The following is a 115,343-nucleotide window of genomic DNA, read 5'->3' as shown; positions in this document are numbered from 1 at the left end:
GATCAGCAGTTCACCGCCACCATCATGGGGCAGACCCGTCTCTCTACCGTGGAGCAGTTCAACGACATCCTGCTGCGGGTGAATCAGGATGGCTCCAAGGTGCGGCTGAAAGATGTGGCCCGGGTCGAGCTGGCGGGTGAAAGCTATGACGCCGATGCGCTCTACAACGGTCAGTCTACCGCCGCGGTCGCCATCAAGCTGGCGACCGGCGCCAACGCGCTGGATACCGCCGAGAAGGTGCGTGCCAAGCTCAATGAGCTGTCGGATTACTTCCCGGCCAACATGGAGATCGTCTACCCCTACGACACCACGCCGTTTGTGAAGATCTCCATCGAGGAGGTGGTGCAGACCCTGATCGAGGCGATCTTCCTGGTGTTCTGCGTCATGTATCTGTTCCTGCAGAACTTCCGCGCCACCCTGATCCCGACCATTGCGGTGCCTGTGGTGCTGCTCGGTACCTTCGGGGTGATGGCGGCATTCGGCTTCTCCATCAATACCCTCACCATGTTCGGTATGGTGCTGGCCATCGGCCTGCTGGTGGATGACGCCATCGTTGTAGTGGAGAACGTGGAGCGGCTGATGAGCGAGGAGGATCTCTCCCCGCTGGAAGCGACCCGCAAGTCGATGACCCAGATCACCGGCGCGCTGGTGGGGATTGCCCTGGTGCTCTCCGCCGTGTTCGTGCCGATGGCCTTCTTCGGCGGCTCGACCGGCGCCATCTATCGCCAGTTCTCATTGACCATCGTCTCGGCCATGGTGCTGTCGGTGCTGGTGGCGTTGATCCTGACACCGGCGCTCTGTGCCACCCTGCTCAAGCCGATGAAACATGGCGAGTTTGGTGCCAAGCGCGGCTTCTTTGGCTGGTTCAACCGCGCCTTTGATGCGGGTACCAACCGCTATCAGAGCGGTGTGCGCAAGGTGATCAAGCAGGGTGTGCGCTACAGCCTGATCTACTGCGCCATGCTGGCGGTACTGGCAGTGCTCTTTATGCGGATGCCCACCTCCTTCCTGCCGGAAGAGGATCAGGGGGTCATCATGTCCATGGTGCAACTACCGGTGGGGGCGACCAAGCAGCGCACCGAGGTGGTGCTGGCGGACATGCGCGACTACTTCCTGAAAAACGAGAAGGATAACGTTGACTCCGTACTGACCGTATCCGGCTTCAGCTTCGCCGGTAGTGGCCAGAACGCGGGTATGGCCTTTATCAAGCTCAAGGACTGGAGCGAGCGCAAGAGCCCGGATCGCAGCGCCAATGCCATTATCGGTCGTGCCATGGGCTATCTGTTCAGCATCAAGGAGGCGCAAGTGTTCGCCTTTAACCTGCCTCCGATCCCGGAGCTGGGTACGGCGACCGGTTTTGACTTCTTCCTGCAGGATCGCGGCGGTATCGGTCACGACAAGCTGATGGCGGCGCGCAACCAGCTGCTCGGCATGGCGGCGCAGGATCCCACCCTGGTGCGAGTGCGTCCGAACGGGATGGAAGATACGCCGCAGCTCGATATCAAGATCGATTACGAGAAGGCGCTGGCGCAGGGGCTATCCATCGCGGATATCAACAACACCCTGGCCACCGCCTGGGGCTCGTCCTACGTTAATGACTTCGTTGACCGTGGCCGGATCAAGAAAGTCTACATGCAGGCGGATGCCCCCTTCCGGATGAACCCGGAAGATCTGAAACTCTGGTATGTGCGCAACAGTGCTGGTCAGATGGTGCCCTTCTCTGCCTTTGCCAGCACCGAGTGGAGCTTCGGCTCGCCGCGTCTGGAGCGTTACAACGGCGTGCCGGCGATGGAGATCGTCGGTGAGGCGGCGCCCGGCAAGAGTACCGGTGATGCGATGGCGGCGATTGAGCAGATGGTGAAACAGCTGCCGGAAGGGGTGGGCATCGAGTGGACCGGGCTCTCCTTCCAGGAGCGGCAGGCCGGTTCACAGGCTCCTGCGCTCTACGCCATCTCCTTGTTGGTGGTGTTCCTCTGTCTGGCGGCCCTCTACGAGAGCTGGAGCATTCCGTTCTCGGTGATGCTGGTGGTGCCGCTCGGGGTACTGGGGGCCATTGTGGCTGCCACCCTGCGCGGGTTGGAGAACGACGTCTACTTCCAGGTGGGCTTGCTCACCACCATCGGCTTGTCGGCCAAGAACGCGATCCTGATCGTGGAATTTGCCAAAGAGCTCTATGACAAGGGGATGGGCTTGGGTGAAGCGGTGGTGGAGGCGGCACGCCTGCGTCTGCGTCCGATCCTGATGACCTCGCTTGCCTTTATCCTCGGGGTGCTGCCGCTGGTGATCAGCTCCGGCGCGGGCGCCAGCAGCCGTAACGCCATCGGTACCGGCGTGATGGGGGGGATGATTAGCGCCACCGTGCTGGCCATCTTCTTCGTACCGCTCTTCTTTGTGTTGGTGATGCGTTACTTCACCAAACACAGCAGCAAAGAAGAGCGCCTGACCCATACCCATGAGTCAAAACATGACTGATGGCTGGCGGGCGATTGTTCTCTGAACTAGCCTGCAGGCGCTAGAGTTGGTGTCTTTAGAGTCTCATTATGTTAATGGGGCAACCAAAATGGTTGCCCCATTTTTTTTCCAAATTGCTCATGTTTGGCTGATCTTTCACCACTTATGTGGTGGGGTCATACAGCTCTTTTGGTTCTCCATCGACTCTTGATTAAAAACGAGAGAGTAAGACATTTTTTGGTGTGCAGTCTTGTCGTAATCGAGATAGAATCTTCCGCTCTATCGGGCTGGTACGGTGTGTCGTTCTTGCCATGTACAAGCGCTATCTTGCTGAAATATGCGAAGTAGCCGCATGGTAAAGCACCATCAAGACAAAATAATGCTGGAGGACACGATGACCAACAGCAAGCACAATCAGGTTAAAAGCAGCAAACTGGGGGCTGTAACCTAGGGGCGGTAGCCATAGCATTTGTTGTTAACTTGATTGAATATCACTCATCAATACACATTCTGGTGATGTTAAGAGGCCCCATACCCCTATGAGCGGTCTTTTATTTCTGGCTCAGCCCGCAACCGGATCTATATCTACTCCTCGCAAGAGATAACATATCTATGAAAATTCTCGTTACCGGTGGCGCAGGCTTTATCGGCTCTGCCGTGGTGCGCCATATCATCTGTGATACCCAAGATTCTGTTATCAATCTCGATAAACTCACCTATGCCGGCAACCTGGAATCCCTGGCCGATGTATCGACAAGCGAGCGTTATGCGTTTGAGCTGGTGGATATCTGCAATCGCGCCGAGCTGGATCGGGTGTTTATCCAGCACCAACCGGATGCCGTGATGCATCTAGCCGCCGAGAGTCATGTTGATCGCTCCATCACAGGACCGGCTGACTTTATCGAGACCAATATCGTAGGCACCTATATGTTGCTGGAAGCGGCACGTGCCTATTGGAACGGTCTGGACGAGGTACGCAAGGCGGCCTTCCGCTTCCACCATATCTCCACCGATGAGGTGTATGGGGATCTGCCCCATCCGGATGAAGTGGCTGCCGGTGAGCCATTGCCGCTCTTTACCGAAACAACCCCCTATGCCCCCAGCAGCCCCTATTCTGCCTCCAAGGCTTCCAGCGACCATCTGGTGCGCGCCTGGCGCCGTACTTACGGCCTGCCAACCATCGTCACCAACTGCTCCAACAACTACGGCCCTTATCACTTCCCCGAGAAGCTGATCCCGCTGGTCATTCTGAACGCGCTGGATGGCAAGCCGTTACCTGTCTATGGCAAAGGCGACCAGATCCGTGACTGGCTCTATGTAGAAGATCATGCACGCGCGCTCTACAAGGTGGTGACTACTGGCTTGGTCGGGGAGACCTACAACATCGGCGGTCATAACGAGAAGCAGAATCTGGAGGTGGTACACACCATCTGCGATCTGCTGGACGAGATGGTGCCAAAAGCGGGCTCTTATCGTGAGCAAATCACCTATGTGGCGGATCGCCCCGGTCACGATCGCCGTTATGCCATCGATGCGACCAAGATGAGCAGTGAGCTTGCTTGGCAACCGCAAGAGACCTTTGAATCCGGTATTCGCAAAACCGTGCAGTGGTATCTGGATAACCAGCAGTGGGTCAGCAACGTCAAGAGCGGTGCCTACCAGTCTTGGATTGAGCAGAATTACGGGGAGCGTGCCTGATGCATATCCTGCTGTTTGGCAAAAACGGCCAGGTAGGCTGGGAGCTGCAACGCGCACTGGTGCCGCTCGGGCGCATCACTGCCGTTGATTTTGACTCCACTGACTATTGCGGTGATTTCAGCAATCCGGCAGGGGTGGCCGAAACGGTACGTTTGGTCAAGCCGGACGTAATTGTCAACGCCGCAGCCCACACCGCAGTCGACAAGGCCGAAAGCGAGCGGGAGTTTGCCGAGCTGCTCAACGCGACCAGCGTGGCAGCGATAGCCAAAGAAGCGGAAGCATTGGGTGCCTGGCTGGTGCATTACTCCACCGACTATGTGTTCGATGGCAGCGGTGAGCGCCCCTGGGTGGAAACCGATGCAACCGCCCCGCTCAACGTCTATGGCGAAACCAAGCTGGCGGGTGAGCAAGGGGCCGCGCTTTGTTCCCGTCACCTGATCTTCCGCACCAGCTGGGTTTACGCCGCCCGTGGCGCCAACTTTGCCAAGACCATGTTGCGCTTTGGCAAAGAGCGTAGCGAGATGTCAGTGATCAATGACCAGTTCGGCGCTCCGACCGGTGCCGAGTTGCTGGCCGATTGCACTGCCCATGCTCTCCGCGTGGCGCAGCGCAAACCCGAGGTCGCAGGGCTGTACCATCTGATTGCCTCCGGTACCACCACCTGGTTTGACTACGCCCAATTGGTGTTTGCCAAAGCCAGAGAAGCCGGGGTTGAACTGGCTGTCACGCAACTCAATGCAGTGCCGACCAGCGCCTTCCCGACTCCGGCCAAACGCCCCCATAACTCCCGCCTTGATACCGGCAAATTCCAGCGCACCTTCGATCTGGTGCTGCCGGAGTGGACCGTCGGTGTGGAGCGGATGTTGACCGAGATCCTCGGTAAGTAAATTACTGGCCTGGGATGTAGTGACTGCCTCCCTGGCTGGCAGGGATAAAACAGGAAGGTGTGGCCGCAAGCCACCTTTTTCTTTTGCAATTTAAAAATAAGAAACAAGCATCATGACCAAACGTAAAGGCATTATTCTAGCCGGTGGCTCGGGCACCCGTCTCTATCCAGTCACCATGGCGGTGAGCAAGCAGCTGCTGCCCATCTATGACAAGCCGATGATCTACTACCCGCTCAGCACCCTGATGCTGGCGGGGATTCGCGATATTTTGATCATCAGCACGCCGCAAGATACTCCCCGCTTTGAGCAACTACTGGGTGACGGTAGCCAGTGGGGCCTGAATTTGCAGTACAAGGTGCAGCCAAGTCCGGACGGGTTGGCACAAGCCTTTATTCTGGGTGAAGAGTTTATCGGGTCAGACCCCTGTGCGCTGGTGCTGGGGGACAACATCTTCTACGGCCACGACCTGCAGAAGCAGTTGGCGGCGGCAGCGGCCAAAGAGAGTGGCGCTACCGTCTTTGCCTACCATGTGCATGACCCCGAGCGTTATGGGGTGGTGGAATTTGATAAAGAGGGTACCGCTATCTCTCTGGAAGAGAAGCCACTGGAGCCCAAGAGCAACTATGCGGTGACCGGCCTCTATTTCTACGACAACGGCGTGGTGGAGATCGCCAAGAGCCTGAAGCCATCGCCCCGTGGTGAGCTGGAAATAACCGATGTGAACCGTATCTACCTGGAGCAAGGCAATCTGTCGGTGGCCATGATGGGCCGTGGTTATGCCTGGCTGGATACCGGTACCCATGAAAGCCTGATTGAAGCGAGCAACTTTATTCAGACCATCGAGACCCGTCAGGGGTTGAAAGTCGCTTGTCCTGAAGAGATCGCCTATCGCCAGAAGTTTATCAGTGCCGACCAGATACGTGAGCTTGCTGCGCCATTGGCGAAGAATGCCTATGGACAATATTTGTTAAGAATGGTTGCCAAAGCCTGATGTGATATAGGGGGAAGGGAAGATGCTCCCCCCATAAAAATTGAATCAAATGTGGATAGACAGATGAATGTAATCAAGACAGCGATACCTGACGTGCTTATTTTTGAACCAAAAATATTTGGTGATGAGCGTGGTTTTTTCTTTGAGAGTTTCAACCACAAGTTGTTTGAAGAGGCGGTAGGATATCCGGTTAACTTTGTGCAGGATAATCATTCCAAATCCTCGAAAGGTGTGTTGCGTGGTTTGCACTATCAACTGCCTCCCCATGCCCAGGGCAAGCTGGTGCGCTGTGTAGCGGGTGAAGTGTTTGATGTGGCGGTAGATATTCGCAAAAGCTCACCGACCTTCGGCCAGTGGGTTGGCGTTCACTTGTCAGGTGAAAATAAGCGGCAGTTATGGATCCCGGAAGGGTTTGCCCATGGGTTTGTTACGTTAACGGATACAGCTGAATTTCTTTATAAGACCACCGATTATTATGCTCCTTTATTCGAGGCTAGCATTAATTGGAATGACAACGATATCGCAATAGAGTGGCCGTTCTCATATCTCCCATTGCTTTCAAGTAAAGATTCACAGGGTAGTAATTTTAATAATGCAACATGCTTTGAGTAAATGATGGATATTATTGTAAAGGTTCAACCATCCAATATTCAGTTTAATGCAGTTGAGAATGTGACGATTCTTGAGTCTGCTTTAAAGTCCGGTGTTATCCTGGAACACAGTTGCAAGAATGGCTCTTGTGGCTTGTGTTCATCACAACTGATCTCGGGAGAAGTGACTAGTCAAGAAGGTGAGACATTTACTTCTGGCCAAAGCTTTCTTACCTGTCAATGCAAACCCTCTTCAAATGAAATTATTATTGAGGCTGAGTATTATCCTGAGTTAGCCGGAATTGTAAGGAAGGTGACTCCATGTAAGATCTCATCAATAGATAAAAGTGCTCAGTTTGCTATTTTTAAGTTTAGATTGCCTCCCGCTGCAGCATTTAAATATCTGCCCGGCCAGTATATCAACCTCAGCTACCAAGGTGTAACAAGAAGTTACTCGATAGCCAACGCTGATAGTAATGATGGTATTGAATTGCATATTAGACGTGTGCCTGACGGGGTTATGAGTGAGCTATTATTCTCTGATGTTACAGTCAACTCATTGCTGAGAATGGATGGTCCAATTGGAACATTTTTTGTGAGGCCAGATACCAAGCCGATTGTTTTTTTGGCAGGAGGGACAGGCTTTGCACCAGTGAAAGCAATGGTTGAGTCTTTGATCGCCCAAGAAAGCTCCAGAGATATATCGATTTATTGGGGTATGAACTCGAGCAAGGATTTTTATTCTGACTTACCCATTGAATGGGCCTCTAAATTTAAACATGTCAAATATATCCCTGTGGTGTCTGGTGACGATTATGAATGGAATGGAAGAAAAGGTTTGGTACATAAAGCAGTAATTGAAGATATCCAAGATATGTCCAATAGCTGTGTTTATGCCTGTGGCTCACCTCAAATGATTGCTGCAGCAAAACAGGATTTCATTCTTGCAGGGCTTTTAGAAAAACAATTTTTTTCTGACGCATTTACCGCATCAAAATAAGTGGGAGACGAAATGAAGGCAGTAATTCTTGCTGGGGGTTTGGGCACTCGCCTAAGCGAAGAGACGGTTGTAAAACCCAAGCCGATGGTAGAAATCGGCGGAAAACCAATACTTTGGCACATTATGAAGATGTATTCTGCTCATGGTATAAATGATTTCATCATCTGCTGTGGTTACAAGGGTTATGTCATCAAGGAATATTTCGCCAACTATTTTCTTCATATGTCGGATGTGACTTTCCATATGGCAGAAAATCGGATGGAGGTGCATGAAAAACGTGCCGAGCCGTGGAATGTAACTCTTGTGGACACTGGCGATGCATCTATGACCGGTGGCCGCCTCAAGCGTGTTAGTGAATATGTAAAAGATGATGAGGCATTCCTTTTCACTTACGGTGATGGTGTGTCTGATGTTGATATCAAGGCAAGCATCGATTTCCACAAGAGCCACGGAAAGCTAGCAACACTAACTGCTACTTATCCTCCTGGCCGTTTTGGTGCGTTGGATATTCAGAATAATCAAATTCTTTCTTTCAAAGAAAAACCAAGAGGCGATGGTGCTCTGATCAATGGTGGTTTCTTCGTATTAAGTCCCAAGGTCATCGATCTCATCGATAACGATGCAACCACTTGGGAACAAGAACCGCTCATGGCGCTGGCAGAACAGGGTCAATTGATGGCTTATGAGCACGGTGGCTTCTGGCAGCCGATGGATACTTTGCGTGATAAGCACTACCTTGAAGAGCTCTGGCAAAAAGGAAAAGCTCCTTGGAAGGTATGGGAGTGATGACCGTGATAGATCCTGATTTCTGGAAAAACAAGCGGGTCTTTATGACCGGTCATACCGGCTTTAAAGGGGGCTGGTTGGCTCTTTGGCTGGAAGAGATGGGGGCTGAAGTTCGAGGTTATTCTTTGCCTGCACCAACTCAGCCTAATCTGTTTGAAGAGGCAAAAGTTCGTCAAGGCTTGCTCTCGGAAGAAGGCGATATTCGCGATTTTTTCCATCTGCGTGAAGCCATTGCAGATTTTAAGCCGGAAATAGTCTTCCATATGGCTGCCCAGCCGTTGGTGCGGCTCTCCTACGATGAACCCATCGAGACTTACTCAACTAACGTGATGGGCACCGTCTATCTGCTTGAGGCGGTTAAGCAAGTGGGTGGCGTCAAAGCTGTAGTCAATATCACCAGCGATAAATGTTATGACAATCGCGAGTGGGTGTGGGGCTATCGTGAAGATGAGGCGATGGGTGGATATGATCCTTACTCCAACAGTAAGGGATGCGCAGAACTGGTTGCATCGGCGTATCGTAATTCCTTTTTCAATTCTAAGGACTATGCCAAACACGGTGTAGCATTGGCATCGGTGCGAGCTGGTAATGTCATTGGTGGTGGTGACTGGGCTAAGGATCGACTAATTCCTGATATCTTGCGTTCATTTCAGGATGAGCAGCCCGTGGTAATTCGTAATCCTCACTCGATCCGCCCTTGGCAGCATGTGTTAGAACCATTGTCAGGTTACCTGCTGGTTGCTCAGCATCTCTATCTGGATGGTCCCGATTTTGCCGAAGGTTGGAATTTCGGACCTAATGAACAGGATGCCAAACCCGTACAATTCATTGTCGAGAAAATGGTAAAGCTATGGGGCGAACGTGCAAGTTGGCAGCTCGATGGTGCCGAGCACCCTCATGAAGCTCATTACCTCAAGCTCGATTGCTCCAAAGCAAAAATGCGTATGGGATGGCATCCTCGTTGGGATCTGGTCACTACCTTGGAGCGAATCATCAAATGGCATAAAGCGTGGTTGGCTGGTCAGGATATGCGTGAAGTTAGTTTGCGCGAGATCCGTGAATATATGTCAGCTAGTTAATGTAGTTTTTAAAGCATAAAGGCTTCCTGCTTTTCTGCTGTCAAGGTAGTATCCTTGTCCCTTTATTTTCCCCCAAGTCAGCGATTTGGCTGAAAACCTAATAACAGGAACAGATTAATGAGTGCACAAGCTCTGCGTGAACAGATCTCCCAACTGGTGGCCCAGTATGCCGAACAGGCTATGGCGCCAAAGCCGTTTGTGGCCGGTAATAGTGTGGTTCCTCCCTCTGGGAAGGTGATTGGTGCCCGCGAGCTGCAGTTGATGGTAGAGGCTTCTCTTGATGGTTGGCTGACTACCGGACGATTCAATGATGCTTTCGAGAAGGAGTTAGGTGAATACATTGGTGTTCCTCATGTATTGACCACTACTTCGGGCTCTTCTGCCAACTTGCTGGCGTTGACAGCTCTGACTTCTCACAAGTTGGGCGCACGTGCTCTAAAGCCTGGCGATGAGGTGATCACTGTCGCTGCCGGTTTCCCGACCACCGTGAACCCCACTATTCAGAATGGTCTCATCCCGGTATTTGTCGATGTTGATATTCCCACTTACAACATTGATGCTTCTTTAATTGAAGCGGCAGTAACCGAAAAAACCAAAGCCATCATGGTCGCCCATACTCTGGGCAATCCGTTCAATCTGGCGGAAGTGCGCCACATTGCTGACAAATACAATCTGTGGCTTATTGAAGACTGCTGCGATGCCTTGGGCACCAAGTATGATGGCAAGATGGTCGGCACCTTTGGAGATATCGGTACGGTCAGTTTCTATCCGGCGCACCACATCACCATGGGTGAGGGTGGAGCAGTGTTTACCAAATCTGGTGAACTGAAGAAGATCATCGAATCCTTCCGGGACTGGGGGCGAGATTGCTACTGCGCTCCTGGTTGTGACAATACTTGTGGCAAGCGGTTTAGCCAGCAGCTTGGTTCACTGCCTGACGGTTATGACCACAAGTACACATACTCCCATTTGGGTTACAACCTCAAGATTACCGACATGCAGGCGGCCTGTGGTTTGGCACAGTTAGAGCGTGTGAAGGAACTCGTCGAGAAGCGCAAGGCTAACTTTGCTTATTTGAAAGCGGGTCTTGCTAACTGTGCTGAGTTCCTCGAATTGCCTGAAGCAACGCCTAACTCCGAGCCATCATGGTTTGGTTTCCCTATCACACTGAAAGAAACTGCTGGTGTTAGTCGTCTCGAGCTGATCAAATTCCTTGATGAGGCCAAGGTTGGTACTCGCCTGTTGTTTGCCGGTAATCTGACCCGCCAGCCCTATTTTGCGGGCCGTGAATACCGTGTCGTGGGTGAGCTGACCAATACCGACCGTATCATGAACCAGACCTTCTGGATTGGCATCTACCCAGGTTTGACTCACGATCACTTGGATTATGTGATTGCCAAGTTTGAAGAGTTTTTTGGCGTAAGCTTCTAATAGCAATTATTTTAGAGCCAGCATTAGCTGGCTCTTATTAATTTTGAGGTTTTGAATGAAAGCATCAGATGCCGTTGCTCATGTATTGGGTGAAAATAATGTCACTCATGGTTTTGAATTAATAGGTGGCATGATTGCACACTTGGTTGATAGCATTAACTTAGTTGGTAAAACTAGGCTAATCTCTTTGCATCATGAGCAATCGGCGGCTTTTGCTGCGGGTGGTGTTGCGCGAGCAACCAATAATAGCCAAATTGGTTTGGCTTTGGGCACTAGCGGCCCTGGTGCGACGAATTTAATTACTGGTATCGCGGATTGCTGGTTAGATAATTACCCATGTGTTTTTTTAACTGGCCAAGTTAATACCTATGAGCTGAAGAATGACCGCAATATTCGCCAGCAGGGTTTTCAAGAGTTAGATATTGTCAGTATTGTAAAAAGCATTACCAAATTTGCCCATCAAATCAAGTCTGCTGATGAGCTTGTTCCAATGCTGCAACAGGCGATTGATATCGCCAAGAGTGGTCGCCCTGGCCCTGTGTTGTTAGACATACCAATGGATTTACAACGCGCCGAGTTGCCTGATAACGTAATTGACTACTTGTTTAATAGGTTTTCCGAGTCTGCCGCAAAATCAGTTGATTTAACTAATTTTTCTGTCGTGTTGGATGCATTAAATCAAGCGAAAAAGCCACTTTTCTTAATCGGCGGTGGGGCCATAAATTGTGATGGCTTTGTGGATTGGCAAAAGGCTATTTCTCAAGCTGGAGTTCCACATGTCTCAAGTTTAAAAGGTAGTGAAAAATGCCAGGCATTAGCTAATTACTTGGGCATGATTGGCAGTTATGGCACACGTACGGCAAATTATGCCATTCAACACTGCGATCTGTTAGTAGTGTTAGGCAGTCGCTTGGATGTGCGCCAGACTGGCGCGGATATCAAAGATTTTGCGCGTAATGCCAAAATGATTCAAATTGACCTAGATGCAGAACAACTGGCTAACCGAGTGAAGGCAAATGTTGATATTCATGCAGATTGTGACAGTTTCTTTTCTTCATTTATGAATGCCTCTTCATCTGCTCAACAGATGGATAAAACATGGCCAGCATCTTTGCAACAACATTGGCAGCAGAATTATGTCGATGAATATCAAGATTGGAGTGTTAGCCCATTTCTGGTTTGTAAGAGTTTAGAGCGTGCATTTAAAAATAAGCCTATTCATTATGTTGCCGATGTTGGCAACAACCAGATGTGGGCCGCACACTCGATTTTGCTAGGCGAAGGGCAAGCGCTGCATCACTCAGGTGGCTTGGGCTCAATGGGTTTTTCCATCCCAACTGCGATTGGTGTGACCTATGCTAGTGGTTTGCCTGTGGTTGCGTTAACCGGTGATGGTGGCGCTCAGATGAATATTCAAGAGCTGGATATTATTGCACGCGAACAACTGCCGGTGTTAACCATAGTGTTTAATAATGAGTCATTAGGTATGGTGCGTGCATTCCAAGAGATGTATTTTGATGGTAGAAATGAATCAACATATTGGAATGGTTATAGCTCATCATTTTGCAATATTGGGCGCGCGTACAACATCAAGTCGTTTTCTACCTCCTGTATGGATGAGCTAAATACATTGTTAGCTAAGTTTGCCGAGCAATCGGAACCAATGTTAATTGAAATTCTGATGAGCGATGCGAGAGAGTGTCGCCCCCGCCTTGCATTTGGTCAGCCGATTGACAAACAATTTCCACCAAAAGGTTAATGATGAAAATAGCTATAATAGGTGCGACAAGTTTTATTGCCCAAGAATTACTAAGGCAGTGGGTTATTTGTGGGGTAAACCATGAAATCCATCTTTATGCAAGGGATGTAGAAAAGGTTAATAAGTTTATTAATGAGATAAATTATGAAGGAATAGATTTTTTTTCATTAGATTTAAATCTATTTCCTATGGATGGTGATTATGATGCAATTATTAACTTCATTGGTGTGGGAGACCCTGCAAAGGCCAAGAAAATGGGGGGGAGCATACTATCAATAACATCTTTTTATGATGATTTAGTAATTAGCTACTTAAAAGATAGACCAAGCTGTAAATACTTATTCTTAAGTAGTGGGGCCGTTTACGGTCATGATTTTTCTAAACCTGCAACACCAAGTAAAATGGCAACCTTCAATATAAACTCTAGTGTCAGTAGCGAGAAATATAGTCTCGCAAAATTTATTACTGAAGTAAAACACAGAGATTTACAGCATCTTTCAATTGTTGATATCAGAGTTTTCAGCTTTTTCAGCCGAAATCAAGACCTATCAACTAGATTTTTTTTATCTGACTTGGTAAGAGCCATACAAAGCAATAAAAAATGTGAAGTTAGCGCAGAGGTTATGGTCAGAGACTATTTACATCCGGAGGATTTCAGGCAGATAATCGATTGTATATTGTCCTCTCCAAAAGTGAACTTGGCTGTAGACTGTTATTCTGCAGGTGAAATAGATAAATTCCACCTGCTTGCAGAAATGAAAAATAGGTTTGGATTGCAATACTGTATTTTAGACAATCCAGATGTAATTTGTGCCACTGGAAACAAAGTTAACTATTTTAGCAAAAATAATAGATTGGCTGAATTTGGATTCATACCTAAGTATACATCTTTAGAAAATATAGTAATGGAAGTGTCTGCAATACTGGGCACCCAGTGATATCACTTTTTACATTTCTACGCACATATATTATCAAATAGTAAACTTTCTTGTATGGTATCTGTTATGTATTAATTTATCTCTCGGAGTGTAGTAATAATGCAATGATATGAATAAGGTTCTTAAATGTTTATTCTGCTATTGTTGTTTTTTTCTGAGTCACGCCATGTTAATCGACTCTTTTTTTGAAGAGTTTTTGTACTTCCATATTAAATTAAGCTGTTTATATATTACTGTATTTGGCGTAGCCGCAGTCAAAGTGTTATTTCGTTTATTGTCATTCAAGACAGGGAGGATATGTCTTAGGTCATTTTCAGCATTGCCACTATCTGAATAGTATCAACGTGCAATCTGGGTATGTCAGTATTTATCGAGTAAAAAATGTGTTTGTGAATAGAGCTTATCTAGAGTAAGTGTGTTTTCATGAGTTATAGTGTTGTATAGAAAATTGTACAATCAAGTATAACTTAATAGGATGCATTTAAATACAGTTCATCATGATGTGCGTTCATCGCTATTGTTACCAATTCACTACATTATAATACTGGGTTTATGATGAAACTTCTAAATAAAATGGGTGTAGATATAGATATCGGAGTGACATTATTATACCGAGTTTGGACCATTTTAGCTGGCGCAATATTACTGTTCATCATACCAACGTATCTTTCTCCTGATGAACAAGGGTATTATTTTACGATCTCTAGCCTTATTGCGTTACAAGTGTTTTTTGAACTCGGATTTAACTTTGTAATAACGCAGACAATAAGTCATGAAATGGCAGGCCTTAAGGTGTGCAATAATTTAACGCTAGACGGCAACTTTAAATCTTTATATAAAGTCAGTTCATTGATTGAAGCAATTCCCAAATGGTATATAAATATTTCATCCATTTTTTTTATAGTTGTGTTCTCTCTTGGACTAATATTTTTTTGGGATGGTGCACTGGATATATATAAATGGTTGCCTGTATGGGGGCTTGTGACTTTCTTTACTGCTGTGTGTCTTTTTCTTAGCCCATATCTTTCTGTTATGGAAGGATTCGGTTATGTTGCCAGAGTTGCCAAAATACGTTTAATTCAATCTATAGTTGGATATACTTTATTTATATTTGCGTTGTTCTTTAATAGTGGGCTTTATGCTCTGCCCCTCGTCAGTGGGATTGCAGCCTTAATTAGCACCTTTTGGGTAATTAGAACTTTCAGTTCTTTATCATATCCTGAAGCCTTTTATACATATCGATGTGATCACAAATTTATTTCTGATAAAGTATCTTGGTGGCGTGATATTCGGCCTTTGCAATCAAAGTTAGCAATTAGTTGGTTTAGTGGATATCTTATTTTCCAGTTGTTCAACCCATTTTTGTTCAAAAATCAAGGGGCGGATGTCGCGGGGAAAGTCGGCCTTGCATTGACTATTTATTCCACAATGTTGTCAATTTCAATGAGTTGGGTTAATGCAAAAATACCGACAATGAGTCGATTGATCGCCCAAAAGGATTTTCCAACTGTTAATAAGATTTTCCGAGCACTAGTTTTCAGATCTTCTCTAGTAAATTTGATAGTGGTTATGTTGTTTGATTTTTGTGTTATTCTATTAGGGGTGCATGAAATTCCACTAGTACAGCGTTTGCCATCATTAGACATTATTGCTATGTTATCTTTCGTGACTATTATAAACCACTTGATTTTCTGTATGGCACTATACATGCGAGCATTTAAAGAGGAGCCATTAGTTAATTGCTCACTGATTTCTGGTATTATTACATCATCGCTGGTATTTATTGGCAGCCTGCATAGCGATAGTATGACAATATTATATTATTGCATAGTAACAACATTCATATCATTCCCTTGGGTATTGTTTACTTTTATTAGATATCGTCAAGGTGTAGCTTTAAAGTGAAAAAAATATTAATTGCGATACCGAATTTCAATAACGCAGCATTTATCAGAGATGCTATTTTTAGTGCATTGAATCAACAGCTTTCAGTTGGGTTTAATATTGATGTGGTTGTGTTTGATAATGCATCCACCGATGATAGTGTAAATGTGATAAGAACTATTGCAAATGAATATGAATCGGTATCATTAATTTGCAATGATATTAACGTTGGGGCGATTCCTAACCATAATTTATGCATAGAATACGCAATAGAATTCGGTTATGATTTTTTGAAAATATTATCATCTGATGATGTTTTGCTACCTAATATAATAAATCAGCAGGTCGATATTTTATCTAGCGATGATAGTGTCGATATCGTATCCTGTTCCATGATGATCACAAATGAAGATCTTAATAGTGGAGTTCATTATTCGTTTTTGAATGAATCAGGAAAAGAAGTCCTCAGAGTAAACCCTGAGACTATAATGCTTAAATGTATGGAAAAGGCTCAAAATTTGTTGGGTGGGCCAAGCAATTCGATGCTTCGAGTCATTGCTATTAGAGATGTTCGGTTTCTAACTAAATTTAGCTGGCTAAGTGATTTGCAGTTTGCGTTTGATATTTTAAAAAAATCTGCGGGTGATTTTGTGTATATTGAACGGCCTGGTTTTTTATATAGACGACATTCCAATACTGATACAGAGACTATTTCTCGGAAAAAAGGGCTTCAAACATATGAGTGGCTAACATTTATCAATGATAATCGCAGAGAGTACAGGTTTATTTTTAGGCGTTCAATACTTAAAGTAAAGTCATGGCTTCATACGTTAAGGGTATTTTAATATGAAGAGTGTTTCTTTATTGGTATCAAGACTTATATACATTATGGTGCAGATAGCTATACCCATAATTATATATTTTAAAGCGGCAATCTTAAGGGCAAAAATTTTCGAGCTCAAGTGTCATTGTTCATCATCAGCAATCATTCAAGTTGACTCATGGTATAAGTTAACACTTGAACCAAAAGTTTGTATTGGTCATGGTTCTCTTATTATTGTTTCGGATGAAAAGTCAGCGAATGGTATTACTTCGTCACTACGGATTGGTGAAGGGACATCAATCAATGAATACACTAATATTCGTGCTGCGGGAGGGGATATTTATATTGGAAAACATTGCATGATTGCTCAATTTGTCACCATTGTAGCATCAAACCATGTGGTAGATTTAGGGGGGAATATGATAGAGCATGAATGGGATAATGTTAAACGGAATGTCTCAATAGGTGATAATACATGGATTGGTGCTGGCAGTATTATATTGCCTGGGGTGACGATTGGCTCAGGGTGTGTCATTGCTGCGGGTTCAGTTGTAACACATGATGTTCTTGATAATCAGATAGTAGTTGGTGCTCCAGCTAAGCTACTCCGAGTGAGAGTGCTGTCATGAGCAAAAAAATTGCTTTTGTTTTTCCTTCTGTTTACTTTGGTGGCCATGAAATAATGGCTATGGAAATTATAAATAGTTTAAAGACATGCCACTCTGTTTCTGTTTTAGCTTACATCAACAAAGATAATATTTCACTAAAGAATGCTTTGCTTAAAGCAAATATTAATTATGAGGAGTATATTGGATACACCTCAAAAATGAAGCCTGTAACGCATTTTTTACATGTGAAAAATTCAATCACTGTGATTGATGTTCTTCAGCGTGCCGCGATTTATTCAAGTGATAGAACTGTTTACTTGATTCAAGGAAGTATTGAACTAGGGGCGGATTTTATTTTTTGGAGCCGGATGCTAAATATATCGCTTGTGTCATACATGCCCTTTGCTCATTCAGCTATACGATTAAAGTTAAAGTTTTCTTATATTAGAGAAATTATCTCAAAAATTTATTACAAAATGTGCTGTAACTATATAACTATCTCCGAGGTGTTTAAGGAGCAATTGCTTTGTTATAATAAAACTGCTGTTGTAAACATATGTAGGAATTTCATTACGCCAGAGAGGGTTAATGAAATAGAGTGCTCGTCTAAGAGCATAATTAAAAGCAACACTTTTAATATATTTGTGGTTGGCCGAGTAGTTTTTTCACAAAAAGGTCAGGATATTGCGGCTGAGGCATTTGTAAAATTGCTTCAGCATTATAAAAACTGCTTTGGTAAAAAAGTGAACTTTCACTTTGTTGGTGATGGCCCAGATTTAGATTCGCTTAAGAAATCTATCTATGACAAAACAGAAGAGAGTGATGCTTTTATTTTCCATGGTTGGGCTGAAAAATGGTGGATGGTTTCTGTTGAGCCTAACTTGCTGGTTATACCCTCGCATTTTGAAGGTGTGCCATTAGTAATGTTAGAAGCCATAGCTTTAGATATTCCAATAGTCGCTTCTAACGCTGATGGCATGGTTGATTACCTAAATGAGAATGCTCTATTTAAACTTGATGTAGAGGCTATTGTTGAATGTCTATTTAATTGTCTTACAGACCCCCAATATTTAGCAAGATGTAGACAATTTAAACATTCGGAAGATGAGCACAGAGTTGATCTGAGTGCATTTTTAGGGGGGGGGGAGTCGTGATAGAGAACAATAATAATTTAAGTGTTTTATTTGTTATTGTATTCTCAGCATTTTTATGGATGGGCGGGTATTATATTGTATCTCGAGTCGAAAGAAACTCTATCAATTTCATGACTCCAGCACTTTTTACTTTTTTTCCTACGTGTTATTTTTTCGAGTTTATTTATGTTTACCTAACACCTAAAAACCTAAATTTATCTGCTTATGTTTATTTTTTTTCTTTATACTCATTTTCTGTTATTGCACTGGTTTTAGGGTATATATACTCGATTGATAATAAAATAATTATATTCCAACAAAGAATAATGAATCGATATAGTGACAATCGGTTGTCACAGTGTTATATGGTAATGGCGGTATTGTCATCTTTACTCAGTTTTCTATTGTATTTGCCAATTATTATTGAATTTAAAGATTATTTGGCAACTCCCAGGCGAATATATGAACTGACAAGAACTGGCTACGGATTATCATTCTTCACATCTAATTTATTGGCATTGTTGTCATTGCTGTTTTGTCTATATAGCTATAATAGATACAAGCTTTTAATTTTTATTTCATTTTCACTTAGTTTAATTGTAATATACTTACATGGTTCAAAGACGGCAATTCTATCTATTTTTTTAATTTATGTATTGTATAAAAGCTCCATTAGCAACAAAACTTATAATTTAAAGTATGTATTTATATTTGTTTCGTTGATAGCATTATTGATGTCTATGTTTTTTTGGTTGACATTTAACATTGAAATCACGCAAGTGTTTTTGGCAATGGCTGGGTATTCCGATTACACAAGAAATGCTATATTGCTTTATGAGAAAAGCATTGACTTCGAAATGGGGAGGTTATTGATTGAAACAGAGTTTTATTCTCGAGTTCCACGAGCACTTTTTCCTGATAAACCTAATGACTTTGGTTATCTTGAGCTGGCGAAGATCTATTTTCCTGAGGCATTTTATTTGAATCAAGGCGCGCCATCGTTTGGCTTCGGTTCTTACTATGCGGATTTCGGATATTTAACCCATATTATCATATCTATTTTGTTTTTCTTTAAAGGCACCCTCGTTGGAATGTTCCGAAATCAGCTTAGAATAGATGGAGGGGCGTATATCTTTGTTCCATTTATTTTTCTTGCTGGAGTTGAATTACTCACTCTTGGAACTGGATGGCTTTTTATAGAACACGTATTACTAGCTGTTTTTATTTTTATCTGTATGCTTTTTTTTGTGAGACTATCAAATGTTTATAGTAAATCTTTCTAGAATAGGTCGTTCAGGAACAGGTATGTGGAATTACTCTTTGAATTTTATTGAGGGGCTTAAAAAACTAGATTTATTATCTGCAATTATTTGTTCAGAAGGTAATGTCGAGAAGTTATCAAAGTTTGGGGTTGAAATAATACGAGTTCCTGATTTAGTTTCCAATACCTCTAAAATTTCAAAGATAAGACCTTTGCTTTGGTTTGTATACAGTTTCTTTATTTCATTGCGCATTATGTGTAGGGATGGTAGTGAAGTTATAGTTTCAACAACTCATCATTCCTTACCAATTATTAAAAAACAGATTATAACAATACATGATCTACGGCCTTATAAATATCCCGATTCACTACTTCAGAGGTGTTTTTTCCGTGTATTGTTGCCGATTGCTTTGAAGCGTTGCTGTCATGTTATTACCGTTTCGCAGACGGTGAAGCAGAAAATATCACAGTGCTATAAATACCCTATGAATAAGATTTCGGTAATTTTTAATTCAATAAATGCAAAAGAGTTTAAGCCTATGTTAGAGAAGCAGCATTTTCTTCTTGCTGTTGGCTCATCTTGGCATCATAAAAATATTGATTCATTCCTAAAGGTACATTCTCTCTGGATTGATAAGTTTAAGCTGATAATCGTTTGTGGGGAGACGGCTTATGTTTCTGATTTAAAAAAATACGTTATCGAAAACAATCTTTCAGAATGTGTGGAATTTAGACATAATATAGAGTTTACTGATTTGGTAGATTTATATAGTTCCGCTTCGGCATTAATTTATCCCTCCCTGGATGAAGGATTTGGAATTCCACCTGTTGAGGCTATGTCTTCTCTTACTCCTGTAATTGTCTCTGATATTAAAGTATTTCATGAAATTTTAGGTGATGCGGCAATTTATGTTGATCCAAGCTCAAGGGTAAGCTGGACTCTCGCATTAAAAAAATTACCTCTCGATAACACATCTCTTTTTTACGCTCAAGCATGCGCTGAAAAATATAATTCAGATGTTATGCAAGATATGATTAGCTCATGGATTGAGAAAATATAAAAATGAAGTTCACATTGATTGTTTTGACTTATCAAGCAGGTGACATCTGGACTGAATGGCTTGAATCGTTAAAGATGCAGGTAATTAATCCATCTCAGATTATAATGGTGGACTCTAGTTCTACTGATAACACAGTATATTTAGCACGTCAGGTTGGTATTGAACCAATCATTATATCTCCCAAGGATTTCAATCATGGGGGAACACGAAACTTCGCCTTAAAATATGCATTTGATTCAGATGTCATTATTTATTTGACTCAAGATGCCATTTTTAATGATTCAAATGCATTAGCAAAAATCCTTGACTGCTTTTCTAATCCACATGTAGCGGCGGTCTGTGGACGGCAGTTGCCCCACCTTGATGCAAATCCATTAGCTACACATGCTCGACTCTTTAACTATCCCTTGGAAAGTGAAACGAAAAGTACTGATGAGATTAAAAAACTGGGGTTAAAGGTTGCATTTATGTCTAACTCATTTGCAGCCTATCGTCGTGATGTCTTTGAAAAGCTCGGTGGTTTTCCTGAGAATACTATTCTTGCTGAAGATATGTATATGGCGAGCAAGATGATCTTATCTGGCTATAAAGTTGCTTATTGTGCTGAGGCTGTAGTTAGACATTCCCATAATTATACCCCATGGGAAGAGTTTCGGCGTTATTTTGATATCGGTGTTTTTCATGCCTGTGAACCCTGGGTACAGGAAAAGCTCGGTGGGGCATCGGGGGAAGGTTTGCGGTTTGTTAAATCTGAGCTGAGCTATTTATTGCGTAACGCGCCTCTGTGGATCCCTCGCTCCTTGTTGACTTCAGCTTGCAAACTAGTTGGTTATAAATTGGGTAACAACTATAATAGGTTACCCATATCTTGGCGACCAAAACTGAGTATGTATAAGAGCTATTGGCTGCAACAAAGAATAGATAAGGAATAGAAGTTGGTTATTTTACCAGTTATTATGGCCGGCGGATCAGGCAGTCGTTTATGGCCGCTGTCGCGCGAGCTCTATCCCAAGCAGTTTTTGCAACTTGATGGTGAGGTCACCATGTTGCAGGCGACGGTCAACCGTTTAAATAAGCTGGCCTGCGCTCAACCACTGGTTATTTGTAACGAAGATCACCGTTTTCTTGTTGCGGAACAACTTCGGCATTTAAATAAATTGGCCCACAACATCATTCTGGAGCCTGCTGGGCGCAACACTGCGCCCGCTATTGCGCTGGCGGCACTGACGGCGCTGCAAACGGCCGGTAATAGTGAGGACCCTTTGCTGTTGGTGTTAGCAGCCGATCATGTCATTCGTGATGAGGATGGATTTATCGCCTCTGTGCGGCAGGCGATTCCCCATGCTGAGGCTGGCAAGTTGGTGACCTTTGGCATTGTTCCTACTCATCCGGAGACGGGGTATGGCTATATTCGCCGTGGTGCCGAGCAAAACGGAGCCTTTGCGGTTGCGCAGTTTGTTGAAAAGCCTGATGTGGCAACAGCCAACGAATATCTGGCTTGTGGGGAATATTACTGGAACAGTGGTATGTTCCTGTTCCGTGCCAGCCGCTTTCTGGCAGAACTTAAGGCGTTTCGACCTGATATCTATGCAGCTTGTGTTCAAGCTGTGGGAACAATCAATCCGGATCTGGACTTTGTGCGCGTTGATAAGAGTGCTTTCATTGCTTGTCCTAGTGATTCTATTGACTATGCGGTGATGGAAAAGACCACCGATGCTGTTGTAGTGCCGATGGATGCCGGTTGGTCTGATGTTGGTTCTTGGTCCTCTTTGTGGGATATTTCTGATAAAGATGAGGTTGGCAATGTGTTCCGCGGTGATGTGATACAGCATGGCTGCACTAATAATTATGTGTTTGCTGAAAGTGGTCTGGTCAGTCTGGTTGGCGTTGATAATTTGGTGGTGGTTCAAACCAAGGATGCACTGCTGGTCGTCGATAAGCAGAAAGTGCAGGATGTGAAGAAAATAGTTGAATACCTTAAGGCATCAGGACGTACTGAGCATCAGGTTCATCGTGAAGTCTATCGGCCGTGGGGAAAATATGATTCTATCGATAACGGTCAGCGCTATCAGGTTAAACATATTAGTGTCAAGCCAGGGGAAAAACTGTCACTGCAGATGCACCACCACAGAGCCGAGCATTGGATTGTAGTTTCGGGCACTGCGAAAGTGACCAATGGCGAGCGGAATTTTTTGGTTACTGAGAATGAGTCAACTTTTATTCCGGTTGGTTCCGTTCACTCTCTGGAGAATCCGGGTAAGGTAACTCTGGAGGTGATCGAGGTACAGTCAGGCTCCTACCTGGATGAGGAAGACATTGTGCGCTTGGAAGATAGATATGGGCGCATTTAATACAGAACTCTTGGTTGTTGTCACATTCGATTTAGACGTATTAATGGATCACGATTAATGACAATTTATTTAAATAGCTCAACGCTAATCGCTGAAGGTGGTGTGGTATTCGGTACCAGTGGTGCGCGCGGTTTGGTTGTCGATTTTACCCCTGAGCTGTGTGCGGCGTTTACTCATGCCTTTATTGCGGTAATGCGGCGTGAATTTAATGTAACGAAGATGGCGTTAGCCATAGACAACAGACCCAGTAGCCCAGAGATGGCTCAGGCCTGTGCGGCAGCGATGGTCCAGGTTGGTATCGAACCCGTTTATTATGGAGTGATACCGACACCCGCTCTGGCTTATAAGGCAATGCAAGATAAGATGCCGTGCATCATGGTCACTGGTAGCCATATTCCGTTTGATCGAAACGGGCTTAAGTTTTATCGACCTGATGGCGAAATTACCAAAGCAGATGAACAGGCTATTCTGGCTGCGGATACTGATTTTTCTCCCTTGCCAAGCTTACCGAAATTACAAAGTTGCCCTGATGCTGCTCAAGCATATTGTCATCGTTACAGTTCTTTGTTTTCAGCGGATTTGCTAGCTGGTAAGCGTATTGGTATCTATGAGCATTCAAGTGCTGGACGTGATCTCTATGCGCCCTTGTTACGTCAACTCGGTGCCGAGGTGGTATCCTTGGAGCGCAGTGATGAGTTTGTGCCGATCGATACCGAAGCTGTTGGGGAAGCCGACAAGGCCAAGGCTCGTCATTGGTCCGCTGAATATCAGCTTGATGCTATCTTCTCCACTGATGGCGACGGTGATCGACCGCTGGTGGCAGATGAACGCGGCGAGTGGTTGCGCGGTGACATTTTGGGGCTGTTGTGCGCGGATGTGCTACAGATGGAGGCGCTGGCAATCCCGGTCAGTTGCAACACTGCGGTGGCCACGTGCGGTCGTTTTGCCAAGGTTGCTATGACCAAGATTGGTTCACCATATGTGATTGCCGAGTTTGTTGGGCTTGCAAAACACTATCAACGAATAGCTGGCTTCGAGGCTAATGGCGGTTTTTTACTTGGTAGTGATATCGAATTTGATGGCAAGCCACTTGCTGCATTGCCAACTCGCGATGCCGTATTACCATTCTTAATGTTGTTAGCTTTAGCTGGTACCGGCAGTATTTCGTCATTGGTTCAGTCGTTGCCTAAACGATTTACGGCTTCCGATCGTATCAAGAATTTCCCCACAGAGGTCAGCCGGAGTATACTCGCCGCTGCCATATCAGACCCGCAAGGTTTGCTGGTGCGCTTGGGGATTCAAGGTGTCGCTATTGAAGATGTCGATAACACGGATGGGTTGCGGATTACTTTATCGGACGACCGAATTGTTCATCTGCGTCCTTCAGGAAACGCTCCTGAGTTACGTTGTTATGTTGAAGCCGATAGTGTAGTGACTGCCCGTGATATGGTCAGTAGTGTTCTTGCTGTGCTTGAGATGCAAAAATAATAATTTTTTAATTATCGAGATCTATATGGACCACAAAGAGCTCAACTGTTTGCTCAGTTCAGAAAAAGATAAATACTCTCAAACAATTAATCGTTGGTCATTAGTTGGAAGTGATGTTTTTTCAATATTAATAGCCTTTATGACTTCATGGTGGATTGAAAGTCTAAGAACACATGTTGCATTGGTTAATGTTTTCAACTCTGGGTCTGACACGGCGAGAGTATGGAGTTTTTCTTTATATGCTCTAGCCATAATATTTTTCTCTTGGATTTACTCAAGGCATTATACTTATCGTAAGCCATTTTGGAATGAGTTAAAAGAGATCATGCGGATGCTGTTGTTTTTTGCTGTCATAGATCTCGCTGTTATCGCTGTATCGAAATGGGATTTCTCTCGCTATCAGTGGTTTTTTTTCTGGTCTCTACTCTTGCTTATATTGCCAACTTGTCGCTGGTTGATAAAGAGGGAATTAATAAGGCATGGTTGTTGGCAAATGCCAAGCCTTATTATTGGTTGTGAAAATAACGCCAAGGAGGCATTGTTAGCGATTAATAGTGATAAGCTGCTAGGGTTCCATGTGGCGGCATTCGTATCCCCTAGTGATACATGCTCTTCTTCCCCAGTTACCTCTATCCCCCTTATCGTGGAAACGCCAAAGGGAGTGATCGAGAAACTTTCTCATTACAAAGTTTTCATCGCTTTGGAGTATGGACAAAGTGATCTAAGGGATGAATGGCTAAGATATTTATCATCTCATGGGATGAGAAACATATCTGTTATCCCCGCCATGCGTGGTGTACCGCTTTACGGCACAGATGTATCGCATTTTTTTAGTCATGAGCTCATGATGTTACGCGTTAATAACAATTTGGCTAGACTATCTTCGCGTATAATAAAAAGATTATTCGATATTTTGGTGTCATCAATTCTTTTGTGCTTGCTATCACCATTTTTGCTATATATTGGTTGGAAGGTGTCTCGTGATGGTGCATCCCCACTTTATGGGCATGAACGTGTTGGGCAGTATGGTAGAAAGTTTAAATGCCTTAAGTTTCGTTCAATGATTATAAATTCAAAGGAAGTTCTTGAACATCTTTTATCAACAGATGCAAATGCAAAAGCGGAGTGGGATAAAGACTTTAAGTTGAAAAATGATCCACGTATTACCTCCGTGGGGCATTTTTTGAGAAAAACTAGTCTTGATGAGCTCCCCCAACTGTTCAATGTCTTGCGAGGTGAGATGAGTCTTGTTGGACCAAGGCCAGTTGTTGAAGAGGAGCTTGAGCGTTACGGTGATGACAAATCGTATTATTTAATGGCAAAGCCTGGAATGACAGGCCTTTGGCAGGTGAGTGGTCGAAATGATGTTGATTATTCCACGCGTGTCTATTTTGATAGTTGGTATGTTAAAAATTGGGGGTTGTGGAATGATATTGCTATTTTGTTTAAAACCGTCAGTGTAGTGTTTAATCGAGAGGGAGCTTACTGATTTTTATTATTAAAAATAAATGGATTTTATTAAGCGGGTTTATAATATTATGGGACAGTTTTTGATGCGTGGATTAGGTTGTTCTTCATTATTCATGATCATGTCGTCAGTTGCATTCTGTGCTCCACAGATAACACCGGATATGATGGCTAAATTTAAACAGTTGTCTCCTGCCCAGCAGCAGGCATTGGCTGCACAGTATGGTGTCGATACCTCTCAGCTGGGGGGGGCAGGACAAAAAAGTAGCGTTACACCGGTTAATACTGCGCCGGTAGCAGCTCCTCGGGAGGTTGATTATAGCCAAGCTTCCCAGCGGCCTTTGGTTGCAGGTGTTGCGCAAGAGGGAACGTTGCAGCCTTTTGGCTACAATGTTTTTGCCGGTGAACCTCTAACCGATGCTCCCGTGGTCGATATGCCGGTAGCAGATGATTATGTTATGGGGCCTGGTGATGAAATTCGGGTTCAGCTTTATGGCAAGGAAAATGTGACCTATACCCTCGCAATAGGGCGGGAAGGGTTTATCGATTTCCCCTCGCTGGGACCAATAGCAGCTTCCGGGCAATCATTCCAGCAATTGCGTAGTGAGCTTGAGAGCCGAATTAAAGAGCAGAAAATTGGGGTTGAAGCCTTTATCAGCTTCGGTGCTCTGCGTACCATGCAAGTATTTGTCATGGGCGATGCTTATCGCCCCGGGGCTTATAATGTTAATGGTATGGCGACTGTGACTCAGGCTCTGCAGGCTGCAGGTGGTATTGATACCGTTGGCTCATTGCGCAAGATCCAGGTCAAGCGTGCTGGTAATAAAGTCATTGATGTTGATCTTTACAAGATGTTGGTTTGGGGGGACACCAGCCAGGATATTCGGTTGCGCTCTGGCGATACAGTTTTTATCCCTGCCAAAGGCAATGAGGTGAGTATTGATGGTCTTGTCAAACGCCCTGCTATTTACGAACTGAGTGGCCCTGCCGCTCTGAGTAATGTCTTGGGGTTGGCGGGCGGAATGAAAGCCTCGGCACTGAATGAGGTGTCAGTCACTCGCTATGGTGAGAGTGGCATGCGGGTTTTTAACCTGAACTTGTCAAATCAGCATGACCGCCAGTTTGTCGTTCGTGATGGCGACAAAATTAATGTCAAGCCAAGCACCACAGAATACAGTCAGGCTGTTGTAGTGAAAGGTGCAGTAGTTCGTGATGGTGTCTTTAGTTTTGAGCCTGGCATGCGGATTAGTCGTGTGCTGCAAAGCGCTGAACGCGACTTGACTTCGGTGACAGATCTCAACTATGCCTTGGTTGTGCGTGAAATGGATGTTCAGCGAAATATTGAGGTGCTGCAATTTAATTTGGGGCGTGCATTGCAAATGCCTGGTGGAGAGGATGATATCCGCTTACAGCCGCGTGATCAGGTGTTGATTTTTAGTAATGATGCAAGAGATAGATTGAAGCAAGTGGCTAATAGTCACTCATCTTCCGAGGGGCTTAACCAGCAGACTCAGCAACGTATTCAGCTGCAAGCTGACGCCGTGGAAAATAGTACGGGTGCGGTGGTTAAGGCTGTAGAGCTTAACAAGCAAGATAAAATGACTCTCGCCAAGGCATCTGATTCTACAGAGACGGAGGCAATGGTTGGGGCATCTCGTCAAGCCCTGCTCGCGCCGGTTATTGAGCGTTTGAAAGCTCAGGCTGCACAGGGTAAGCCGGTACAGATTGCTGAGGTTCGCGGTGAGGTGAAATATCCAGGTGTGTATCCTCTGACGCCTTATAGTCGCACTCATGATTTGATCTTGGCTGCTGGTGGTTTTAATGAAAAGGCAAACATAATTGAGTTATCCCGTGTAAACGAGCGCGGCAATGATATCTCGATTGAAAATCAGCGGCTTGATTTGGCTACTGCAAATCGGGTGAATGGTTCGCCACTGGTTCAATCCAAAGATAGCTTGAATGTATTACCGCATCCTCAATGGCGTGAGGAAGCAACTGTTCAAGTCTTTGGCGAAGTAAAATTTCCGGGGACTTATACTGTTCGCCGTGGCGAGAGTTTGCGTGATTTGATTCAGCGGGTCGGTGGTATTACGCCCTATGCCAATCCAAATGGGACAGTATTTGCTCGTGAAGCGCTGCGCAAGCAGGAAGCTGAACGTCTTGAGTTGTTGCGCGATGAATTGAAACAAGAAATTGCAACAATGACGTTGCGTCGGCAATCCAGCATTGCAAACTACAATAGCTCTCCTGCTGAGGCTATGACAGTTGTTAATCAGCTGGAAAATACCAAAGCAATTGGTCGTATGACGATTAATATGCCTGCTATTTTAAGTGGTGAAAAGAATGCGGATGTTATGTTACAAGATGGCGACAAGGTGTATGTTCCTGCGTTGCAAAATGTGGTGTCTATTCAAGGTATGGTGCAGTTTCCCTCTTCTCACGTTTATGATGGCGAGTTGAGTGTCAGCGATTATCTGAGCCGTGCCGGTGGCACCAAGAAACAAGCGGATACTGACCGAATTTATGTTATTAAAGCCAACGGCAGTGTCATGTTGCCTGGTGATAGCTGGTTTGGTGGTCGGAAAGGGTTGGAACCTGGCGACACAATCGTGGTTCCGGTGGATACAGATTATCTGGATAACCTGAGTATCATGACCTCTGCAACCCAGATCCTCTATCAACTGGGTGTTGCTTGGAGTGCAGTCAAGTAATATTGACTCCTTTTTGATAGCTACCTGGCCAGGTGACGACCACAATGCTTGGCCTCTTTAACATCCGGTTTTATATGACAAACATAAAAAAACAGCCTTCATTTTCACTGGCTATGCCCCCTGTGGCAGATGATGAGATAGATTTGCGTGAATTGTTCATGGCACTGTGGCGGGGAAAGTTGTGGCTATTTATGACCACTTTGCTCGGCGCTGCAATATCTATTGTTATTGCCATATCACTCCCTAATGTTTATCGAGCAGAAGCATTACTTGCTCCGTCATCAGAACAACAGGGGAACGGGCTTTCTGCAATGGCTGCCCAATTCGGCGGGCTAGCCAATTTGGCTGGTATCAATTTGAAGAGTGATAAGGCTGATAAAACGGCGATTACTGTTGAAATAGGTAAATCACGTCAGTTTTTAAGCCATTTTATCCGGGATCATCAACTGGAAGTGCCATTGATTGCAGCCTCAAGGGCAGACAAAGTAACTGGTGAGCTCATTATTGATGAAGATATTTATGACTTAACTCACAAAAAGTGGGTCCGCGAAGTGCCAAATGGAAAGTCTGTGGAGCCTACGGATTGGGAGCTGGTCGAGGCATTTCGCAAGCTGGCGAGTGTCAGCCAGGATAGCAAGTCCGGGTTGGTGACTGTTGTGGTTGATTTCTACTCCCCACAACTTGCTAAGCAGTGGGTTGACTGGTTGGTTTCAGATCTCAACGCGACCATGAAAACGCGCGATCAAAATGATGCTATCCGTAACATTACTTACCTTAAGTCCCAGCTTGAGAAGACGCCTGTAGCTGATATGCAGAAGGTTTTTTATCAACTGATTGAAGATCAAACCAAAACGCTGATGCTGGCTGAAGTCAACCAGGAGTATGTGTTCAAAACCCTGGACCCTGCGGTTGTAGCTGAAGAGAAATTAAAGCCCAAGCGTGCGCTGATCGTGGTACTTGGTACAGTACTTGGTACTATGTTCGGTATTGCTCTGCTGCTGGTTCGCCACGCTATGCGTCGCAAGGTGGCATAATTGTGGCTTGTGTGGTAGCTATATGAAGCGAGAGTTTGACTCAAACGTATCACGTGATGGCTGGTCAAATTCTCAATTTGGGATTATCCTATATTCTCTTAACTCACTAATGATAAGGAATGTTTGCATGAAAAAGTCTGCTATGACTTTAGCCGCTTTGATGGCTCTGTCAACTAATGCGTTTGCTGCTGAAGAAGTTGCTGCTACTACTGCTACCACTGGTGGTACTGCTGGTGGTGTTGCTGCTACTGGCGCTGCCATTGGCACTACCACTGCCGTTGCCATTGGTGTCGGTGTTGCTGCGTTGACTGCACTGGTTGTTTCTGAAGCTGGTAAAGATAATACCGGTACTGCTACCATCAATACTGCTACCAAGTAATGGTGGCTATTAATTCTTAATATATAGGCTACCTTTGGTAGCCTTATTTTTTAGCATTCTTCTTTTCAAACCGAGCTCTGTTGATATGGTTTTCAATCGTCAATTGATATTTTTAGGATTATTTTTATTAAGTGGATGCTCGACCACTGGGTCAGATACATTTGCAACTCTACGATATGCCGCTTGGGGTAATCCAGATGTTGAGCTGACTGCCGAACAAGTGAACAAGATCCCCTACGCTAGCGCCTATCTGCAAGTAGGTGATAACCCACAAGCATTTGTAGTATTAGCATTTGCTGATCCAGATAACTCACTTACCTGGATTGGAGCAGATAAAAATATTTTTGTGACCAAGTATGGACGTATTATCAAGACGGCTGGTCTGGATAATGACCTCTATAGTATTCGTGAGATTGGGGCCAGTTCTGATCCTTTGCGTCTGATTAAGGTATTTTTAACTAATGAGAAAAGCCAGCAAGTCTACCAGCCTTGGTCGTATCGAGGTGAATGGACTAAAGACTACGTAAGCGGCTATCAGGTACGTGCAAGTGTTAAACATCCTCAAGCTGACACGCTTGTGATCCTCGGGAAATCTTATCAAGCCTTGCTCTTTGAAGAATTGATTGAGATTCCATCACTCAATCAACAGTGGTTAAACAAATTTTGGGTTGATCAACATAATGGCGAAGTGCTAAGAACAGAACAGCAGCTGGGACCTGATATGCCAGTTATCAAAATGACCATTTTGAAACCATATTTATCATGAAATTGAGAACTCTTTTAGCTTTGTTATTGCCTGCTCTCACGGTGTATAGTGCGGAACCTGGTAGTCAAGTAGATGTGGTTTATTCCAATCATTCCGTTGCCACAGTAAAGTTATTATCTGGGGCTAGACTTGCTGATCTTTTACTATCCTCACAATTACCCTCTGAAACATATTGGCGCACTGCGCAGATAAGTCATCCTCAGTCTCATGCTAAAATAATAGCAGATAAAATGAATCTGTTGAGTGACCTGAAGGCGTTGCAAGTACAGTGGATGCGTGATGGTAACATGGGGGCATGGGTACAATCTTCACAGCAACTTATTATTGAGATTGACCGTATTAATGTTACAGGGCGATTACCCATAGCTATCGATCCTGTTATCAATCGTGCTCATGAAGATAAAAATCCGCTGTTATCTGGTGATTACACACTGTTTATATCTCCTCGTAGCCAGTTTATCTATTTTACTGGCCTAATTAATGGAGCCGCTAGACAACTTTTACGCGAAGGTGCTGGTTTGGCAGATTACTGGCAAGCATATTCGTTGTTAGCGGGGGCCGACCTGGCTCAAGCATATTTGATTCAACCAACAGGCGAGGTTTCGCTGGTGCCTGTTGCTGTTTGGAATCAATTGCATCGTGAGCCGATGGCTGGAGCAACATTATTTGTCGGTTTTGATACAGACTTGTTACCTGCCAAGTATAAGAATCTAAATCTGCGTATTGCTAATCTGCTTGCCAACCGGATACCTGAATGATGATGCCAAGAGTAACGTTTATTGCGCTTTTCGTAAGTGGTGTTGTGCATGCAACTAGCCCCGCTAATGACCCGTATGGCCCATCGCAGAGTGATTTTGGTGGTGTGGGACTGATGCAGATGCCGACTGCAAGAATGGCAAAAGAGGGGGAGTTCAGCGCCAACTATTTTGATAACGATCAATATCGTCGTTGGTCTATTTCTGTTCAACCCTTTGATTGGTTTGAAGCTACCCTGCGTTATACTGATGTGAGAACACAACTTTATAGTCAAAACGAAGATTTCAGTGGTGATCAAACATATAAAGATAAAGGGATAGACTTCAAATTCAGGCTGATGCGGGAGTCTCAATGGACCCCTCAAGTTGCTCTTGGTTTCAGAGATTTGATGGGCACCGGGTTGTTTGACAGTGAGTATATTACTGGCAGTAAGCGCTATGGGCCTTTTGATTTTACTCTTGGCATGGGGTGGGGAAATATGGCCGAAGGAGGCAATATCAAAAATCCGTTCTGTGTATATAAAGAGAGTTGGTGCAAAAGAAATGAAGCATTATCATCAGGTAGGACGGGTAAGTTTGAAATAGACAGTCTTTTTCATGGGGATGTGGCATTTTTTGGTGGTGTCGAATATCAGACTTCCTGGAAACCACTCAGACTTAAAATTGAGTATGATAGTAATGATTATAGCCATGAGTTTGCGGGTGATTTTGTGCAAAAAAGTCCGTGGAACTTTGGTGTTGTATATAGAGTTTTAGATAATGTTGATACTCATTTAAATTGGCAGCGAGGAAATACCTTGATGTGGGGGATTACCATGCGAACCAATTTCAATGAACTTAAACCAACATATATTGATGACTCTCGTCAAAAATATCAGGCTGAAAATGTGCCTGATACGGTAGCACATGTAGACTGGAAGCAATTTGCCAGTGACCTGAATAGTAATGCCGGTTGGAAAGATACTGCTATATATCAAGATGATGCTGCGGTAACGATTATTGCCGAGCAGGTTAAATACAGAAATAGAACTGAATCTACACTCCGAACCGGTTTGCTAGCGGCAAATTATTTACCCGAATCAGTACGTAAGGTGCATGTCCTCGATAGCAAGGATGATTTCAAGCTACAAGAAACGACTATCGATCTGCCATCGGTGCGAGCCGCTAATGTGACCCAGACTTTGGGGCAGGAGCATGAAGCACAGTTTTATACTAGCGCTATCAATAAAAACTATGAGAGTAGCAAGAAAGTATTTCAAGAGGAAAAGGATAGAGTATCATACTCAATCGATCCTGACTTGAATCAATCCTTTGGGGGGCCTGAGTCTTTTTATATGTATCAGTTCGGAATAAATGGTAATGCCAGTTGGCACTTGTCTGAACAGGTATCATTGGATAGCACTGTTTTTCTTAATGTTGTTAATAATTACGATAAGTTTAATTACAAAACTCCGCCTGCTGATGGTGAGGCATTACCACGAGTCAGAACATGGATCCGTGAGTATGTAGATTCATCAAATATTTTATTAAACAATTTGCAGTTGACTAATATACAACAGTTATCTACAGACTGGTATGGTCAAGTGTATGGTGGTTATCTTGAGATGATGTATGCAGGTGTGGGAGGAGAAGCATTATATCGTCCTTATGGAAAGTCATGGGCGGTTGGTATTGATACCAACTGGGTAAAACAGAGGAACTGGTATAACACCCTCAAGATGGCAGATTACGATGTGGTTACTGGGCACCTGACTGGTTACTGGCAATTGCCCTATTTTGACAACATCACGGCTAAAATTGCTGTAGGGAGATATTTGGCTGGTGATAAGGGGGCGACGTTTGATTTTTCAAAACGGTTTGACTCAGGGGTTATGCTTGGTGCTTATGCCACACTGACAGACGTATCTTCTGAAGAGTATGGTGAAGGTAGTTTCACCAAAGGCATTTATGTTACAATTCCCTTCGATCTGATGCTGATCCACCCGACAACAACTAAAGGTTCTATTGGTTGGGTCCCGCTCACTCGTGATGGTGGGCAGATGTTGTCACGCAAGACTGCGCTTTATGGTCTGACCTCATTGGACTGAGGTCTTAAATGTTTTCTGGCCGACTTATTGTGGTATATTGTTAGAAATTATATTCACATATGGTGATAAAATGCCATCAAGACATGCCTTACCAACGCCTTTGAATGCAACTAGTGATGAGATAAATCTTCGTGAGCTGATTTCTCTTCTCTGGCATAAGAAGGGAGCTATATTTTCATTATCTTTTTTATTTTTTTGCATTTCTTCTCTCTATGCTTTATCCGCACGCCAAGTGTGGACAAGTCAAGCGTTGATCAGTCTACCATTGGCTCAACAGGTTGAGTCTCTTGAGTTAAGTATTGCAAAGCTCAAAGCTAGTATTCCTTACTCATTGGTTGAACAACTCGACTTTTCGAGCTTAACACGTGCTGAAATATATAAGAGTTACGTGGTTTCATTTAACAGCATGGACAACAAGAAAGCATTCCTTATAAAAGAAGGTTTTTTTGCTGAGGAAGTTAAACGTGCTGGGATTGAGGATAAAAGTAGTGAGCGAGAATTAATGAATGAGCTTGGTAAACAGATCTCAGCAGTGCCATTGGATAAGACTAGCAGCGATATAAATCTTATTTTTTCTGCAGAAAGTGCTGAGCTAGCTAATGCAAGGTTATTAAAATATATTAATTTTATTCAGTCACAGCAGATAGTAGAAAAAAATAATGAGTTAAGAAGTCTTCTTAGGAATGCAATAAATACGCTATCTACTCAATATGATAATAAAAAGTCTGATGCCCTTAAAACGCTTCAGGATGAGATTGTTAAGACTAAATATGCTCTGATGATTAGTGAGGTAGCCGGTGTTGATAGACCCTTGGAACGTGTGAATTCAGGGGCGATTTTTAATATTGACTTAGGTAGCAAAGGGTTGGCAGAAAAGTTGCGTATTCTTGATGGAATAAAAGAGCCTGATGTATTAAACCCTGAGCTTGCTAAATTTCGTCAGCAGCTAAATAGCCTGAAAGCCTTGACGTTGATAGATGCTGATTTCACATCATTTCATATGATTGACTCCCCCGAGGTGCCTTTTACTAGAGATAAGCCTAAGCGACCGTTGATAGTTATATTAGGCACTTTACTCGGAGGTATGCTGGGTGTTGCGATTGTGTTGGTTCGGCATGCTTTTCGTCGACCAGAGCAGGAATAATTTTTGTGGTTGAGTAGAGGGGGCCATTAGCCTCCTCTTTTTATATATTTCTTCAGTGCTCTTTCAATGTGGGGTTATCCTAAGGAGTCTGGATGTGAACTTAACGCGAATCATGATGGCTATTGGCATGCTTTATTGGTTGCTAGGTATGCATTTTTTCATGCACAACCCGGGTGGTGCTGGGCTGTATCTGCCATTTAACGCATGGGGATGGCTGTGTGCCTCATTCGCTATTGGATTGGGATTGTGGCAGGTGACCTTACGCCAGCGTCTGGTCTTTTCTTCATTACAAGCTGGCCTATGGGTAGGTGCTCTTTTGCTGCTGCTCCCGGTGCTCTATCCAGGTTTTGTATTCAAGGATTATGCTATTCCCCGATTGCTGGGACTTTTTGCTGGTCTGCTGTTTTTGTTTGGTCTCTATCAATGGGGCTTTAATCGGCCGAAGCGTGAGCGCTTGCTCTATCTCATCCTGATTGCGATCGCGATGGAGGCAGTGCTCGGTCTGGTTCAGTTCTATCTGTTGACGCCGGGTAACTGGATTGGCTACGACACTAAAATCAATCGTCCATACGGGATCTTTCAACAGCCAAACGTGATGGCGACGTTTATGGCAACTGGCCTTGCCCTTGCTATCTGGCTGGAATTGCGACGAGAGGGTGGTCGATTGCTGATGGCGTTGCGCTATGGTGTCATTCTATCTACAGCACTGTTGCTGGTTGTGTTGCAATCCCGGGTGGGCCAATTAGGCGGCTTGCTAGCGCTGTTGTTATTGATGCCGCAACTCCATCGCCATCGATTGTTATGGCGTGTATTGGCTCTGGTTATTTTTGCGGTAGCCCTTGGCCTTCTATCACAGTACTGGATGGCAGGAGCAAAGCGCGGATTAGAGATCTATCAGTCCGGTGGATATCGCCCTATCTATTGGATCTATTGCGCCAAACTGATTGCCGAAGCTCCCTGGAGTGGGTGGGGATACGGCAGTTTTGAATCTGTTTTTCTCCATCACTACATGGCTGATAAAGCACTGAATCCGTCTATGGTGCAGATTGAGTACAATCTTGACCACCCCCACAACGAGTTTCTCTATTGGGCTGTTGAGGGCGGTATTGCACCCATGGTCGGCATAGTGATCATGGGGGGCGCATTATTATGGCGTCTGGCGAGTGTGCGTTGGGTAAATGCCATGGGGCTGTTTGCCCTGGTTACGCCGATATTGCTTCATACCCAGACGGAATACCCGCTCTACCATGCGATCGTGTTGTGGTGGCTTTTGCTGACGCTGATTTATATCATCGATACCGAAATTGAAGAGACCAACCTGGCGAGTCAGGGGGGCTCATCATGGTGGGATATGGAGTGCCGACCATGGTTGTTACTGCGATTTATGGCGATCGCTATCCCGCTGCTGGTTGTTCCCTTTATGCTCACAGCAATTCACACCGCATGGGTAGTCACAAAGTACGAAAGAGGTGGGTATAAAGAGCCGACTTTGCTACTTGATATCGTCAATCCCATGGCTTGGTTGACCCGAGTGGAATTTGATGTGAACTCAGTTCGTCTGATGGTGGGCTTGCAGACAAATAACAAGACCGAACTGGAAGCTTATCTGGGGTGGGGGCAGGCATTCGTACGCCATACACCGCGTGCCAACATATACGCCAATATGGTGATCGCGCTTAATGCATTGGGTCGTATAGAGGAAGCCAATGCGATGCGGGCAGAAGCACTTAAGCTCTATCCAACCGAGCCCCTTTTAACTGAATCTGCTTCACAGGCAGTGATTAGCGGTGTTGACCAATCAGGCAAGAATATAACCATAAATAAATAGTGCTATTTGGATACATAGAAAGCCAGCCCTTAAAAACGGCTGGCTTTTTTATTTTTTTTTCCTTCTGGGCAACTAGTATCTGAACAGTCTGTTTTCGGACGTATGCGTCTGTCAAACGGGCGACGAAAAGCATATTTGAAATGTCACACTTTGCTTTCAACTAATTGATTAATATGTAATTTTATTGGTGGCGCTGAATGGGTTGATAGTCAATTGGGAGTATCCCCCTCATCATCAGGTGAAGGGACAGGTTCTAGACGTGTTCATTGCTAAACAGATAGGCACAGTCTTGTCACATGATGTTGAACGTATGGTAGAAATGTGCGCTCAGGCTTATAAAGCAGGCTACCGAGTTTGTTTTGTTGGATGCTGAACTGGAAATTAATGAGTCTTGAAATACTGATGTTTCTTGAACACAAGATGGTAATCACCACTCTACCCAGAAGATCTGCATTCCAGCCAGTTTGTTATTGATAGTGGCAAGCATTCGATCTTGATGGTGAAATTTAAGAAAAAAAAGAACGTTAATATAGAAAAACTGTATGTTCTCGAGAATTGTCCATGCTATTCTGAAACGGTATCCCTGTAACCGACTTTTTTGTGAGGAAATAATGAACGAGTTTCTGAAAGTTCTGCTGAACATTCGCAGTTTGCGTGCGGCTATTCGTGAGCTGCCGTTTGAGCAACTGCTGGAAGCTAAAGAGAAGTTTGATCTGGTTTACCAAGAGCGCGCCGATTCTGTTGAACAGGAGCGTGCTGAACAGGAAGAGCGTCAGCGCAAGCTGAATGAATTCACCGAAATGCTGCAGCAGGCTGGTATTGATCCTCGCGAGCTGCTGGCGACTGCCGCTGCTCCAGCTGCTGCGACTGGCGCTGCCAAGAGCAAGCGTGCTCCGCGTCCGGCTAAATACAAGTACGAAGAAGATGGTCAGGAAAAAACCTGGACCGGTCAAGGCCGTATGCCGAAAGCCATTGCTGCTCAAGTAGCACTGGGTAAAGACCTGAACGATTTCCTGATCTAATTCGTCAGGTTCAGAGATTGAATAATGCCGCCCTTGGGTGGCATTATTTTTTGCCTTTTTACTCGTCGTTATCCAATCCGCCTTCTGCCGCTCTGCTATCTACATCCTCGCTTGTATCCTTTTTACCGTCGTTTTACCGCACTGTTACTTTGCTCAATATCCCTCGCTGTTTGCGATTAATTTTGTCGTGCAGGATTAACTGCGTGATATCGCTATTTGTATGCGTCGTGCAGATATGAGCTTCGGATATGTCGCTCATGATTCACGGGGCGCGGCTCGGCAAGAGCCGAGCTCTCTGCTGATGGAATATCCGGTAACCGTTATCTCCGATCAGGGGGCGTGAGGTAGAGAGAGCAGCAAGGTATGGCCGGGATAGTCAGGGTCGCTGATGCATGTAATTGGCTGCGCTGCCATGACTTCCTCTGATAATGGGCAATGAAGTTCGGCTGCAGTGTGGGAGAGGAAATTCTGTATGGTCTATGGCGATGATATTCCCCACTCTGTAGGCAGAGTGGGGAATAGCTAGGTGAAGCGCTATCGGGGCGCCACGCTATCGCTGCCACCCAGGGCACGATAGATTTTGGCAGTGGTGGTGAGCTGCTCTTTTTGCTGGGCCAGCAGGCTCTGCTGGGCATCCCACAGTCGGTTCTGCTCATCGAGCCAAGCCTGTACACCGGTCGCTCCCGCCTGGAAGCGAGCCTTTGCCAGGCGTTCGGCCTCCTGGGCATAACTCAGTTGTTCCTGCAGATAATCGAGTCGCTGCTGGCCATAGTGGCGGACGGCCAGATTGTCTTCCACCTCCACCAGTGCGGTGTAGAGCTGTTTGCGAAACTCGGTTTCAGCAATCTGGTAATCCAGCTCTGAGCTTTCAATGGCGAGCTGGGTGCGGTTGTATTCGAGGAAGGGGAGGGCAAGGCTGGCTCCCAGCGTACCAACCGGATTTTGCAGCACCTGCGCCAATCTATCGGATGCGGTGCTGGCACTGCCGGTCAGGGTCAGGCTGGGGTAGAAGCTGGTGCGGATCTCATCCCCTTTAGCCAGCGTCTTGCGCAGCCGCAATTCGGCCGCTTTGACATCGGGGCGGCCTGCCAGCACATCGGCCGGAATACCCACCGCAAGCTCAGGAATGGTCTGCTTTGCAAGGGAAGCGGGTGCATACTCCAGCGGCCCGCTGCTGCGGCCCAGCAACAGACGCAGGGCATTGCGAGCTTGCTCCTGCTGCGCCTTGAGGGAGGCCAGCTCGGCCTGTTTTCCGGCCAACTGTTGGCGTGCCTGCGCCAGATCGAGTCGGGTGATGGCGCCAGCCTGGTATTTGGTCTGGGTCAGCTGCTCAGTTCGGGACAGGTTGGCCAACTGCTGTTCTCCGAGCGTGATGGCAGAGCCGAGATAGCCGAGCTGCCAATACTGCTCCAGGGTATTGCCGATCAGCAGTAGTCGGGTGCTGGCGAGATCCTGCTCGCTTGCCGCCGCTTCCCAGCTTGCCTGATCTCGCACCGAGGCAAGCTTGCCCCACAAATCCACTTCGTAACTGAGGCTCAGCGAGGGGCCCAGACTGTTGGTGCCTTTGCCGGTTTTCAGATCCTTGTTGCCACTGGCTGCGATAGTGCCATTGACCGAGGGGGTGAGGTTGGTATCGGCCTGCTCGGCGCCCAGTCTGGCGCTTTTGAGCTTGAGGGCCGCCACATGCATGTCCGGGTTGGCGGCCAGTACAGCCTCGACCAATTTGTCGAGCTGGGGATCATGAAATTCCCGCCACCAGAGGCCAGCCTGCATAGCCAGTTGGGCGCCCTCTGCCTGTTGCCATGCAGGGGCGATCGCCAGTTCGGGTCTTTGATAGGTGCTGTGCTGACTGCAGCCGCTGAGGGCCATGCAGAGAGCCAGCCAGGAGAGTTTGTGCATTGTTATTCCCTCGCCAGTGCGACAACAGGGTCGAGCCGCGCCGCATTGCGTGCCGGCAAGTAACCAAACAGGATCCCGATGAGTGACGAGCAGCCAAAGGCCATCAGGATGGAGAAGAGCGAGAACTGCATCTTGATGGAGTCCACCAGCAGTGAAAAGAGCGCGCCAATACCGAGCGAGAGGCCGACGCCGAAGATCCCCCCCAGCAGGCTCACCATCACAGCTTCAATCAGGAATTGCTGCAAAATATCTGACTGGCGGGCGCCCACGGCCATGCGAATGCCGATCTCGCGGGTGCGCTCCACCACCGACACCAGCATGATGTTCATCACGCCCACCCCGCCGACGATCAGCGAGATCACCGCAATGGCCGAGACCATCAGGGTCATGGTGGCGGTGGTTTTCTCCACCGATTTGATGATGCTGTCGCTGCTGAAGGTGAAGAAATCCTTCACCCCGTGGCGCTTGGTGATCAGCTCGATCACCGCCTGCTCGGCAAGTGCCGGTTGTACCCCGTCTTTGACCCGGATGGTGATCTGGCTGAAGTGGTGCTGCGAGATGAGGCGACTCATCACCGCGCTGTAGGGCAGCCAGATATTGACCGACTGGCTGGTGGGGCCGAAGCCGGTCTCCTGCGAAACCACACCGACAATCCGCACCGGCAAGGTGCCGACCAGTACCACCTTGCCGACCGGCTCCTCCTTGCCAAGCAGGCTGGTGATGCTCTTTTTGTCCACCACGGCAACGGCAGCACGCTGTTGGATATCTAGCCACTCCAGTAAGCGACCACTGACCAGCGTCATCCCCTTTACCTTGAAATAGTCGTTACCGACCCCGGTCACGTTGCCGCTGTTGGTCTTGTTGCGATAGCGCAACTGGCCGGAGCTGCCGATCTCGGGGCTGGCGCCCGCAAGATAGGGCTGCCCCAGCAGGGCATCGAGATCCCCCTTGTTGAGGGTCTGGATGCTGGCCATCTTCTCATCGCCCCATCCTTTACCCGGGAAGATTTCGATGGTGTTGGTGCCCATCGCATTGATCTGGTCGATCACCTTGGCGCGCGCCCCCTGGCCAAGAGCGACCACGCTCACCACGGCGGCGATGCCGATGATGATGCCGAGCATGGTGAGGAAGGTGCGCATCCGGTGGGCGAGCATGGCATGTATCGCCATCCGTCCCGCTTCCCGATAACGATCCCAGTCGTGACCCATGGCGCCTTTAGTGGGCGCTATTTTTTGAGGGGCTACAGCGGTGGCTGGAGCCAACACGGTCGTTTGGCAGGGGCCGCTATCTTGTTCAATCCGACCATCCTTGAGAGTGATGATCCGGTCGGCATGGCTGGCCACGTTCATATCGTGGGTGACCAGAATGATGGTATGGCCTTGAGCGTGCAGCTCCTTGAGGATCGCCATCACCTCCTTGCCGCTCTGGCTATCCAGTGCGCCGGTCGGTTCATCGGCGAGGATCACTTCGCCGCCATTGGCCAGCGCCCGGGCGATACTGACCCGCTGCTGCTGACCGCCGGAGAGCTGACCCGGGGTATGGTGGCTGCGATCGGCCAGCCCCAGTCTGTTCAGTAGCTGACGTGCGCGCGCCTGGCGATCCGGGCGGCTGGTGCCGGCATAGACGGCGGGGATCTCCACGTTGGCGGCGGCATCGAGGTGGGGCAGCAGGTGGTAGCGCTGAAAGATAAAGCCGAAGTGGTGGCAGCGTAGTCGGGCCAGCGCCAACGCATCCATTGTCGCGGTGTCCTGACCGCGAAACAGATACTGGCCGCTGCTTGGGCTATCGAGACAACCCAACAGGTTCATCAGGGTCGACTTGCCAGAGCCGGACGCGCCGACAATGGCGATCATCTCTCCTGCCGTGATGGTGAGGTCAAGAGGGTGGAGCACGGTGACTTCGCTGTCGCCGCTCTGGTAGCGTCGCTCGACCCCTTTCAGCTGGATCAACGGCAGCTGGTTCAGGGGCTCACTCATAGCATCACCGCCATCTCATCATTGTCGGCGGGGGCTCCGTGATTGAGCTGCACCTCCTCCTTCTCGCTCAGCCCGCTGATCACCTCAATGCGGATCTCATCCTTCATACCGGTCTTGATATGGCGGGTTTCGGTCGTCTCATCTTCCTTGATCACGGTGACTTCATACTCGTTGTCACCCAACGACTTGCCGAGGGCGGTTTGCGGCACAGTGAGCACCTGCTTGCGCTCGCCGAGCACTATGGTCACCTGGGTGGTCATTGCTACCCGCAGGGTATGAGCGGGATTGGGTACATCGAACAGGGCGTAGTAGTAGACAGCCGCATTGCTGGTGGTGGTACCTGTGGTGGCCTGATCGTTGATGTTGGTGGGCGCTAACTCCACGGCGCGAAGCGTACCCTGATAGCGGGTATCCGGATCGCCGATCAGGGTGAAGTAGACCGGCATGCCGGCTTTGACCTTGGTGACATCAGCTTCGGAGATCTGCGCCTTGACCGTCATGGTCTCGAGGTTGGCCAGCTTGAGCACGGTCGGCACCGTCTGGCTGGCCGCCAGGGTCTGGCCCTGACGGGTCACAATGCTGATGACGGTGCCATCCATCGGCGCCAGGATCTTGGTGTAGCCCAGTTCGGTCTTGGCCCGATCAACCTTGATCAGGGCATTGTCGATATTGGCTTGGCTGTTTTGCAGTTCGGCGCGGGTGACCGCCAGCAGTGCCTCGGCACTCTCCAGATCGGCCCGTGAGCTCGCCTCCTGCTTGAACATCTGTTGCTGGCGCCGCCAGGCGAGCTCGTTCTGTTTGAGTTGTGCTTGCTTGATCTTGAGCTGGGCGCGGTTGCTGGCAAGTTCCGCCTCGGCCGTCTTGAGGTTGTTCTGGGCAATCAGGGGATCGATCTCGGCCAGCAGGTCTCCCTGCTTGACCTGATCACCGGCCTCTACGGCCAGCTTGGTAACCTGACCGGAGACCTGGGCCCCCACATCCACCTGCTCCACGGCCTGCAACACGCCACTGGCCAGCACGGTCTGGGCAATATCCTCGCGGGTCACCTGAGCGGTCAGCATCGCCTTGGGTGGTTGACTGGGCCAGAGCAGCCAGCCGAGGAGCACCACGGCGATCAGCATGGTGATGGCCAGGGTTCTCTGCTTGGGGGTTATGTTCATCGATCACCTGAATGGAAACGGAAAAGGTTGTGCGCGGCGATTATCCTGCAGCAAAGCCCTGATAAATAACAGCCGCAAATATGTAAGCAAAGTTATGACGTTAACTATCAATAAGCAGTGGAAGGCGTACGTGAGAGACCGGAGGGGTGAGCAAGATGATCAGCAAGAGGATGGGGAGTGCGGCTGGCGGTGGCGATGAAAAAGCCCTGCGCAGAGGCAGGGCTTTGGAATAGGTGATGGCGAGGGAGGATCAGGCCTTGGCCAGCAGATCCATTACCCAGGGCAGACCCTGCTTCTTGCGGCTGACAAAGCCCGGGTGGTAGCTGGACTCTGCCGGTACTTTAGCGTGTTCCGTAAAGTAGATACGGCTGGCTGCGGCCGTCAGGTCAGTCACCATCAGCACGAAGAAGTCGAGCCCTTCGCTCGTCACGCGCTGGGCCATCTCCTGCTGCAGGGCTGGCAGGTGCTCGGCCAGCTGCTGTTCGCTGCCCACTTCGATCTGGCTCATGATGAAGTTGCAACCTTCCGCCTGGAATGCCTTCTCATCCTGCTGCAGCAGTTGAGCCGGAGTCAGGCCGCTCAGGTCGGTTTTCGCCATCAGCAACTGTTGGCCGAATTCGGCCAGCGATACTTCTGCCAGCGGTGCCAAACGCTCACAAGCGATCTTGTCCTGCTCGGTGGTGGTCGGCGAGGTGAGACAGAGGGTGTCGCTCATGATGGCGCCCAGCATCAGGCGAGCCTGGCTGCGGGTTACGGTGCCTTGCTGGCTCAGCAGATCGAAGGCGATGGTGCAGGTGCAGCCGACGGCCCGGATCCAGGCATCCAGCGGAGACTGGGTGACCAGGGTACCGAGACGGTGGTGATCCACCAGGCCCAGTACATTGGCTTGTGCCAGTGTGGCAGGGCCCTGTTCCAGATCACTGAAATCCACCAGCCAGACATCTTCACCGGTCAGATCTTTGGTCAGCAACTCGGGTTCGCTGACGCCAGCCTGCTCCAGAATAAAACGGGTTTCGGTGCGCAGGTCACCCAGACGCCATGGGGTGGCCTGACGGCCCTGGCCATTGAGCCAGTCGGTGATAACCAGCGCACTGCAGATACTGTCGCTATCAGGATTCTTGTGACCAAAAACGTGGATCATAGACAAAGCCTCACAATTGGATACCCATAAAGGGGGGCAACACTATGCGAAATCCGCCACATGAAGGCAACCGGATCCACGCCCATGTTGCTGCCAGCTTCGCCTAACTCGCCATTTTATTGATCTGAGTCGGTAATCCTGACGCGAGTTCGGTGCTCACAGTAGGCTATTGGCTATTGCTGACTGTGCAGGCCATGGCCTGCGCAGTCAGCATGTTCGGTCTGCTCTGTCAGTCGCTATCGCTGCAAATCGGCTTTATTGCCAGATTCAACGACGCAGCAGCTCGCGGGCGTTGGCCAAGGTGTTGTCAGTGATCTGGTCACCACCGAGCAGGCGTGCCAGCTCATTGAGACGGGCAGCCTCATCAAGGGCACTCATTTGGGTTTCGGTGGTTTTGCCATCGGTATGCTTGCTCACCACCATATGCTGGTGGCCGTTGCCTGCCACCTGAGGCAAGTGAGTGACCACCATCACCTGAGTGGACTCGCCGAGCTGGCGCAGCAGACGACCCACCACGGCGGCAGTCGGGCCGCTGATCCCCACATCCACTTCGTCGAAAATCAGGGTCGGGGTGGAGACCTTGCGGGCGCTGATCACCACGATGGCGAGGCTGATACGTGACAGTTCACCGCCTGAGGCCACCTTGCCAAGCGGCTGAATGGGTTGGCCCGGGTTGGTGGTGACCATAAATTCCACCCGATCTATACCCAGCGGAGAGAGGCTGCTCTGGGCATCGGGGCGCACCTCGATGGCAAAGCGGCCATCGGGCATCGCCAGTTCGTGCATGCTGCTGGTTACCTTGGCGCCCAGCTCCTGGGCGTAACGCTGACGGCTCTGACTCAGGGCTTCGGCGGCCTGGACAAAAGCCTGACGGGCCTCGGCCAGCTCATCTTCCATCCCCTCTAACCGTTCTTCATCGGAGTTGAGGCGAGCAAGATCAGAGGCCAGCTCCTGATGGTACTGAGCCAGATCTGCTGGTTTGACGTGGTGCTTGCGGGCCAGATTGATCGCCTTGGAGAGGCGAGCTTCCAGCTCGTTGAACCGCTCGGGATCCAGCTCCAGCCGATCGAGATAGCTGCGCAGCTCGCTGTGGCTCTCCTGCACCCCGATCAGTGCTTCGTTCAGCATCTCCAGTACCGGGGTGAGGCGGCTGTCCATGCTGACCAGCCCCTCGGCCCGATCGACGGCTGATTGCAGCAGCCCAGCGATAGTGGTCTCTTCGTTGTCATAGAGCAGGTCGAGGCAAGCCCCGCACTCTTGCATCAGTTCTGTGCCGTTGGCGAGACGCTGATGCTCCTCTTCTATTTCTTCAAACTCCCCCGGCTGCAGGGCAAATTCGTCCAGCTCTTGCACCTGATACTCGATCAGCTGGCGGCGGGCTTCCCGCTGCTGCTGCTCGGCTTTGAGCCGGTTCAGCTCGTTTTGCAGTTGGCGCCACTGCTGATAGTGCTGGCGCACCTCGTCGAGCAGCAGATGGTGACCGGCATAACCGTCGAGCAGGGCGAGCTGGTAGTCGGGTTTGAGCAGCATCTGGTGGGCATGCTGACCATGGACGTTGACCAGCAGCTGGCCCAGATTCTTGAGCTGGGTGAGAGGGACGGGCACGCCGTTGATATAGCTGCGTGAGCGCCCCTCGGCGGAGATGACTCGCCGGACGATACACTCACCTTCGTTTTCCAGTTCGTTGGTGGCGAGCCAGGCGCGGGCGGCCGGGTTGTTGTCTAGCAGGAAGCGGGCGCTGACCTCGCTTTTGTCGCTATCGGGTCGCACCATGCCGGCTTCGGCCCGCTCTCCGAGGCAGAGACCGAGAGCGTCGATGGCGATGGATTTACCGGCGCCGGTCTCACCTGTGATGCAGGTCATGCCCGGTTGCAGATCGAGTTCGAGAAACTTGACGATGGCGAAGTTGTTGACGGTCAGCTGGGTCAGCATGGTCTCATCCTGTATAGGTCAACATTACTGTGTATGCATCCAGTATATACTGGTCTTATATACAGTAAAGAGGGCGCCGCCATTTTTAACACAGGAAAGCCGCGCCAGTGCGCCATGGCTATGAGAATGCGGTACTGACTATTGGGACGCGGTACGGATATGAGAGTGCAGGGGACGTTGCCACGACAGAAAAGAGAAGGGCGCCAATTCAGGCGCCCTCTCTGGCAATGCCGTTATCGGTCAGCGCCGATTAAAACAGCTTGCTGCCCCAGCCGAGCTTGTTGCGCAGCACGTGGAAGTAGCTGTAGTCGAGGGGATGCACCAGATGAAGCTGGTGGTGACTCTTCTTGATCAGGATCTCGTCCCCCGGGTGGACCGCCAGGGTTACCTGACCGTCACAGCTCACCTGCATGGCATCGTCCTGATTATCCGGCGAGACCAGCAGCCGTACTTCGCTGTCGGCATCGAGCACGATGGGGCGACTGCTGAGGGTGTGCGGGAACATGGGCACCAGTGTGATGGCGTTGAGCTTGGGGGTGAGGATGGCGCCACCTGCCGACAGTGAGTAGGCGGTGGATCCGGTCGGGGTGGCGACTATGATGCCGTCCGAACGCTGGCTATACATAAAGCTGCCATCGATATAGACCTCGAACTCGATCATGTGGGCGATCTTGCCCGGGTGCAGCACCGCCTCGTTGACCGCAAGATTGCTCGACTTGCGCTCGCCGTGGCGATAGACCGAGGCCTCCAGCAGGAAGCGGTGTTCGCTCTTGTAGTGGCCGGAGAGCACCTGCTCCAGCGGCAGCAGGTAATCCTGCGGCGAGAGGTCGGTCAGAAAGCCGAGGTTACCCCGGTTGACCCCGATCACCGCCACATCGAAGCGTGACAGCACCCGTGCCGCCCCCAGCATGTTGCCGTCACCGCCGACCACGATGGCGAGATCGGCCTGCTGGCCCAGTTGAACCAGATCCATCACGTTTTCATCGAGGATGCTCAGGGTCTGGGCGACCCGGCTCTCCACCAGTACCCGAAAGCCGCGGGCGGTCAGGTATTGATGCAGGCCGGTCAGCGTCTGGTTGGCCCCCTCATGGTGGGGTTTGCCAATCAGGGCGATGGTTTTGAACGGAGAATCCATAGTCAGTCAGATCTGGGATGGGTATTGCGGGCCAGTATACAGTGCTTTGCTCCGCTTGTGACGCTCCCCCGTGTGACGGGGCTGGCTATCCCCTTGAGGCTACTGGTTAAACGGTGAGCGGCAACCCGGATAAACCGACGGTTGCGGCTATTCAGCAACCCAGATTGCCCTTTACCCCTTGAAAGCCGGGGATGCATCCCCATAATAGCGCCAACATAGTCGGTCTGTTGTCGTCCGGTCGCTCAACCAGACGTCAGGGCCCTCATAAGTAACCCCGGAATTGGAGATGTCATGAACCACGAAGAGCAAAAGGTTGAAGCGATGGAGCAAGTGGAAGCCCAGCCAGTCGAGCCGACCGATGTAGACAGTGAAGTGACAGCCGAGCAGGCCCGCATTGCCGAACTGGAAGCGCAGCTGGAAACCGCCATCCAAAAAGCGGCGGAAGAGCGTGAACGCGCCCTGCGTACCGCCGCCGAGATGGAGAATCTGCGCCGTCGTACCGAGCTGGATGTGGAGAAGGCGCACAAATTCGCGCTGGAGAAGTTCGCCAATGAACTGCTGCCGGTGCTGGACAACCTTGAGCGTGCCATCGAACTGGCCGACAAGGAGAACGAAGCCCTCAAGCCAATGATCGAAGGTGTCGAGCTGACCCTGAAATCCATGCAGAGCGGCGTGGCCAAGTTTGGTCTGGTGGCGCTCGACCCGATCAACCAGCCGTTTGACCCCAATGCCCATCAGGCGATGAGCATGGTACCGAGTGCCGATGTGGCCCCGAACACTGTCATCGCAGTGATGCAGAAGGGCTATGACCTCAACGGTCGGGTGATCCGTCCTGCCATGGTGATGATCGCCAAAGCGGTCGACTGATTGGCTGTGGGTGCCCGAGCCCGCCCTGTGGCGGGCTTTTTGTTTCGCAGTGCAGCACCTGTTCATCTTGCCCGGTTTTACGGCTCAACGTGACCGCGCAACCATGACAAAGGGTGTGGTTTTTTAGGGTTGGGGCTTGAAGCTGCGTCCGGCGACCCCATATAGGTAGCAAGGCCGCGGCGGCACAAAAAATTTGATGCCGGGAGCTTGAAAGCCAGATTGGCTGCCCCCACCTAGCCGTTAACGCATTAAGGCGAGTTCCTCGCCAGTTTATTCAAAGTATTTGGAGATTCGTCAAATGGGTAAAATCATCGGTATTGACCTGGGTACTACCAACTCCTGCGTCGCTATTCTGGATGGCGACACTGCTCGCGTGATCGAGAACGCAGAAGGCGATCGTACTACTCCGTCCATCATTGCCTATGCCGATGATGGCGAGATCCTGGTTGGTCAGCCGGCCAAGCGTCAGGCCATCACCAACCCGAAAAACACCCTGTTCGCCATCAAGCGTCTGATCGGTCGTCGTTTTGAAGATGAAGAAGTGCAGCGTGACCTGAAAATCATGCCGTACGCCATCGCCAAAGCTGACAACGGCGACGCCTGGGTTGAAGTGAAGGGCAAGAAAATGGCACCGCCGCAGATCTCTGCCGAAGTGCTGAAAAAGATGAAGAAGACCGCTGAAGACTACCTGGGTGAGCCGGTAACCGAAGCCGTTATCACTGTTCCGGCCTACTTCAACGACGCCCAGCGTCAGGCTACCAAGGATGCCGGTCGCATCGCCGGTCTGGATGTAAAACGCATCATCAACGAACCGACTGCTGCTGCATTCGCTTACGGCGTGAACAAGGTCAAGGGCGAGCGCAAGGTTGCCGTATATGACCTGGGTGGCGGTACTTTCGATATCTCCATCATCGAGATCGACGAAGTGGAAGGCGAAACCACCTTCGAAGTACTGGCGACCAACGGTAACACCCACCTGGGTGGTGAAGACTTCGACAACCGCGTCATCAACTATCTGGTAGACGAGTTCAAGCGTGAGCAGGGCATCGACCTGCGCAACGACCAGCTGGCTCTGCAGCGTCTGAAAGATGCCGCCGAGAAAGCCAAGATCGAGCTCTCTTCTGCCCAGCAGACCGACGTCAACCTGCCGTACATCACTGCAGATGCCACCGGTCCGAAGCACATGAACATCAAGGTGACCCGCGCCAAGCTGGAATCCCTGGTAGAAGATATGGTGAAAGACTCTCTGGAGCCGGTTCGTGTCGCCCTGAAAGACTCCGGTCTGGCAGTTGGCGAGATCGACGACGTGATCCTGGTTGGTGGCCAGACCCGTATGCCGCTGGTTCAGAAGACCGTTGCCGAGTTCTTTGGCAAAGAGCCGCGTAAAGACGTCAACCCGGATGAAGCAGTGGCCATGGGTGCTGCCATCCAGGGTGCCGTACTGTCCGGTGACAAGACCGACGTACTGCTGCTGGACGTTACCCCGCTCTCCCTGGGTATCGAAACCATGGGCAGCGTGATGACTGCGCTGATCGAGAAGAACACCACTATCCCGACCAAGAAGTCCCAGGTGTTCTCCACTGCCGAAGACAACCAGTCTGCCGTGACCATTCACGTGCTGCAGGGTGAGCGCAAGCGCGCCAGCGACAACAAGTCTCTGGGCCAGTTTAACCTGGAAGGCATCCGTCCGGCACCGCGCGGTCTGCCGCAGATCGAAGTGACCTTCGACATCGATGCCAACGGTATCCTGCACGTCTCTGCGAAAGACAAAGAGACCAACAAAGAGCAGAAGATCACCATCCAGGCCTCCTCTGGTCTGTCTGATGACGAGATCGAGCGCATGGTACGCGAAGCCGAAGCCAACGCGGCCGAGGACAAGAAGTTTGAAGAGCTGGTACAGGCTCGCAACCAGGCTGATGGTCTGGTCCACTCCGTACGCAAGCAGATCACCGAAGCCGGTGAAGCCCTGCCTGCCGACGACAAGACCAAGATCGAAGCCGCTCTGAGCGAGCTGGAAGCGGCCATCAAGGGTGACGACAAGGCTGCTATCGAAGCCAAACAGCAGGCTCTGCTGGAAGCGTCCCAGAAGCTGATGGAAATTGCCCAGCAGCAGGCTCAGGCCCAGGGTGCAGCCGGTGCTGATGCCGGTCAGTCCTCCTCTTCTGCCAAGGCTGACGACGACGTAGTCGACGCCGAGTTCGAAGAAGTGAAAGACGACAAGAAGTAAGCCCTACCCAGATGGGCGGAGTCCGCTTCGCCCATCGGCTTGGTCAATGAATTCACGGGCGTTGGGTAACCAACGCCCGTCTGCGTAACCACAGGATGAGTATGTCGAAGCGCGATTTCTACGAAGTACTGGGTGTGGCGAAAGATGCCGACGATCGGGAGATCAAGAAGGCGTACAAGCGCCTGGCCATGAAGTATCACCCGGATCGTAACCAGGGTGATGCCGCATCCGAAGAGAAGTTCAAAGAGGTCAAGGAAGCCTACGAGGTCCTGACCGATGCCAACCTGCGTGCCCGTTACGACCAGTACGGCCATGCCGGTGTCGACCCGAGCCAGGGTGGCGGTGGCCACGGTGGCTTTGGCGGCGGTGCCGACTTCGCCGACATGTTTGGTGACGTATTCGGTGACATCTTCGGCGGTGGCCGTGGTGGTGCCCGTCGTGGCCCGGCCCGTGGCTCCGACCTGCGTTACACCATGGAGCTGACGCTGGAAGAGGCGGTACGCGGGGTCTCCAAGGAGATCAAGGTGCCGACTCTGGTTCACTGCGAAGTCTGTAACGGCTCCGGTGCCCACACCGGCAGCAGTGCCCAGACCTGCCCGACCTGCCACGGCTCCGGCCAGGTGCAGATGCGTCAGGGCTTTTTCGCGGTGCAGCAGGCATGTCCGCACTGTCACGGCCGCGGCAAGATCATCAAGGATCCGTGCCGCAAGTGTCACGGTGAAGGTCGCTACCAGCGCACCAAGACCCTGTCGGTGAAAATTCCGGCGGGCGTCGATACTGGCGATCGCATCCGTCTCTCCGGCGAAGGGGAAGCGGGGGAAGCAGGAGCTCCGGCAGGGGATCTCTACGTACAGGTGCACGTCAAAGAGCACGAGATCTTCGTGCGTGACGGCAACAACCTCTACTGCGAAGTGCCCATCAGCTTCACCGCAGCTGCGCTGGGTGGCGAGATTGAAGTACCGACCCTGGATGGCCGCGTCAAGCTCAAGGTCACTCCGGAGACCCAGACCGGCAAGATGTTCCGCATGCGCGGCAAGGGCGTGAAGTCAGTACGCTCCGGCCAGGTAGGGGATCTGATGTGCAAGGTGGTGATCGAGACGCCGGTCAACCTCACCGAGCAGCAGAAAGAGCTGCTGCGCCAGCTGGACGAATCCTTCAGCGGTGCCGCTGCCAAGACCCACAAGCCGAAATCGGAAGGCTTCTTCGAAGGGGTGAAACGCTTCTTCGACGATCTGACCAGCTGATTTCAGCGACCCGAATAAACAGAGCCGGCCTTGTGCCGGCTCTTTTTTTGCCCGCCGTTTAGCCAGGAACCGCCCTATTGAGTGGATCCTGATGAGGGATCCTCCTCACAACTCCCGCCAATTCCTGCTGTACAAATGTTATCCCGCTCACACTGTTGCTGAAACGGTTTAGTTGTCGTATTGAGCTGGCTAAAGCGGTTTAGCTATGCTCTAGCTGTCGATAACAACTGCGCCCATTTGGGCCATAGATGACAGGTGAGGAAGATGATGATGTTCAAGAGCAAGTTGGCGCTGGCGGTAGCGCTGGGATTGGGGATGAGCAGTCCGCTGTGGGCGGCGCAGGCGAGTGTTGCAGGTGAGAGTGTCGAGGCCAGACTGGCGGCGCTGGAGGCGCGGGTACAGGCGGCTGAAGCGAGAGCCGAGGCAGCAGAGAGCCGTGCCAGTCAGGCGGAAGTGAAGGCGAGCACGGCGAGTGAGCAGGCGCAGGCGGCCGACAACCGCAGTCAGCAGGTGGATGAGAAGACAGCAGGTGCCCAGGGCTTCGAGTTTCACGGCTATGCCCGCTCGGGCCTGTTGGTAAACCGCAATGGCAACGGTGGGCGCGGCGGCCCCTACATCACGCCAGCCGGTTCGGTGGGCGGGGCCGTCGGTCGCCTTGGCAACGAAGATGACACCTACATGGAGGCTAACCTGCTGAAAACCCAGACCTTCGAGGATGGCAGCTGGGCTCGCTACAAGCTGATGCTGGCAGACGGGGTTGAGACCAGCAACGACTGGACCGCCAGCGATTCGAGCCTCAATACCCGTCAGGTGTTTGCCGAGATCGGCAATCTGGCGAGCTTCGACGGCCCCTTCAAGAATGCGGTGCTGTGGGCGGGCAAGCGCTTTGATCGGGACAACTTCGACATCCACTGGCTCGATTCCGACGTGGTGTTCCTGGCCGGTACCGGCGGCGGCGTTTACGACGTGCAGCTCGCCGACAGCTGGAAGGCCAACTTCTCCCTCTATGGCCGCGATTACGGCGACATCAGCGCCAGCGGTCTCTCCGATATCGAGAGCTACATCCTCACCATGAACAACCGCGTCGGCAACTGGCAGTGGATGGTGAACGGCCTCTCGGCCAAGGACAATGACGCCCGCATCAATGACAAGGGGACGGGCAGCGAGGCGGCGGACAAGGGGGCACACACCCTGTTGGCCTACCACGGCGAGAGCTTCTTTGGCATCAACCCAGGGTTTGCCAAGGCGGCGGTGTTGTATGGTCATGGGCTGGGGGCCGAGGTCAAGGGGCTGGGCTCTGACAGCGAGCTGCTGCCGGACGCCGATGCAGTGCGGGTCGCCGTGTTTGGCGCCACCGATCTCAACTCGCGCTGGCGTTTTGCCCCGGCCCTGCTGGCCGAGCAGAGTCAGGATCGCTACGTGAAAGGAGACGAGTACCGCTGGCTTACCTTCAATACCCGGGTGGCGCAGGTGCTGAGCCAGAACGTCGAGCTGGTTTACGAGGCGGCCTGGCAGTACATGGATCTCGATCCCAAGGGTTACAAGGGACGCCAGGCGGTGAACGGCAACTTCACCAAGCTCACCTTCGCCCCCACCTTCAAGGCGCAGACCGCCGGTTTCTTCGAACGTCCCGAACTGAGGGTGTTCGCCAGCTGGATGGACTGGTCCTCCGAGCTCGACAACTACGCTAGCGACGATGCCATGGGCCAGAGCAACTTCACCGCCGGTGGCGAGTGGAACTTTGGCGTACAGATGGAAACCTGGTTCTAGTTCGTTATCCCGATCACAAAAATGGCAGCCGGTGCCGAGATCTGTTGGTTGGCTAAAACGGTTTAGCTAATAATGACAGCCAACAGAACAGAGTTCGGGTTTGACCGTGGATCCGATGCAGCAGTGGAGTAGCAAGGTGACGAATCGTGTGTGGGTAATGGGGGATGCGGTGGTGGACTTGATCCCGGAAGGGGCGTTGCACTACCTCAAGTGTCCGGGTGGTGCGCCCGCCAATGTGGCGGTTGGCGTGGCACGGCTGGGTGGCGATGCGGCCTTTATCGGCCGGGTTGGTGCTGACCCGTTCGGCCGCTTTATGGCCGACACCCTGAGCGGGGAGGGGGTGGATATCGGTGCACTGTGGCTCGATCCTGACCATAGCACCTCTACCGTGCTGGTAGAACTGGATGACGAGGGGGAGCGCAGCTTCACCTTTATGGTGCGCCCCAGTGCCGACCAGTTCCTCACCCCGGATGAGTTGCCCCGCTTCGATGCCGATCAGTGGTTGCTCACCTGCTCCATCGCGCTCGCCAACGAGCCGGTACGCACCAGCTGCCTGCAGGCCATGGCGGCTATCAAGGCGGCAGGAGGGTGGGTCTGTTTCGACCCCAACCTGCGCCCCGAGGTGTGGGGCAACCCCGCCGAGATACTGCCGCTGGTGCGTCAGGCAATTGCACAGGCGGATGTGGTCAAGCTATCCATCGAGGAGCTGCAACTGCTGAGTGGCGAGGATGAACTGGTCGCTGGGCTTGCAACTCTCTCTGGCCCGGCGCTGGTGCTGGTGACCCGGGGCGCGGCCGGGGTGGTGGCCCGTTTGGGTGGCGAGTTGCTGGAGTGGGTGGGGCAGAAAGTGACGCCCATCGACACCACGGGGGCGGGGGATGCCTTCGTCGCCGGGCTGCTGGCGGCGCTGGCCGGGCGCTCGTCGCTGCCGACGCTGGCCGAGTTGCCCGCCATTCTGGCTCAGGCTCACGGCTGCGGGGCGCTCGCCACCACCGCCAAGGGGGCGATGACGGCGCTGCCGACCCGCTCCGAACTGGATGTTTTTTTGCGATCAAGCGCAAGCGGCTGTTGAGCTGCGGCTAGAAGCCCGGCTCGACAGCCCCTACTCTCATGTGACAAGGGCCCGCCAGCGTGGCGGGTCATAAGAGGAAGAATATGAATATCAGTGCGATAGCCAAGGATCTGGTGCCCCTGCTCGGGGGCAAGGAGAATATCGTCAGCGCTGCCCACTGCGCTACCCGGCTGCGGTTGGTGCTGGCCGATGACAGCAAGGTAAACAAGGCCGCCATCGACAAGCTGGAGGGGGTCAAGGGGTGCTTTAGCAACGCGGGCCAAATTCAGGTGATCTTCGGCACCGGTCTGGTCAACAAGGTGTATGCCGAGTTTGTGGCGCTGACCGGTACCGGCACCGCCAGCAAGGCGGAGCTGACCGACATGGCGGCGGCCAAGCTCAACGTGGCCCAGCGGTTGGCGCGAACCCTCTCTAACATCTTCGTGCCGATCATTCCGGCCATCGTCGCCTCGGGCTTGCTGATGGGGCTGCTCGGCATGGTGCGCACCTACGGTTGGGTCAATGCCGACAGCGCCCTGTTTGTGATGCTCGACATGTTCAGCTCGGCGGCCTTTATCATACTGCCGATCCTCATCGGCTTTACGGCGGCGCGGGAGTTTGGCGGCAATCCGTACCTCGGGGCGACCCTCGGCGGCATCCTCACCCACCCGGCGCTGACCAACGCCTGGGGCGTGGCCGGTGGCTTCAAGACTATGGACTTCTTCGGGCTCGATGTCGCCATGATCGGCTATCAGGGCACTGTCTTCCCGGTGCTCTTGGCGGTCTGGTTTATGTCCCATCTGGAGAAACAGCTGCGCAAGCGCATTCCGGATGCGCTGGATCTGATCCTCACGCCGTTTCTCACCGTCATCATCACCGGCTTCGTGGCGCTGCTCTTTATCGGCCCGGCGGGTCGGGTGTTGGGGGATGGCATCTCGTTCGGTCTGAGCGCCCTCTATGAGCAGGCGGGCTGGCTGGCGGGGCTGGTATTTGGCGGCACTTACTCGCTTATCGTTATCACCGGCATTCACCACAGCTTCCATGCCATCGAGGCGGGGTTGCTGGCCAATCCGCAAATTGGCGTCAACTTCCTGCTGCCCATCTGGGCCATGGCCAACGTGGCGCAGGGCGGGGCTTGCCTCGCGGTCTATTTCAAGACCCGCGATGTGAAGATCAAGGCCATTACCGTGCCGGCGGCCATGTCCTGCCTGCTGGGTATCACGGAAGCGGCGATCTTTGGCGTCAACCTGCGCTATATCAAACCCTTCCTCGCCGGTCTTTTTGGCGGGGCCTGCGGCGGCGCCTACGTGGTGGCGGCCAAGGTGGGGATGACGGCGGTGGGGCTGACCGGTATTCCCGGCATGGCCATCGTCCAGCCCATGAGCCTTATTCATTACATCATCGGGCTGGTGATCGCCTTTGGCGCCGCTTTCGCCGCTTCCTACCTGCTCAAGTACAAGGTGGAGTGATGAAGGAAAGCGATCTTCTCAACCAGATTGTCCGGTCGTTGCTGGCCGGACAGCTCAAGGCGGCGGCCGATCCCCATCGGCCCCGCTGGCATCTGGCAGCCCCGGTGGGGCTGCTTAACGATCCCAACGGCTTTATCGAGCACGACGGGCGCTACCACCTCTTCTACCAGTGGAACCCGCTTGGCTGCGAGCACCGCAACAAGGGCTGGGGGCATGTCACCTCCACCGATCTGCTGCATTGGCAGCACGAGCCGGTGGCGCTGTTGCCCACCGAAGCCTATGAGAGCCACGGCTGCTATTCGGGCTCTGCGGTGAGCGACGAGCAGGGGCGTTTGACCCTCATCTACACCGGCAATGTCAAATACCCGGATGGCAGCCGCACCGCCTATCAGTGTCTGGCCCGCGCCGACGGTGAGGGCGGTTTTGCCAAGCTGGGGCCTGTGCTGGATCTGCCCGAAGGCTACAGCGGCCACGTGCGCGACCCCAAGGTGTGGCACGACGGCCAGCAGTGGCTGATGGTGCTGGGGGCCCGCACCCTGGATGACAAGGGCGAAGTGCTGCTCTATCGCGGCGAGACCCTGCAAAGCTGGCAGCGGGTGGGCCCCATCGCCGGTAGCGGGCGAGGGGGGCTGGGTGAGTTTGGCTATATGTGGGAGTGCCCGGATCTCTTCCCGCTTCGGGAGCGCCATGTGCTGATCAGCTGCCCGCAGGGGATTGCCCCGGCAGGCGAGGATTATCGCAACCTCTACCAGTGCGGCTGGCTGGCGGGCAACTTCGACGGCGAGCGCTTCGAGCACGGGGCTTTTCACGAGCTGGATCGGGGCTTCGAGTTCTATGCCCCTCAGACCACTCTGGATAGCCAGGGTCGGCGCTTGCTGTTTGGCTGGCTGGGTCTGCCGGAAGAGAACGAGATGAGCCAGCCTACGGTCGCTCACGGCTGGATTCACCAGATGAGCTGCCCGCGGGAGCTGTTCTGGCAGGATGAGTGGCTCTGCCAGCGGCCGGTGGCGGAGCTTGCGGCATTGAAGGGAGAGTTGACCCGCTTCGAGGGGACGCTCGGCGAATTTCCGGGTCTGGCCATCGACTCGGCCTGGCTCGATCTGGATCTCTGCGGTGAGGGGAGCCTCTGGTTCGGTGCCGTGGCCGAGCTGTGCTGGCAGCCGGGGCGCATCACCTTGCGGCGCCAGAACTGGCAGAGCGGAGCGTGGGAGACCCGCAGCAGCCCATGGGCTGGCGGGCGGATCACCGTGCTATGCGATCGCTCCAGTCTGGAGTGCTTCATCGATGAGGGTCGCCACAGCCTGTCGGCGCGCTATTTTCCCGGGGACAAGCCGCAACTTTCATCAGGTAACGGCGATGATGGCTGCAAAATTTGCCTCAATCACTGGCCGCTGTCGGCGTGCCTAGTACAATAGCCCGGTTCTAGTCAGCCGGGAGGCCAGGTGGAGAAGAAGAAACGGATCACGATTGCCCAGATCGCCGAACTGGCGGGGGTGTCCAAGGCGACCGCCAGTCTGGTGCTCAACGGGAAGAGTGCGGAGTACCGGATTGCCGACGATACCCGCAAGCGCATTCAGGCGGTGGCGGAGGAGTGTCACTACCTGCCGAGCTTTCACGCCCGCTCCCTGCGCGAGACCCGCAGCTACACCTGGGGGCTGGTGATCCCCGATCTCACCAACTTCGGTTTTGCCCGCATTGCCCGTGCCCTCGAGGCCTACTGCCGGGAGGCGGGCATCCAGCTGCTGATCGCCTGCTCCGAGGATGATCCCGCCCTCGAGCAGCGGGTGGTGGACAACCTCATCAGCCGTCAGGTGGATGGGCTGATTGTCGCCTCCAGCGGCCACAGCGATGACATCTATGCCCGCATTCACGACCGCTTGCCGGTGGTGCAGCTCGACCGCCATATCGGCGAGTCACGCCTGCCCATGGTGATCTCCGATGCCTGCAAGGCTACCGCCGAGCTGGTGCGGGATATGGCCAGCGAGTGCGGCGAGCAGATCTACTACTTCGGCGGTTTGCTGGATCTCTCCCCCAGCCGTCACCGGCTGGCGGGCTATGAGCTGGGGCTCCATCGCGCCGGTTTTGAAGCCGATGCCGCCCGGGTGCGCCATCGCGACTATCAGCCGAGCTCCGGTTATCAGCTGATGGCCGAGCTGGTGGCTGAGCTGGGAGCCCCCCCCAAGGGGCTCTTTACCGCCTCCTTTACCCTGCTGGAAGGGGTACTGCGCTACCTCAACGAGGCGGGGTTGATGGAGACAGGCATGCGCCTGTGTACCTTCGACGATCACGACCTGCTTGACTGCATTCCCATGCGCATCGACTCGGTGGCACAGGATTGTCCGGCGCTGGCCCTCGCCGCTTTCGAGCTGATGCAGCAACTGATTGCGGGCAAACCTCCCGCACAGACTGCCCAGGTGATCACCCCCAGGGTGCGCTGGCGCAGCCGCCGTTAGCCACTCTTCGCCCATCCATATGAGAAAGCCCCGCCATTGCTGGCGGGGCTTTTTGCTGTGGGCGGATGGTTCGTTCCTCTGACAGGCAGCTCAGTCGGTGGTACTGGTGCGCCAGAACACCTGCTTGATATGGGGGTGGATGGCCAGCTTTTGCATCAGGGCATCCAGCTCGTCGCCATCGATGGAGGTAGCCAGCAGCACCGCCGAGATCTCCAGATCCCCCGCGCCAAACGGCTCGATATCGAGTTCGCTCAGGGGGTAGTTGGCCTGCTCCAGCATCTCCTCGAGCCAGTGCAGCACCTCTTTTTGATGCTCGCGCTGGGTCAGGGCCGTCACCTTGTAGGTCACTTCGGTGTCGGTATTGTCCACCGGGCGGCGGTTGATCTGGTTGACCAGCGGTCGCAGCAGGGTGTTGGCGGCCAGCACGAACAGGGCGCCCAGAATTGCCTCCATGGCGAGCCCGGCGCCACAGGCGGCGCCGACAGCAGCGACACCCCAGAGGGTGGCGGCAGTGTTGATGCCGCGGATATTGCCCGATTCGCGCATGATGACGCCGGCACCGAGAAAGCCGATGCCGGAGACGATATAGGCCACCACATGGACCACGTTGTAGTTGCCGCCGTGCAGGTCATAGATACGCTGGGCCAGACTGACGAACAGGGCGGCCCCTACGGCGACCAGCACGTTGGTGCGCAGGCCCGCGGTACGTTGGCGGTACTGGCGCTCCAGCCCGACCAGACTGCCAAGCACAAAGGCGAGCAGCAGGCTGGCCAGGGTGTCGAGCAGGGAGATCATGTCAATTTGTTGCCACATCTTCATGGCGTACTCCTTCTGATGAGCGCTGGTTTGGTGCAATCCATGATGAAACGCCGGGAGGCAGATGGATCAGGGGATGATTGCGCGGATGGCCAGCAGAAAAACAAAAACGCGGCGTCCCGGGGAGCGAGCATCATCAGATGCCCTGACGCTCGGAGAGGACGCAACAAGCAGGGCCAGCGTGGCTGGCCCCTTTCACTGTGGTTAACGCAGATGAGCGGTCAGTTGAGCTCGGGATCGCAGTCGATGCGCGGGCGCAGTTGCCAGCGCACCGGATGTGCTACTCCGACCTGATGAACAAACTGAACCAGATAGCGTCGCTGGGGCGGGGTGCACTGCAGGTTGAGCACCAGCTCTCGCCCGCCGCCGCGACCCGGCTTCATCGATTGCATCGGTTGCAGCCCCGCCGGTTGCAGGGTGTGGTTCACCATATCCAGCACCTGCTCCATATCGGCGCGATCCTCGCAGCGGATCTGCAGCCTATAGTGGTGCTGGCGCGGTTTGCCGCCCAGCCAGCGTGGCAACATGCCGCGCCCCAGCTTGCTCAGCAGGGGGTGAGCCCGGGTTGCAACAGAACCTGTTGCGACCGCGCGATCCGCAGCCGGTTTGATTGAGATAAAACGCATAGCAGCCTCCTTGTGGGAAGCAGAAACTATGCAGGCATGGCGACAGTGGCGGTTGGCCACTGGTTGCCAGACGTCAAGTGTAAAAAGGGAGAAGAGGGGAGTGGATTTCCGCTTCTCGCAGGGTTGCGAGTGGCGGCAGAGCAGGACCTGCGGCTAGCTCGCGACCTTGGTACCGACGATGAGGGTCGGTCTACAACTGTCACTTGATGAGTTGCCCACTGATGGTCTCCGCTATTGATAAGAGGCTCGAATGATAGCCGAGGCGGCGGGCAGGGTAAACCCCGCGCTGCCCGCAGCAACATCTTGAAACATAATCGAAAGCCCCGTTTTTGCCGCGCAAAGCCGCCAAAAGCAGACCCGGCGAGGGCCGGGTCTGCGGGGTCATTCGGTCTTGTCGATGCCAAGGTATTTGAGCATCAGTTTCTCGTAGATGGGCTCGGTATCGCCCACCTGCATCTTGTGCAGGAAGTATTTCTCGAAGGCGATCTTGGCCAGATGGACCCACTTTCCTTTCTTGAACCAGGCGACGTTGCGCGGCGGGATCTGCGGCATGGCGACGAAGGCGGCGCCGGTGTCTCCCATGTCTGCCAGACAGATGGCATTCCACACTGCCTTGGTCACCGGCGGCTGGCCGCTGAGCTCCGCCTTGATGTTGTGGCTCAGGGTGCGCACCATCGCCTCAATCATATAGCCGGTCTTGGGCACCCCGGTTGGCACCGGCGTCTTGTGCGGCGGGGCAATGGCGATGCAGACACCGGCGGCGTAAATCTGCGGGAAGGCGGGGTTGCGCTGGTGCTCGTCGACGATGACAAAGCCGCGGGGATTGACCAGCCCCTCGATGCCCCGCAGCGGCGCAATGCCGACAAAGGCGGGCAGCATCATGGCGTGTTTGTAGGGCAGGGTATGGGTGCGCTTGATGTTGCCCTCATCGTCCAGCTCCTCCACCGTCATCTGGCCATCTTGCGCCGCCACTGTGCGGGCATTGCAGATCCACTGCACGTCGCGCATCCGCAATTCGCTCTCCAGCATCCCCTTGGAGTCGCCCACGCCGTTGAGACCCAGATGGCCGATGTAGGGCTCGCTGGTGACAAAGGTCATGGGCACATTTTTCCTCACCTTCTTGTCGCGCAGGTGGCGATCGAGGATGAACGCATACTCGTAGGCGGGGCCGAAGCAGGAGGCGCCCGGCATGGCGCCGACAATCACCGGGCCGGGCTCATCGACCAGTGCGCTGACACTGTGGCGGCACTCTTCGGCGTGGGAGAGGGTACAGACGCTGGTGGTGCCACCGGATTCGGGGCCAGCCCCCGTCACTTCGTCAAAGGCGAGGGCCGGGCCGGTGCAGATTGCCAGAAAGTCGTAACGCAGGGTCTGGCTATCGGAGAGGGTGAGCTGCTGCGCCGCCGGTTGCAGCTCGGTCAGGGCGGCATGGATAAAGCGGATCCCCTTTTTCTTCACATGGGGTTCGATGGGGAGCGAGGTCTCCTTGCGCTCCCGCCACTGGACGGCAATCCAGGGGTTGGAGGGAGTAAATTCAAAGTCCGGCTTGTCATTGATGAGGATCACCTCATGCTGCTTGCCCAGTTCGGCCTTGAGTTCGTAGGCGGCAGACATGCCCCCGAGACCCGCGCCGATGACGATTACCGTTGCCATGTTCAGCCTCCTGCGTTTATTACACGCTCATGTGAGCCGGGTCATCCGACCCGTTTATTTAAATCCTATCCGTTTGAGGATCATCGCTGCCGGGCAGAAACCGGTGAATGCGCTCTGGATCAGGTTGACCCCGACAAAGGCACTCAACCAGACAAAGCCCGGATGAATCCAGGTGGTAAGGATCAGCGAGAGCAGCAACATGCAACCCGCGACGATTCTGACTCCGTTATCTACTGTCATGGTCCTTCTCCTTATCTACTTTAGATGTTGCTAATTTAGTGTTGTTTTATACAATAGAACAAATATCAGCAATTGCTAATTTACTCTTATGAGCCAATTCGACGAGATGAACAGACATGCGACAGCCGCCGCCTCCCTGCTCAAGGCGTTGGCTCATCCCGAACGCCTGATGGTGCTCTGCCAGCTGGTGGAGGGGGAGAAGGGGGTCGGGGAGCTGCTGGCCCATAGCCAACTTGGGCAGTCGGCCTTCTCCCAGCAACTTTCGGTATTGAAGCGCTACGGCCTTATCCGTTCGCGCAAGGTCTCCCAGCAGATCTACTACTCGCTGGTGAGCGAGGCGGCTGCCGATGTGCTGGGGGCGCTGCAAACCCATTTTTGTCACTCGGAAAATAAGGAATCTTGATGATGGAAAGCCAATGGCTGCTCTCTTTGGGCGGTGGCATGCTGGCGGGGCTGTCGGCCCTGATCCTGATGTTGTTCAACGGCCGGGTTGCCGGGATCAGCGGCATTCTGGCCGGTGCGCTGCAACACCGTGCACCGTGGCGGGTGCTGTTTCTGCTGGGGCTGGGGGCGGGCGCCTGGTTGGCGCTGACCCTGGGTTGGGCCAGCATGCCCGCATTCACCACCTTGCCCGGCTGGCCCGTTGTGCTACTGGCCGGTCTGCTGGTCGGGGTCGGTACCCGTCTTGGCAATGGCTGCACCAGCGGCCACGGCATCTGTGGCATGGGGCGGCTCTCCCTGCGCTCCATCGTCGCCACCCTGAGCTTTATGGCGGCAGGTTTCATCACCGTCTTCGTCACTCATCATCTGCTGTAAGGGGCTGATCGCCATGAAGTTGCTGACAAGTTTGTTTGCGGGTGTGTTGTTCGGACTGGGGATGGCCATCTCCGGCATGGTGGATCCCGCTCGGGTCACCGGTTTTCTCGATCTGGCTGGCGCCTGGGATCCCTGCCTCGCCTTCGTGATGGGAGGCGCCCTGCTGGTCTTTATGCCGGGTTACTTCCTGCTGGTGAAACCCCGTCGTCAGAGCGTGCTGGGCGAGCCCATCGCCGCCGTACCAGCTCCTCGGCTGGATCGTCGCCTGATCGGCGGGGCTGCGCTGTTTGGCATCGGCTGGGGATTGGTGGGTATCTGCCCGGGGCCTGCTCTGAGTCTCATTTCCAGCGGGCAGCCCATGATAATGTTGTTTATAGCGGCCATGGTGGCCGGGATCTTGCTGTTTGACAAAGGACTGGCCAGGGTGCTGACCAAGGCGCCAGCTCGGGGAGTGGATAAGGTGCGCCAGTCCCATACCGCCTGATCCCGTGAAGTGACAGATTACGCCAGGGAAGGAGAGTGATGATGGAAAAGATCCGGTTGCTGGGGATCACCATGTTGGTGATGACATCGCAGGCCATGACATCCCCCCTGGCCTTTGCCGCGGACGGGGAGCCAGAGCCCCTGTTGACAGTGGCGCCACAGCCGGTGACTGACTGGCTGACGCTGGATGGCACCGTCAGTGCCATCAATCAGGGGACGGTGGCGGCCCAGACCAGCGGCCGGGTCTCCCGTATGCTGGTGGATGTGAACGATCAGGTACAGGCGGGACAGCCGCTGCTGGAGATCAGTGGCAAGGAGCAGTTTGCCGCCGTCACGGGTGCCGAGGCGCGGCTGGCGCGGGCGCAGGCTCAGCGGGTGGAAGCCGAGCGCCAGCTCGCCCGCTTTCAGGCGCTGATTGCCAAGGGGGTGATCACCCGCGCCCAGCTCGACAATGCCCAGGCGACTGATCGCGCCGCCCGCGCCGAGGTGAACGCTGCCGATGCGGCTCTCACTCAGGCCCGCGAGGCCTACGGTTATACCCGCATTCTGGCTCCCTATGCAGGGGTAGTGACCAAACGGCTGGTAGAGCTGGGGGAGACTGTCGCCCCCGGTACCCCGCTGCTCTCCGGCTTCTCTCTCGACACCTTGCGGGTGGAGGTGGAGTTGCCCCAATCCGCCCTGACGCTGGCTCGTGAGCCTGCGGATGTGCAGGTGCTGCTGCCGGATGGCAAGTCTGTTACCCCGGTCAAATTGACCCGCTTCAACTATGCCGACAGCCAGAGCCACGCCTTCAGGTTGCGCCTCGACTTGCCGCCGCAAACCGCCGGGGTATTGCCCGGAATGTGGCTCAAGGTGCAGCTCAAGCAGTGTGAGCGTCAGGTGTTGCAGGTGCCGGAGCGCGCCCTGCTGCGGCAAGGGGAGTTCAACGGCGTCTATCTGCAGCAACCCGCTGGCTGGGCCCTGACGCCGGTACGGGTCGGCCATTGCTTTGAAGGGCAGTGCGAGATCCTGGCCGGGCTGCAAGCCGGTGACAAGCTGGCCCCCGATGCATGGGCGCAGCAGCAGGAGGTGGCCCATGAGTAGCGAGCTGAACGGCAACAAGGAGAGGCTGGGGCCTGCTGGTCGGCTGGCTGCGCTGTTCCAAGGCTCGGCCATCACGCCGCTGCTGGCGCTGGTGGGGCTGTTGCTCGGTCTGTTTGCAGTGCTGGTGACCCCCAAGGAGGAGGAGCCGCAGATCGATGTCACCTTCGCCGATGTCTATATTCCCTTCCCGGGATCCACTCCGGCTGAAGTGGCCTCTCTCGTTACCACCCCTGCCGAGCAGGTGGTTTCCCAGATAAAGGGCATTGATACCCTTTACTCTTTTTCCCAACCTGATGGCGCCCTGCTGGTGGTGGTGTTCAAGGTGGGGGTGAGCCGCGAGCAGGCCATCGTCGATCTCAACAACCAGCTCGACTCCAACCGCGACTGGTTGCCACAGGGGATCGGGGTCGGTCAGCCGCTGGTAAAACCCCGGGGGATCGATGATGTCCCTATCGTCAGTTTGACCTTATGGAGCAAAGAGGGGATCAAGCAACTGGGGGCAACTGAGCTGACCCGGGTCGCCCATGAGCTGGAGACAGAACTCAAGCGCATTCCCGGTACCCGCGATATTTACGCGCTGGGCAGCCAGAGCGCCGTGCTGCGGGTGATGCCGGATCCGGTGGCCCTCAGCGCCCACGGCATCAGCTGGGGCGAGCTGAGCCAGCGACTTGCTGCCGCCAATCAGGTGGGCCCGACACAGGCCATCGAGCAAGATAACCGGGAGATCAAGGTGCAGGTGGGGCAGTTCCTGCAAAGTGAGCAGGAGGCTAGAGAGCTGGTAGTGGGGATGCACGACGGCAAGCCGGTCTATCTGGGGGATGTGGCCAGGGTCTCTCTGGGTCAGGAGACTCCGACCAAACGCAGCTGGATGGGGATGGGGCAGGCCAGTTATCCGGCGGTGACCCTGGCCATCGGCAAGCAGCCGGGCCAGAACGCGGTTGATGTGGCCAAGCGGGTGGAGGCGCGGGTCGAGAGTCTCAAAAATCGGCTGATCCCTGCCGGCGTTGAGGTGACGGTGACCCGAGATTACGGCGTCACCGCCGAGACCAAATCCAACACCCTGATCGGCAAGCTGATTTTTGCCACCACGGCGGTGGTGCTGTTGGTGCTGGTGAGCATGGGCTGGCGTGAGGCGCTGGTGGTGGGGGTTGCCATCGTCATCACCCTGGCACTGACCCTGTTTGCCAGCTGGGCCTGGGGCTTTACCCTCAACCGGGTGTCGCTGTTTGCGCTGATCTTCTCCATCGGCATTCTGGTGGATGACGCCATAGTCGTGGTGGAGAACATCCACCGCCATCGCGGTTTGGGCAAGGGGGCGCTCAAGGATCTGATTCCGGGGGCGGTGGACGAGGTGGGGGGGCCGACCATACTGGCGACCCTGACCGTCATCGCGGCCTTGCTGCCGATGGCCTTTGTCAGCGGGCTGATGGGTCCTTACATGAGCCCCATCCCCATCAATGCCAGCATGGGGATGCTTATCTCCCTGCTGGTGGCCTTTATCTTCTCCCCCTGGCTGGCGAGCCATTTGCTCAAGGGTGAGATGCACGGTGCCCACGGCGAGGCCAAGGCTGGTCTCTTTCACCGGCTGATGACCCCTTTCCTGATTGGTGATGGCGCCAAGAAGGCCAGACGCAAGCTCTGGCTAGTGGTGTTGCTGCTGGTCGGGGCGGCTACCGCCATGCCGGTGGTGCAGTGGGTGGTGCTCAAGATGCTCCCGTTTGACAACAAGTCGGAATTTCAGCTGGTGCTCGATATGCCGGAGGGGGCGACCCTGGAGCAGACCGAGCGCACCCTGCTGGCGGTCGGACGAGAGCTTGCCAAGGTGCCTGAGGTGAAGGATTACCAGATCTACGCCGGTACCGCCGCCCCCATCAATTTCAACGGGCTGGTGCGCCACTACTTTATCCGCAGCGGCGCCAACGTGGGGGATATTCAGGTCAATCTGGTGGACAAGCATGAACGGGATCGCAGCAGTCACCAGATTGCCCAGTCGGTGCGGGCGCCGCTGCAGGCTATCGCCAGTGCGGCAGGGGGCAACCTGAAAGTCGTTGAGGTGCCGCCCGGCCCGCCGGTCTGGTCCCCCATAGTCGCAGAAGTGTATGGCCCGACGCCTGCCGCCCGTGAAGCGGCGGCTCGCGCCGTACAGGCCCGTTTTGTGGCCACGGCGGATCTGGTGGATGTGGATATCTATCTGACCGACCCGCAGCCTAAGTGGCGGCTGGTGGTGGATCGCAGCAAGGCGGCCCTGCTCGGGGTCGATCTCGGGGATCTGGTGAACACCCTCAATGGCGGGGTGGGTTATCAGGATGCCAGCTGGCTGCAGGGGCACGGCGCCAAGTATCTGGTGCCGATCCGCATCGAACTGGCTCCCGGTGACAAACGGGATCTGGCGGGCGTACTGGCCCTCAAGGTGCGCAGCCAGAGCGGCCAGCTGGTGCGGGTCTCCGAGCTGGTGAGTCGCCGTGATGAGGTGGCCCCCAGCTATATCATGCACAAGAACATGCAGCCCATGGTGATGGTGGTGGCCGACATGGGTGGCCACACCGACAGCCCGCTCTACGGCATGTTTGCCGCCGGTGCCGACATCGACCTGCCCCAATATTACGTGCAGCAGCCCGATAAATTGGGAGAGGTGGCGCTGTTGTGGGACGGGGAGTGGAAGATCACCTACGAGACCTTTCGCGATATGGGGATTGCTTACGGGGTGGGGATGATCCTCATCTACCTGCTGGTGGTGGCCCAGTTCCGCTCCTATCTGGTGCCGCTCATCATCATGGCTCCCATTCCGCTCACCATCATAGGGGTGATGCCGGGCCACGCCCTGCTGGGAGCCCAGTTTACCGCCACCTCGATGATCGGGATGATCGCCCTGGCCGGGATCATCGTACGCAACAGCATCCTGCTGGTGGACTTTATCGAGCAGCAGCGCAGCGCCGGAGTGGTGTTCGAGCAGGCGGTGATCGAAGCGGCGCAGGTGCGGGCCAAACCCATCATGCTGACGGCGCTGGCGGCGATGATCGGAGCCCTGTTTATCCTCGATGATCCCATCTTCAACGGACTGGCCATCAGCCTGATTTTCGGGATCCTGGTCTCCACTTTGCTCACCCTGGTGGTGATACCCTTGCTCTATTATGCCCTGCTCTCCCGACGCTCATGACGGGAGTCACTAGCGAAAGGATGCGCGATGAAGAGAGGTTGGTTGTGGTGGGGAAGTGGCGCCGTGGTAGCGGTGGCTGCTCTGGCATGGTGGTGGCGACCGCAGCCGACGCCGATCAGGCTGGCAGAGGTCGGGCGGGGGGATGTGCTGGTCACCGTGGTCAATACCCGGGCTGGCACCATCAAGTCGTGTCAGCGGGCCGGACTCAGTCTGCCCGGTGGCGGCGTGGTGGAGCAGATCGCCGTCAAGGCTGGGGAGCGGGTGGCGCAGGGAGATCTGCTGCTGACCCTCTGGAGTGACGACATTCACGCCGATCTTGCCCGTGCCCGTGCCCAGCAGGCCCTTGGCAAGACCCAGCGCGAGGAGCGTTGCAGCGAGGCGGCCTACTACGAGCGGGAGGCCAACCGGCTGGCCACCTTGCTGGCCAAAAATCTCACCTCCCGCACCCTCGCTGAGCAGGCCCAGAATCTGGCCGATACCCGCCGCTATGTCTGTCAGGCATCCCGTCAGCAGGAGCGGGTCGACGAGGCGCAGGTCGCCCAGGTGGAGGCTCGCTTGAGCGAGCGTCGTCTGCTGGCGCCGTTTGCCGGCGTGGTGGCGGAGGTCAACAGCAAGCTGGGCGAATACATGACCCCCTCACCGCCCGGAGTGGCCATGCCTCCGGTGATCGATCTTATCGACGATCGCTGTCTCTATGTCTCAGCTCCCATCGATGAGGTGGATGCTGCCCGCCTCAAGGTGGGCCAGTTTGCCCGGGTGCTGCTCGACGCCATGTCCGGGCGCGATTTTGCCGCCACCGTCACCCGCATCGCCCCCTATGTGAAGGAGCTGGAGAAGCAGGCCCGCACCGTGGAGGTGGAGGCGGCGCTCACGGCCCTGCCCACCGATGTCCCCCTGCTCATTGGCTACAGTGCCGACCTTGAGGTCGAGGTGACCCGCGCCACCAATGTGCTACGGGTGGCGGCCAGCAGCCGGGCCGACGATGGCAGCGTGCTGCGGCTGGAAGGGGATAAGCTGGTGCGGGTGGTGCCCCGCTGGGGTGTGGAGAACTGGAACTGGATTGAGGTGGCCGAGGGGCTCGCTGCCGGTGATCGGCTGGCAGCCCAGCCCGGACAGATTGTCGGGGAGGGCCCTTTCAGCGCCGCCACGGAGCAGACGGATGAGTGATCTCATTCGCCTTGATGCCGTCAGCCGTCGCTTCACTCTGGGTGGGAGCGAAGTGGCCGCCCTCGATCGCGTCTCCCTGCGGGTTGCCGAGGGGGAGTATCTGGCGGTGATGGGCCCCTCTGGCTCCGGCAAATCGACTCTGCTCAATGTGCTGGGGCTGCTGGATCGGCCCGATGAGGGGTGCTACTGGCTGGGAGGGGAGGATACCGCCACCCTGTCAGAGCCGGCGCTGGCCCAGCTGCGCGGCCATCGCATCGGCTTTGTGTTCCAGTCGTTTCACCTCATCTCCCGCCTCACCGCCCGTGAAAACGTCGAGTTGCCGCTGATGTTGTGCGGGATCACCCCCGCCGAGCGCCATCGCCGAAGCCAGCAGTTGCTGGGAGAGCTGGGGCTGGAGAACCGGGCCGGACACCGTCCTGCCGAGCTCTCCGGCGGTCAGCGTCAGCGGGTAGCCATCGCCCGGGCCATGGCAATGGCGCCGCGGCTGATCCTGGCCGACGAGCCCACCGGCAATCTCGACTCCCGCTCCGGGGAGGAGGTGATTACCCTGCTGGAGGAGCTCAACCGGGAGCAGGGGATCACGCTTGTGGTAGTAACCCACGACCCGCGCCTCGGTGATCGGGCGGGCAGGCGGATCCTGATGAACGATGGCCGCATCAACATTGATAGCGGCGGTGGCTGAATGCGGCGCCCCGATGTGATCCACTTTGCCGCCGTGGCGTTATTGCGTCAGCGTTCACGGGCGCTGGTCTTGATCCTGGCGGTGAGTCTGAGCGTCACCTCAGTGCTGCTGCTCACCGCGCTGGGGGAGGGGGCGAGACGCTATGTGGCCGACCAGTTCAGCTCCCTTGGCAAGGATCTGCTGGTAATGTTCCCGGGCCGCAAGGAGACCACCGGCGGGTTGCCGCCGGTCACCGGCAACAGTCTGCGGCAGATCACTCTCGATGATATGCACTACCTTGGCCAGCATCAGCCAAACGTGCGGCTGGTGCCGCTGGTGATGGGCTTTGCCGAGGCCAAACAGGGGGCACGGCTGCGCCAGACCATGCTGCTTGGCAGCAGCAACGGGCTGCGCGATACCCACGGGCTGGAACTGCTCTCCGGCCGCTGGTTGCCGGGGGATGCCGCAGAGGATCGACCGGTCGTCCTGCTCGGGGCCGTGGTGGCTCGGGAGCTGTTTGGTCAGGCCGATCCGGTCGGCCAGTGGCTGCGTTTTGACAATCGTCGCTTTCGGGTGGTGGGGGTCTTCACCAGCCAGAGCAGCAATCTTGGGATGGATATGGCCGAGGCCGCGCTGATCCCGGTGGGTAGCGCCATGCGGCTGTTCAACACCGAGGGGCTGTTTCGGCTGTTGATCCAGCCGCTGGCGGGGCAAGCGGTGCCCCCGCTGGTCAAGCGACTGGAGCAGTTGATGCAGGCGCGCCATGGGGTACTCGATGTGACCGTGGTGCGCCGTGACGCCATGCTGGCCACCTTCTCCACCATTCTCTCGACCCTCACACTGGCGGTTGCCGGCATCGGTGCCATCAGCCTGCTGGTCTCCGGCATCATGATGATGAATCTGGCGCTGATCAGCACCCGCCAGCGCACTGGCGAGATCGGCCTGCTCAAGGCGCTGGGGGCCGACAGTCGCCAGATCCGCCAGCTGTTTTTGTGGGAGGCGCTGCTGTTGAGCGGCAGTGGCGCGCTGTTTGGCACAGTGTTGGGCTACGCCCTGGTTGGCCTCGCCGGAGTGATTTGGCCCGGATTTCCGGCGGCTGTCCCTCTGCTCGCTACTTTCTGCACCATACCGGCGGCCCTGCTGACCGGGCTGTTTTTTAGCTGGCTGCCCGCCTCCCGGGCGGCACGACAAGATCCGGTCAGCAGCCTGCGCAGCGGGCAATGGAGTGGTGGCTGATGCGCGCCGCCGATCTGCTGTTCTGGCTCTGGCGCGCCTTGCTGGCAGGGCGCAGTCGCAGCCTGCTGTCGGCGCTGGGGATAGCCATCGGGATCGCCTCGGTGACCCTGCTCACCGGCATCGGCGAGGGGCTCAGGCTCTATCTGCTCGACAGCTTCTCCCAATTTGGCACCCGGCTGATCGCCGTGACCCCGGGCAAGACCGAAACCGCCGGCGGCCCGCCCGGTATCCTCTCCAGCAGCCGTCCCCTGCTGCTGGAGGATGCCGATGCTCTCGCCAGATTGCTAGGGGTAGAGGCGGCGCTTCCTGTGGTACAGGGGCAGGGGGAGGTGCGCAGCCGCGGGCTCACCCGCAGCACTGCCATTCTGGGCACTGGCCCGGCGGCGCTCTCCGGCTGGCGACTCACCCTGGTGCAGGGGCGTTTTCTGCCTGCGGATGACAGTGCCATGCCCCGCGCCTATGCGGTGCTGGGGGCCAAGGTGGCGGCTGAGCTGTTTCCCGGGGGCGATGCGCCGGGCAGTCTGCTGCGCGCCGGTGATCGCCGTTTTCGGGTGGCCGGGGTGCTGGCCCCCAAGGGGCAATTTCTCGGCTTTGATCTGGATGACATGATCTATCTGCCCGCCGCCCACGCCCAGGCGCTGTTCAACAAGGAGGGGCTGCAGGAGATCGACGTCATCTATCGCGCCGGGCAGACGGAGGCCGACATCACCGCCCAGATCCGGCGAGTGCTGATCGCCCGCCACGGCGCCGAGGATTTCACCCTCACCTCCCAGCAGGACATGCTGACCAGCCTCGACAAGATCCTCTCCATCATCAAGCTGGCGGTTGGCGGGCTCGGCATTATCTCGCTGCTGATCGGGGCGGTCGGCATCTTCAGCATCATGAGCATCGCCCAGCAGGAGCGGATCCCCGAAGTGGGCTTGCTGATGGCGTTGGGTTGTCCACGGCGGCGCATTCTATTGCTGTTCCTGCTCGAAGCCGTGGTGCTGGCGCTGCTGGGCGGAGCCATGGGGCTGGCCCTGCTCGGCGGGCTCAAGCTGCTGCTCACCCTGCTGGCGGCCGGCTTGCCGCTCACCCTCCATCCTCTCTATCTGCTGCTGGCGCTCGGTTGCAGCGCACTGGTCGGCCTATTGGCCGGGGTCGCTCCTGCGCTGCGGGCGGTGCGTCTCGACCCAGTAGTTGCCCTGCGCGGTGATTAGGTCGCCCCTTTCGCAAGAGGCGCATTACGCTCGGGGCTGAACAGGGGGGCTAGGTGACCCCCTCTGCAACCGGCACGCTGCGCTCAGATCTGAACAGGGGGAAGTAGCGGCGATCCGCCTGACTCATGTGGCCGACCACCAGCTCCTGAATGATGAAGTTGAGCAGCTCGTCGTTGCCCAATGTCCCCGCTTTGGCGGCGTGCAGTAGCTGACCTGCCTTGTTGAGCAGGCGCTGGTGATCCTGACGGTGGCTGACGAGTTCCTCATAGTCGATCTCCGCCAGCATCAGCTCTTCAAAGGCGAAGTGGTGACGAGCCATGTCGAACAGGCTCTCCAGACTCTCCAGAAACGGGGCCGGATCCTCGTGCTGATCTTTCATCCGCTCCAGCAGCCGGTTGGTCAATACGAAGAGCTGGCGATGCTCGGCATCGATGCGCGGGTGACCGCACTCGTGGCCGGGTTGCCACAGCAGGGCGCCCTGCTCGGGATCAAGGCCTTCGGTATAGAGGCAGACCCGGCCGCGGCCGCGATTCTTCGCCTGATACATGGCCTGATCGGCGTGGTGCATCAGGGTCTTGGCATCCTCCCCGTGCTCGGGATAGAGCGCCAGCCCGATACTGCTGGAGATGAGCAACTCCTGCCCCTCCAGCTGGAACGGATGACGCAGCTGCTGGTGCAGCTTGTCGGCCACCGCCAGCACTTCGTCGCCACTTTCCGGCAGCAAGATAACGAACTCGTCCCCCCCCAGCCGTGCCACCAGATCCTGTTTGCGCACGCAGTGGCTCATCCGCTCGGCCACCATATTGAGCAGAATATCCCCGGTCTCATGGCCGAAGGTGTCGTTGATCGGCTTGAAGTGATCGAGATCGATAAACATCAATGCCAGCGGACGGGGTGTCTCCTGCTCCATCAGCTCCTTGAGCCGTTGCTGCAGCAAGCGGCGATTGGGCAACCCGGTGAGGGGGTCGTAGAAGGCGAGGCGGCGCATCATCTCCTCTCGCGCTGCCCGCTCGGTGATATCCCGGGTGACCCCGAGGATCGCCTCCGGCTGGGCGTTGTGGTTGCCATGGAGGGTGGTGATGGTCTCGGTCGCCACCAGATGGCCATCCTTGTGGCGCAGTTGGGTGCGAATGACCCGGCGGGTCTGGTCATGCTCTCCCCGCTGCCATGCCTCCAGGGTTGCGGAGATCTCCTCACGCAGCAGTTTCCTTGAGGCATCCGGCAGCAGCTGTTTGAGGGGCAGGGCAAACAACTCGGGGGCTTCGTAGCCGCTCAGAGGGGCGATGGCCGGGCTGACATAGCGAAAGCGCAAGCTGGCGGCATCCATGGTCCAGATCACATCGGCGCTGTTCTCCGCCACGAAGCGATAGTGTTGCTCGCTCTGGGCCAGTTCACGGGTCAGCCGCTGGCGATCCCGCGCCTCCTGGCGCAGGCGCAGATAGAGGTGCAAGAAGATGCCGAGCAGGGTCATCAGGGTAAAGGTGATGAGCATGGCCACCGCCACGCTCTTGTCGAGCAGTTGCCGTTGCTGGCGCAGCCGCTCCTGCGCCGGGTCGTAGATAAAGCGGTCGAGGTTGGGCAATACCGTGAGCATGCCCGCCTCCAGATAGGTTTTGGCGATCTGCAGCCAGCGCTCCTGTTGCATGTAGCCAGGTTCGATCAGATCCGGCTGCATCAGCTCTCTGGTTTCGCGAGCCTCGAACTCCAGCTGTTCACGGCCAGCCCCGGTCGGGTACTGCTCCATGATGAGGTTGATCATCTCGTCGGGGTGGTCCATCGCATAGCGCCACCCCTTGAGGCTGGCTTGCTGGAAGGCGTAGACCCGATCCTGTCGGGTGATCAGCTCCCGCTCGGAGGTAAACAGGTTGTCGCCGTAGAAGTCGAAGTCGATGGTGCGCGGACTGAAGACCCGATAGGGGATCCCTTTTTGTTGCAGATAGAAGGGCTCGGTAGTGCTGTAGGCGCTGATGGCATCCACCTTGCCCGCCAGCAGTGCCTCTATCCCCTGTTTGTAGGGGAGGGTGACCCAGTTGCGGCTGCGGGTCTGGTGAGAAAGGTAGGTCAGCAGCTCGTTGGAGCCAGGCTCCAGCATCAGTCGCTTGTTGGCCAGATCGGCCGGGTTGCGAATATCTGGCCGATCCAGCGTGAGCAGAACCAGCGGCGAGTGCTGCAGCAGGGCGGCGAGCACCACCACCGGACGACCGGCAGCCCGATCCAGCAGCAGATCACTGCCGCTGATGCCAAAATGGGCCTTTCCCGAGATCACCTCGCTGACCACATCGGTGCGGGGGTCCGCTTCGCGCAGGGTGACTTGCAGACCGGCCTCCCGATAAAACCCTTTGGCGATGGCCGCGTAGTAACCGGCAAACTGGAACTGGTGTTGCCACGGCAACTGGACGATGACCTGCTCGCCGGCTCGCACGGGGGGAGAGGTCAGGGTCGCGATGACCATACTGACCAGCATTGGCAGAAACCAGCTGAGGCGCTGGCGGGGGGGGGCGTTCTCCGTCATACAACGTTTCTCTCGGGAGCGGTGTCTAGGCTAGATTCAAGCAATTTTGTGTCACCTGCAAGGGGAGAAAAGGCGTTTGCAATGGGGTATAGGGGGGTTGGAAAGTCATTTTTGTGTCGTTCATCACACGGGATGGATACATGCCGCTTTTTTGCAAGTTATGTGACCAATAAGAGAGTCATATGGCCTATCGAAGTGGTCGCATTCTAGCCACTTTTTCCCGTCTTTATCGTTATCATTGTGGATAAACTGCATTTTTTCCGTGGTTGCACGTCAAGCTGTGTCGTTATATCAATAGATACTTTTATAGGGCAGTCAGGTGTGACGCAAATGTATCGCGGCTGCTGCGCACCGGTTAATGTGCGACAGCTCAGTGACGGTACCCCGTCAGTGTTATCATGTTGCCCCCAGTTCCGGATAAGGTCTTTTTATGTCCCGTTTGCGTCTACTTGTCTCCGACTCTCACGATCCCCTGTTCAATCTGGCCGTTGAGGAGTGCATCTTCCGCCAGATGGACCCCGGCCAGCGGGTGCTGTTCCTCTGGCGCAATGCCAATACCGTGGTGATTGGTCGTGCCCAGAATCCGTGGAAGGAGTGCAACACCCGCCGCATGGAAGAGGACGGGGTCACCCTGGCGCGTCGCAGCAGTGGGGGCGGCGCCGTGTTCCACGATCTTGGCAACAGCTGCTTCACCTTCATGGCGGGCAAGCCGGAGTATGACAAGAGCGTCTCTACCGCCATCGTGCTGGACGGGCTCAAGCGACTGGGGATTGAGGCCTTTGCCTCCGGTCGCAACGACCTGCTGGTGGCCACCCCGGACGGGGAGCGCAAGGTATCGGGGTCGGCTTACAGGGAGACCCTGGATCGCGGGTTCCACCACGGCACCCTGCTGCTGGACGCCGATCTCGGCCGGCTCGCCAACTACCTCAACCCTGACCCCAAGAAGCTGGCGGCCAAGGGGATCACCTCGGTGCGCAGCCGGGTGGCCAATCTGTGCGAACTGCTGCCGAGGATCGACCATCAACAGGTGAGCGAGGCGCTGGTCGAGGCTTTCTTCCACCATTACGGCGCGCGAGTTGAGCCCGAGCATATCTCCCCCGAGCAGATGCCCGATCTGCCCGGTTTTGCCGAGACCTTCGCCCGCCAGCGCAGTTGGGAGTGGAACTATGGCCATGCCCCGGCCTTCAGCCATCTGCTGGAGGAGCGGTTCAGCTGGGGCGGGGTGGAACTGCACTTTGATGTGGAGAAAGGGGTCATCACCCGGGCGCAGCTCTTTAGCGATACTCTGGAGCCGGCCCCGTTTGATCTGCTGGCGGCCGAACTGGCGGGCTGTGGCTATCGACCGGACGCTGTCGCCGTGCGCCTGCAGCCCTGGCTGGCGGCTTTCCCGCAGCAGCAGAGCGAGCTGGCGGAGTTTGCCGAGTGGCTGTTGACCTCCCTGCGTTGAGGGGGACGCTGCGCTGATGGTGGTCTGGTAGTGAGGGCGCTGTCAGCCAGGGTGGGAGCAAGATCACGAAATATAAAGAGGCGCCTCAAAGGCGCCTTTTTGCCAGCCCTTGTGATGGCTGAGACATGACAAAAAGTAGGGTAGGCCATTAGATATTGTCACTGTCGGCCCCGCTGGTACAGGGGTATAACGGCCGCACATTTGCTGTACTAATGGTATAAAAATGAGTGACTTAGTTTATCTAAAAGACGAAAGCGTCAATGCCGTCCACCCCGATTTCTCCGCCCGTTTCGCCACCGTCAAAGCCAACTTTTTCTCGCGCAATCCCGATCTCTGGCCCGTTTTTCGCGAACCCGGATTTGCCACCCTCAATGAATTTCGGGCCCGTGGCCTGGCGCCGGATGCCCGTTTGAATGCCTGGCCTGATGGCCGTGCCCGCCTGGCCGATCTCTGCGAGACCATGCCGGTGCCCGCCACCATGCGCACCCCGGGCGAGCCGATGGCCGAGCTGCTGTTTGCCGCCGCCCTGTCGAAGGATTGGGAGAACCCCTCCAGCGTCGAGAACGTCATCACCATGTCGGCGGATCCCGCTATCTATGGCGCCCAGCTGGGCATTCTGGCCAACCCCAATCTGGTCTACTCCGAATACGCCGGGGTCGCCGAGGAGCTGGAGAAGAAGGTAGTGCGCCAGATTGCGCTGCTGGCAGGCTATGACCCCGAGCGGGCCACCGGCATCTTCACCCAGGGGGGGACCTTCTGTAACCTCTACGGCTACCTGCTCGGCATTCGCAAAACTTTGCCGGAGGCCAAGCACAAGGGGCTCGGTCACTATCAGGATTACCGCATCATCAACTCCCAGGGGGGGCATTACTCCAACATCACCAACCTCTCCCTGCTCGGGGTCGACATCGAGAACAAGACCATCCGCATTCAGGTCGGCGAGAACAACGACATCGATCTCGACCACCTCGAGCGCACCCTGACCGCCTGTTTTGCCCTGAAACACGTGGTGCCCACCATCATGCTCACCATGGGCACCACCGATACCTTCGGGGTGGATCAGGTCAAGCCGGTGTTCGAGTTGCGCAATCGCCTCTGCGAGCAGTTCGAGGTGGCGGTCAAACCTCACATCCACGTCGATGCCGCCATCGGCTGGTCGATGATCTTCTTCCTGGGTTACGACTTTGCCGCCAACCCGCTCGCCATCAACAGCGCCACTCTGGCGGGGATCGAGCGCAACGTGGCGCGCTTTGCCGAGCTCAAATATGCCGACTCCTTTACCGTCGACTTCCAGAAGTGGGGCTATGTGCCCTACACCTCCAGTCTGGTGATGATCAAGGAGCAGGATGACCTCAAGGCGATGGAGAATGACCCGGAGAACTTCTCCTACTTCGAGCGGGACATTCAGGGCCAGACCCACTTGCAATCCACCATCGAGTGCTCCCGCGGCGCGAGTGGTCTGTTCGGTGCCTATGCGGCGCTCAACTATATGGGGGTGGAGGGGTATCGCATCGTGCTGGCCCACTGCCTGCAAAATGCCAACTACTTCCGCTTCCGGTTAAGCCAGCTCGGCAACGTCAAGCTGGTGGCGCAGGAGAATCAGGGGCCGAGTGTCGGCTTCAAGATCTACAACCCCGAGTGGGTGAGCGATCCGGAGGCCGAATTTGCCTTCGAGTTGGCCCGCTCCAGTGACCCTGCCTACAAGGCGCGACTGCAGCGCAATACCGATTACCACCGCAGCCTGTTCAAGGGGCGCGGCAAGGTGGGGCTCTACACCAACTGGGTGGAGGCGGTGGCCCACTCCGACTATGACGCTCGCGGCAAGTACTCCTACATCGCCGGGGAAAAAGCAGTCTTTATGAACCCCGCCTGCACTCGCGAGCAGATCGACGCCTTTATCGACCATATTCGCGGTTGATGTTGGGCACCCTGGCTGCTGGGCGTGGCTAGGGGCGGCAGATCAAGAGTACGAACAAAGGGCAAGCCGGTTGGCTTGCCCTGCTGTTTTAACGACGGTATGCGATAGCGATGGAAAAGGCCGGGTTCAGAGTGCCAGCAGTTGCTCGTTCTCGACAATCTCGCACCCGGCGGGCAGTTTCGAGAGGGCGATCATGGCGCGGGCTACCTGACGGGCCTCGATGGCGCGCCAGCGGGCGAGCTTGCCCACCAGCAGCGGCCGAAACAGCGGATAGATGGTCTGAAAGATCTGCTCGGAGAGGCGCGGTGGCTGGCGATCCCCGAGCAGCATGGCGGGCCGCACGATGGCGAGCCGTGGCCAGGATTGGGCCAGCAGGGCCTGCTCCATCTCCCCCTTGGTACGCGGATAGAGAGCCGGGGACGATGCACTGGCCCCCATGCTCGAGACCACGATAAGCCGTTGACAGCCGTGACGGCGGGCCAGCTCTGCAAAGGCGACCACATAGTCGAGATCGACCCGGCGAAACGCCTCGGCAGAGCCCGCCTCCTTGCGGGTGGTGCCGAGGGTACAGAAGGCGATATCCACCGGGCGGGAGAGGGTAACGCTGGCCAGATCATCAAAATTGACCGGTAGCCAGTGGTGCGCCTCCTTGCCCGGCTTGCGACAGAGCAGGGTCAGTTCATGTTCGGCAGGCAGTTGCTGCACCAGTTCGCGACCGATCAGGCCGCTGGCTCCGGCAATCAGGATCCGGCTCATGGGGATTCTCCCTGTGTCATTCGATGCTGTTGATGCCATGGTGGCTGCTCATCAGCATCAGGCAATTTGCGGGCAGCTGCAATGGGGAGAAATGACTCAGTGTTGTCGGGCAGGATGAATTACGCGGGCTGGATAAAACAAAACCGGCGCGAGGCCGGTTTTGCGGGATATCAGAGCGGGGTATTGAAGGCTGCTGGCAGCGGGAAGTCACCCGTCACTGTGGTCAGCCTGTCGTTGGCGAAGGTGACAGTGAGCTCTTTGCGCTCCTTGTCGCCGTGGCCCGGCTGGAATTCATAGAGGTAGTACCAGGTGTTGGGGTCAAAGCCGTCACGCAGCATAGGGGTCCCCAGTACATAGCTGACCTGCTCGCGGGTCATCCCCTGGCGCAGTTTGTCGACCTGTTTTTGTTCCACATAGTTGCCCTGGGGAATATCGATACGATAGACCAGGCTGCAACCGGAGAGGGTGAGGGCGGCCAAAGCCGCGGCAATCAGGTGTTTCATCCGCATATCGAGTTCAGATCATCCATACAGTCTTTTTGGCTCGGCAAATCATACCGACTCCCTCCACGGAAGTAAAAAGCCATTGATCCATCAGCCAATAAAAAGGGCCGCACTGCGACCCTTTCTGGCAATCAGGCAACAATCACATCGCCGCGCGGAAGATGGCGACGATCTCTTCGTGGCTGGCCTGTTTCGGGTTGGTGAAGCCGCAGGCATCTTTCAGCGCGTTGCTGGCCAGGGTATCGAAGTCATCGGCCTTGACGCCGAGCTGCTCCAGACCGGCCGGGATCTTCACATCCAGCGCCAGCTGCTTGATGGCGGCAATGGCAGCGGCGGCGCCCTGCTCGTCGTTCATGGTGCTCACATCTACACCCATGTAGCGGGCCACATCCTTCAGACGAGCCGCGCTGACCTGGGCGTTGAACGCCTGAACGTGGGGCAGCAGCACGGCGTTGCAGACACCGTGGGGCAGGTCATAGAAACCGCCCAGCTGGTGGGCCATTGCGTGCACGTAGCCGAGGCTTGCGTTGTTGAAGGCCATGCCTGCCAGGAACTGGGCGTAGGCCATCTGCTCGCGGGCATGCAGGTCATCGCCATGGTGAACTGCGGTGCGCAGGTACTTGGCAATCAGCTCGATGGCCATCACGGCGCTGGCATCGGTCACCGGGGTGGCGATGGTGGAGACATAGGCCTCGATGGCGTGGGTCAGGGCATCCATACCGGTGGCGGCGGTGAGACCGGCTGGCTTGGCCAGCATCAGCTCGGGGTCGTTGACCGACATCAGCGGGGTAACGTGCTTGTCGATGATGGCCATTTTCACGTGGCGCGCTTCGTCGGTGATGATGCAGAAGCGGGTCATCTCGGAGGCGGTACCGGCGGTGGTGTTGATGGCGATAAGCGGCAGTTGCGGTTTGGCGGAGCGATCCACCCCTTCGTAATCCTTGATGCTGCCACCGTTGGCTGCGACCAGCGCGATGCCCTTGGCGCAGTCGTGGGGCGAGCCGCCACCCAGCGAGATGACGCAATCGCAGCCGTTGGCCTTGATCATGGCCAGACCCGCTTCGACGTTGCTGGTAGTGGGGTTGGGTTTGGTCTCATCGAAAACAGCGCTTTCAATGCCATGTTCAGCCAACAGGGTGGTGAGCTTGGCGACCACGCCGATCTGGTTGAGAATTTTGTCGGTGACGATCAACGCCTTGCGATAGCCGTAACCCTTGATATCGGCGGCGGCCTCTTGCAGACAGCCGGCACCCATCAGGTTGATAGCGGGAATATAGAACTTGAATGTAGCCATGATGGACTTCCTATAGTTAGCCATTAAGTGGTAGTTGAGAGCTAGGCTACCATCTAGAAAGGGATACAAAAGCATCTTGTTTACAACTTTACGGGGTCGATCACGAGTCGTTAATTAAGCGCTGAACCAGGCTTGACTTTCCCGCATCTGACTCGATTTGCAGAAAAACGTTTGTCAATTATTTCATTGAGTTAGCAAACGTTTTGCGCAATGTTTGTCACTGTCAATGCGTGGAAGTGTGAGGCGCTTCAAGGAATTGGAAAGCGCTTTCGACCATAGTTGGCGCCTCCCCGAAGAGGGGGGTAAAGGCTTGAAAGTATCATAAAGAATCATCTTAACTTGTGCCCTGACCATGCTGGCAGGGGGCAACCAGGAGTCCAATATGTCTGATGTATTTCACTTGGGTTTGAAGAAAGCGGATCTGCAAGGCGCCACCCTGGCGATCGTCCCCGGTGACCCCGAGCGCGTGAAGCGTATCGCAGAGCTGTTGGATAACCCGGTGCACCTGGCCAGCCATCGTGAATTCACTACCTGGCGCGGCGAGATGGACGGCAAGGCCGTGATCATCTGCTCTACCGGTATTGGTGGCCCGTCCACCTCCATTGCAGTGGAAGAGCTTGCCCAGCTGGGTATCCGTACCTTCCTGCGTATCGGCACCACCGGCGCTATCCAGCCGCACCTGAACGTGGGTGACGTGATCGTGACCACCGGCTCCGTGCGCCTCGACGGTGCCAGCCTGCACTTTGCACCGATGGAGTTCCCGGCTGTTGCCGACTTCGACTGCACCACCGCGCTGGTCAACACCGCCAAAGAGATGGGCTCCAAGCTGCACATCGGTGTGACTGCCTCTTCCGACACCTTCTACCCGGGTCAGGAGCGTTACGATACCGTATCCGGCCGCGTCGTGAGCCGTTTCCAGGGTTCCATGAAAGAGTGGCAAGCCATGGGCGTGCTGAACTATGAGATGGAGTCTGCAACCCTGCTGACCATGTGTTCCAGCCAGGGTCTGCGTGCCGGTATGGTGGCTGGCGTTATCGTCAACCGTACCCAGCAAGAGATCCCGAACGCCGAGACCATGGCGAAGACCGAATCTGATGCCATCAAGATCGTACTGGGCGCTGCCCGCAAGCTGATCTGATAGCACCACAAAGAGTGGGGGGTGGGGGCCGTTGCGAAAGCGCGGCCCCTATCTTTATCCGCCGTTTACCGCTTTTCCTCTCCCGTCACGCCTTTCACTGATCCCGTCGCACTCGCGCTGATTGCTATCTACTGACGGCCTCTACCTATTGCCTCTAAAAAGGGGCTGCGCAGCGGATCTGCATCGGCTCGCCGCTCACCGGATGAGCAAAATCCAGCTCGCTGGCATGCAGCATCAGCCGCGGTGCCTGTTCGCAGCCGGGCGGCAGCAGGCCACCATAGAGATCGCAACCGAGGATGGGGTGGCCCAGCAGCTGGCTGTGGATGCGCAGCTGATGGGTGCGGCCGGTCTCCGGCACCAGCCGTACCCGGGTCAAAGGCACGGTTTGTCCCTGTATCTGCTGCGCCAGCCGCTCAATCACCCGATAGCGGGAGCGGGCGGGCTTGCCGCTGGCGGCGCAGATCTTCATCAGCGGAAAGATCGCTGGATCCTTGGCGATAGGAGCGTCGATAACTCCTTCGTCGTCAATCAGATGACCGCACAGCAGGGCGCTGTAGGCCTTGCTCACCGCCCGCTGACTGAACTGCTGGCAGAGCAGGGCATTGATGGCCTTGTTTCTGGCCACCACCATGATGCCTGAGGTGCCAAAATCGAGGCGATGCACCAGGGTGCAGCCGGGGAAATCCTGCACCAAGCGATAGTGAACCGAGTCGAGGTTCTGCGGGTTCTTGCCTGACAGACTCAGCAGGCCGCACGGCTTGTTGATGAGCAGCAGGTGCTCATCCTCGAACAGGATCTCGATGGCGGCCTTGCAGGGTGGGGCAATAAAGGTGTCGACGATAACGGACATAGGTGGCACAGGCAGGAAACGGGGTGCGATCATACCCGAACCGGCGCGGCCGGGCGAATGGGCGGTGCGCTGCCTCGGAAAATGAACGGGATGACGCCATGCAAACTTTTGATAGTGAGCCGTGTTGAGCGAGGTGGCGTGCCGTGCAAACCGCCCAGGTCAGCAACAAGGCCCCGTTTTGTGACCCCTTCCCGAGTTCATCCGAGGCTTGCTTGTTAAGGTATGGCTCCCTGTTATGTTGTAAGGACTCATCCCATGGTACTGCCCGTTATTCTCGATTGTGATCCCGGCCACGACGACGCCATCGCCCTTATTCTGGCGCTGGCCAGTCCTGAACTGAACGTGCTGGCGGTCACCACCAGCGCGGGCAACCAGACGCCGGACAAGACCCTCAACAATGCCCAGCGCATCCTCACCCTGCTGGGGCGGGACGATATTCCGTTGGCGGCCGGGGCGCCGAAACCACTGGCCCGCGAGCTGATTATCGCCGACAACGTCCATGGCGAATCTGGGCTCGATGGCCCCAAACTGCCAGATCCTGCCTTTGCGCCGCAGGCCATGACTGGGCTTGAATTGATGGCCAAGTGCCTGCGCGAGAGCCCGGAGCCCGTGACTCTGGTGCCGACCGGCCCGCTCACCAATATCGCCCTGCTGCTGGCGGCTCATCCCGAGCTCAAATCCAAGATTGCCCGCATCGTGCTGATGGGGGGCGCCGCAGGGGCCGGCAACTGGACCCCGGCCGCGGAATTCAATATTTATGTGGACCCGGAAGCGGCCGATATGGTCTTCAAGTCGGGCATCCCAATTACCATGTGTGGCCTCGATGTGACCCATGAAGCGCAGGTGATGGATGAGGATATCGAGCGGGTGCGCGCCATCACCAATCCGGTGGCCCAGTGCGTGGCCGGGCTGCTCGACTTTTTCATGATCTACCATCGGGATCCCAAGTGGGGATTTGCTGGTGCGCCGCTCCACGACCCCTGTACCATTGCCTGGTTGCTCAATCCCGCCCTGTTCCATGGCGTGGAGTGCCGGGTCGATATCGAGACTCGGGGCGAGCATACCGTGGGGATGACGGTGGTGGATCGCTACGGTCTCTCCGGCAAACCAGCCAATGCGCTGGTGTTGCTGGGGCTGGATCGGGCAGGCTTTATTGATCTGCTGGTCGAGCGGCTGCGGGCCTTTGGCTGAGCGCCGATTCACTTTTTGCAAGAAGGGGCAGGGAATGTGGAAGACAGGGTTGGCGCTGCTGGCCGGGTTGCAACTGACAGGCTGTGCGACGCCATTCGAGCGGATGTGGCAGGGGCTGGCGACCTGTGAATTTACCGATCTCTATGTGGATGAGACGGGCAGGCCCGCCAATCTACAACTGGCCAATTACACCCCCTACAAGGTGAGTGATGGCTTTGCTTGGTACAAGGTGCACGAGGAGCTGCACGGCCTGCCGGTGGTCGGTTTTATCGTGCCAGCCTCCAGCTTCGAAGTACACGCCCTCTTTGTCGATACCCCCATCGCCAACGCCCGCCGGCTGACCCACAACGCCTACGGCAGCGAGTTTGGCGACGAGCAGAAGCATGACGAGGGGTTGGCGCCCCTGCTGCTGCGCGATCCCAACAACCCCAAGCGATCCATCATCGACTGCACCCGCGGCGAGTCTGACGGAGAACTTGAGGATTCGGCCATGCCCGAGTAGGGTCACCTGTCACGCTATTGGCCTGAAAAAAGAGGGGCCAGCCTTGTCGGCTGGCCCCTCTTTTTATTGTTGCTTAGCGCCCTGATCAGGGATAGCTCAGCGTCTCCTTGATAAGCGGCAGTTGAGCCTTGATCCATGCAGGGTTGATGGGGCCCCAGTCGCTGATGCGGTAGTGCCCCTGCAGGTGGCGAGCCCCCTCGGTCTGCTCGAAGGCGCAGCTGATATCGAGTTCGGCCAGCGCCGTTAGGGTATCCTGCGCGGTGCGGCGCGGCATGCCGGTCGCCTCCATAATGGCGGGCACCGTATCCGTGCCCTGGCTGATCAGCCAGGCCACGTAGAGCCGCCGGTAGAAGCTGGTGCGGGTCTTGCTCGGCTCACTCATATCTCGTCCTCAAGACGATCGAAGTAGCGCCAGGTCGCAATCGCTGCTTTGCCCATCACCAATGCCCAGAGGCCGAACCAGAACCAGCGGAAGAAGCTCCAGGTGGAGGCGTCAGGCTCAGTGCTCTCAATCTTGGTGACGTTGGGGAACATGGAGAACATGTTCACGCGCCAGCCGTAGGAGGTAATGATGGCCAGGCGTTTCTCGAACTCCATCGACTTGGCCTTGGCCTGGACGTCGGCGGCGTTGAACTTGAAGTAGAAGGGCCAGCCCCACTCGGTATCTTCATTGCGAAACACCCGGATCTTCTCGCCGGGGCGTTCGGTGTAGATGTAATAGACGTCGGTGGTGGGACCGTCAGCCGGGTTTTTCTGGCTGATGGGGCCATCCTTGTCGGTGCGCTTCACCTCGACCCCGGTGATGGTAGCGATGGTGTGCTCCGGCAGGTAGTAATCGAGCCAGGCGGCGGAAATGAGGGCGATGAGCCCCAGTGCGATAAAAGCGGGTTTCTTGAATCTCAGGCTCATGGTGTGCTCACGTGAGGGGGAGTAACGTGCCTCTACCATACCGATATTTGACAGGGCAGCCCAGCCCCTTATGGCGCCACAAGCCAAAAAATGGCGTTTAAAACAGAGACAAAGCCATTGCTCCATCAACAAGAAAGGCCCTTGCGGGCCTTTTTGTCTGGTTCACTTTGTGCGCTTACAGCTGGAATTGAGCCAGCTGTTTGCGTTGCTGCTCGGCGAGCTGGGAGAGTTCGTTGCTGGCACTGGCGCTCTGGCTGATGCCGGCGGAGCTCTGGCTCACGATCTCGTGAATATTGGTGATGTTGCGGTTGATGTCGGCAGTGACGCAGGACTGCTCCTCGGCAGCGGTGGCGACCTGGGCGTTGGCGTCGTTGATCTGGCGCACGGCACCGGTAATGCCGCTTAGCAGATCCTGCACCTGAGCGGACAAACGCTGGTTATGGCTGAGGATCTCCAGAGTCTCCTGCACGCCGTTGTTGGCGGATTGGGACTGGCTCTGCAGCCGCTCGATGATGGCCTGGATCTCCTTGGTGGAGTCCTGGGTACGGGCAGCCAGCATTCTTACCTCATCGGCCACCACCGCAAAACCACGACCCGTTTCACCGGCACGGGCCGCTTCGATGGCGGCATTGAGCGCCAGCAGGTTGGTCTGCTCGGAGATCCCCTGAATCACTTCAATTACCTTGCCTATCTGCTCGGACTGGGATTTGAGCTGAGCCACGATGGCGGCGGCATCTTCCAGACTGCCTGCCATCCGGCTGTTGGCGGCGATGCTTTCGGTAAAGAGGGCGAGCCCCTGTTCGACCCGGCCATTGGCATTCCGCGCCAGCTCGTCGGCGATGGCGGCATTGTGGTTGACATTGTCAGCGGTGCTGGAGAGTTCGGTCACTGCGGAGGCGACCTGTTCGATCTCGCTGTGCTGCTGCTTTGCATTGGCCTCGGACTGGGTCATCACGGCGGCCAGCTCGGTGGCGGCGGAGGCGACGCTGTTGCTGATCCCGGTCAGGTTCTCGATGGTGCTACCAAGTTGCCCCAGAGTGAGGTTGATATCTTTGGCCAGACGGGTCAGCTCGTTGTTGCCCTCCGCTTTGGCGCGCACGTTGAAGCGCCCTTGCGCCACGGCGTGCATCACCTCTTGCAGCTGACTGATGGGGCTGACGATGCGCCCGGAGAGGACCCAGCCACAGATCAGCGCCGCCAGCAGGGTACCGGCGGTGAGCAGCAGGGTACGCAGCAGGGTGGCGTCGTAGTGGGCCTGCTCTTCGGCCAGCTCTTGCTGGATCAGCTGGTTGATGTGGGCGGACATGCTGTCGATCTGCTTGATCAGCTGTTCACCCAGCTCGCGGAAATGGAGGCGAGCCGCCTCGTAGGCGACCGGATCGCCGCCACCCTGGTGTTTTTGCGCCAGCAGCGGCAGCATGTTGCTGCGGGTATGGTTGAGGTAGGCCTGCAGGGCGGCAGCGACCTGACGGTTATCCTGCTCGGCACCGGGGAGCACCAGACGGCCGAGGATGGCGTTGATCTCCTGCTCGGCGCTGTTGAGGTTTGCGGGCAGTGCGGCAAACAGCTTGGCATCGTAGAGGCCATAGATGGCGCTGGTACGCAGCCGGTAGGTGGCGTGGATCAGTTTGGCAATATCGTCCTTGTGCTGGACCACGCTCTGGGTCGTCTCATCTATGTCATTGATGGCTTCATCCAGACCCTGTTTGCTGATGGCGATCATCACCATCATCAGCAGGCTGGCCAGCAACAAAGGTATCAAGACCTGGACACGTATTGATAGATTATTCAATGACATAAATGGCTCTAATCCGGAATTGGAGGAGCCGACATCTTACACATGCACGTCAGGAGCTGTCACAGGCTTTTATTGCTGAAATGTGCTGAAGAAAAGGTTTTTTCTTGTGAGAAAGGAGCCATTTAGGCATGATTAAGCGCTTTATTCCCTGAATATGTGGTACAACTGGCTGGGTTGTGTCAATCCTGTCCCGTTTTCGTTATTTCCCGCTCTCGTCATATGGAGGTGTGTTGTGTCCAGCTGGATCGATCCGGCCATTCTGGCTCTGTTTATCCCGACCTTTTTCTTTGTCTCGGTGACCCCCGGCATGTGCATGACCCTGTCGATGACCCTGGGGATGAGCCTGGGGGTGCGCCGAACCCTGCACATGATGTGGGGGGAGCTGATCGGGGTCGGGCTGGTCTCGGTGCTGTCGGTGATCGGGGTGGCAGCCATCATGCTCAACTATCCGGGGATCTTCGCCGCCTTCAAATATGTGGGGGGCGCCTATCTGGTGTGGCTTGGCATCCAGATGTGGCAGGCTAAAGGGAAGATGGCCATTCCGGCGGATCTCTCGGCCGGTCAACAGACCAGCGCCATGGGGTTGGCGCTGCAGGGCTTTGTCACCGCCATCGCCAACCCCAAAGGGTGGGCCTTCATGATCTCCCTGCTGCCCCCCTTTATCTCTGCCGACAAGCCGATGGCGCCGCAGATCAGCGCGCTGGTGGCGCTGATCCTGGTCATCGAGTTCTCCTGCCTGCTGCTCTACGCCAGCGGCGGCCGCACCCTGCGCCACTTCCTCGCCAAGAGCGGCAACGTCACCCTGATGAACCGCATCGCCGGTACTCTGATGCTGGGGGTGGGAGTCTGGCTGGCGCTCGGGTAAGAGCTGTCAGTGACTCTCGCCACAAAAGAAAAATGCCACCGATCGGTGGCATTTTTTATGGGCGCCGGGTGGCTCAGCGAGGCTTGAAACGCTCGACCCAGGGGTTGGCGGTGAGGCCGTGCAGGATGACGCTCAATATGATGGTGCAGAGCACGGTGGCGATGATGGGGCGCTGGCCAATCAGGGAGGGCTCGTTTTGCAGCACCATCACCGCAAAGACGATGCTGGCAAGGCCCCGCGGCCCGAACCAGCCGATAAAGAGCTTGAGCTCCGGCTTGAGGCCGGTACCGATGAGGCTCAGCCAAACCGGCACCATCCGCAGCAGGGTGAGGCTGGCAATGGCATAGAGCCAGTATTGCCAGTGCAGCAGCTCCGGCAGAATGGGCATCAGGGTTGCACCAAATACCATCCAGATCACCACGGAGAGCAGATCGCCGTAGCCTTCGCAGCTGTCCATATAGGCGTGCTTGTGTTCGCCGAGGCGGTGGCCGATAAAGAGGCCGCCGACAAAGGCGGCGATAAAGCCGCTCCCCCCGAGAGTCTGGGCCAGCGCAAAGCAGAGCAGGGCCAGCCCCGGCATGGTGAGCTGGCGCCAGAGCGGCAGTTGCCAGCCGTTGAGATAGGAGATTTTCAGTAGCCGGATGGTGAGGCTGGTCAGCACAAAGGCGACCAGCAGGCCAATGCCGATCTCCTCCAGCATCAGGGTGATAGCCAGAGTGGCGGTGCCTGCGTGCTGCTCGGTGGGGGCGATAAGGGCCAGCAGCAGAAGCAGCACAGGTACGCAGATGCCGTCGTTGAGGCCGCTCTCCTGATTGAGCCCTTCACGCACAGGTGCAGGCACCGCGGGGTTGCTGACCACCGCCTTGCCGAGCGCCGCATCGGTGGGGGCAAGAATGGTGGAGAGGATCGCCATCTCCAGCAGTGGCAGGTCGGGGAAGATCCAGTGGCCAAACAGGGCACCACAGAGCAGGGTGAGGGGCAGGCCAATCAGCAGCAGCCGGATGGGGAGCTGGCGGTTGGCCAGCAATACCTGCCAGTTGGTGTTGGCGGCATCGTTGAACAGCACGATAACCAGCGTCAGCTCGGCCAGCAGCTTGATGCCGGCGCTGTCGATAGAGAGGGAGAGCAGCTCCAGCCCACCGGGTCCCAGTAGCCAGCCGGTCAGCAGAAAGAGCAGGGGGCCGTTGACCAGTTTTGACTCGAAGCGCCCCGCGATCAGGCTGTAGACCAGCAAGAAGGCGGCGATCACCGCCAGATTCTGGTAAAGCAGGTGTGCATCCATACAACCTCCTTTCTGCCCCCGCAGGGGTGGTTTAATCGGTCAGGCAGTCGGGATCGAACACATACTCCCCGTCCAGCCAGCGCACGATTTCGTCGACGCAGGATTGGTCACGAAACGGCAGATAGCGCGCCTTGAGGGCGGCAATCTGCTCAGGGGTGAGCTGTGCCAGCCCCAGATCCTGAAACAGCGGCAGGTCGGCCTCGATCATCGCCGAAATCTGCGGGCCGCAGGTGGCGTTGAGGGCGGCATGCAGCGCCTTGTCGGGGTCGTACTGCTTGCCGAGCCGGTAGCTCATCGGCAGGGTAGCGAGGGGCAGGGCGGAGAGTGCTGCCTGTTTCATCGGGTTGACCGCGTGGCCAGAGACCAGCTCTGCCAGCTCGGCAGGGCGATTCTCGAAGGCGCGCAGATGCAGGTAGCTGCTCGCCTTGCTGCCATCGTTAACCGGGTAGTTGTCCCACAGGAAGGGCTTGCGGCCGAGCAGTTCGGTCACCTGCTTGAGGTGACTGGCTGGATATTCGCTGGAGCAGACCTTGGGGCCGGTCCAGAAGATCTCGAAACGGCGATCGAGCTGCTCGCCAAGCTCCTCCAGATAGCGGGGAGGCATGGCGCCGAACACCTTCTCCAGCACCGGATCGGTCGAGTAGTAGCTGGGGCAGAAGATGAGGCGGGCCGCCTTGCTGTGAGCCGCGATGTCGTGGGCGATGGTGAGCTGGTGGCGGGCTAAGTCCGGGGTATCCCCCTTCATGTCGTCAAACAGCACCGCCAGAATGTCGGGCTGGAGCATCTCGTCGATGAGGCGCACTTTCTCAAGCAGCGCCGAGCGTTTGCGATCGTAGTCGTGATGCGCCCCCATGGGGCTCAAGCCCACCCCGAAGGCGAGTCCGTTGGCGCGGCACTGGCGCGCCAGCTCGGCGAGATCCGCCAGCTGCTGCTCGGGCCAGGGGAGGGCCCAGTGCTTGCGCAGATAGCCATCCTCTTTCGGTGCATAGATATAGAAGCCGTAGCCGTGGCGTGGCAGCCACTGGGCGTAGCGGGCGCGGGCCTGCCAGCTCCATCCCTTGCCAAAAAAGCCTTCAATGACCCCCAGATTGGCAGCGGGGGGCAGGGGGCCGGACAGCAAACTTTGATATGGCATAACTCTCTCCCTTCTTGCTGGGGACTTGATACGGGACGGTCGGTCAGACCGGGTCCTCTTCCTGAAAGCGCACCCCGATCTTGCTCGGCACGCTCTCGTCCATTTCGGCCACGGTCCAGATCAGGCCCTGCCATTCGATGTTGTCACCGACCACCAGATTATCGCCCAACTGACTGGCAATAAAATCGCCCAGTGTCTGATCCGCCACCTCGCTCACATCCAGCCCGTAAAGAGGGGCGAGATCCTCCAGCCGCGCGGCTGCTTCCAGCAGGAAGTCACCGAAGAAGCGGGGGCCGAGATCCTGCTCCGGCGCCTGACTGAACAGCTGGCCGAGGGCGGGGAGGTCACGTTCGTGACCGATGACGCAGAGGATATCGTCCGCCTGCAGACAGGTACTGCCCGAGGGGTGGAGCAGCTCGCGGCCACGAAACAGGGCGCAGATCCGGGTGCCGGCGGGCATCTGCAGATCCCGCAGTGGCGAGCCGATGCACCACTTCTCCTCCCCCAGTTGGTAGACGAAGGTCTCCCACTGGCTGTCAAGATCGATCTCGATCCCCGAGCGGTTGATGGGCGACGGCGGTGCCGGTACCTCCACCCGCGCCAGTTTTGAGGCCAGCGGTAGCGAGCTGCCCTGCAAAATCAGCGAGACCAGCACCACGAAGAAGGCGACGTTGAAATAGAGCTGGGCGTTGGGCAGCCCCGCCATCATGGGGAACACCGCCAGAATGATGGGCACCGCGCCGCGCAGACCGACCCAGGAGATAAACCAGCGCTCGCGGGGGGCGAAGTTCTTGAACGGCAGCAGCCCGATCCAGACCGACACCGGGCGGGCAAACAGGATCATCCACATCGCCAGCGCCAGCGCGGGCAGGGCGATGGGCAGCAGCTTGTGGGGGGAGGCGAGCAGCCCCAGCACCAGAAACATGCCGATTTGGCTGAGCCAGGTCAGACCGTCCAGCACCGATAAGGTAGTGCTGCGACTGCGCAGGGCGAGGTTGCCGAGCAACAGACCGGTGAGGTAGATGGCGAGGATGCCGCTGCCACCGACCGCCGTGGTGAGGGCGAAGATCAGCAGGCCGCCGCTCACGGTGAGCAGTGGATAGAGCCCCGGCGCCAGGCGGGCTGTGTTGATCAGCCGCCACAGCAGCCAGCCACCGGTAAGGCCGATCCCAGCACCAAGGCCGAACTGTTTGATGAGCTGCAGCAGCAGAAAACCGGCGTTGAGATCCTGTTGACTGCTGGCCAGGACTTCGATCAGGGTGACGGTGAGAAAGACCGCCATGGGGTCGTTGCTGCCTGACTCTATCTCCAGCGTCGCGCTCACCCGCTCGTTGAGGCTGCGCCCGCCGAGCAGGGAGAAGACTGCCGCCGCATCGGTGGAGCCGACAATGGCGCCGACTAGCATCCCCTGCATCAGGTTGAGGTCAAACAACCAGGCGGCTGCCAGACCCGTCAGGCCGGTGGTGATGGCCACCCCGACCGTCGCCAGCGACAGGGCGGGCCAGAGTGCCACCCGGAACGAGGAGACCCGGGTGCGCATGCCGCCGTCGAGCAGAATGATGGCGAGCGCCAGGTTGCCCACCAGATAGGCGATGGAGTAGTCGGCGAAGTGGATGCCACCTGGGCCATCCTCACCGGCCAGCATGCCGACGGCGAGGAAGATAACCAGAATGGGAATACCGAGGCGGGAAGAGAGGGCGCTCAACAGTACGCTGGCTCCCACCAACAGGGCAGCGACAAAAAAGAAACTGTTGATGGTAGCGGCATCCAAGGGCGAACTCCTTCCTGGTAATGTGCAAAGTAGGCACATTATATGCAGTTAGGCCCCCCTTGTGTGGCTTATTTGTGCATCAATTTGCACTTTCTTACATTTTTCATCCCTTTTTTCAGCATGGCCGCGCCATATTCTGACTGTGACGGGGTTAACGAAAGCGGAGTCAAAGGAGCGTCGATATCAGGATGCGCAGGGAGGAGAGGGCGGGGAAAAGCGAAACGGCACAGCAGAGGGAGAGGGGAGCACAAGGGCGCTCCCCACGGGATGGGGCAGGATTCAGTCGTCCTCGTCATCCTTCACTTCGCGGATCTTGTCCTTGTAGTTGGGCAACTGCTTTTCCAGCCGTTTCATGTCTTTGATGGCATTGAGAAACAGCCCGAGCAGGAACAGCAGCGGCAACCCTATCCACAGCCAGAGATTCATGGGATTTTCCTTTCGTCAGGACAGGTGGTGACATAACGGGCCAAAATTTCATCAAGGTTGGCCAATATGGTCGACTTGCCTTCAATATCCGCCTGTTGCAGGCAAAGCGCCAGTGCCGCTGGATCGAGCCGCAGCTCGTCGGACTCCAGCGAGAAGCTGATATGCCAGGGCTCGTAGGCGACCCCGCTCCCCGCCCCGACCGGCTTGGCATAGGGCAGGAAGAAACCGAAATCCCCCATATGGTCGGTGAGCCACTCGCTGAGATCTGCAAACCAGCCCCCGGCTTCATACTCCCACGGCTCCAGCGCCAGTTTGGTATCGGTGGGCAGGCAGTCCGGGTCGTAGATGTCGAGATCGGTCCCCCAGTGGTGACGGCTGGTGCCGGGCAGGGCACTCCAGCGCAGGATGGCGTGCAGCCGCTCTACCTCGCTTAGTTGCAGGGCATCGATGGGCTGGCTGTTGGCATCGAGCAGTGGCCGTTCGCCGCGCCACTTGCCATTCCAGATGGCGAGCTGGCGCTCGAAGCTGCGCCAGCTGGAGGCCGCCTGCAGGTTGAACCCCTCATAGGCGGCCGCAACCTGCATGTCGTTGAAGGCCGCCGCGGTGGCGGCAGTCAGACGATGGGGGCCGCGTCCCACCAGAATAAGGTGGCTCTCGTCGAGCCCCAGCAGTTGTTCCTGCGTCATGCCAGCAATCTCTCGAGCACCCCTTGGTACATGTCCGCCAGCAGATCCAGATCGTCCGCCTTCACGCACTCGTTCACCTTGTGAATAGTGGCGTTGACCGGCCCGAGCTCAATCACCTCGGCGCCAGTGGGGGCGATAAAGCGCCCGTCGGAGGTGCCGCCGGTGGTGAGCAGGGCTGGCTGCTGGCCATTGACCGCCTCGATGGCAGAGACTGCCGCCGCCAGCAGTTTGCCGGTGTCGGTGAGGAACGGCTGGCCGGAGAGGGTCCAGCTCAGCTGATAATCGAGGCCATGTTTATCCAGCAGCGCCTCGACCCGCTCACGGATATCCAGGTCGGTCAGTTGGGTGCTGAAGCGGAAGTTGAACTGCACCTGCAGCTCGCCCGGAATGACGTTGGAGGCGCCGGTGCCGGCCGAGATGTTGGCAATTTGGAAGCTGGTGGGGGGGAAGTAGGCGTTGCCCTCATCCCACACGGTGGCAGCGAGTTCCGCCAGCGCTGGCGCGGCTTTGTGAATGGGGTTGTCAGCCAGATGGGGATAGGCGACATGGCCCTGCACCCCGCGTACCAGCAGATCGCCGGTGATGGAGCCGCGGCGGCCGTTTTTCACCACATCCCCGACCACGGCGGTAGAGGAGGGCTCGCCGACGATGCACCAGCGGATCTTCTCGTTGCGGGCCTCCAGGGTATCGATCACCCGGGTGGTGCCATTGATAAAGGGCCCCTCTTCATCGGAGGTGATGAGAAAGGCGATGGACCCGGTGTGATCCGGATGCTCGGCCACGAAGCGCTCGACCGCCACCACCATGGAAGCCAGCGAGCCTTTCATGTCGGCGGCGCCACGGCCGTAGAGCACGCCATCCTTGATGGTCGGCTCGAACGGCGGGGTGTGCCATTTGTCCAGCGGCCCGGCAGGCACCACGTCGGTGTGACCGGCGAAGCAGAACAGCGGCCCCTTGCTGCCACGGCGGGCCCAGAGGTTGGTGGTGTCCTCAAACACCATGGGTTCGATAACGAACCCGATCCTGGCGAGGCGCTCCGCCATCAGGGTCTGGCACCCTTCATCGAGGGGGGTAACGGAGGGGCGGCGGATCAGATCCTTGGCCAGTGCGATGACATCCGACATCAGTTGTCCTTAGTTGTCCTTAACGGGAAAAGAGGGATTGGTAGTGATCAGCCTTGAAACCCAGAGTCAGTTCGCCGTCACGGTCGAGCAGCGGACGCTTGATCATGGCCGGATGTTCCAGCAGCAGGGCGCGAGCCTTGGCGGTGTCGAGCCCTTGTTTGGCCTCATCCGGCAGGGCGCGGAAGGTGGTACCGCGACTGTTGAGCAGGGCTTCCCAGCCGAGTTTTGCCAGCCAGCTGTCCAGATCGTCCGGATTCAGGCCGTCAGCGCGGTGGTCGTGAAAGCGGTAGTCGATACCGGCCTCATCCAGCCACTTGCGGGCTTTCTTGATGGTGTCGCAGTTCTTGATGCCATAGAGGGTGATGGCCATGGGGAGTCCTTCTCTTGTGGGCGCTGGCCGTGGGCCGTGTCCCGAAAATCCGAATCAACAGAGTGCAAGGGCCCGATTCTGGCATTGTGGCAATCCCATGGCAACGCCGATGGTCCGGCTCGCGGGTTTTACCGGGACTGGTCACACCTGAACGGCGATTTTGAGATCAAGATCAGAAGCAGTGCGGTGGGTATACCCGATGGGATGGTGATTGTGGAGAAAAGCCGCTATTGCAGGAGAAAAAGAGAAAAGGCAAAGGCCAGATAGCCAAAACGCGCCAGCGGGCGCGTTTTGGTCGGCATTATCAAGCATGTCAATCAGTGCAGGGTGGTCCACTCATGGTCAAAGACCCGGGCCCGTTCCCAGGGTGCATCAGGCAGGCTGGAAGAGAGGCCAGTGTATTTGCCCACGTCGTCCACCACGATGGCGGAGAGGATCGGCAGGTTGTTTTCGGTGCAGTACATGCGGATGCGTTGCAGCAGGGTACGCAGTTCATCCTGGCACTGCTCCAGCCCGGCCTGCTTGGCCAGTTTGGAGTAACGAATGGTAGTGCGTTCCTTTGCAGACTCGACGAGGATGTCCCACAGCTTGTAGTCGCAGGTCGAAGCACCTGCGGTGGCTTGGCTTGTCATAACTCTCTCCGGCGCGAAATGGTCGCTATATGTCGAAGCGCATCTTCGCCAGTTCGGCGCCGTCATATGTTGATCCAACGCAAAAAAGAGGGGAGTCGCGTCACACAATTCCCGGATAAGGGGTGATAAAGGTTTTCTGGCAGTTGAAATAACGAAAAATTGTTACATGGCCGACATATTATGCTGATGAATCACGGTGACGGCACCTTTATTGATAGGGATCAAAGGCAAACAGTGGTCAGATCACTAGATTTCGCTCTTCGATAAATTTATCAGGAGTGAATATTGGAACTTTTATTCGTCTTGCTCGTTCTGGTCGCCGTGGTCTACGGCATCATCAAGGATTACAATCCGCAGGCGGTGCTGGCGCTGGCGGGTATGGCCATTTTTGCAGTGGCCTACTGGTTGGGGCTGCACCCCATTCTCCCCGCTGACAAGAGCACCGGCTTTGCCCTGTTCGACCTGTTCGAAGTGTTCAAGGGGATCTTCTCCTACCGCGCGGCAGGCCTCGGCCTCACCATCATGGCGGTGGCGGGCTTTGCCACCTACATGTCCCATATCGGGGCCTCCCAGGCGCTGGTGCGAGTGGCGGTCAAACCGGTGGCGGGCATTCAGTCCAGCTACCTGATGCTCTCCATCTGTTATCTGGTGGCGGTCTTTGTCTCCCTGTTCGTTACCTCCGCCACCGGCCTTGGCCTGCTGTTGATGGTCACCATGTATCCGGTGATGCGCAACCTCGGCATCAGCCCGGCCTCCGCCTGTGGTGTCATCGCCACCTCCCAGGCGTTTGAAATTGGCCCGACCCAGACCAACGCCATCTTCTCCGCCGGTCAATCCGGCATGGATCCGACCAGCTATTTTGTCGACTACCAGATCTGGCTGGTGGCCCCCATGCTGCTGGTGACCATGGTGCTGCACTTCTTCTGGCAGCGTCACTGCGATCGCAAGGATGGCTGGGATCCGACGCTCCATCGTGGCGATCACGCCGAGCTGGACGAGCAGGGCACCGAGAGCGTGCAGGCGCCCACCTGGTATGCCCTGCTGCCGATCATCCCCTTCGTGCTGATGATGACCTTCTCCAAGCTGCTGGTGAGCGACATCAAGATGAGCGTGGAGGTGGCCATGCTGCTGTCGGTCTTTATCGGCATGCTGTGCGAGCTGCTGCGTAGCCGCTCGGTGCGTACCGCGTTTGCCGGGCTCTCCAGCTTCCTCGACGGCATGGGCAAGGTGTTTGGCCCCGTGGTGGCACTCATCGTCTGTGCCGAGCTGTTTGCCGAATCCCTCAAGGCCATCGGCGCCATCGATACCCTGCTGCACTCTGCCAGCAATGCCGGTATCGGCAGCGGTCTGATGACCCTGGTGATGGTGGCGCTGATCATGGTGGCGGCGGTCATCATGGGCTCCGGCAACGCGGCGTTCCTCAGCTTCTCGACCCTGGCACCGGCGGTGGCAGCCAAGTTTGGCGTACCTGCGGTGACCATGCTGCTGCCGATGCAGCTCGCTTCCAGTATCGGCCGTACCGTCTCTCCCATCGCGGCTGTGCTGATCGCCTGTGCGGGGATTGCCAAGGTATCGCCCTTTACCGTGGTCAAGCGCACCAGCGTGCCGATGGCGGGGGCGCTGGTGACGGCGCTGACCCTCAACTATCTGCTGTTCATGTAGTGATGTGGGTTATGTAGTGGTGTTTGGTATTTACCGGTCGGGCGGGTGGCATGGCTGCCCGCCTTTTTCTCACTGTGTCGCATTGTTGCAATAGACGATCGGCCATCAATGCTGATTGTTGCATGGAGAAGATAATGACAGTTGTAAAGAGCCCGTTTTCCCTCGATAACTATCTGGCCGATTTGGCCCCGCTCATCAACCTCGATTGCGGTACTCGCACCCCGGCCGGGGTAGCGAAAGTGGCCGACATCATGACCGAGAAATATGAGGCCATCGGCTGGCAGGTGACTCGCCACCAGTTTGCTGCCGAGTGCGGCCCCTGCCTCGAGATCACCAATGCGCCGGGTGCAGATCACTACGACGTGATGCTGTGCGGCCACATGGATACCGTCTTCCCCGAGGGGACTGCGGCCAAGCGCCCGCTGAAAATCGAAGGCAATCAAGCCTTTGGCCCCGGCGTCTCGGACATGAAGAGCGGCCTGCTCTCTATCTGGTATGCCCTCAAAGAGATGGATCCGGCATTGCTTGCCAAGCTCAAGGTGCTGGTCTGCTACAACTGCGACGAAGAGATTGGCTCCCCCTGGTCGAAAGATTGGCTGGTGGAGAAGGCCAAACAGAGCGGCTGCGTGCTGGTGGCCGAGGCAGCCCGTCCCAACGGGGATCTCATCAGCGCCCGCAAGGGCAATGCCAAGTACCGCATCACCTTCCACGGCAAGGCGTCCCACGCCGGTTCGGCCCTGACCGAAGGTGTCTCTGCTATCACCGAGCTGGCGCACTGGGTGCTGGCCATCAACGAGCAGGTCAACATGACCACGGGCACCACCATGAACGTCGGCGTGGTACAGGGCGGCACCGGCGTCAACGTGGTGCCGGATTTTGCCGAGGCGATCGTGGATTTGCGCTTCTGGAGCAACGAAGAGGCTGCAGCGGTGCACGACCGGCTCACCTTTATGGCCAACAACCCCTTCCTCGCGGGTTGTCGGGTCGAGGTGGATCGCCAGACCTTCAAGCCGGCGATGCGCCCGAGCGGTGACACCGAGGCGCTGATGGCGCTGGTGGAGGCGGCTGCCAAAGAGGAAGGTATCCCCTTCAACTGGCTGGAGGCCGGTGGCGGTTCGGATGCCAACTTCACCGCCGCCGCGGGTGTGCCGTCCCTCGATGGTTTCGGCCCTATGGGGGGCGGTTTCCACTCGGAGGCGGAGTTCCTGCTGCTCGACAGCATCGAACCGCGTATCCGCCTGCTGCAGCGGGTGCTGGGCAAGCTGGCGAAATAAGCCGGTTTATCCCTTGTTCGGGTCGTCATGGCCCGCTCAAAACTGGTTCGCTCAAATCCAAACGGGAGGCTGTTGCCTCCCGTTTTTTTATCTCGATTTTTCGCGCGCTGAGTGAGCGGGCCAGATGGCCTGCGGCCGTTACCCCTGCGGCTCGGCCAGATAGGCCAGATGATCCTGCCGCGCCACCTGCCAGCCATCGAGACGCAGCGGGGCGGCAAAGCCCGGGCCGTCGGTCACCATGGTGTGGTACTCCCCCTGCTCGCCGCAGGCATCGAAGCCCTCGCGCTCGGCCAGTTGCTGCAATTCCACGAGGGTGGCGGCATCGAGGGTGCGCCCAGTCCAATCGGGGGCCAGCACCCGGGTATCGACGCAGGAGAGGTGGGCGACGATGCCGCGTGCCAGCATATTCGCCAGCAAGGCTTGGCGAGATTGCTGCCAGAGCGGGGTATGGACGGTGAGGCCCAGCGGCTGGCAGCGTTCGCGGATCCAGTTTGGTGCGCCCCCCACGCTGTCGATATCGCCGGTGACTACGCCATCGAGTTGCCACTCCTCCTTGAGCCGTGCCAGTGCCCGCTCATAACCGAGATCGAACGGCGCTTCTATGGTGACCAGCAGATGGGGCAGCCCGAGGGCTTCCGCCTGACGGCGCACCAGCGGCAAGGGGTGAGCGAGAAATCGTGGCTCTGGCGGCGCAAAGGTGGCCAGTGCCACCACCTGATGGCCCGCTTGGCGAGCATGACAGAGGGCCAGCATGGCATCTTTGCCACCGCTCCAGAGCAGGATGACGCGAGACATGGATGAGATTCCGGTGGTGAACGAGGGGGCATGCTACCCAGCGGCGAGGGCAGAGGTAAAGGTATAGTGTCCGGAAATGGCGGCGGGGAAATGGTTGGGGTCACAGAGCGGGAAAAAAGCAGGCCCCCGAAGCGGGGGCCTGTATTGCAATGGCGTGGTAAACGCCGCTGCGATTAGAGCAGGATGCTGGTGAGGATAAAGCCCAGCGAGCAGGAGGTCACCACCCCGATCAGCCCCGGAATGATGAAGCTGTGGTTGATGATGAACTTGCCGATGCGGGTGGTACCGGAGCGGTCGAAACCGATACAGGCCAGATCGCTCGGGTAGGTCGGCAGCACGAAGTAGCCGTAGCTGGCCGGCAGGAAGGCGATCAGCAGCTTGGGTTCGACACCCAGCGCCAGACCCATGGGGGCGATGGCGGTGAGGGCGGCGGCCTGGCTGTTTACCAGCTTGGAGATAAGGAACAGCACTAGGGCGTAGGTCCAGGGCTGGGCCTGTACCACATGGGCCAGGGTCTCTTTGAGCAGCGGCATGTGAGCCTGGAAGAAGGTCTCACTCATCCATGCCACCCCGAATACGGAGAAGATGGCGACCATGCCCGCCTTGAAGACGGCACCGTTGGCGATCTCGCCCGGCTTGACCTTGCAGCGCATCAGGATGATGGCACCGGCGATCAGCATCATCATCTGGATCACCAGGTTCATGGAGAGCGGGCCGGTCTTGTCCTTGATGGTGAACACCGGACGCAGACCTTCGTTGGCGCCGAGCAATACCACGGCAGCGATGGCGGCGAAGAAGATCCAGGTAGACCAGTAGGCCTCTTTCGGGAACTTGGTGTTGAGCAGGGTCTCACCACCACCGTAGATGAAGGCGCGTTGCTCCGGGTCTTTGATCTTGGCCTGGAACTCTTCATCCTTGTCCAGATCCTTGCCGCGACGCAGGCTCCACAGGGCCGCCACGATGACACCGGTCAGGGAGGAGGGGATGGCGATCATCAGGATGTCGAGCAGGCCGTAAGCCTGACCGATACCGTGACCAGCCGCCAGAATGGAGACCATGGAGACCACGGCAACGGAGACCGGGGAGGCGCAGATGGCCATCTGGGAGGCAACGGAGGCGACAGCCATCGGGCGCTCGGGACGGATGTTCTTCTGCAGCGCGATGTCAGCGATGATGGGGAACATGGTGTAGACCACGTGGCCGGTACCGCACAGGAAGGTGAGGGTCCAGGTGGTGAGCGGCGCCAGGATAGTGATGTATTGCGGGTGACGGCGCAGCAGACGCTCGGCCACTTGCATCATCAGGTTGAGGCCACCGGCAGTCTGCAGGGTGGCGGCACAGCCGATCACCGCCAGAATGGTCAGCATTACCTGAACAGGCGGTTCGCCCGGCACCAGGCCGAAGACGAAGGTCAGCAGGAAGAGACCGATACCACTGATGAGACCGAGTCCCATGCCCCCAAAGCGGGTACCCAGCAGCAAGCAGCCGAGTACCACTAAAAATTCCATCAAGATCATTCCGTTACCTCGTGTGATTCAACCCATATTGCCGCGGGTAGCCTGAACCATGAATTGTCATTGTCTGTTTTATTTAGCCCAAAAGGGTTAGTTGCTATTCTGCTCCCCTGAAAAAGTGAAAAAATTGAGTTACTTCAATAACTCGATGAATTTTTGATTAAACCACTTAAAAACCACGTACTAACAAAAACATTATTTTTGTCACCAAGTGGTATCACTCGGGGCCAAGCCAGCGGGTGGTCATGGTGGCAGCACAGTGCGGCAACAGAACTGCAGGGGAGGGGCATAAAAAGGGCTCGATTGCGGCAGAAGAGGGTGAAAAAGCCAGCGCTCAGGCTATTTTTGCCAGCAAGGGCTGACTTCAGCGGATTGACTCACTTGGCCGCAGGTGCTTGCTGCAGATAGCGGCGCTGATAATCCTCGCTCAGCCTGGCAATATCCAATCTGGCAATGGCCTGTGCCACCCGTTGCTGCAACGCCTGCTGATCGGGGCGAAACATGATGTGCAGGCTCTTGTGTTCGAGGATCTTCGGGTGAAATTGCAATCCGGCGCTGCTCAGCTTGCGATCATGGTTGATGAGCCAGTGAAAGACATCCCGATCGATCACTGCCAGATCGAGCCGGTCACGCTGTAATTTGCGCAGGTTGAGCAGGTCTGCATCGACGGCGGCAGTGTTGAGGCGCTTGCTAGCCATCAGGGCATCGAATTCACGGGTGTTGACGTATCCCTCCACCACGCCGATCCGGTAGGAGGCGAGATCCGTGAGCTGTTGCCAGGGGATGGGGGGGCCTGAGCGCTGCGCCATGCCCAGCACGCTGTCGCCTACGCTGGGGGAGCTGCGCCACAGGGTGGGCAGGGTGTCGGAGAGGTACTCGGGAAAATAGCCGCTATAAGGCTGGGTCGGGTCGGCCGCCAGCCGTACCGCCCGCTGCCAGGGATAGAAGTCGAACGTCACTTCCAGTCCCGCTTCGGCAAAGGCGCGTTTGACGATATGACCGGTGAGGCCGCCATCGGGCAGGCTCTGGCTGGTGTAGGGGGGCCACTCCAGGGTGGTCAGACGAACGGGCTCGGCCCACAGTTGAACAGGCATGCAGGACAGCAGTAGCGAGAGCAGCAGGCGATATCCCATAGGCGACGAGTTCCTTGTGCCGGTTAATCCTGAGTATCACCCATAACGGTGACAATAAAAAAGCCGACCCGCAGGTCGGCTTTTGTAATGCAGTGGCAAGATGCCGCTGATCAGAACTCGGCGGTACGCGGAGTACGCGGGAACGGGATCACGTCGCGGACGTTGCCCATGCCGGTCACGTAGACTACCAGACGCTCGAAGCCCAGACCGAAGCCGGAGTGCGGCACGGTACCGAAGCGACGCAGGTCGCGATACCACCAGTAATCTTCCTTGTTCAGGCCCATCTCGGCCAGACGGGCATCCAGCACGTCCAGACGCTCTTCACGCTGGGAACCACCGATGATCTCGCCGATGCCCGGTGCCAGTACGTCCATCGCGGCAACGGTCTTGCCGTCGTCGTTGAGGCGCATGTAGAAGGCCTTGATATCTTTCGGGTAGTTCTTTACCACCACCGGAGACTTGAAGTGCTCCTCGGCCAGATAGCGCTCGTGCTCGGAGGAGAGATCGATACCCCAGGAGACCGGGAACTCGAACTTCTTGCCGCAGTTTTTCAGCACTTCGATGGCGTCGGTGTAGTCGATCTGGGCGAAGTCGGAGGAGACGAAACGCTCCAGACGGCTGATGGCATCCTTGTCCACGTGCTGGGCGAAGAACTCCAGATCGTCGCGACGCTCGGTCAGTACGGCGTTGAAGACATACTTCAGCATGGCTTCGGCCAGTGCGGCGTTATCTTCCAGATCGTTGAAGGCCACTTCCGGCTCAACCATCCAGAACTCGGCCAGGTGGCGGCTGGTGTTGGAGTTTTCAGCGCGGAAGGTCGGGCCGAAGGTGTAGACCTTGGAGAGTGCGCAGGCATAGGTTTCGGCGTTCAGCTGGCCGGATACGGTCAGGAAAGCCTCTTTGCCAAAGAAATCTTCGTTGTAGTCCACCTTGCCAGCGTCGGTGCGCGGCAGGTTTTCCATGTCCAGAGTGGAGACGCGGAACATCTCGCCGGCACCTTCGGTGTCAGAGGCGGTGATGAGCGGGGTCGCAACCCAGAGGAAACCCTCTTCGTGGAAGAAGCGGTGGATGGCTTGCGCCAGGCAGTGACGAACGCGGGTCACGGCGCCAACGATGTTGGTGCGCGGGCGCAGGTGGGCCTGTTCACGCAGGTATTCGATGCTGTGGCGCTTGGCGGCCATCGGGTAGGTGTCCGGATCTTCGACCCAGCCGACTACCTTCACCTCGGTCGCCTGCAGTTCGAAAGCCTGGCCGCTGCCCTGAGAGGCGGCAACCACGCCGGTCACTTCCACGGAGCAGGCAGTGGTCAGACGCAGCACTTCATTCTCGTAATTGGCCAGGGTATTGGGGACAACTGCCTGTACCGGATGGAAACAGGAGCCATCGGAAATGGCCAAAAATGAGATCCCCGCCTTGGAATCACGGCGAGTCCGGATCCACCCTTTGACAGTTTGGGTGGTGCCGACCGGATACTTACCGGCCAGCACATCTACTACGGATGCGTGCGTCATCGAAATATTGTCTCCAGCTTGTTCTTGCAGCGCTATTTGCAACACTAGGGAGTCTGGCCCGGGCACAGATGGCCCACCATGGCAGACTAAGCCGTCAATCTTACCCGCGCGGGTTTGATAAACAAGCAAAAATGTCGGACTCTGGTGGGGTTTTCGGCATGGTTCACTCAACAAGAGTGTCACGGGCGCAGGAGAGGTGGGTGAAAGATCGGCGGCATGGGCCAGATTGGCTGACACGGGTGTTACAGGGGTTGGTGATGCTCTGCTGGGGCGGCTTTATCGTGCTGCTCTCCCTTTACCACTATGCCCGGCCCGAAATTGCCTACGGTTTTCTGGTCTATGGCGGGATCGAGGTGCGCGATTATTGGGACCCGGCCCTTACCCCCTGGCTGGTCTACGGGCTCTGGAGCTGTTGCGCCCTGACGCTGGCGGTGTTGCTGCTGGAGCGCAAGCGCAGCCGCCGTCAGGATGACTCCCGGCATGTCAATCTGGCCATCCTGCTATTGGTGCTGATCGCCAGCTTGCTCTTTTACTACGTCGGTTAAGCGTTCGTCTTAGCGGGGCTGATCCGGTTCCTGCCTGCTGGCCTTGGCGCGCTTGCCGAGCTGGCGCTCCACACTGTCGAGCATCTGGTTGTAGGCCACCGCCACCCGGCCAATCTCGTCGCCGTCATCCCCCTCCAGCCGGTGACCGAAGTCGTGCAGGTCGGTGGCCTCTTCCATGGAGCGGGTCAACTGGTTGAGAGGGCGCACGATCCAGGTGCGGATGACCCAGAGGGTCAGCAGCAGTCCCATCCCGAAGATGCCGGTGAGAATGAGCGCCGAGGTGAGAATATTCTGCTCGACCCGGGTAAACAGCGAATCGAGGGAGTAGTCAAAGCGCACTGCACCGAGCACGGTATTCTCCGGCACCAGATGACAGCTGGTGCAGTCGGTGCCGCGAAAATCCTTCTTGGCCAGTAGCGGTCGGGTGACCACCAGACGGCTGTGCATGCCGTTGTGCACCACCTCCAGACTCCCTTTGCCCGCCAGAGCCAGCTCATCAAATTCATCTTTTACCTGTTCTGTCTCCCGTCCCGGGCCGAACTGTTTGCTCACCGCGTCGCCACGGACGATGCGGGCATCCTCCACATGGGCATGGTCGAGAAACTTGCCGCGCAGGGTATCACGGGCATCCATCTTGCCGGTCAGCATCAGCATGTTGAGGCCGTCGAAATAGGCTTCGGTCTGCTCGCGGCTCTGCTCCTTGATGAGCGTCAGGATGAGATCGCGCTCGCGTACCGCCTGATAGGCTGCGGAGAAGACCAGTACCATGGAGAAGATGAAGAGCAGGAAAAAGTTGATTTTGGCAGCAATGGAGAGGCGCATGAGCAGTCTTTCTTGATGGTAAAACCGCAGCAGTTTACCCCTCTTGGGGCCTCAGGTCTGGTGTTTTGCTCACATTACGGCAAGTGAAACTGCACTGAAGTGGATAAAGTTGCCATCTTTATATATCAAATGCCGGTAGTCAAACGGGCGGCTGCGATGGCCGCCGCTGCTTGCATTAAAACTCGCCCTCGGCGATGGCCTGACGGATGGCGCCGGTCAATACCCCAAGCTCCTCCGGGGTGATGACGAAGGGGGGCATCAGGTAGACCAGCTTGCCAAAGGGACGGATCCAGGCGCCCAGTTCGACAAATTTGCGCTGGATGCGCGCCACATCCACCCGCTCTTTCATCTCTACCACCCCGATGGCACCGAGCACCCGCACATCCGCGACCGCCGGGTGCAGGGTCAGCTCTACCAGTTCTGTTCGCAGCTGATGCTCGATGGCGCGCACCCGCTCCTGCCACGGTGAGGCCAGCAGCAGATCGATGGAGGCGTTGGCCACCGCGCAGGCGAGCGGGTTGCCCATAAAGGTGGGGCCGTGCATAAAGACCCCCGCCTTGCCGTCACAGATGGTGCGTGCGACATGCTCGGTGGTCAGGGTCGCAGAGAGGGTGAGATAGCCCCCGGTAAGCGCCTTGCCCAGACACATGATGTCGGGGCTGATCCCCGCCCAGTCGCAGGCAAACAGCTGGCCGGTGCGGCCAAAGCCGGTGGCAATCTCGTCAGCTATGAGCAGCACGCCGAACTCGTCGCACAGGGCGCGTACCCACTGCAGGTAGCGGGGGTGATAGAAGCGCATGCCGCCAGCGCCCTGCACTATGGGCTCAAGCACGATGGCGGCGATCTCCTCGTGATGATCGGCCATGAGTGTCGCCAGCTCCACCACGCACTGCTCGTCCCACTCGGCGTGGAAGCGGCAGCTGGGCGCGTCGACAAAATGGTGCTCCGGCAGGAATCCCTTGTAGAGCTCATGCATGCCGCCATCGGGATCGCAGACGCTCATGGCGCCAAAGGTGTCGCCGTGATAGCCGCTGCGCAGGGCGACAAATTTGGCTCTGGGCGTCCCCTTGGCATGCCAGTACTGCTGGGCCATCTTGAGCGCCACTTCCACTGCCACCGAGCCGGAATCGGCCAGAAATACCCGATCAAGCCCCTTCGGAGTGATCTCCACCAGCTTGCGGCAGAGCTCGACCGCCGGGGCGTGGGTGAGGCCGCCAAACATCACGTGGGACATCTTGCCGAGCTGGGCGGTGGCGGCGGCGTCCAGCTCCGGCACCTGATAGCCGTGCACGCAAGCCCACCAGGAGCTCATGCCATCCACCAGTTCACGGCCGTCGCTGAGAGTGATCTTCACCCCTTTGGCGCTGGCCACTTCATAGCAGGGCAGGGGGTGAGTGAGTGAGGTATAGGGGTGCCAGATGTGGTGCAGGTCGAATTCTTGATTGGTCATTTGTTGTTCTATTGTCAATTGGTTTGATCTGGTCGGTGTTGACAGTCTACGCGTGCTCTCTACACTAGCCAACAATTTCAGCCACTTGGCACTGCGCATCACCCTGAGCGCGCAGGCCCGGCGGCGGGTTCTGTGGCCGTCCATCCCAAGATGGCGGGGGCAGGATCCCACTAATATCAACCGGAAGCCATGTATGAATGCTCTCACCGTGGGCGGTCACGCCCTTCGTCATGACTGGACCCTCGCCGAGGTTCAGGCCCTGTTTGCCCTGCCGTTCAACGATCTGCTGTTTCAGGCCCAGACCGTCCACCGCGCCCACTTTGATCCGAACGAAGTGCAGGTGAGTACTTTGCTCTCCATCAAGACCGGCGCCTGCCCGGAAGATTGCAAATACTGCCCCCAGAGCGCCCGTTACCACACCGGGCTCGAAGCCGAGCGGCTGATGGAGGTTGAGAAGGTGCTGGAGCGGGCCCGCGAAGCCAAGGCCAACGGCTCGTCCCGGTTCTGCATGGGGGCCGCCTGGCGCAACCCCAAAGAAAAAGACATGCCCTACATCATCCGGATGATCGAGGAGGTGCGCGGGCTGGGGATGGAGACCTGCATGACGCTAGGGATGCTCACCGCCGATCAGGCGGCGCGTCTTGGCGCTGCGGGGCTTGATTACTACAACCACAACCTCGATACATCGCCGGAGTTTTACGGCGAGATCATCTCCACCCGCACCTATCAGGATCGGCTCGATACCCTGGAGCATGTGCGCAGCGCCGGCATGAAGGTCTGCTCCGGCGGTATCGTCGGCATGGGCGAGCAGGCGAAAGATCGGGCGGGCCTCTTGATGGCGCTGGCCAACCTGCCGCGGCACCCCGAAAGCGTGCCCATCAACATGTTGGTCAAGGTAAAGGGGACGCCGCTGGAGAACGAGGAGAACCTCGATCCGTTCGAATTTATCCGCACCATCGCGGTGGCGCGGATCATGATGCCCGCCTCCCATGTGCGTCTCTCCGCCGGGCGGGAGAAGATGAATGAGCAGATGCAGGCCATGTGTTTTATGGCCGGGGCCAACTCCATCTTCTACGGCTGCAAACTGCTGACCACCCCCAACCCGGACGAGAACAGCGACATGCAGCTGTTCAAGCGGCTCGGTATTCGCCCCGCCCAGCGGGCCCAGAAACCGGATCAGGTCCAGGAAGAGGAGCTGCTGGCCGAGGTGAGCCGCCAGAGCGAACCTGCCGAGATGTTTTATGACGCCACCCGCCCCCGTGCTGGGGCCACCAGGTCATGAAGGGCCCTGCAGTAACGGGCCCCTTTGCGCTGGGCGCGGCGCTGGCCGGGCGCGAGCAGGCGAGCCTGCTGCGCAACCGCATCGCGACCGACGGGGCGAGTGGCGGGCGGCTCAGGGTAGCGGGGCGCGAATACCTCAATTTTTCCGCCAACGACTATCTGGGGCTGGCGGATCACCCCGCCATCAAGGCTGCCTTCAACGCGGGGATGGGGCGCTATGGCGCGGGCTCCGGCGCCTCGCCGCTAGTGACCGGTTACAGTCGTGCCCACCAACAGCTTGAGGAGGCCCTGGCCGAGTGGCTCGGGGTGGAGGCGGTGCTGCTGTTCAACTGCGGCTTTTCTGCCAATCAGGCGGTGCTCAAAGCGCTGCTTGGCAAGGAGCATCTGCTGTGGCAGGACAAACTCAACCACGCCTCTTTGCAGGAGATGGGCAGCCAGCTCCCCTGCAAGATGAAGCGCTTTGCCCACAACGATATGGCGGCCCTTGAACGGCAGCTTGAGCCAAATCGCGGACTGATTGTTTCGGAAGGGGTGTTCAGCATGGACGGGGATCAGGCCCCCTGGGGTGAGCTCGCAATCCTCGCCGCCCGGAGCGGCAACTGGCTGATGATCGACGATGCCCACGGCCTCGGTGTGCTGGGGCCTGAGGGGCGCGGCACGCTGGCCGCACAAGGGGTGAACCCGGCCTGCGTACACATCCAGATGGGCACCTTTGGCAAGGCGCTTGGCGTCGCTGGCGCCTTTGTCGGCGGCAGCCGCGAGCTGGTGGAGTATCTGGTCAACTTCGCTCGCCACTATGTCTACAGCACCCATATGCCCGCCGCCCAGGCCTGTGCGGTGAGCAAGAGCATCGAACTGGTGCGCGCGGCTGATGAGTCCCGCGCCCATCTTGGCCAGCTGATCGCTCGCTTCCGGCAAGGGGCAAAGGATCAGGGTTGGCAGCTTGGCGCGAGCGATACCCCGATCCAGCCGCTGCTGGTGAGGGAGAGCAGTGTTGCCCTGCAACTGGCAGAACGGCTGCGGGAACGCGGCGTCTGGGTGAGCGCCATCCGCCCGCCCACGGTGCCAGTCGGTACGGTCCGGCTGCGCATTACCCTGAGCGCGGCTCACCGCGAGCAGGATGTGGAGCGCCTGCTCGATGCCTTGGGGGTCTGCCCTGCAGTTACAACGCTTGGGGAGGCTCACTATGGCTGAGCGTTTTCAAACGGTCGACAAGGCGCAGCTTGCTCGCCGTTTTGGCGCCGCCGCTCGTCATTACGATGCCCACGCCCGCTTTCAACAGGAGGTGGGTCAGGCGCTGTTGGAATGGATGCCAGACAGGCTGGTTGGCACTGATCTGACGGTGAGCGGGCTGGATCTGGGCTGCGGCACCGGCTTTTTCTTGCCCCAACTGGCGAACCGTTGTCACCAGCTGGTGGGGCTGGATCTCGCCCCCGGCATGCTGGCGCAGGCCGCCTTGCGTGGCAGCGGCGCCCGCCTGCTCTGCGGCGATGCGGAGCAGCTTCCTTTCGCCGATAACGCGTTCGACTGGGTTTTCTCCAGTCTGGCGTTGCAGTGGTGCGAGCGTCCGGCCCAGGCTTTTGGCGAGTTGCTGCGGGTGGTCAAACCGGGCGGCCAGATCTTTTTCTCGACCCTGCTCGATGAGTCACTCTGGCAGTTGCGAGCCGCTTGGCAGCAGCTTGATGGTCGCGCCCATGTCAATCGCTTCCTCAGCCTGCCACAATTGGAGCAGGCGCTGGCTAGCGCCGGGGTATCTGCTCCCGAGCTGCGTTGTATCACCTGGGATCTCGCCTATCTTGAATTGCCGCAGTTGTTGCGCGATCTCAAGGGGATTGGGGCCAATCAGATCAATGACAATCAGGGGAGTGCCGCCCCCGCCGGTCTGAGCGGGCGCGCCAGATTGCAGCAGCTGGCGCAGGCGTATGAGGCGTTTCGCCAGCCCGATGGCAGGCTGGTCGCCAGTTATCGGGTGTGCCTCGGCCGTCTCAGCAAGCCTCGCTGAGCGCCGGGAACCACAGAGTTTGCAGGGCAGTGTGCCACCCCCTGCCAAGGAGAGAACCGTATGAAATCATTCTTTATCACCGGCACCGATACCGATGTGGGCAAGACGCTGGTGGCGCGCACCCTGCTGCGCGAATTCAGCGCACAGGGAATCAAGTGCGCGGGTTACAAGCCGGTCTCGGCCGGATGTGCCCGCACCCCGGACGGGCTGCGCAACCTGGATGCCGTTCTGTTGCAGGAGGCGGCGAGTCTGCCGCTGCCCTATGAGGTGGTCAATCCGTTCGCCTATGAGCCGCCGATTGCACCCCACATTGCCGCCAGCGAGGCGCGCCAGCCTATCACCATGCAGGGGTTGAGCGAGGGGCTACGCAAGATTGAACAGGCTGGGGCCGAACTGGCGGTAGTGGAAGGGGCTGGGGGCTGGTATTTGCCGCTCGATCGCAAGCATCTGCTGTCGGACTGGGTCAAGCAGGAGAACATGGCGGTGATCATGGTAGTGGGGGCCAAGCTGGGTTGCCTCAACCATGCGTTGCTCACCTTTGCCGCCATTCGCAATGATCAGCTGCCGGTGGCGGGGTGGGTAATTAATCGGCTCCATGGTTCCATGAGCCATTATCAGGAAAATCTGGACACCCTGAGGGGCCTGCTGCCAGCCCCCTTCCTCGGCGAAATTCCGTTTATAAACAATCCGCTTGAAGCCGATTTGCAGGGGCGTCTCGATATCTCGCCGCTACTTTGACGGCATATTCAGCGAACATTCATCGAATCTCCCTAGAATGTCGACATTAACATGATCAGGTGGGGATCCCGAGTGATCCCCGGTCATGTCCCTTATCTTCACAAGGAGTCTATATGAAGCGAATTATGCTATTCCTGGTGACCAACCTGGCCGTCATGCTGGTGCTGGGGGTGGTACTCAATATCCTGTTCTCGGTTCTGGGGATCAACAAGTCCAGCATTTCCGGGCTGTTGGTGTTCTGTGCCGTGTTCGGTTTTGGGGGTTCCTTTATCTCCTTGCTGATGTCCAAGTGGATGGCCAAGCGCAGCTATGGTGTCCAGGTCATCGAGCAACCCCGTAACGAGACCGAGCACTGGCTGGTGAGCACTGTGGCCCGTCAGGCCCGCGAAGCGGGTATCAAGATGCCGGAAGTGGGGATCTACGACTCTCCCGAGATGAACGCCTTTGCGACCGGCGCCCGCCGCGATGATTCGCTGGTGGCTGTCTCCTCCGGCCTGCTCTACAGCATGAGCCGTGACGAGGCGGAAGCGGTACTGGCCCACGAGGTTAGCCACGTAGCTAATGGCGACATGGTGACCCTGACCCTGATCCAGGGTGTAGTGAACACCTTCGTGATGTTCTTCGCCCGGATCGTGGCTGGCGTGATCAGCAACTTCTTCAGCTCCAACAATGAGGAAGAGAGCAGCAGCACCGGCGGTTTTGCCTACATGATCACCGTGTTCGTGCTGGAGATGCTGTTCGGTATTCTGGCCTCCATCATCGTCATGTGGTTCAGCCGTCAGCGCGAGTTCCGTGCCGATGCCGGTGCCGCCAAGCTGGCCGGTCGCGACAAGATGATTGCCGCCCTTGAGCGCCTCTCCCGCGGTGCCGAGCCGCAGCTGGAAGGCTCCATGATGGCCTTTGGCATCAACGGCAAGCGCTCCATGAGCGAACTGTTCATGAGCCACCCGCCCATCGAGCAGCGTATCGCCGCCCTGCGTGGTTGATAGATACTGAATGACGGGGATCCCCCGAATAAAAAACGGCTGCCTTCGGGCAGCCGTTTTGCTTTTCAGCGTTCTTTAAAGCTTGAAGTGCCCCATCTCCTGGCGCAGAACCCGTGACAGCTGCTTGAGCTTGGCCGCCTCTTGGGACACATGGCGGGCGGCATCCCCCGATTGCTCTGATAGAGAGGTGATGTTGCCGACGGTAGAGACCACCTCGTTGGCGGCGGTGGACTGCTCGCGCAGGGTGTGGCTGATCTCTCCCATCAAGCCGGTGAGGTTGGAGGCGTGGCTCTGGATGCTGGCGATCGCCTCGCCGGTCTGGTTGGCCAGCGTGACCCCGCGAGAGACGTTGTTGACCGTGTTCTCCATGCTGCGGATGGAGGCATCCGCCCCGCTCTGGATTTTGCTAATCATCCCGGTGATCTGTTGGGTTGAGGCCGCCGAGCGACTGGCCAGATTGCGCACCTCGTCGGCCACCACCGCAAAGCCGCGACCCTGTTCACCGGCCCGCGCCGCCTCGATGGCCGCGTTGAGGGCCAGCAGGTTGGTCTGATCGGCGATGCCGCGGATCACCCCGATGATCTCCGAAATCTGCTGGGTATGGCCGTTGAGCTCGGAAATGGTGCTGGCCGCATCCCCCACTGTGGTGGAGATATTCTCGATGCTGCCAAGCGTCTCTTTAATGACCCCTGATCCCTCCTCCAGGGTATTGGCGGAGACCTTGCTCAGCTCGTCTGCATGGGTGGCGTTGTCGGAGAGGTGGCTGATGCTCACTACCAGCTCCTCGATGGCGGCGGCCATGGTCTGGGTGCTGGTTTGCTGATCGGTGGCAAACTGGGCTGTCTGCTCGGCAATTTGGGCGATGCTGTCGGCAGAGTGGGACAGCTCCTCGGTGGAGTGGGAGACCTTGGCGATGATCCCTTTGAGGGTGGTCTGCATACCGCCGAGCAGGCCGATCAGGCTCTCTTTCGATCCTGGCGGCACCTTGATGGGGCGCGAGAAGTCCCCTTCCGCCATCATATGGAGATCGGTCTTGAGCTGTTCGACCGAGGTGCCCACCAGATCGAGCAGGGAGCGATAGGTGCGCCAGAGGAAGAACATCAACACCAGACCGAGGGCGATAAAGAGATAGCGCAGCATGTCGGTATTGGCGATGGCGCTCTCGACTGCCTCATGGTTGCGCTGCTCCATCATCACGTAGAAGTCATCGATGGGGGACATGATGCGCCCCTTGTTCTGGTGATAGGCCTTGTCATGCATCATGGCGATGGCTTTTTGCTGGTTGGCAACCGGATCGCCATCGCTCTGCTGCACCAGCTTGAAGGCGGCGACCTCGGTGTTTACCAGCGCATCCGAGTTGTTTTTGGCCTCGTTCAGTTTGGCGAGCTCACCGTCGGTGAAACCGGCATCCTTCATCAGGTCGATCAGGCCACGGCGAACATTGCTGTCGGGGCGGGGATTCTGGCCGTTGGCGGCGACAAAGTCCCAGTAGATACGGTTGTAGCCATCCGGTCTCGGCTGATCGCCGTTGCGAATGGCCAGGATCCGCATGTACTGCTGCTCGTAGGCTGGATCCTTGGTGATGACGTAGGTGCGCCCGAGTCGGGTCAGATCATCGGAGGATTGGCGCAGTTCGTCGGCCAGCAGGTAGGAGACATATTGTTGTCGATAACTCTCTTCCAGTTGTTTACCCGCCCAGCTGTAGGCGAAAAACACCAGTGACAGCAGGATCAGGGTGATGACGGATAGCAGCAGGTTGAGCTGAAAGGCGGGCTTGTTCTGTTCCATGGTATGGGCGTCCTTTCCCTATGGCGGAGTGTCGTATGGAGCATCGCCAAGTCAATGGCTGGCAAGGCTTTTTGCTCTGAGAGTATAGGAAGGGAAACTCACTGATGAAGGCGGTGGGGACAAATTAAGGGCGGATCAGGTGAACAAGTGTGGATAAAGATGACCGGGGTCAATTCCCCGGTCATCTGGGGTGGCGTGAGTTAATGCGGCCCGATCACCCGATCATAGGATTTCAAGGTCGGTGAGCGGCACGGCGCAGCAGGTGAGGATCTTGCCCTCGGCCCGCTCGGCGGCGGTGATGGCGGGGGCGTCGGGGTGATCTACCTCGCCCGAGATCAGCGTCTGTTTGCAACTGCCGCAGATGCCGGCGCGGCAGCTCCATGGCAGCTCTACGCCTTGCTTGTTGGCCTGATCCAGCACAGTGCCCTGATTGTTGCCGGTAAAGGCTTGGGCGCCGATACGCAGTTGCACCGCCTGATGGGGGCGGGCCACCGAGAGAATGGCGCCGCCAAAGCTCTCCTGTCTGATGCGTGCAGCGGGCACGCCGCGCGCTGCCACTTTTGCCGCCGCATCGGCCATAAAGCCGTGGGGGCCGCAGATAAACACCTCCCGTCCGGCCAACCCTTTGACCAGTGCGAGATGCTCATCGCCGAGCCGCCCTTGCTGCCCCTGCCAGTGACTGTCCGGTTGGCTCAGGATAATGGTGAGGGTCATCCCCTGATGCGCCATGGCATGCAGCTCGCTGGCTGCCGGAATATCCGCTTCGCTGCGGCACAGGTGCATGAAGTGGACATCGCCGAGCTCCCCGCGCAGGGCCAGAGTTCGGGCCATCGCCAGCATGGGGGTGACGCCGGAGCCTGCCGAGAGCAGCAGCGAGCGTTCGGCACCAAGGTGAAACTCGCCAGCCGGCGCTGCGGCCAGCAGGGTGTTGCCCACCTGCATCTGCTGGTGCAGCCAGTGGGAGATGCGACCGCCCCCCACCTTCTTGACGCTGATGCTGTAGCGCTCCGGCCGATCTGGTGTGGAGCTCAGGGTATAGCGGCGCTGAACCCGCTCGTTTTTGATATCGAGGCTGATGGGCAGATGCTGGCCCGGCAGGTAGTCGGGCAGCGGCTCGCCATCGGCGGCTTCGAACCAGAAGGTCTCCAGATCCCGGGCCAGCGGTTCGCGGGCCACGCAGATCAGCTCGCGCTTTTTCGGTGCGCCGTCAGGGTAGGGGGCAGGGCGCTTGCGCTCCAGTACCTCGATCTCGCTACCCGCTTCAATCCACCCCTCGTTCAGGGCGATCAGGTTCTGGCCGAAGTAAACCTCGCCATCCTCGCCGCGGCGGTAACGGGTGAGGGTCGCGAGCGGCTCTTTGAGGGCATTGAAGCGATCGGTGCCCGCTTCCACCGTAGTCATGATGCAGCGGCTGCAGGGCTTGGCGACCTGAAACTCCACCTCGCCGATGCGGATGCGCACCCAGCTGTCCTCCTCGAAGGGACGGGTGCCGCTCGCCACCAGATTGGTGCGAAACTGGCTCATCTGGTGCAGCGCATCGGAGCGCAGATTGAGATCATCCAGCGAGGCCTGACTTATCAGCAGCAGCGGATAACCGTCGGCAAAGCTGACCCGGGTGCCGGTCTTCTCGCGAAAGCGGTCAGACTCTGTGCCGAGCCAAAGCAGCGCTACCGGTTCGCCAGCGACTCGGCTCAGCCAGCTGTCGGCGATGGGGGTGGTATGCAGGGCGGTGAAGCGATCGCCCCAGACTCCTGTCGCTTGCGGGGCACGGCTGAAGTCGGACTCTTGCAGGGCGAGGGGCTCGAACCCCGGATAGTTCAGTTGCAGGCCGCCTGCAACTGGAGTTGCAACCACCTGCTGCAATTGGGGGTGGGTACGGGCGGTGATGAAGGTGCCATCAGGCTTGACCACCATGTAGCGGCGATCCCCTGCGAGCCCCTCCTGGGTGACCCGGGCGCGTGCCTGAGGCATGCCGGCGGTCGATTTGATGGGGTAGAGGTGAATGCTGTCTAGCCTTGGCATCTTCGTATCCTTGTGAAGCGGCGCGATCGCCTGGAAAAAGGGGAACATAACGGTTCCCCGGCGATCCGGCAATCCTTTCAAGGGGGCGGTCTATAGTTGGGAAAACAGAACAAGAGGGCATCGGGATGAAAATAAGCTGGTTGCTGGCGGGGAGCCTTTTTTGCCACGGGCTCTGGGCGCAGGAGCTGACCCTGACCACGGGAGAGTATCCCCCTTACTGCTCGGAGACGCTGAAATATCAGGGGCTTATCCCTCATGTAGTGAGCGAGGCATTCAAGAGTGAGGGGGTGAGCGTCAAGTTCCAGTTTCTGCCCTGGAAACGGGCCTTTCGCTTGTCGGAGGAGGGAGTGGTGGATGGCACAGTCCACTGGTATGAGTCGAGCGAACGGCGCAAAACCCATCTCTACAGCGATCCCATCCTGAGCGAAACCTATGTCTGGTTCTATCTCAAATCCGATCCGCTGGAATGGCACGGCTATCAGGATCTGGCGGATCGCAAGCTGGCTGCGGTTAGTGGCTATACCTACAATGCAGATTTTTTTGCAGCCATCGCGCAGGTGCCGCTGCAGGTGCAGTTCGTCACCCGGCTGCGCCAGAGTTTCGATCTGCTGCTCTCCGGCCGCGCCGACCTGACGCTGGAGAACATCGATGTCGGCTACTACTCCCTGCGTCAGTTCTACCCGGCCAGCACGGTCGATCTCTTTGCAACCCATTCAAAACCCGTGATGAAGGTCGAAGGTCACCTGCTGATCAGCCGCAAGCGCGCCAACGCTGACGAATTGATCAAAACCTTCAATCGGGGGCTCGCCAAACTGAAAGCCAGCGGTCAGCTGGAGAAGATGTTACTTGAGTCACGTTCTGGTCTCTATGAACCATAAAGTGCAACATTTTTTGATCCTGATTCGCTAATCAGTACAAAAAAGCGGCCATTATCGACTCAGTTCCCAGTTTCTAACGCTTTCGCTTCTTCCCCATCCGGCCACCGTCCGCTTCGGCTACACGGTATCAAGCGCCATCGGGTGGGGCCTGTCACACAAAAAGAAGAAAGCAATGTATGAGCAAACAACTGGACATGACCCCATTGCCGGATCTCTCCCTGAAAACGGGAACAGGCCCGGTGCGTACCCGGCTACCCGTCTGGCGGCCAGCCCTGCCACCCTGCAATCACGCCTGCCCGGCCGGAGAAAATATCCAGGCCTGGCTCTCTTTGGCGCAGGCCGGCCGTTTTGAGGCGGCCTGGCAGACCCTGATCGAAGAGAACCCCTTGCCCGCCATTCATGGCCGGGTCTGCTATCACCCCTGCGAGAGCGCCTGCAACCGCGGTCAGGTGGATGAATCCGTCTCCATCCATGCCATCGAGCGCTTCCTCGGCGACGAGGCGCTGGCCAAAGGCTGGCTGCCTGCGCCCCCCGCGCCCGCCAGTGGCAAGAAGGTGCTGGTCATAGGCGCTGGTCCCTCCGGCCTCTCTTGCGCCTGGCACCTCAACCGGCTCGGCCATCAGGTGGAGATCCGCGAAGCGGGGCCGCTTGCCGGCGGCATGCTGCGTTTCGGTATTCCCGCCTACCGTTTGCCCCGCGATGTGCTGGATCGGGAGGTAGCCCGTATCGTGGCGGCCGGAGTGACCCTGACTCTTAACCACAAGGTGGAGGATGTGCTGCGCGAGCGCGACGAGGGGGGCTTTGACGCCGTCTTTATGGCCATCGGCGCCCATCTGGCCAAGCGGGTCGATATTCCGGCCCGGGAAGCGGGCAAGATCCTCGATGCGGTGAGTTTCCTCGAACAGGCGAGTCTGGCCGAAGAGCAGGGCTTACCGCCCCCTAAACTGGGACGGCGGGTGG

General features: G+C 55.9%; 97 protein-coding genes (1 of these 97 running past the window's edge). 63 read left to right on the top strand and 34 right to left on the bottom strand.

Going from position 1 to position 115,343, the window contains the following annotated elements; all coding sequences use genetic code 11:
• The 30 genes from AB5Y82_RS16200 to AB5Y82_RS16055 all read left to right on the top strand — a co-directional run.
• Positions 1–2,472: the 3' portion of an efflux RND transporter permease subunit gene (locus tag AB5Y82_RS16200; RefSeq protein ID WP_111901372.1), read on the top strand. It extends 678 nt beyond the left edge of the window; 2,472 of the gene's 3,150 nt are visible here — the last part of the coding sequence; its start codon lies beyond the left edge, outside the window; the stop codon is at positions 2,470–2,472.
• 591 nt (positions 2,473–3,063) lie between these two features.
• Positions 3,064–4,149 carry a dTDP-glucose 4,6-dehydratase gene (rfbB, locus tag AB5Y82_RS16195; RefSeq protein WP_111901371.1) on the top strand — a complete coding sequence of 362 codons (1,086 nt, stop codon included), beginning with the start codon at positions 3,064–3,066 and terminating at the stop codon, positions 4,147–4,149.
• Complete coding sequence (gene rfbD, locus AB5Y82_RS16190; RefSeq protein ID WP_111901370.1) at positions 4,149–5,036, top strand: dTDP-4-dehydrorhamnose reductase; 888 nt, start codon at positions 4,149–4,151, stop codon at positions 5,034–5,036. The genes rfbB and rfbD overlap by 1 nt, the downstream gene beginning before the upstream one ends.
• A gap of 112 nt (positions 5,037–5,148) precedes the next feature.
• Positions 5,149–6,027, top strand: a complete 879-nt coding sequence (gene rfbA, locus AB5Y82_RS16185; protein WP_111901369.1) for a glucose-1-phosphate thymidylyltransferase RfbA — start codon at positions 5,149–5,151, stop codon at positions 6,025–6,027.
• Positions 6,028–6,090: 63 nt separating this feature from the next.
• The gene (gene rfbC, locus AB5Y82_RS16180) at positions 6,091–6,639 is read left to right on the top strand and encodes a dTDP-4-dehydrorhamnose 3,5-epimerase (protein WP_111901368.1); all 549 of its coding nucleotides are present in this window, start codon (positions 6,091–6,093) and stop codon (positions 6,637–6,639) included.
• Positions 6,640–7,617, top strand: a complete 978-nt coding sequence (locus AB5Y82_RS16175; RefSeq protein ID WP_201901841.1) for an FAD-binding oxidoreductase — start codon at positions 6,640–6,642, stop codon at positions 7,615–7,617. It abuts the gene before it with no gap.
• A 12-nt stretch (positions 7,618–7,629) separates the two neighbouring features.
• Complete coding sequence (gene rfbF, locus AB5Y82_RS16170; protein ID WP_106842528.1) at positions 7,630–8,403, top strand: glucose-1-phosphate cytidylyltransferase; 774 nt, start codon at positions 7,630–7,632, stop codon at positions 8,401–8,403.
• On the top strand, positions 8,394–9,482 hold the full coding sequence (gene rfbG, locus AB5Y82_RS16165; protein ID WP_234922015.1) for a CDP-glucose 4,6-dehydratase: 1,089 nt from the start codon (positions 8,394–8,396) through the stop codon (positions 9,480–9,482). The genes rfbF and rfbG overlap by 10 nt, the downstream gene beginning before the upstream one ends.
• Positions 9,483–9,599: 117 nt before the next feature.
• Positions 9,600–10,913 (top strand): lipopolysaccharide biosynthesis protein RfbH, encoded by a 1,314-nt coding sequence (rfbH, locus tag AB5Y82_RS16160; RefSeq protein WP_368174242.1) that lies wholly within the window; start codon positions 9,600–9,602, stop codon positions 10,911–10,913.
• Between the two features lie 55 nt (positions 10,914–10,968).
• Positions 10,969–12,672: a thiamine pyrophosphate-binding protein gene (locus tag AB5Y82_RS16155; RefSeq protein WP_368174241.1), complete on the top strand. Its 1,704-nt coding sequence runs from the start codon at positions 10,969–10,971 to the stop codon at positions 12,670–12,672.
• 2 nt (positions 12,673–12,674) lie between these two features.
• Positions 12,675–13,610, top strand: coding sequence for an NAD-dependent epimerase/dehydratase family protein (locus tag AB5Y82_RS16150; RefSeq protein WP_368174240.1), 936 nt, complete (start codon positions 12,675–12,677; stop codon positions 13,608–13,610).
• Positions 13,611–14,165: 555 nt separating this feature from the next.
• Entirely contained in the window at positions 14,166–15,515 is a 1,350-nt protein-coding gene (locus AB5Y82_RS16145) for a hypothetical protein (RefSeq protein ID WP_368174239.1), read from the top strand.
• Complete coding sequence (locus AB5Y82_RS16140) at positions 15,512–16,339, top strand: glycosyltransferase family 2 protein (protein ID WP_368174238.1); 828 nt, start codon at positions 15,512–15,514, stop codon at positions 16,337–16,339. Before AB5Y82_RS16145 ends, AB5Y82_RS16140 begins: the two co-directional genes overlap by 4 nt.
• Position 16,340: 1 nt before the next feature.
• Positions 16,341–16,946: a DapH/DapD/GlmU-related protein gene (locus AB5Y82_RS16135; RefSeq protein ID WP_368174237.1), complete on the top strand. Its 606-nt coding sequence runs from the start codon at positions 16,341–16,343 to the stop codon at positions 16,944–16,946.
• The gene (locus tag AB5Y82_RS16130) at positions 16,943–18,079 is read left to right on the top strand and encodes a glycosyltransferase family 4 protein (protein ID WP_368174236.1); all 1,137 of its coding nucleotides are present in this window, start codon (positions 16,943–16,945) and stop codon (positions 18,077–18,079) included. Before AB5Y82_RS16135 ends, AB5Y82_RS16130 begins: the two co-directional genes overlap by 4 nt.
• 713 nt (positions 18,080–18,792) lie before the next feature.
• Positions 18,793–19,341, top strand: coding sequence for a hypothetical protein (locus tag AB5Y82_RS16125; RefSeq protein WP_368174235.1), 549 nt, complete (start codon positions 18,793–18,795; stop codon positions 19,339–19,341).
• Between the two features lie 22 nt (positions 19,342–19,363).
• Positions 19,364–20,380, top strand: a complete 1,017-nt coding sequence (locus tag AB5Y82_RS16120; protein WP_368174234.1) for a glycosyltransferase family 4 protein — start codon at positions 19,364–19,366, stop codon at positions 20,378–20,380.
• A 2-nt stretch (positions 20,381–20,382) separates the two neighbouring features.
• The gene (locus tag AB5Y82_RS16115) at positions 20,383–21,312 is read left to right on the top strand and encodes a glycosyltransferase family 2 protein (RefSeq protein WP_368174233.1); all 930 of its coding nucleotides are present in this window, start codon (positions 20,383–20,385) and stop codon (positions 21,310–21,312) included.
• Between the two features lie 3 nt (positions 21,313–21,315).
• Positions 21,316–22,731: a mannose-1-phosphate guanylyltransferase/mannose-6-phosphate isomerase gene (locus AB5Y82_RS16110; protein WP_368174232.1), complete on the top strand. Its 1,416-nt coding sequence runs from the start codon at positions 21,316–21,318 to the stop codon at positions 22,729–22,731.
• A gap of 57 nt (positions 22,732–22,788) precedes the next feature.
• Complete coding sequence (locus AB5Y82_RS16105; protein WP_368174231.1) at positions 22,789–24,219, top strand: phosphomannomutase; 1,431 nt, start codon at positions 22,789–22,791, stop codon at positions 24,217–24,219.
• 25 nt (positions 24,220–24,244) lie between these two features.
• Complete coding sequence (wbaP, locus tag AB5Y82_RS16100) at positions 24,245–25,708, top strand: undecaprenyl-phosphate galactose phosphotransferase WbaP (RefSeq protein WP_159143411.1); 1,464 nt, start codon at positions 24,245–24,247, stop codon at positions 25,706–25,708.
• Positions 25,709–25,727: 19 nt separating this feature from the next.
• A complete protein-coding gene (locus AB5Y82_RS16095) occupies positions 25,728–28,397 on the top strand; it encodes an SLBB domain-containing protein (protein ID WP_368174230.1) in 2,670 nt (889 codons plus the stop codon).
• Positions 28,398–28,441: 44 nt separating this feature from the next.
• Positions 28,442–29,431 (top strand): Wzz/FepE/Etk N-terminal domain-containing protein, encoded by a 990-nt coding sequence (locus AB5Y82_RS16090; protein WP_201296165.1) that lies wholly within the window; start codon positions 28,442–28,444, stop codon positions 29,429–29,431.
• Between the two features lie 127 nt (positions 29,432–29,558).
• Positions 29,559–29,810 carry a hypothetical protein gene (locus AB5Y82_RS16085; RefSeq protein ID WP_159143413.1) on the top strand — a complete coding sequence of 84 codons (252 nt, stop codon included), beginning with the start codon at positions 29,559–29,561 and terminating at the stop codon, positions 29,808–29,810.
• An 85-nt stretch (positions 29,811–29,895) separates the two neighbouring features.
• Positions 29,896–30,576 (top strand): YjbF family lipoprotein, encoded by a 681-nt coding sequence (locus AB5Y82_RS16080; RefSeq protein ID WP_159143414.1) that lies wholly within the window; start codon positions 29,896–29,898, stop codon positions 30,574–30,576.
• Positions 30,573–31,334, top strand: coding sequence for a capsule biosynthesis GfcC family protein (locus tag AB5Y82_RS16075; protein ID WP_368174229.1), 762 nt, complete (start codon positions 30,573–30,575; stop codon positions 31,332–31,334). Before AB5Y82_RS16080 ends, AB5Y82_RS16075 begins: the two co-directional genes overlap by 4 nt.
• Positions 31,331–33,418: a YjbH domain-containing protein gene (locus tag AB5Y82_RS16070; RefSeq protein WP_159143416.1), complete on the top strand. Its 2,088-nt coding sequence runs from the start codon at positions 31,331–31,333 to the stop codon at positions 33,416–33,418. The genes AB5Y82_RS16075 and AB5Y82_RS16070 overlap by 4 nt, the downstream gene beginning before the upstream one ends.
• Before the next feature lie 70 nt (positions 33,419–33,488).
• On the top strand, positions 33,489–34,562 hold the full coding sequence (locus AB5Y82_RS16065) for a Wzz/FepE/Etk N-terminal domain-containing protein (protein WP_159143417.1): 1,074 nt from the start codon (positions 33,489–33,491) through the stop codon (positions 34,560–34,562).
• A gap of 112 nt (positions 34,563–34,674) precedes the next feature.
• Positions 34,675–36,390, top strand: coding sequence for a PglL family O-oligosaccharyltransferase (locus AB5Y82_RS16060; RefSeq protein ID WP_106842588.1), 1,716 nt, complete (start codon positions 34,675–34,677; stop codon positions 36,388–36,390).
• Between the two features lie 611 nt (positions 36,391–37,001).
• Positions 37,002–37,412, top strand: coding sequence for an H-NS family nucleoid-associated regulatory protein (locus tag AB5Y82_RS16055; protein WP_005344269.1), 411 nt, complete (start codon positions 37,002–37,004; stop codon positions 37,410–37,412).
• Between the two features lie 534 nt (positions 37,413–37,946).
• On the opposite strand, the gene AB5Y82_RS16050 is transcribed toward AB5Y82_RS16055, so the two are convergent.
• The 6 genes from AB5Y82_RS16050 to nadK form a co-directional block, all read right to left on the bottom strand.
• Positions 37,947–39,311: an efflux transporter outer membrane subunit gene (locus AB5Y82_RS16050; RefSeq protein ID WP_106842544.1), complete on the bottom strand. Its 1,365-nt coding sequence runs from the start codon at positions 39,309–39,311 to the stop codon at positions 37,947–37,949.
• 2 nt (positions 39,312–39,313) lie between these two features.
• Positions 39,314–41,287 carry a MacB family efflux pump subunit gene (locus AB5Y82_RS16045; protein ID WP_368174228.1) on the bottom strand — a complete coding sequence of 658 codons (1,974 nt, stop codon included), beginning with the start codon at positions 41,285–41,287 and terminating at the stop codon, positions 39,314–39,316.
• The gene (gene macA / locus AB5Y82_RS16040; RefSeq protein WP_368174227.1) at positions 41,284–42,447 is read right to left on the bottom strand and encodes a macrolide transporter subunit MacA; all 1,164 of its coding nucleotides are present in this window, start codon (positions 42,445–42,447) and stop codon (positions 41,284–41,286) included. The genes AB5Y82_RS16045 and macA overlap by 4 nt, the downstream gene beginning before the upstream one ends.
• Positions 42,448–42,697: 250 nt before the next feature.
• Complete coding sequence (locus AB5Y82_RS16035) at positions 42,698–43,588, bottom strand: manganese-dependent inorganic pyrophosphatase (RefSeq protein WP_368174226.1); 891 nt, start codon at positions 43,586–43,588, stop codon at positions 42,698–42,700.
• A 267-nt stretch (positions 43,589–43,855) separates the two neighbouring features.
• Positions 43,856–45,520, bottom strand: coding sequence for a DNA repair protein RecN (recN, locus tag AB5Y82_RS16030; RefSeq protein WP_106842548.1), 1,665 nt, complete (start codon positions 45,518–45,520; stop codon positions 43,856–43,858).
• Positions 45,521–45,770: 250 nt separating this feature from the next.
• The gene (gene nadK / locus AB5Y82_RS16025) at positions 45,771–46,655 is read right to left on the bottom strand and encodes an NAD(+) kinase (protein WP_005338038.1); all 885 of its coding nucleotides are present in this window, start codon (positions 46,653–46,655) and stop codon (positions 45,771–45,773) included.
• Between the two features lie 291 nt (positions 46,656–46,946).
• Between nadK and grpE the strand changes: the two genes are divergently transcribed.
• From grpE to AB5Y82_RS15985, 8 genes are all read left to right on the top strand, one after another.
• Complete coding sequence (grpE, locus tag AB5Y82_RS16020) at positions 46,947–47,522, top strand: nucleotide exchange factor GrpE (protein WP_005338036.1); 576 nt, start codon at positions 46,947–46,949, stop codon at positions 47,520–47,522.
• Between the two features lie 298 nt (positions 47,523–47,820).
• Positions 47,821–49,749 (top strand): molecular chaperone DnaK, encoded by a 1,929-nt coding sequence (dnaK, locus tag AB5Y82_RS16015; protein WP_005338034.1) that lies wholly within the window; start codon positions 47,821–47,823, stop codon positions 49,747–49,749.
• 101 nt (positions 49,750–49,850) lie between these two features.
• On the top strand, positions 49,851–50,993 hold the full coding sequence (gene dnaJ / locus AB5Y82_RS16010) for a molecular chaperone DnaJ (RefSeq protein WP_005338032.1): 1,143 nt from the start codon (positions 49,851–49,853) through the stop codon (positions 50,991–50,993).
• Positions 50,994–51,257: 264 nt separating this feature from the next.
• Positions 51,258–52,763, top strand: a complete 1,506-nt coding sequence (locus AB5Y82_RS16005) for a carbohydrate porin (protein ID WP_111901230.1) — start codon at positions 51,258–51,260, stop codon at positions 52,761–52,763.
• Between the two features lie 115 nt (positions 52,764–52,878).
• Positions 52,879–53,835, top strand: a complete 957-nt coding sequence (locus tag AB5Y82_RS16000; RefSeq protein ID WP_368174225.1) for an aminoimidazole riboside kinase — start codon at positions 52,879–52,881, stop codon at positions 53,833–53,835.
• A gap of 83 nt (positions 53,836–53,918) precedes the next feature.
• Complete coding sequence (locus tag AB5Y82_RS15995; RefSeq protein ID WP_042657031.1) at positions 53,919–55,283, top strand: sucrose-specific PTS transporter subunit IIBC; 1,365 nt, start codon at positions 53,919–53,921, stop codon at positions 55,281–55,283.
• On the top strand, positions 55,283–56,698 hold the full coding sequence (locus tag AB5Y82_RS15990; RefSeq protein ID WP_368174224.1) for a glycoside hydrolase family 32 protein: 1,416 nt from the start codon (positions 55,283–55,285) through the stop codon (positions 56,696–56,698). The genes AB5Y82_RS15995 and AB5Y82_RS15990 overlap by 1 nt, the downstream gene beginning before the upstream one ends.
• 27 nt (positions 56,699–56,725) lie before the next feature.
• Positions 56,726–57,736, top strand: coding sequence for a substrate-binding domain-containing protein (locus AB5Y82_RS15985; protein WP_368174223.1), 1,011 nt, complete (start codon positions 56,726–56,728; stop codon positions 57,734–57,736).
• 90 nt (positions 57,737–57,826) lie between these two features.
• On the opposite strand, the gene AB5Y82_RS15980 is transcribed toward AB5Y82_RS15985, so the two are convergent.
• From AB5Y82_RS15980 to AB5Y82_RS15965, 4 genes are all read right to left on the bottom strand, one after another.
• On the bottom strand, positions 57,827–58,555 hold the full coding sequence (locus AB5Y82_RS15980) for an MgtC/SapB family protein (protein WP_064336900.1): 729 nt from the start codon (positions 58,553–58,555) through the stop codon (positions 57,827–57,829).
• A gap of 218 nt (positions 58,556–58,773) precedes the next feature.
• Positions 58,774–59,178, bottom strand: coding sequence for a hypothetical protein (locus AB5Y82_RS15975; protein WP_005338016.1), 405 nt, complete (start codon positions 59,176–59,178; stop codon positions 58,774–58,776).
• 381 nt (positions 59,179–59,559) lie between these two features.
• On the bottom strand, positions 59,560–60,831 hold the full coding sequence (locus AB5Y82_RS15970) for an NAD(P)/FAD-dependent oxidoreductase (protein WP_368174222.1): 1,272 nt from the start codon (positions 60,829–60,831) through the stop codon (positions 59,560–59,562).
• Between the two features lie 54 nt (positions 60,832–60,885).
• The gene (locus AB5Y82_RS15965; protein ID WP_111901234.1) at positions 60,886–61,071 is read right to left on the bottom strand and encodes a DUF2892 domain-containing protein; all 186 of its coding nucleotides are present in this window, start codon (positions 61,069–61,071) and stop codon (positions 60,886–60,888) included.
• Positions 61,072–61,159: 88 nt separating this feature from the next.
• On the opposite strand from AB5Y82_RS15965, the gene AB5Y82_RS15960 reads away from it, so the two are divergent.
• From AB5Y82_RS15960 to AB5Y82_RS15920, 9 genes are read left to right on the top strand one after another with little or no spacing between them, the layout of a single operon-like run.
• Positions 61,160–61,474, top strand: a complete 315-nt coding sequence (locus AB5Y82_RS15960) for a helix-turn-helix transcriptional regulator (protein WP_005338008.1) — start codon at positions 61,160–61,162, stop codon at positions 61,472–61,474.
• Positions 61,474–61,887 carry a YeeE/YedE family protein gene (locus tag AB5Y82_RS15955; protein WP_162632615.1) on the top strand — a complete coding sequence of 138 codons (414 nt, stop codon included), beginning with the start codon at positions 61,474–61,476 and terminating at the stop codon, positions 61,885–61,887. The genes AB5Y82_RS15960 and AB5Y82_RS15955 overlap by 1 nt, the downstream gene beginning before the upstream one ends.
• Positions 61,888–61,900: 13 nt before the next feature.
• The gene (locus AB5Y82_RS15950) at positions 61,901–62,371 is read left to right on the top strand and encodes a YeeE/YedE family protein (protein WP_162632617.1); all 471 of its coding nucleotides are present in this window, start codon (positions 61,901–61,903) and stop codon (positions 62,369–62,371) included.
• 41 nt (positions 62,372–62,412) lie between these two features.
• Positions 62,413–63,453, top strand: a complete 1,041-nt coding sequence (locus AB5Y82_RS15945) for an efflux RND transporter periplasmic adaptor subunit (RefSeq protein ID WP_368174249.1) — start codon at positions 62,413–62,415, stop codon at positions 63,451–63,453.
• On the top strand, positions 63,446–66,610 hold the full coding sequence (locus AB5Y82_RS15940) for an efflux RND transporter permease subunit (protein ID WP_111901237.1): 3,165 nt from the start codon (positions 63,446–63,448) through the stop codon (positions 66,608–66,610). The genes AB5Y82_RS15945 and AB5Y82_RS15940 overlap by 8 nt, the downstream gene beginning before the upstream one ends.
• A gap of 27 nt (positions 66,611–66,637) precedes the next feature.
• A complete protein-coding gene (locus AB5Y82_RS15935; RefSeq protein ID WP_111901238.1) occupies positions 66,638–67,777 on the top strand; it encodes an efflux RND transporter periplasmic adaptor subunit in 1,140 nt (379 codons plus the stop codon).
• Positions 67,770–68,459 (top strand): ABC transporter ATP-binding protein, encoded by a 690-nt coding sequence (locus AB5Y82_RS15930; RefSeq protein ID WP_111901239.1) that lies wholly within the window; start codon positions 67,770–67,772, stop codon positions 68,457–68,459. The genes AB5Y82_RS15935 and AB5Y82_RS15930 overlap by 8 nt, the downstream gene beginning before the upstream one ends.
• Positions 68,460–69,674, top strand: a complete 1,215-nt coding sequence (locus AB5Y82_RS15925; RefSeq protein ID WP_159163222.1) for an ABC transporter permease — start codon at positions 68,460–68,462, stop codon at positions 69,672–69,674. It abuts the gene before it with no gap.
• A complete protein-coding gene (locus AB5Y82_RS15920; protein WP_368174221.1) occupies positions 69,659–70,873 on the top strand; it encodes an ABC transporter permease in 1,215 nt (404 codons plus the stop codon). The genes AB5Y82_RS15925 and AB5Y82_RS15920 overlap by 16 nt, the downstream gene beginning before the upstream one ends.
• Before the next feature lie 49 nt (positions 70,874–70,922).
• Here the strand turns inward: AB5Y82_RS15920 and AB5Y82_RS15915 are convergent, their stop codons facing one another.
• Positions 70,923–73,385: a diguanylate cyclase gene (locus tag AB5Y82_RS15915; protein WP_368174220.1), complete on the bottom strand. Its 2,463-nt coding sequence runs from the start codon at positions 73,383–73,385 to the stop codon at positions 70,923–70,925.
• A 430-nt stretch (positions 73,386–73,815) separates the two neighbouring features.
• Between AB5Y82_RS15915 and AB5Y82_RS15910 the strand changes: the two genes are divergently transcribed.
• Together AB5Y82_RS15910 and AB5Y82_RS15905 are read left to right on the top strand one after the other, a co-directional pair.
• Positions 73,816–74,832 carry a lipoate--protein ligase A gene (locus tag AB5Y82_RS15910; protein WP_368174219.1) on the top strand — a complete coding sequence of 339 codons (1,017 nt, stop codon included), beginning with the start codon at positions 73,816–73,818 and terminating at the stop codon, positions 74,830–74,832.
• Positions 74,833–75,055: 223 nt separating this feature from the next.
• Positions 75,056–76,750, top strand: a complete 1,695-nt coding sequence (locus AB5Y82_RS15905; protein ID WP_368174218.1) for an aspartate aminotransferase family protein — start codon at positions 75,056–75,058, stop codon at positions 76,748–76,750.
• Between the two features lie 126 nt (positions 76,751–76,876).
• Here the strand turns inward: AB5Y82_RS15905 and AB5Y82_RS15900 are convergent, their stop codons facing one another.
• From AB5Y82_RS15900 to yiaY, 3 genes are all read right to left on the bottom strand, one after another.
• Positions 76,877–77,506 carry an NAD(P)H-binding protein gene (locus AB5Y82_RS15900; protein ID WP_111901245.1) on the bottom strand — a complete coding sequence of 210 codons (630 nt, stop codon included), beginning with the start codon at positions 77,504–77,506 and terminating at the stop codon, positions 76,877–76,879.
• Positions 77,507–77,676: 170 nt separating this feature from the next.
• A complete protein-coding gene (bamE, locus tag AB5Y82_RS15895; protein ID WP_111901246.1) occupies positions 77,677–78,015 on the bottom strand; it encodes an outer membrane protein assembly factor BamE in 339 nt (112 codons plus the stop codon).
• A 136-nt stretch (positions 78,016–78,151) separates the two neighbouring features.
• Positions 78,152–79,303 carry an L-threonine dehydrogenase gene (gene yiaY, locus AB5Y82_RS15890; RefSeq protein WP_111901247.1) on the bottom strand — a complete coding sequence of 384 codons (1,152 nt, stop codon included), beginning with the start codon at positions 79,301–79,303 and terminating at the stop codon, positions 78,152–78,154.
• A gap of 382 nt (positions 79,304–79,685) precedes the next feature.
• Here yiaY and udp point away from each other — a divergent pair, with 382 nt between their 5' ends.
• On the top strand, positions 79,686–80,441 hold the full coding sequence (gene udp, locus AB5Y82_RS15885) for a uridine phosphorylase (protein WP_005337975.1): 756 nt from the start codon (positions 79,686–79,688) through the stop codon (positions 80,439–80,441).
• A gap of 154 nt (positions 80,442–80,595) precedes the next feature.
• Here udp and AB5Y82_RS15880 read toward each other — a convergent pair whose 3' ends face one another.
• Positions 80,596–81,291, bottom strand: a complete 696-nt coding sequence (locus AB5Y82_RS15880) for an RluA family pseudouridine synthase (RefSeq protein WP_111901248.1) — start codon at positions 81,289–81,291, stop codon at positions 80,596–80,598.
• A 255-nt stretch (positions 81,292–81,546) separates the two neighbouring features.
• On the opposite strand from AB5Y82_RS15880, the gene rihA reads away from it, so the two are divergent.
• Positions 81,547–82,482 carry a pyrimidine-specific ribonucleoside hydrolase RihA gene (gene rihA / locus AB5Y82_RS15875; RefSeq protein ID WP_368174217.1) on the top strand — a complete coding sequence of 312 codons (936 nt, stop codon included), beginning with the start codon at positions 81,547–81,549 and terminating at the stop codon, positions 82,480–82,482.
• A gap of 34 nt (positions 82,483–82,516) precedes the next feature.
• Positions 82,517–82,984: a hypothetical protein gene (locus AB5Y82_RS15870; RefSeq protein ID WP_111901250.1), complete on the top strand. Its 468-nt coding sequence runs from the start codon at positions 82,517–82,519 to the stop codon at positions 82,982–82,984.
• 85 nt (positions 82,985–83,069) lie between these two features.
• Here the strand turns inward: AB5Y82_RS15870 and AB5Y82_RS15865 are convergent, their stop codons facing one another.
• The 3 genes from AB5Y82_RS15865 to AB5Y82_RS15855 form a co-directional block, all read right to left on the bottom strand.
• A complete protein-coding gene (locus AB5Y82_RS15865; RefSeq protein WP_005337957.1) occupies positions 83,070–83,366 on the bottom strand; it encodes a helix-turn-helix domain-containing protein in 297 nt (98 codons plus the stop codon).
• Positions 83,363–83,893 carry a DUF1523 family protein gene (locus AB5Y82_RS15860; RefSeq protein ID WP_005337948.1) on the bottom strand — a complete coding sequence of 177 codons (531 nt, stop codon included), beginning with the start codon at positions 83,891–83,893 and terminating at the stop codon, positions 83,363–83,365. The genes AB5Y82_RS15865 and AB5Y82_RS15860 overlap by 4 nt, the downstream gene beginning before the upstream one ends.
• A gap of 175 nt (positions 83,894–84,068) precedes the next feature.
• Positions 84,069–85,691, bottom strand: coding sequence for a methyl-accepting chemotaxis protein (locus AB5Y82_RS15855; RefSeq protein ID WP_368174216.1), 1,623 nt, complete (start codon positions 85,689–85,691; stop codon positions 84,069–84,071).
• A gap of 232 nt (positions 85,692–85,923) precedes the next feature.
• Between AB5Y82_RS15855 and AB5Y82_RS15850 the strand changes: the two genes are divergently transcribed.
• A complete protein-coding gene (locus AB5Y82_RS15850; protein ID WP_005344345.1) occupies positions 85,924–86,556 on the top strand; it encodes a LysE family translocator in 633 nt (210 codons plus the stop codon).
• Between the two features lie 73 nt (positions 86,557–86,629).
• Here AB5Y82_RS15850 and AB5Y82_RS15845 read toward each other — a convergent pair whose 3' ends face one another.
• The 8 genes from AB5Y82_RS15845 to AB5Y82_RS15810 form a co-directional block, all read right to left on the bottom strand.
• Positions 86,630–87,838, bottom strand: a complete 1,209-nt coding sequence (locus AB5Y82_RS15845) for a sodium:proton antiporter (protein WP_005359338.1) — start codon at positions 87,836–87,838, stop codon at positions 86,630–86,632.
• A 31-nt stretch (positions 87,839–87,869) separates the two neighbouring features.
• Complete coding sequence (locus tag AB5Y82_RS15840) at positions 87,870–88,973, bottom strand: beta-N-acetylglucosaminidase domain-containing protein (protein WP_368174215.1); 1,104 nt, start codon at positions 88,971–88,973, stop codon at positions 87,870–87,872.
• A gap of 43 nt (positions 88,974–89,016) precedes the next feature.
• The gene (locus AB5Y82_RS15835) at positions 89,017–90,744 is read right to left on the bottom strand and encodes a potassium/proton antiporter (RefSeq protein WP_368174214.1); all 1,728 of its coding nucleotides are present in this window, start codon (positions 90,742–90,744) and stop codon (positions 89,017–89,019) included.
• Positions 90,745–91,023: 279 nt separating this feature from the next.
• Positions 91,024–91,170 (bottom strand): hypothetical protein, encoded by a 147-nt coding sequence (locus AB5Y82_RS15830; protein WP_005337933.1) that lies wholly within the window; start codon positions 91,168–91,170, stop codon positions 91,024–91,026.
• Positions 91,167–91,856, bottom strand: coding sequence for a M15 family metallopeptidase (locus AB5Y82_RS15825; RefSeq protein ID WP_368174213.1), 690 nt, complete (start codon positions 91,854–91,856; stop codon positions 91,167–91,169). The genes AB5Y82_RS15830 and AB5Y82_RS15825 overlap by 4 nt, the downstream gene beginning before the upstream one ends.
• Complete coding sequence (gene dapE / locus AB5Y82_RS15820; RefSeq protein WP_368174212.1) at positions 91,853–92,980, bottom strand: succinyl-diaminopimelate desuccinylase; 1,128 nt, start codon at positions 92,978–92,980, stop codon at positions 91,853–91,855. The genes AB5Y82_RS15825 and dapE overlap by 4 nt, the downstream gene beginning before the upstream one ends.
• A gap of 19 nt (positions 92,981–92,999) precedes the next feature.
• A complete protein-coding gene (locus AB5Y82_RS15815) occupies positions 93,000–93,350 on the bottom strand; it encodes an ArsC family reductase (RefSeq protein WP_005337930.1) in 351 nt (116 codons plus the stop codon).
• Positions 93,351–93,667: 317 nt separating this feature from the next.
• Entirely contained in the window at positions 93,668–93,982 is a 315-nt protein-coding gene (locus tag AB5Y82_RS15810; protein WP_005337929.1) for a hypothetical protein, read from the bottom strand.
• A 285-nt stretch (positions 93,983–94,267) separates the two neighbouring features.
• On the opposite strand from AB5Y82_RS15810, the gene dcuC reads away from it, so the two are divergent.
• Positions 94,268–95,644 carry a C4-dicarboxylate transporter DcuC gene (gene dcuC, locus AB5Y82_RS15805; protein ID WP_111899639.1) on the top strand — a complete coding sequence of 459 codons (1,377 nt, stop codon included), beginning with the start codon at positions 94,268–94,270 and terminating at the stop codon, positions 95,642–95,644.
• Between the two features lie 134 nt (positions 95,645–95,778).
• On the top strand, positions 95,779–96,918 hold the full coding sequence (locus tag AB5Y82_RS15800; RefSeq protein WP_111899640.1) for a M20 family metallopeptidase: 1,140 nt from the start codon (positions 95,779–95,781) through the stop codon (positions 96,916–96,918).
• Between the two features lie 138 nt (positions 96,919–97,056).
• Here the strand turns inward: AB5Y82_RS15800 and AB5Y82_RS15795 are convergent, their stop codons facing one another.
• The 4 genes from AB5Y82_RS15795 to asnS form a co-directional block, all read right to left on the bottom strand.
• Complete coding sequence (locus AB5Y82_RS15795; RefSeq protein ID WP_368174211.1) at positions 97,057–97,713, bottom strand: hypothetical protein; 657 nt, start codon at positions 97,711–97,713, stop codon at positions 97,057–97,059.
• A 173-nt stretch (positions 97,714–97,886) separates the two neighbouring features.
• Complete coding sequence (locus AB5Y82_RS15790) at positions 97,887–99,230, bottom strand: anaerobic C4-dicarboxylate transporter (protein WP_005337916.1); 1,344 nt, start codon at positions 99,228–99,230, stop codon at positions 97,887–97,889.
• A gap of 374 nt (positions 99,231–99,604) precedes the next feature.
• Positions 99,605–100,360, bottom strand: a complete 756-nt coding sequence (locus AB5Y82_RS15785) for a substrate-binding periplasmic protein (protein WP_368174210.1) — start codon at positions 100,358–100,360, stop codon at positions 99,605–99,607.
• Between the two features lie 110 nt (positions 100,361–100,470).
• Positions 100,471–101,871, bottom strand: a complete 1,401-nt coding sequence (gene asnS, locus AB5Y82_RS15780; protein ID WP_368174209.1) for an asparagine--tRNA ligase — start codon at positions 101,869–101,871, stop codon at positions 100,471–100,473.
• A gap of 200 nt (positions 101,872–102,071) precedes the next feature.
• On the opposite strand from asnS, the gene AB5Y82_RS15775 reads away from it, so the two are divergent.
• Entirely contained in the window at positions 102,072–102,416 is a 345-nt protein-coding gene (locus AB5Y82_RS15775) for a hypothetical protein (RefSeq protein ID WP_005359354.1), read from the top strand.
• A gap of 9 nt (positions 102,417–102,425) precedes the next feature.
• Here the strand turns inward: AB5Y82_RS15775 and AB5Y82_RS15770 are convergent, their stop codons facing one another.
• Both AB5Y82_RS15770 and bioA read right to left on the bottom strand, forming a co-directional pair.
• Positions 102,426–103,238: a HAMP domain-containing protein gene (locus AB5Y82_RS15770; protein ID WP_107684148.1), complete on the bottom strand. Its 813-nt coding sequence runs from the start codon at positions 103,236–103,238 to the stop codon at positions 102,426–102,428.
• 175 nt (positions 103,239–103,413) lie between these two features.
• Entirely contained in the window at positions 103,414–104,688 is a 1,275-nt protein-coding gene (gene bioA / locus AB5Y82_RS15765; RefSeq protein ID WP_201296168.1) for an adenosylmethionine--8-amino-7-oxononanoate transaminase, read from the bottom strand.
• 193 nt (positions 104,689–104,881) lie between these two features.
• Here bioA and bioB point away from each other — a divergent pair, with 193 nt between their 5' ends.
• The 5 genes from bioB (at position 104,882) to htpX (ending at position 109,695) form a co-directional block, all read left to right on the top strand.
• A complete protein-coding gene (gene bioB, locus AB5Y82_RS15760; protein WP_111899644.1) occupies positions 104,882–105,970 on the top strand; it encodes a biotin synthase BioB in 1,089 nt (362 codons plus the stop codon).
• Positions 105,967–107,163, top strand: a complete 1,197-nt coding sequence (gene bioF / locus AB5Y82_RS15755) for an 8-amino-7-oxononanoate synthase (RefSeq protein WP_368174208.1) — start codon at positions 105,967–105,969, stop codon at positions 107,161–107,163. The genes bioB and bioF overlap by 4 nt, the downstream gene beginning before the upstream one ends.
• On the top strand, positions 107,156–107,971 hold the full coding sequence (gene bioC, locus AB5Y82_RS15750; protein ID WP_111899646.1) for a malonyl-ACP O-methyltransferase BioC: 816 nt from the start codon (positions 107,156–107,158) through the stop codon (positions 107,969–107,971). The genes bioF and bioC overlap by 8 nt, the downstream gene beginning before the upstream one ends.
• A 60-nt stretch (positions 107,972–108,031) precedes the next feature.
• Positions 108,032–108,709, top strand: coding sequence for a dethiobiotin synthase (gene bioD / locus AB5Y82_RS15745; protein WP_005337893.1), 678 nt, complete (start codon positions 108,032–108,034; stop codon positions 108,707–108,709).
• 113 nt (positions 108,710–108,822) lie between these two features.
• Entirely contained in the window at positions 108,823–109,695 is an 873-nt protein-coding gene (htpX, locus tag AB5Y82_RS15740; RefSeq protein ID WP_005337890.1) for a protease HtpX, read from the top strand.
• A gap of 75 nt (positions 109,696–109,770) precedes the next feature.
• Here htpX and AB5Y82_RS15735 read toward each other — a convergent pair whose 3' ends face one another.
• A complete protein-coding gene (locus AB5Y82_RS15735) occupies positions 109,771–111,483 on the bottom strand; it encodes a methyl-accepting chemotaxis protein (RefSeq protein WP_111899647.1) in 1,713 nt (570 codons plus the stop codon).
• Between the two features lie 222 nt (positions 111,484–111,705).
• Positions 111,706–113,505: an MOSC N-terminal beta barrel domain-containing protein gene (locus tag AB5Y82_RS15730; protein ID WP_111899648.1), complete on the bottom strand. Its 1,800-nt coding sequence runs from the start codon at positions 113,503–113,505 to the stop codon at positions 111,706–111,708.
• 125 nt (positions 113,506–113,630) lie between these two features.
• On the opposite strand from AB5Y82_RS15730, the gene AB5Y82_RS15725 reads away from it, so the two are divergent.
• On the top strand, positions 113,631–114,383 hold the full coding sequence (locus AB5Y82_RS15725; RefSeq protein WP_042055568.1) for an ABC transporter substrate-binding protein: 753 nt from the start codon (positions 113,631–113,633) through the stop codon (positions 114,381–114,383).
• A gap of 176 nt (positions 114,384–114,559) precedes the next feature.
• Positions 114,560–115,343: FAD-dependent oxidoreductase (locus tag AB5Y82_RS15720; protein WP_368174207.1), on the top strand; the 784-nt coding region annotated here is incomplete at its 3' end.

The sequence above is a fragment of the Aeromonas sp. s13 genome, assembly GCF_040907905.1.
Lineage (GTDB): Bacteria > Pseudomonadota > Gammaproteobacteria > Enterobacterales > Aeromonadaceae > Aeromonas > Aeromonas veronii.
This window is presented reverse-complemented; position numbering and strand designations above follow the sequence as displayed.

Bases quoted from the DNA above. Each gene is read 5' to 3' on its own strand.
- rfbB (WP_111901371.1), top strand. From the start codon at position 3,064: ATGAAAATTCTCGTTACCGGTGGCGCAGGCTTTATCGGCTCTGCCGTG.
- rfbD (WP_111901370.1), top strand. From the start codon at position 4,149: ATGCATATCCTGCTGTTTGGCAAAAACGGCCAGGTAGGCTGGGAGCTG.
- rfbA (WP_111901369.1), top strand. From the start codon at position 5,149: ATGACCAAACGTAAAGGCATTATTCTAGCCGGTGGCTCGGGCACCCGT.
- rfbC (WP_111901368.1), top strand. From the start codon at position 6,091: ATGAATGTAATCAAGACAGCGATACCTGACGTGCTTATTTTTGAACCA.
- AB5Y82_RS16175 (WP_201901841.1), top strand. From the start codon at position 6,640: ATGATGGATATTATTGTAAAGGTTCAACCATCCAATATTCAGTTTAAT.
- rfbF (WP_106842528.1), top strand. From the start codon at position 7,630: ATGAAGGCAGTAATTCTTGCTGGGGGTTTGGGCACTCGCCTAAGCGAA.
- rfbG (WP_234922015.1), top strand. From the start codon at position 8,394: ATGGGAGTGATGACCGTGATAGATCCTGATTTCTGGAAAAACAAGCGG.
- rfbH (WP_368174242.1), top strand. From the start codon at position 9,600: ATGAGTGCACAAGCTCTGCGTGAACAGATCTCCCAACTGGTGGCCCAG.
- AB5Y82_RS16155 (WP_368174241.1), top strand. From the start codon at position 10,969: ATGAAAGCATCAGATGCCGTTGCTCATGTATTGGGTGAAAATAATGTC.
- AB5Y82_RS16150 (WP_368174240.1), top strand. From the start codon at position 12,675: ATGAAAATAGCTATAATAGGTGCGACAAGTTTTATTGCCCAAGAATTA.
- AB5Y82_RS16145 (WP_368174239.1), top strand. From the start codon at position 14,166: ATGAAACTTCTAAATAAAATGGGTGTAGATATAGATATCGGAGTGACA.
- AB5Y82_RS16135 (WP_368174237.1), top strand. From the start codon at position 16,341: ATGAAGAGTGTTTCTTTATTGGTATCAAGACTTATATACATTATGGTG.
- AB5Y82_RS16130 (WP_368174236.1), top strand. From the start codon at position 16,943: ATGAGCAAAAAAATTGCTTTTGTTTTTCCTTCTGTTTACTTTGGTGGC.
- AB5Y82_RS16125 (WP_368174235.1), top strand. From the start codon at position 18,793: ATGTCTATGTTTTTTTGGTTGACATTTAACATTGAAATCACGCAAGTG.
- AB5Y82_RS16120 (WP_368174234.1), top strand. From the start codon at position 19,364: ATGTGGAATTACTCTTTGAATTTTATTGAGGGGCTTAAAAAACTAGAT.
- AB5Y82_RS16115 (WP_368174233.1), top strand. From the start codon at position 20,383: ATGAAGTTCACATTGATTGTTTTGACTTATCAAGCAGGTGACATCTGG.
- AB5Y82_RS16105 (WP_368174231.1), top strand. From the start codon at position 22,789: ATGACAATTTATTTAAATAGCTCAACGCTAATCGCTGAAGGTGGTGTG.
- wbaP (WP_159143411.1), top strand. From the start codon at position 24,245: ATGGACCACAAAGAGCTCAACTGTTTGCTCAGTTCAGAAAAAGATAAA.
- AB5Y82_RS16095 (WP_368174230.1), top strand. From the start codon at position 25,728: ATGGATTTTATTAAGCGGGTTTATAATATTATGGGACAGTTTTTGATG.
- AB5Y82_RS16090 (WP_201296165.1), top strand. From the start codon at position 28,442: ATGCTTGGCCTCTTTAACATCCGGTTTTATATGACAAACATAAAAAAA.
- AB5Y82_RS16085 (WP_159143413.1), top strand. From the start codon at position 29,559: ATGAAAAAGTCTGCTATGACTTTAGCCGCTTTGATGGCTCTGTCAACT.
- AB5Y82_RS16080 (WP_159143414.1), top strand. From the start codon at position 29,896: ATGGTTTTCAATCGTCAATTGATATTTTTAGGATTATTTTTATTAAGT.
- AB5Y82_RS16075 (WP_368174229.1), top strand. From the start codon at position 30,573: ATGAAATTGAGAACTCTTTTAGCTTTGTTATTGCCTGCTCTCACGGTG.
- AB5Y82_RS16070 (WP_159143416.1), top strand. From the start codon at position 31,331: ATGATGATGCCAAGAGTAACGTTTATTGCGCTTTTCGTAAGTGGTGTT.
- AB5Y82_RS16065 (WP_159143417.1), top strand. From the start codon at position 33,489: ATGCCATCAAGACATGCCTTACCAACGCCTTTGAATGCAACTAGTGAT.
- AB5Y82_RS16060 (WP_106842588.1), top strand. From the start codon at position 34,675: ATGATGGCTATTGGCATGCTTTATTGGTTGCTAGGTATGCATTTTTTC.
- AB5Y82_RS16055 (WP_005344269.1), top strand. From the start codon at position 37,002: ATGAACGAGTTTCTGAAAGTTCTGCTGAACATTCGCAGTTTGCGTGCG.
- AB5Y82_RS16050 (WP_106842544.1), bottom strand. From the start codon at position 39,311: ATGCACAAACTCTCCTGGCTGGCTCTCTGCATGGCCCTCAGCGGCTGC.
- AB5Y82_RS16045 (WP_368174228.1), bottom strand. From the start codon at position 41,287: ATGAGTGAGCCCCTGAACCAGCTGCCGTTGATCCAGCTGAAAGGGGTC.
- macA (WP_368174227.1), bottom strand. From the start codon at position 42,447: ATGAACATAACCCCCAAGCAGAGAACCCTGGCCATCACCATGCTGATC.
- AB5Y82_RS16035 (WP_368174226.1), bottom strand. From the start codon at position 43,588: ATGATCCACGTTTTTGGTCACAAGAATCCTGATAGCGACAGTATCTGC.
- recN (WP_106842548.1), bottom strand. From the start codon at position 45,520: ATGCTGACCCAGCTGACCGTCAACAACTTCGCCATCGTCAAGTTTCTC.
- nadK (WP_005338038.1), bottom strand. From the start codon at position 46,655: ATGGATTCTCCGTTCAAAACCATCGCCCTGATTGGCAAACCCCACCAT.
- grpE (WP_005338036.1), top strand. From the start codon at position 46,947: ATGAACCACGAAGAGCAAAAGGTTGAAGCGATGGAGCAAGTGGAAGCC.
- dnaK (WP_005338034.1), top strand. From the start codon at position 47,821: ATGGGTAAAATCATCGGTATTGACCTGGGTACTACCAACTCCTGCGTC.
- dnaJ (WP_005338032.1), top strand. From the start codon at position 49,851: ATGTCGAAGCGCGATTTCTACGAAGTACTGGGTGTGGCGAAAGATGCC.
- AB5Y82_RS16005 (WP_111901230.1), top strand. From the start codon at position 51,258: ATGATGATGTTCAAGAGCAAGTTGGCGCTGGCGGTAGCGCTGGGATTG.
- AB5Y82_RS16000 (WP_368174225.1), top strand. From the start codon at position 52,879: ATGCAGCAGTGGAGTAGCAAGGTGACGAATCGTGTGTGGGTAATGGGG.
- AB5Y82_RS15995 (WP_042657031.1), top strand. From the start codon at position 53,919: ATGAATATCAGTGCGATAGCCAAGGATCTGGTGCCCCTGCTCGGGGGC.
- AB5Y82_RS15990 (WP_368174224.1), top strand. From the start codon at position 55,283: ATGAAGGAAAGCGATCTTCTCAACCAGATTGTCCGGTCGTTGCTGGCC.
- AB5Y82_RS15980 (WP_064336900.1), bottom strand. From the start codon at position 58,555: ATGAAGATGTGGCAACAAATTGACATGATCTCCCTGCTCGACACCCTG.
- AB5Y82_RS15975 (WP_005338016.1), bottom strand. From the start codon at position 59,178: ATGCGTTTTATCTCAATCAAACCGGCTGCGGATCGCGCGGTCGCAACA.
- AB5Y82_RS15970 (WP_368174222.1), bottom strand. From the start codon at position 60,831: ATGGCAACGGTAATCGTCATCGGCGCGGGTCTCGGGGGCATGTCTGCC.
- AB5Y82_RS15965 (WP_111901234.1), bottom strand. From the start codon at position 61,071: ATGACAGTAGATAACGGAGTCAGAATCGTCGCGGGTTGCATGTTGCTG.
- AB5Y82_RS15960 (WP_005338008.1), top strand. From the start codon at position 61,160: ATGAGCCAATTCGACGAGATGAACAGACATGCGACAGCCGCCGCCTCC.
- AB5Y82_RS15955 (WP_162632615.1), top strand. From the start codon at position 61,474: ATGATGGAAAGCCAATGGCTGCTCTCTTTGGGCGGTGGCATGCTGGCG.
- AB5Y82_RS15950 (WP_162632617.1), top strand. From the start codon at position 61,901: ATGAAGTTGCTGACAAGTTTGTTTGCGGGTGTGTTGTTCGGACTGGGG.
- AB5Y82_RS15945 (WP_368174249.1), top strand. From the start codon at position 62,413: ATGGAAAAGATCCGGTTGCTGGGGATCACCATGTTGGTGATGACATCG.
- AB5Y82_RS15940 (WP_111901237.1), top strand. From the start codon at position 63,446: ATGAGTAGCGAGCTGAACGGCAACAAGGAGAGGCTGGGGCCTGCTGGT.
- AB5Y82_RS15935 (WP_111901238.1), top strand. From the start codon at position 66,638: ATGAAGAGAGGTTGGTTGTGGTGGGGAAGTGGCGCCGTGGTAGCGGTG.
- AB5Y82_RS15930 (WP_111901239.1), top strand. From the start codon at position 67,770: ATGAGTGATCTCATTCGCCTTGATGCCGTCAGCCGTCGCTTCACTCTG.
- AB5Y82_RS15925 (WP_159163222.1), top strand. From the start codon at position 68,460: ATGCGGCGCCCCGATGTGATCCACTTTGCCGCCGTGGCGTTATTGCGT.
- AB5Y82_RS15920 (WP_368174221.1), top strand. From the start codon at position 69,659: ATGGAGTGGTGGCTGATGCGCGCCGCCGATCTGCTGTTCTGGCTCTGG.
- AB5Y82_RS15915 (WP_368174220.1), bottom strand. From the start codon at position 73,385: ATGACGGAGAACGCCCCCCCCCGCCAGCGCCTCAGCTGGTTTCTGCCA.
- AB5Y82_RS15910 (WP_368174219.1), top strand. From the start codon at position 73,816: ATGTCCCGTTTGCGTCTACTTGTCTCCGACTCTCACGATCCCCTGTTC.
- AB5Y82_RS15905 (WP_368174218.1), top strand. From the start codon at position 75,056: ATGAGTGACTTAGTTTATCTAAAAGACGAAAGCGTCAATGCCGTCCAC.
- AB5Y82_RS15900 (WP_111901245.1), bottom strand. From the start codon at position 77,506: ATGAGCCGGATCCTGATTGCCGGAGCCAGCGGCCTGATCGGTCGCGAA.
- bamE (WP_111901246.1), bottom strand. From the start codon at position 78,015: ATGCGGATGAAACACCTGATTGCCGCGGCTTTGGCCGCCCTCACCCTC.
- yiaY (WP_111901247.1), bottom strand. From the start codon at position 79,303: ATGGCTACATTCAAGTTCTATATTCCCGCTATCAACCTGATGGGTGCC.
- udp (WP_005337975.1), top strand. From the start codon at position 79,686: ATGTCTGATGTATTTCACTTGGGTTTGAAGAAAGCGGATCTGCAAGGC.
- AB5Y82_RS15880 (WP_111901248.1), bottom strand. From the start codon at position 81,291: ATGTCCGTTATCGTCGACACCTTTATTGCCCCACCCTGCAAGGCCGCC.
- rihA (WP_368174217.1), top strand. From the start codon at position 81,547: ATGGTACTGCCCGTTATTCTCGATTGTGATCCCGGCCACGACGACGCC.
- AB5Y82_RS15870 (WP_111901250.1), top strand. From the start codon at position 82,517: ATGTGGAAGACAGGGTTGGCGCTGCTGGCCGGGTTGCAACTGACAGGC.
- AB5Y82_RS15865 (WP_005337957.1), bottom strand. From the start codon at position 83,366: ATGAGTGAGCCGAGCAAGACCCGCACCAGCTTCTACCGGCGGCTCTAC.
- AB5Y82_RS15860 (WP_005337948.1), bottom strand. From the start codon at position 83,893: ATGAGCCTGAGATTCAAGAAACCCGCTTTTATCGCACTGGGGCTCATC.
- AB5Y82_RS15855 (WP_368174216.1), bottom strand. From the start codon at position 85,691: ATGTCATTGAATAATCTATCAATACGTGTCCAGGTCTTGATACCTTTG.
- AB5Y82_RS15845 (WP_005359338.1), bottom strand. From the start codon at position 87,838: ATGGATGCACACCTGCTTTACCAGAATCTGGCGGTGATCGCCGCCTTC.
- AB5Y82_RS15840 (WP_368174215.1), bottom strand. From the start codon at position 88,973: ATGCCATATCAAAGTTTGCTGTCCGGCCCCCTGCCCCCCGCTGCCAAT.
- AB5Y82_RS15830 (WP_005337933.1), bottom strand. From the start codon at position 91,170: ATGAATCTCTGGCTGTGGATAGGGTTGCCGCTGCTGTTCCTGCTCGGG.
- AB5Y82_RS15825 (WP_368174213.1), bottom strand. From the start codon at position 91,856: ATGACGCAGGAACAACTGCTGGGGCTCGACGAGAGCCACCTTATTCTG.
- dapE (WP_368174212.1), bottom strand. From the start codon at position 92,980: ATGTCGGATGTCATCGCACTGGCCAAGGATCTGATCCGCCGCCCCTCC.
- AB5Y82_RS15815 (WP_005337930.1), bottom strand. From the start codon at position 93,350: ATGGCCATCACCCTCTATGGCATCAAGAACTGCGACACCATCAAGAAA.
- AB5Y82_RS15810 (WP_005337929.1), bottom strand. From the start codon at position 93,982: ATGACAAGCCAAGCCACCGCAGGTGCTTCGACCTGCGACTACAAGCTG.
- AB5Y82_RS15800 (WP_111899640.1), top strand. From the start codon at position 95,779: ATGACAGTTGTAAAGAGCCCGTTTTCCCTCGATAACTATCTGGCCGAT.
- AB5Y82_RS15795 (WP_368174211.1), bottom strand. From the start codon at position 97,713: ATGTCTCGCGTCATCCTGCTCTGGAGCGGTGGCAAAGATGCCATGCTG.
- AB5Y82_RS15790 (WP_005337916.1), bottom strand. From the start codon at position 99,230: ATGATCTTGATGGAATTTTTAGTGGTACTCGGCTGCTTGCTGCTGGGT.
- AB5Y82_RS15785 (WP_368174210.1), bottom strand. From the start codon at position 100,360: ATGGGATATCGCCTGCTGCTCTCGCTACTGCTGTCCTGCATGCCTGTT.
- asnS (WP_368174209.1), bottom strand. From the start codon at position 101,871: ATGACGCACGCATCCGTAGTAGATGTGCTGGCCGGTAAGTATCCGGTC.
- AB5Y82_RS15770 (WP_107684148.1), bottom strand. From the start codon at position 103,238: ATGCGCCTCTCCATTGCTGCCAAAATCAACTTTTTCCTGCTCTTCATC.
- bioA (WP_201296168.1), bottom strand. From the start codon at position 104,688: ATGACCAATCAAGAATTCGACCTGCACCACATCTGGCACCCCTATACC.
- bioB (WP_111899644.1), top strand. From the start codon at position 104,882: ATGAATGCTCTCACCGTGGGCGGTCACGCCCTTCGTCATGACTGGACC.
- bioF (WP_368174208.1), top strand. From the start codon at position 105,967: ATGAAGGGCCCTGCAGTAACGGGCCCCTTTGCGCTGGGCGCGGCGCTG.
- bioC (WP_111899646.1), top strand. From the start codon at position 107,156: ATGGCTGAGCGTTTTCAAACGGTCGACAAGGCGCAGCTTGCTCGCCGT.
- bioD (WP_005337893.1), top strand. From the start codon at position 108,032: ATGAAATCATTCTTTATCACCGGCACCGATACCGATGTGGGCAAGACG.
- htpX (WP_005337890.1), top strand. From the start codon at position 108,823: ATGAAGCGAATTATGCTATTCCTGGTGACCAACCTGGCCGTCATGCTG.
- AB5Y82_RS15735 (WP_111899647.1), bottom strand. From the start codon at position 111,483: ATGGAACAGAACAAGCCCGCCTTTCAGCTCAACCTGCTGCTATCCGTC.
- AB5Y82_RS15730 (WP_111899648.1), bottom strand. From the start codon at position 113,505: ATGCCAAGGCTAGACAGCATTCACCTCTACCCCATCAAATCGACCGCC.
- AB5Y82_RS15725 (WP_042055568.1), top strand. From the start codon at position 113,631: ATGAAAATAAGCTGGTTGCTGGCGGGGAGCCTTTTTTGCCACGGGCTC.